Genomic DNA, 115,343 nt, shown 5'->3' with positions numbered 1-115,343 from the left:
ATACACCGATACGGTATCCTGCGTGGATATATGCAGCAACAGACTCGCTAGTTACATGCTCATATCTTACGATATCTATTTTCTCACCTATTTTACCTACTACCTCAAGAAGCTTGTCCGCTAGAGTAATATCACCCATTTTAGCTGCTTTAAGCTCATCAATAGTAGCTGCTTTAGTATCAATAGCAAGGTCTGCTACTGATTGAGCAAAAGCAATAAACTCTTCATTTTTAGCTACGAAGTCAGTCTCAGAGCTAAGGTTGATGATAACACCAAAAGTATTGTCAGCATTAGCTTTAGCGATCACAACACCTTCGTTCGCTTCTCTATCGCTACGTTTTGCAGCTACTTTCTGTCCGCTTTTACGAAGAAAATCGATAGCTTTTTCAAAATCGCCATCAGTTTCGATTAATGCCTTACGACAGTCCATCATTCCAGCACCTGTTTGCTTACGAAGCTTATTTACATCTGCTGCAGATATAGTAACACTCATTGTTTAAATGCTTTAAAAAGTTTTTATTAAAATCTTGTACGAAATTCGATATTCATGCTTAAAGCCCCAAACATGGGGCTTTAAGGCTATATTATAATTTATATTAAGACTTACTTAGCTGTTTTAGAAGCTCCGCTTGCCTTAGGGCGTCCCGCGCCTTGCTTCGGACGGCGTTTTTTCTCTTTCTTCACATCATCATCATCATCGTTGATGTTCACGCCACGCTCTCTTGTTTCTACTTCTTCAGCTTCTTCAGCTTCAGCATCTTTATTTTGAGCACGCTCTTCTAAACCTTCCATGATAGCTGCTGTAAGGTATTGCGTAATGATAGCAATAGACTTAGTAGCATCATCGTTTGCAGGGATAGCGAAATCTACTTTTGTAGGGTCGCTATTAGTATCTACCATTGCAAACGTAGGAATGTTCAAACGTTTAGCTTCTGCTAGTGCAATATGCTCGTGAGAGATATCGCAGATGAATAATGCAGCAGGAGTACGTCCCATTTGAGAGATACCACCTAGTACTTTCTGCATTTTATCTTTATTACGTGTAAGTGTAAGACGCTCTTTCTTAGTAACGCTCTCTAGGCTACCATCTTCAAGCATTTTTTCAATGCTCTGCATCTTCTTCACGCTCTTACGGATAGTGCTGAAGTTAGTCAACATACCACCTAACCAACGCTCAGTAACGTGAGGCATGTTTACTTTCTCTGCGCTTTCAGAAACGATCTCTTTAGCTTGCTTCTTAGTAGCAACGAACATGATCTTCTTACCGCTTTTAGCGATAGATTTCATTGCAGCAGCAGCTTCTTCCAACCCTTCGATAGTTTTGTTCAAATCGATAAGGTGGATACCATTTTTCTCGGTAAAGATGTATGGTAACATCTTTGGATTCCACTTTTTCTTTAAGTGACCGAAATGAACACCAGCTTCTAATAGTTGCTGATGTAGGCTTTTATTATCTTCCATTTTATAATTTCTTGACAGTTAAACAATAAAGAATACAACCAGCGATTAACGTTTAGAGAACTGGAAGCTACGGCGTGCCTTACGCTTACCGAATTTCTTACGCTCTACAGAACGAGGGTCACGAGTCAATAACCCAGCATGTTTCAACGTTGGGCGGTTTTCTGCATTTACTTCACAAAGTACACGTGCAATACCAAGCTTAATAGCTTCTGCCTGACCTTTAGGGCCACCACCTGTAACATTGATAACGATATCAAAGCTATCAGTAGCTTCAAGAGCTTTAAGCGGAAGTTCTACCTGATTTTGCAAATACATCAGTTGGAAGTACTCCTTGTATTCTTTGTCGTTAACCGTGATGTTGCCAGTACCTTTGCTCAAGTATACACGAGCAACGGCTTGTTTACGGCGACCTACGGCATTTATTTGCTTCTCCATTATATTGAGGATGAATTTTACGGTTTAATTAAAACTTAAGTTCCTTTGGTTGTTGTGCTTTGTGCGGATGCTCAGCTCCGTCGTACACGAATAATTTCTTGTACATAGCACGTCCAAGACGATTCTTAGGTAGCATACCTTTTACTGCACGCTCTACAACAACGTTAGGACGGCGGCTTAGAAGGTTTCTAGCTGTTTCACCTTTCTGACCACCAGGGTAGCCACTGAAAGTTTGATACTCTTTTTGGTCTAGCTTGTTACCAGTAAATTTTACTTTGCTGCTGTTTAATACGATCACATAATCGCCACAGTCAAAGTGAGGAGTGTAGTAAGCTTTATTTTTACCACGTAGCACTGAAGCTATCCTAGTACACATGCGGCCTACAGGTTGGTCAGTAGCATCAACTACATACCAATCACGCTTTACTATCGTTTCGTTAGCAGATTGCGTTTTAAAACTTAGATGTCTCATTGTTAATATTAGTATTTTCTCTTTATGGCTTGCCAGTACTGCAATACAACTGTACAAGCCCCCAAAATCTTTTGAGGACTGCAAAGGTAGGTTTACACCACGATTGTAACAAGAAAAATGTTAGGATTTTTTACCCTACTTCTGTAACTAATTGATTATCAGTAAAATTTTCGCAAATATTTTTTAAACCTTACGTAAAAAGCAATAAAAAAAGAGGTGCTAGATAGCACCTCCATAGGTAAACGACAACACTATATTGTCACTACATGCTTATGAAAAACAGAGGGTTAATCTGTTTTGTAGCGTTTTATATAACGTTATGTTGCAAAGTTAGGTCATTTTTTAATGCTATTTGTTATAAAAGCGTAGTCTTTTCATTTAAAACGGACTTGTGAAACGCTCATCTTTAGCTAAGGTTTCATCCGTTAAAGTTTTTAAGAAGGCTACAAGGTCTGCCTTGTCTTGCGCTGTTAATCTTAACCCTGTGTTGGTAGTTGCGTCCAGAGCTAGGTCAAGTGTAGGCGATTTTTTGATACCATTATTATAATGATCTACCACTTCTTCCAAAGTTTTGAACCTGCCATCGTGCATATATGGAGCAGTAAGCGCAATATTACGCAGTGAGGTCACTTTAAACTTTGCACGGTCTTTAGCGTCTTTGGTTACTTTTTCTCTACCAATATCCGATTGTTGTCCGGCAGGGTCCAAGCCATTGTTCATATATAAGTTATTAGAGAAGTTGAACCCGCTATGACAGTGCGCGCAGTCTGCCCCTGATTGTGCCGGTAGAAACTCATTGTATTCTTGGAAGAATAGCTGTCTGCCACGCTCCTCACTTGCAGTAAGGGTAGCGGTGCCTGCTTTGTATTTATCGTATTTAGATTGGTTGGATACAATGGTATTCATAAATTGTTCCATAGCCAGAGACATACGCTCTTTGGTGATCTCGTTACTACCAAAGGCTCTTAAGAACTGGTCGCGGTAGGTTTGGCTGGCAGTTAATTTATTAATAACATTTTCCAATGTCTCATTCATTTCCAATGGGTCTTGTATCGGCATCAGAGACTGGTGACGCAAGAAGTGAGCACGCCCATCCCAAAAGAACTCATTGGTATGCCATGCCGTATTGAAAATGGCCATAGCCTGACGGCCGCCTCTCTTACCTTCTACACCAATTGAAAATGTGGCTGAGTCAGAAAAGCCATGTGTTTGTAGGTGGCAGCTGGCGCAAGACTGGCTACCATCTTTCGATAGCATCTTTTCATGAAAGAGCATTCTACCCAATGCTACCCCCTCTTTAGTAGGAGTATTACCATTAAAGTTGGGTTCAGGAAAAGGCCCTTTCTGAAAATCGTACACCGTAGCATCATACTGTGGCGTATTATTCGTATTAGTGTTCGGATCTTTTCGGCAATAGCTTAGTGCTAATAGTAATAACGCCGAGCTGCTGATTATTATATATTTTTTCATTCTTGAAAGCTTTGGTTTGTAATAAACTCATCATCGGTGAGCGATCGTAGAAAAGCCACTAGGTCAGCTTGCTCTTCTTTGGTCAGCCCCAACGGACGGATGATGGTGTTTTTATTAGGATGTACAACTCCTCCACTATTGTAGTGCTGCACTACAGCCTCTAGCGTAGCTATAGAGCCATCGTGCATATATGGAGCTGTTACGGCAATATTTCTTAAAGTAGGTACTTTAAATCGAGCACGGTCTTCTACTTTTCCTGTAAGGCGCTCTCTGCCATTATCAGGATAGTCTTTATATAACCCATTATTTTCAAAGCCATAACTAGTAAAGTTGAACCCCGAGTGGCAGGAGCTGCAATTGGTCTTATCGCTGAAGAAAAGCGTCATGCCTCTTTTGGCGGCAGCGGTTATAGCCCTATCATTACCATTAGTGTATCGATCGTATTGGCTGTTGCCACTCACGATAGTACGCTCAAAAGTGGCCAGTGCCCTTGTGATGACATAGGCATCGGGCACACGGTTGAAAACAGCCTTGCTTTCCGCTACATATTCAGGTATTTGGTTCAGCCTTTCGGCAATGTCAATAATATTATAGTTAAACTCGTTGTGCTCTTGTATAGGTACTAGTATCTGCATTTCCAATGTGGGCAGCCCTCCCTCCCTTGTATAGTAAGGGTGGTAAGCCACATTGGCTAGTGTTGGTGCATTTCTGGTGCCTGCTGCATTGCCTGCGCCAAAGCTTTTGGCAATGTTGTCGCTAAAGGCGTTGGCTACTTTATGGCAAGAGGCGCAACTGATAGAATGATCTACAGAGAGTGCCTTGTCGTAAAACAATTTTTTGCCTAATTCCCATTTTGCCTTGCTATAAGGGTTCTCTTCAGGAAATGGTATTTCAGGAAAACCCTTTGGCGCTATGGTGACATCTTTAATTGTTGTTACCAGAGGCACTTGCCTTTCGCATGCAGCGCTAAACAGAAGCACCAACAGTAGCAGTGCTACTGTTGAGTACCTAATAGTCATTGCCTATAGTATTTCTAGTTTTTGTACTAATGGGCTAGCGCCTTCAGCAGTTGCCTTTAAGAAGTATAGGCCTGCATGATCTATTTGTATAGACATGCTACGCTGACCCATTGCTTTCTCTTTAGACAATACAAGACGACCCTGTACATCGTATACCGCAATAGTGGCAGCCTCATCACTACCGAAGCTTAGGTTTACCGAACCGTTGGATGGGTTAGGATATACATTTACTTGAGTAGTTGCCTTAGCAGTAGTAGCTACAGATACCGGGTGGCCAGGGTAGAAAACCGACTGGTTGAAGTTTTGTATCAAAGCAGCGGCTTCCATATTATCAGCATGCGATAATAGACCCGATGAGATATTAATATTCTTCAACCCTTGCGTATAATCGGCATTGATGGCAATGATGATCTTACCATTTTGAGTAATGCCCGATACTGGTACTGTGGTTTTAAGGAAGTTAACATCTCCTATAGAGTGTATCTCCAATACTTGGTCTAAGCTACTACCTGCCTTACCCTCTAGCGCAATAAAGCGATAACCACCTTGCCAGCCCCAGTGCATGGATGGCGACTTAGGTGCCAGTGGATGACCGTTTGGTTGTAAAGAAGGATCGGCATGGTTGATAGGCGTATCTACACCAATGTAAAAAGAGATGGCCTCTACATTGGTAATATTGAACGAACCTAGCTGACTGGTAACGTTCTGGTCGCCATTGGCCAATATATAATGGTTAGGCACGTCTGTTACCATACCACCATCGTGCTTGATGCTTATTTTAGATACATAATACTCAATACGGGTGATGAAAAAATCATTGCCCAAATTGTTTTTAGCATTGGTATTGAAGCTAAATGGTGAGCCACTTAGCTTGTGGGTAATGTGTAGTTCAACAGGTGTTTGCGCCTTAGCCATGCTCAGGCCAAAGAATAGCGCTATACTTAATGAAAGTAATTTTGAAAATTTCATATTAGATACTTTTAAGAATTTGATAAATGGTAGTAATTGCTCATAGCCTTGGCTATAGATGCATTTCATCAGGGTAACTCAAAAAAGTATCAAATCAAGAAACTGCAGTGGAGTAGGTGTAGCCGTACTCCCGGTATGACCAGAGGCGGAGAATGCCCCTGTTGTGGTACTGCTGCAATAGCATCAGTATGTTGTACATCGGCACTGGCATAGTGTATTGGCAAGGCCGACGTGATATTTTTACTAGGCAGGGCTATTGTTTTGGCATGGTGCTGGTCGTCTATTTCTAGCTTTACCTCTTTGTTATCGCAGCAGCCATGGCTCATCTCGCTCTTAGCACAGCAAGACATTTTCTCTTCTGCTTTGAAAAGCGTCACATACCTAAAGTTCTTGCCACAGTAGTGGAAGGCAAAGGACACCTCAACAATACCAGCTAGGTAGAGCAAGGAGATGAATATGACGAGTAGCTTCTTCAAAACGAGACTAAGAATCAACTATAAATATAGGAAAAATCTACAAGTAATGCTTGTAGGTACAATTAATTCGACAGGACTGTTGTCATTCTGAATGGTGAGGTACTGTTGAGCCTATTAGTACGTTAGAAGTGCTTGTCATTTCGACCAAAGGGAGAAATCTACCAAGTATTAGTTTAGCAGCTTAACACCCTGTTCTATTTTCTTATATTTAAAGAACGAATACACCACACCATGAGCGACACACCCACACAGCCAGCCCAAGAACGGCCACGTAAAGAAATTTCTGCCGAAGAGTTTATTAAAATATGGAAGGGGGAGTATAAGGGAGTAGCAGGGTATGAGGAGTTTTACCAAGAAAAACATGATCAAGAGTTTGTTGTTTTTAAAGGCTATAAAGTAATAGGGGAATTAGTTATTGAAGAGGAAACACTGCCCAATATAGAGTTGTTCAATATATTAACTAGTTTTTTTTGTATAAAATATTCTACAATTGGAGACTGTAGTATCTCTGATTCAGAAGTAGATTTATTTAATATTTATAATTCTGAAACTCAAAATATCAATATTTTACATTCAATAATAAATGGGTTCTTTTTCTTTACGTCTACCATCGGGAATTTTAATATTACTGATTCAAAAATTGGTGATATAATTACTTTTGGTTCCACCATAGGGTATCACTTATTTTCGAATACAAAATTTAAAGATATTGTTATCACAAGTTGTACTACAGGATATCTTAAAATTATAGAAAAGGCAATTGTAAGAACTATAAGTATTGAAAAGTCTGAAGTTCCTAGCATAAGTCTTTATGGAGAAGTATGTATAACTAGTATAGAACTTAAAGACTTGACAACACAGAGTAACATTTTTGAGATGCAAGATAGTAGCATTCGTTCTCTCTATTTACAGCTAGATAAGCCTTATACTGTAAAAGTAAAAAAAAATGAGTTTCCTACAGGAATAACTATACTGAATATTAATGAGAGCCTTTTTACATCTGAAACCTATATACTTATTTCTGATATATATATAAACCAATTAAGAGTAAATTCATTAATAAATAATGGCACTATTATTTTTAATAATATTAAGCCTGTAAAAGAAGTTTTAATTAATAAAAACATATCAAAAACAAATAAGGAATACAACCATAGTGTTCACACCAAATCCCAGTTAAGTATTAAGAACTCAGATCTAGGTAATACCCAATTCATCGGTTGTGATCTAGCATCGTTTGATAAGTTTGAGTTTAAGAACTCTAAAATGGCTCAGGTATTTTTAGCAGATACTTCCTTACCTCATCGAAATAAAATAACGACAACTGGAGACGCAAATAAGAATGAGCAAAGACATTTAGCATTAAGTCAATTCAAAAAGATATATGAGGGGCAGGGTGATATGGTTAGAGCAGCAGACTTTAGAGCACAGGAGATGGAGGTATATCGTAGCCAACTTAAGCCCATCAAACAATTTGGTACATGGCTCATACTTTCATTTAGTTTTTTAACCAGTAATTATGGTAACAGTATATGGCGACCACTATTTTGGTTGTTTTGCGTCCACTATTTATTGTTCATGTTAGCTTTAGGTTTTAACGCTTTTGATTTTGACACATTAACTAATACTCAAGAGATTACTAATGGTTATTATTTTCTAGAGCAGAAAGTATATGCTTTCTTTTACCTAATGAGCCCGTTACGGAAAGTTTATCTTTTTAAATATGACTGGACTATTTTAATTGATTTAATGATGCGTGTCTGGTCGTCATATATGATCTACAATTTCATTCGTGCATCAAGGAGGTTTATTAAGTAACAATCCCGTCATGGCGAGCGTTAGCGAAGCCATCTCAAGACCACACATTTCGTGAGACTGCTTCGTCGCTTTACTTCTCGCAGTGACGCACTACAGCCCCTTAAAGAACAAAGTAGGTGTAATACCCAAAAACATAGTAAGTGCTAGTACAGTAAGCAAGTCCATATCCACTCCCTGTTCATAAAGCAGGTATTCTTCTATAGGTATGTCATAGTCTTTGGCAAAGGCTTCGGGTGTATCGTACCCTGCGGCTATACGTAGCTCTTTAATGCGTTGCCCCAGCTTATTGAGTTCCAGTTCTTCGTTCATAGCGATGGTATTTGAAAACAAACATAAATAAAAATTTCCAAAAGGCACCCTATAGGGTACCATGTGTTTTTCAAACCATTGCTACTTTTCGCTTACTGTGGTTACCAAAGTAGACAAATACGTTATCCAAAAAGTATTGGAATTAAGAAAAGAGAAAGGCATCTCTCAGTCTCAGCTTGCTTTTGAGATTGGCTATAGCTCTAAGTCTTATATTCAGAAAATAGAAAGTGGTAAGTATGACAAGAAATATAATGTTGCCCAACTCAACGAAATAGCCAAAGCTTTGGGTTGCAGCCCTAAAGATTTTCTCCCTCAAGAACCGATGTAGTAATTGGTGTCACCCTGAACTTGATTCAGGGTCTCGCGACATGAGTGCAGTGTTACTCGAGATTGCGGGTCGTAGCCCGCAATGACAAATGGTACCTCTCGCAGTGACGAAAAAATCCCGTAATTTACAGCCATGCAATACAACCTGAACGAAGCAGTCACCATACTTAGCCGCACGCCCGAAGTGCTGAACAGTTTATTAAAAAACCTCCCTAAAGATTGGGTAAAGAATAATGAAGGTGCAGACACCTGGAGCCCCTACGATGTAGTGGGGCATATGGTGCATGGAGAGCGTAAGGACTGGACGGAACGGATGAACATCATCCTATCTGATGCGGAGGATAAAACCTTTCAACCTTTCGACCGTTTTGCACAGCTTACCGAAAGCAAGGGCAAGTCTATGGAAATACTGCTGGAAGATTTTGCCATACTCCGTGCGCGCAATCTATTACTATTGCAAGAGGCAAATATCACCGATGTCGATTTGGACAAAAAAGGTATACACCCAGCATTGGGTGAGGTTACTCTGCGTCAGCTCTTGTCTACCTGGGTAGTGCACGACCTGAACCATACCGCACAGATAACCCGTGTGATGGCTAAACAATACAAAGAAAATGTAGGGCCTTGGCAGGAGTACTTACGCATCTTAAAATAACCGTCCCTTTCCCTATGCTTAAAAGTACTGATCAGTTTTATCTGGATAAAGAAGAGCCCAATAAAAGCTGCCTGTTGGCACTACGCAGCATACTCACTAATCATCACGAGCAGATAACCGAAACCAAGAAGTATGGTATGCCCTGCTTCTGCTACAAGGACAAAGCCATCTGCTACATGTGGATAGATAAGTGCACTAATCAGCCCTACCTGCTTATGGTGCATGGTATGCTGATAGACCATCCCCAATTGGAACAAGGCGAGCGCAAGCGCATGAAGATATTTCGTGTAGACCCTAACGAGGATATACCTATGGACGATATTGCTTATCTGCTCAACGAATCTATAAGAATTACAGACGGCAAGAAAGCATAAAATTGCGTATATTTGCTATAGTAAATTATGTCATTTCAATACCATACACTAAGAAGTATACCGTTGGCAGATATAGCTGCTGCGTTCAACCAGTCTTTTGCTGACTATGCTGCCCCCTTAAGTATTACACCGCAACGCTTGGCTGAAAAAATAAGAGCCGAAGGTATAGACCTTGACCTGTCAATGGGCGTTTTTGATGGTGCAAAAATTATCGGTTTTGTATGGCACTCTACTAGAGTGATCAATGGTAAAGAGATAGCTTACAATGGAGGTACGGGCGTGATACCTGAATATCGTGGTAGGCATTTAGTACGAGAGATGTATCGCTTTATACAACCCTATTTTAAGCAAAGAGATATATCGGGCTGCACACTAGAAGTAATTACCAATAACATACCTGCTGTAAAAGCTTATGAAGGTTTGGGCTTTAGGGCAAAGCGTACATTGAATGTTTATAAGGGAGTGCTTAAGGGTGAATGTGTGCATGTGGTAAAGGAAATGACGTCGCTCAACTTTTTGGATGTAACACAATTTTGGGATTGTGAGCCTGCTTGGCAGCATACTGTAGCAGCTATCAATTTGGCTATCGAAGAAAATAAGATTGTTGCCATAGAAAAAGATGGCGTGGTGGTAGCCTATGCCGTATTTTACCCTGTAATATCTAGACTGAAACAATTGGCTGTTCATAAAGACTACAGAAGGCAAGGTATGGCTACCAGTCTGTTACAATATTTGCAACAACAATATGGGGAGTTTACCTGTGCCAATATAGACGAGGGTTGCATCTCTATCAATCAACTCTTATTGCAAAGAGGTATGAGCAACACCATACAGCAATACGAAATGTGGAAAGAGGGTATTGACTTTTAGTTTTTGTAACAAAACGTAACATTTCGTAACAAAAAAATCCCCCACCAAAATGGCAGGGGAATAAATCATCAGGTTGCTACCGATAATTTTAGTTCAAAGTATATGTTCTACCCTCGTTCTCTTTTTTCAGCCACTCTACCAACGGTTGGAAGTATTCTAGCATAGCTTTGGCATTTAGCTCTTCGCCAGTGCTCTCTTTAAGCACCTCGCGCCAGTCTTTACTAGCACCCGGATAAGTGATACCTTTTAAGAAATCACCTATTCCAGTTTGGCCATAGTAGTTAGTAGCTCTTGGGTCTTGCTTTAAGATGTTCTTGGCAATATGGTTATGCAGTTGGTACAGGATCACATAAGATAATGCATAGTCGTAGTATTGTGCAGCATCATTATTGATATGTGTTTTAGTAGCCGCATCGCAATACTCCTCGCCACGCTCTGTAGGTGGTACAATACCTTGGTATTGCTTTGCTAAGTCCCACCATTTCTTATTAAACTGGTCTGCAGGGAGGTTGTCTACATAAAGCGCTTTCTCAAAATGACTCATGGTACCGCAAGAGAAGAACATGAATACTACAGAGTTCATAGCTTCTTTCATCAAGCTTTGTACTTCATTGGTCTTAGCATCTGCTGCCACTAGGCCACGACCTATGAGATAAGGTTTCTGCATCGCAGCCATACCCATCATACTACCTATAGCCTCATGATAAGCGCGGTTAGCGCCACCACGTAGTAATGGCGGCACATCAGGATTAGTATAGGTCATATAGTAGTAGATATGCCCTAGCTCGTGGTTGACTGTTTCCCACCATTCGCTGTTGGGCTCTACACTCATGAGGCTACGAACATCGTCGCCAAGGTTCATATGCCAAGCCGATGCGTGGTTGTTCTTTTTCACATTGCTATCAGCTGGGTAAGGATACAAGCTAGATTTTGTCCAGAATGTTTCAGGCAGGTTAGGGAAGCCAATGCTCGTATATAGCTTTTCTCCTTCTTTAGTTATCCACTCAGCAGACTTCTCACCAAGTATACCATTGATATCTAAACCCTCTACTTCTATTGCAGCACTCCAGTCTTGACCCCAGCGGTTAGGTAGCCAATGTGCAGGGATATATTCTGGAACTTCTTTTTGATTATATTTCTTAGCTAGTTCATAACGCATCCAAGTATGCAACTCACGATATAGAGGACGAAGTTCATCCATCAATTGAGTCATGCTGTTCATCATCTCTTGGGTTTCCATATCATACTCACTTACTTGATAAGTGAAGTAATCGTTATACCCCAAAGCCTGAACAGTTTGGTTGCGTAAGTTTCTAAGGTTTACCAAGCCATCTTTTAATGTAGGACCTACTTCTTTACTTGCATTCCAAGCAGCCAATCTTTTGTCTAGATTGCTTTCTGTTCTTAGTGTTTCGTCAATATCGTTTGTGCTGGCTTTTTTACCATTCAGCATATATTGGAAACCAAACAATTTTTGGTTCTGGTCTACCTCGGCAGCAATGCGCTCTTTCACCACATCGGCTACAGTTTGTGGATTGTTAGCAGCAGCATAAAGTATGGCTTCTAGTTGCTTTACTTGAATGTCTGTGAGGTTGTCTTTTTCTGCTAAGTACTTTTTAGCATTTTCAATGTTCTCTTTGCTACCAGTGAAGAGTGCCATTTCCTCGCTGGCCTTTTTAGCTGCATTGGCAATAGTTTCGTCGCCTTCTATTATTTCTGTATTGGCTTTCCACTCTGCTTCGCTGGCAGCAGCGTAAAGAGCTACATATTTTTCTGTGTAGGCATCAATAAATGCTTGTGCCTCTTCGCCACTTTTGCCTGCATTGTTACATGCAGAAACGAATAGTACACAGGCGCATAATGCGGTTATTAGTTTTTTCATAAATGGATTGTTTTATGTACGGTTTCTATTTTGTATTGGTTAACGATTTTGTGAGGTCTATTAATAAATGGCTCAAGTCATCCACATTTTCTAAAGTTATTTCTTCTGCTACATCAAATACATCATGATAAAAAGGTTTGCCACCCATGCCATATATAAACACGGCAGGCACACCATTTTTACTAAAGAAATAGTGATCGCTATTACTAGTACGTTCTCTCTTCTTTATTTGTTTGAGGTATTTATGTTCTTTATTGATTTGCGCCAATAAGTCAAACTCCGGCTCGTGTGAAACGCCGTTTACAACAGTGATGCCATCGTTGGCATAACCTGTCATATCCATATTGATGAGGAAACGAATGTTTTCCAAAGGAGCAATTGGGTGTTCTGTATAATATTTAGACCCCAACAAACCTGCTTCCTCGCCGCTGAACAACATAAAGGCAACTGAATAACGCTGTGGGTGTTGCGCAAAATAGTCCGCCATGTACAATACTAATGAGGTGCCGCTGGCATTATCGTGCGCACCTGGGAAAACAGTTTCTTGCCCCATACGCCCTAAATGATCGTAGTGGGCAGAGAAGACGATGAAGCTATCGGGCACTTCAGTTCCTTTTACATAGCCAATTACGTTTTTAGAAACGTAGTGCGGTACAAAATCGGCATCCACTGTGGCTACTACCTCTAAAGGTTGTTCGGTAAGTATGGTATCTTCTACATAGAATATGGTAGCGGGTGTAACGTCCTGATTGGCCGTCCATATCATTTTGCCATGTTTAGGAACGAGGAATAACCCCTCGGGTAGCTCGTGTGCAAATTTTCTAATACCCAGTCGTAAACTATTGGTAGGCACATCAGCATCTTGCAGATAATAAGCACCACCTGGTTTGATACTTTGTTTTACTAGCTCCCAGTCGCTTGAGTCTTTTACTTTACCCAACTTCAATGTTTTGAGTTCTTTCTTCCAGCCATGCCAAGGCGAGCTGGCAGCATGCACCAAATAGTCTTTGCCTGGGCGCAGCATTTTACCATTAATGCTTAGCAATACATCTCCCGGAAAAGTATTGATATCGAAACTATAATCTTGAAAATAACTACCGTCAGCTTGCAATGGCAGTACGCCTGATGCCTTAAACTGATCGGCAATATACTCTGCCGCAATACCTCCACCATTGTTTACATAACCCCTACCATGCATGTCGGGTGCAGACAAGGTTTCAATTCTCTGCTTTATCCAAGCCTTCTCGTTTTGGGCATGGCTAGCTATAGCTATAAATGCCAAACAGGCGGTAATGATCGTCTTTTTCATACTCAGGTATTGCTATCGAGGATACCAAAAGTACAAATTGACAAGCGGAATATCTCACCCCAGATGGGTGGATTTATAATAAAGGAGTAATGAAATAGCCAATACTTGGGGATATTACCCTTTCCACTTCTTCACAATAAGTGAAGAGTTGGTACCACCAAAGCCAAAGGAATTGGATAAGAAGGTATCAAATTCGCCCTTCAAAGTTTCGGGTATGACATTGATCTTAGCTGAATGCTCATCAGGATTTTCGAAGTTGATATTGGGTGCCATGAAGTCGTTTTGCATCATGAGCATAGAGTAGACAATTTCACTAGCCCCTGCCATCCAACACTCGTGCCCTGTGAGTGACTTAGTAGAACTCACGGGTATCTTACCGCCAAACACCTCATATATCGCTTCTGCCTCCATACCATCACCTGCTGGTGTGCTGGTAGCATGGGCGTTGATGTACTGTATTGTTTTTACATCTATCTCTGCCGCTTTTATAGCCCTACCTATGGAGCGTACCTGACCATCTACACTAGGGTTGGAGATGTGCTGCCCGTTGGAGGAGAAACCATAACCCAATACCTCTGCCAAGATGGTAGCCCCACGTGCCTGTGCTGACTCTAGGCTTTCCAATATTACCGTTGCTGCTCCACCACCTGGTACCAAGCCATCACGGTCGCGGTCGAAAGGGCGAGAGGCACGTGTAGGTGCATCTTCACGGGTTGAGAAAGTACCCAGTGCATCGAAGTTGGGCATGGAGTAGATATTGACCTCCTGCGCACCACCACATACTACACGGTCCTGTAAACCTTGCTTGATGAACATATAGCCCAAGCCAATAGAGTGCGACCCACTGGCGCATGCGGCACTAATGGTAAAGTTGACCCCACGTAGCTTGAAGATAGTAGCCAAGTTCATAGTCACTGTAGAGTTGAGCACTTGGAACACAGAGCCCGAGCCTACCAGCATAGTATCTTTCTTCTCTCGGATGATGTCTATAGCTTCAATAACAGGCTTGGCAGAGCTATCATTGCCGTATATGATACCTGTTTCGTTCTGCTCAAAAAACTCGGTAGTAATGCCTGCCTGCTCCATAGCCTCCAACGTGGCAATGTAGGCAAACTCTGCCTGCTCAGGCATCATGATGCGGGAGCGACGGTCGAGCAAACCTTTGAGTTGCGGACGTTCTACAAAGCCTGTTAAGCCGGAGCGGTAGCCCATTTCTTTACGGGCAGGGTCTAAGATAATACCCGACCTACCATGAAATAGCGAATCCGTTACCTCTTCTTTGTTCTTACCCAAAGAAGAATAAATACCCATGCCTGTAATGACTACTCTGCTCATACCGTAAAGTTAATAGAAAGATGAAAATAGTAAAGAGGGAGATTATTGTTAGATTGAGGAGATATGACTTATATCTAAAGAATATCCATAAATGTAATATTGTATGGCAAGTTTTGAAAAGGCAAAGGAAAAGCTGTTGAAGACTCAAGGCATGCATCCTTATTTTGATGAAAAGAATAAATATAAAGGCAGTGCTTTACTTTGTTCCAATTGTTTTAATGATGAGGGGCTAAGAATTGATGCATCCAAAATCGGTATTGATAATAATGATAAATGTCCAAAATGTAGTTCAGAAAAAGGCTATAAGTTAACTAAAGAATTGGTACGAGAATTATGCTATCGCTTTTTTGTAAGAGGTACTATAAAAAAATTTGAATATGGAGGATGTCCATTAATACAAATGAATGAACAACATTTTAATGAATCAAATATTCATATATCACCATGGTTGAAGAATGATGTAAACTTAATTGAGCAAGCAGGGGAGATAGGACTTTTTTATTATGGACCTAGGTTTTGGATGATGGGAGAAGTTATGCCTCTACAATCCATAATACATGGGGAAGAGGTAGGTCAAGTAATTAGTAAAATACTGAATCTATATCCTAAACACATATTAAATAAAGACCATCCATTTTATCGAATTAGAGTTAATCCTACAAACGCTAATGAATATTCTCAGTATGATAGTCCTCCTATAGAGTACTGTGGCACCAATAGATTTGACGACAAGGATTTTCCAATTTTATACGGTTCTCCTGACCTGGAATTATGTTTACATGAATGTAGGATAAAATCAGAGGATGAGATATATGTAGCTAAGCTTGTTCCAAAATCAGAATTGAAAATGCTAAATTTGGCTGCATTAGTTACCGAAGAGGGAGAAACAGAGTTTACAAGCATAGACCTTGCAATTCACTTTCTTTTTTTAGCCGAAAACCATTCTTACCATCTTTGCCGTTTAATAGCCAAAGAAATCCAAAAAGCAGGGTTTGATGGCATTATATACCCTTCATATTTTAGTTATTTAAGAACTGGTCACATTCCCTTTGATACAGTATTAGGGATGTCTATTAGGAAGATACCGCAATTAAAAGATTTCTCTCAATCTCAAAGTATTCCAAATGTTGCTTTATTTGGCTCACCAATAAAAGACGAGAAGTTAATAGTCCATTCTATTAATAAAGTTATAATTAATAGCATAAAGTATGATGTTACTTTTGGCCCGTCATATTATGAATCGAAAGTAGCAAGTATGCCTAAAGATCAATATCTAGAAATGAGAGTTAAAGAATATGAAGATGCTTTCAAGAATGCTACAAAGTCGGCTCAAAATGAAAAGGAGTAACTTCATGTTGTTACTCCTTTCCGCTATAAAATATTTTTTACTAAAGACTAGGTATACAAGCCACCATTGATAGATACTACCCTTCACCTGCATTCTATACCCTGATAATACCTTGCAATTCCCTATTTTTATTTAATGGATAACGATATACTCACCAAGGAATTTGAAGCCTGCAAAAACCAGCTTAAATCATACATACTACGCATCACCACCAGTGTGCACGATACAGAAGATATTATACAGGATACCTACATCAAAGCACAGACCAAACTTGACACCTTTCGTGGAGAATCCTCTCTTAAGACATGGATATTTACCATTGCCTCCAACCAGGCAAAAGACCTACTAAAAGCTAAAAAGCGTTGGCCTGAAAATGTAACGGATATCTGTAAAGACGCTGCGATGAATTCCGCAACTTTTTTCCAGGAGGCGATGCATATAGCGCATACTTCGCCACAGGGTAGTTTTGAGATCAAGGAGCATATAGCATTCTGCTTCACCTGCGTGTCTAGATCCCTGCCTTTAGAGCAACAGTTGACCATATTGCTCAAAGAGGTCTATGACTTCAAAGTAAAAGAGATAGCCACCATCCTCCAGCAGTCGGATGCTATGGTAAAATATTACCTGCACACCGGCAGGAGCAAAATGATAGAAGTATTTGACCATCGCTGCTCGCTTATCAACAAGCGGGGGGTATGCCACCAGTGCTCAGAGCTGAATGGGGTATTCAACCCCAAACAAAACCAACAGGAGGCTTTGGCAAAGCTGCAGCTTGTAAAAGATGCCGAAAGCAAAGACAAAGAGCAGTTATTCGACATCCGTATGCAGGTTTTGAAAGGGTTAGACCCATTTAAATCAGGCGCAGCAGATTTACAACTACATCATTTAGAGCACAATAGAAAGGTTATGGAAAAATATTTAGAAAAAAATAGCTAAAACCTTATCATTCGTTTGTGCCCAGTCGTCTAAAAACGAAAACGATGAAAAAACTATTATTGATCGCTTTTCAATTATTTATGATGACAACAACGAATGCACAGAATGGTAAAGCTACTACCATTAAAAAGACCTTTAGCAGGCAAACAAAAGTAAGTATTGACATCAATGCAGATGCCGCAATAGTTTGGGTACTGTTGACCAATGCATCAGATTTTCCCAGGTGGAATTCTACGATCGTATCTATAGATGGGAAGATAAAACAGGGCGAAAAAATCAAACTAGTATCAACACTTGCACCTGAAAGAGTATTTAAAATAAAAGTAAAAGAAATGCAGCCTGAAAAAATGATGCATTGGGGAGATGGCAAAGGCGACAGGTATTTTACAATTGAAAAAAATGCAAAGGGTGGCGTTACTTTTACTATGGAAGAGAAAATTGGGGGATTGATGTTCCCCATGTATGCTAAATATATTCCGCCGTTTGATGAGAATTTTGAACAGTATGCAAAGGATTTAAAAAAAGAAGCCGAAATAATTGCAAATACTAAATAACTACACAATGAATTACAAGGAAAAAATCGGAACCAAAGACAATCCGCTAAAACTACATACACCGCCGCAAACCTCTGAGTATACCATGCATGTGGAGGAGAAAGATGGGAAGGATGTATTGATGTGTACAGTAGGTACAACAAAACTGTATTACGACATCAGGTGTTTGGAAGACCTGCACAAAATGCTGAAGCAACATGGCGACTGGATGGAGCTTGGCAGCAAAGACGAAAAGCAAGATACTTCAGAAGGCACGGTAGAGCATTGGGGGCGTTCCGCTGACAATCCGATTGGTGGTTGGTATGGTTTACGTAAAGGCTATCGCGGGCGTTTTGGTATGTATATACCACCGCTTATGGAAGCCCTTGGCCTGGCAGAACTTACACACGAAAAGCGAGGTAATAAAATGAAAGCTATATAAACAAAACTATTTAACAAGCAGCTTTTCCGTCTTGTTGGAGTCTAACCAGCAAACAGTAAAGGAGTGGAACAATTTCTCGGTATATTAGCACAAACAGATGACCTTATGAATTTTAGCAGACTAAAAGAGTTGTTCAATTATGCCTTGTGGCTATGGTTACTAGCACCTTTGGTGTTTACGGTTAGTGTGTCTGACTATAAGTTGTTTTTAATAAAAGGAGTGGGTTTTGCAGCTGTATCGGCTCTTGTATTTTATGGCTTGGATATATTAGTAAATAAAACACTTAGGCATAGCAAGTGATATAATGACTTCTATAAAAAAGGGAGCAACTTCATGTTGCTCCCTTTCTGCTATAAAATATGTTTACTACAGTTTAGGTATACAAGCCTCCATTGATAGATACTACCTGCCCTGTGATGTAGCTTGATTTGTTAGAGGCTAAGAAACCTACTAGGTCTGCGATCTCCTGTGCTTCACCAAAACGTTTCATCGGTATCATAGCCGATAGTTCTTTTTCATTCAGCTCTTCGGTCATGTCGGTCTTTACAAAGCCCGGTGCTATGGCGTTTACCGTTACGTTACGTTTAGCAATTTCTTGTGCCAATGCTTTTGTTGCACCAATCATACCCGCCTTAGCAGCAGAGTAGTTTACCTGTCCCGGAGTGCCTTTCAAGCCGCTTAGCGATACCATATTGATAATACGACCGTAGCGGTTCATCAACATAGGATTTAGTACACATTTGGTAACGTTGTACATGCCCTGTAGGCTAGTGTCCAGTACACTGCTCCATTGGTCGTCGGTCATGCTCATCATCAGTGTATCGTGGCGCACGCCCGCATTGTTGATGAGTACTTCTACTATAGCATTTTCATTCGCTGTCATCCAGCCGCCCAATACTGCATCTACATCTGCCTTGTCCGCTACGTTGAAGTTGAGCGCTGCTGCGTCTACTCCTTTTTCTTTTACTAAGGCTACAGTTTCTTCAGCCGCAGCTTTATTGCCTTTGTAGTTGACCAATACAGAATAGCCCATCTCTGCCAGTGTGATACAACAAGCTCTTCCAATACCTCTTGAGCCACCAGTTACCAGTGCGTATTTTTGCTTCATAATCTTTTGTACTAAATCTTCTTTTTAAAACGCTCTACCACGTCTGTTTCTTTCAGCCAGATCTTTACCTCTTGTAGTTTGTGTGATGCCGAGAAGTCGTCTTTGAAGAAAGGAATAATTGATCTTACATTTTTGTATACCCATTTAGTAGCAGGAGACATTTTGCCAGAGATGCCTCTGATGTCTATAGCCTGTACCAATGCCAATGCTTCTACCGCCAATACTTCAAACGTATTGTCAATAACACGGTGGCACATCATAGCCGCATTGCAACCCATACTCACGATGTCTTGGTTATCGTTATTGTTCGGTATGCTGTGGATGTACATTGGGTTACTCAAAGTTTGGTTTTCCGCGACTGTAGAAGTAGCTGGATATTGCATACCCTGTATACCAAAATTCAAGCCCAGCTTGCCTGCATTAGCAAATGGAGGCAGCTTTTGGTTCAAAGCAGGGTTTAGGATAAAGTTGAGCTGACGCTCAGAAAGCATAGATAGCTTAGTGATCGCCACCTTTAGCTTATCCATTTCCAACGCTATATAATCGCCATGGAAGTTGCCACCATGGAAGATGTTTTTGTTCTTACGGTCTACAACAGGGTTGTCGTTTACAGAGTTGAGCTCATCTACAATTACCTGCTCGGTATTCAATACCGTATCGAATATAGGACCTAGTATCTGTGGTACACAACGTAGCGAGTAGTACTCTTGTACTTTATCTTCAATAAAGTCTTCCGTTACTTTTCTGTCGTATAGATGCTCGTGACGGTTGCGCATCAAGCGGCTGCCGTTACCCAGTATACGCATCATTTCCGCTACAGCACGTTGTCCGTTGTGTTGTTTTACATTATTCAGTTCGGCAGAGAAGTGGTCGTCGTAGGCTTCCATCATCTCATTGACCATTAGCGATAGTAACATGCTCCACACCACCAGGCGGTGACCACGTATCACGTTGATACCACCAATACCCGTCATTGCCGAAGTTCCATTAAGCATAGCCAAGCCTTCGCGAATGTGAATGTTCAGCGGAGTAAGCCCTAGCTTTTTATATACAGCTTTGGTCTTCATCTTCTTGCCGTCCAGCCACATTTCGCCCTCGCCGATGAGACCAAGAGCCAAGTGTGCTAATTGTACCAAGTCTCCACTAGCACCTACACCACCATGTGCGTAGATACAAGGGTATGCCTTAGCATTGATCAAAGCTTCCATTAGCTCTACCAACTCAGGGTGTATGCCCGAGTAGCCTAATAGTAAAGTATGCAAACGAGCCACCATCATAGCACGGCATTGTGTAGGGGTCAATAACTGACCCATGCCCGAGCTGTGGCTACGTATTAGATTGTATTGTAGCTGCTCTCTATCAGTATCGTTGATGCGGTATTGAGCCATTGGCCCAAAGCCCGTATTGATACCGTAGATCAACTTGTCTTTTGAGAAAGACTCCAGGAAGTCGAAACTGCGGGTCACTTCCTTCATAGCAGTTGCTGCAACTTTGATAGGCTGTTCGTGCAAAATGATCTGCTCAAATGCTGCTATATCCAATGGCTTTCCACCCAGTGCAATCATAATTCAATAAGGATAAAATAATGAGGTAGGCAAAAATATAAAAAAGAATGGGTTGCATATAATTATACGAGATATTACGTATAAATACTGCCTAAAACTTATATCTAAGACTATTATCGTTTGCTAATAAGTGCTGTAAAAGGGTTTCTGAGGTTTTCAAAGCCCATAAGATCCACTTTTACACTACCTACTATAATAGGGCTATCTACCCTTAGCGGTATATGGTTTTTATCATCGCTAACCCATACACTCATTTTTTCTCCACCGCTAAACATAGTACCGTCAATCAATAACGGTTTGATTTTGATAGAGTTGAAAGTACCGTATTTGGTTTTGATACGCTCTTTGCCCATGTATTTAATATATAGGTGATAAACAGTTTCATCCAAGTACATGTCAAAAGGTATCTTATCTCCCGGCTTATACTTATCATAATCTATGTTTCGGGCATAGTATATAGTAGATAGTACGTCTTGAACACAGCTAGGTACGTCAATTAGTCCGTCTTTGGTCAGGGCTTTACCATCTTTATGGTTGAAAGTAGCACTCTTATAAAATTTCAGCCCGCCTTCACTAACATCTCTCACAAACTTCACAGGTAGCAAAGTATTGGTATCTATAAAAGTTTCATATTTATCTCGTACTTTATAAAACCACTCGTAAGATTTATATGTTCTTCCATCTCCAACAATATGGTATACGTCTCTACCTGATTTTTTCTCTAGTGTGGTGGTAAATACAGCTGTGCCTGCACCAGCCCATATCCAGCCCATATTGTAATAGACATTGAAAGTGAGCTTTTCTCCTACCTTAAAGCTGGTGTTTTTAATACCGCAAAAATTGTCTTGTGCCTTCAGCATTAATGGGCTGATGAGCAATAAGAATATGTATAAATAGTTGTTTTTGTTGTTCATAATCCCTGTTTTTAAAGTCATCTAATCTTCTTCTAACGGAATAATTTCATACGTATTAGTAATACACTGCCTAGTATAGCTGGTATGGCAAGGTTAATGATCCATAGTCCTACTGTGGCGGCTAATATACCTACAACATTATCAGAAAAATGTTGAAAAAGATAAAGGCTTACAAATCCTCTTTCTCCCAGTTCTATTATAGTTAGCGAAGGTACTACAGATACTACGCCAAAAAATAATGCACATGTAAATAAGCCATCTATCAAAGACACTTCAACATTCATCCAGTATATCAAAAACAAATACTGTGCCGTGTAGATACTAAAACGTAGAATAGAGATACCTAAAATTGTTAATTGTTCTCTAAACGTAAAACGCTTTAACAGTTTACCATACACGTTAAGGCGCTTGAGCCAAGAAATGTTAAAACGCTCAATAAGCGGTATCCATGTTTCAAATTTCCAATAGGCTATGAATAGAATAATGGTTACTACTAGTGCCGGCAGTAATAAAACCCGCCCTAGGGTATCGTCTATTACCAAATTGTAATATAACAGGCCTAAAAAGCCACAAATGAATAAGGTAAGTATTTGTGCTGTAGCACCTAATATGGATACACTAATAAGCCTGACTGTATTTTTTCGCTTTAGGTACAATATCCTGCCAGGGTATTCTCCAAGTCTGTTTGGTGTTACAGTAGCAAAGGCAATACCGGCTATATAGCTGGTAAAAGCATCTTTATAAGATAGTTTTTGGGCAGAATTGGCTAACAAATGCCACTTTTTAGCTTCCAGAGCCAAGTTGACAGGTAGCAGTAGTATGCAGACAATTAAGAAAATATTGTGCCCCGTTGCAAATAGTTCGCTAGGGTTGGCGCCTACTTTATCTATTTGTTTCATCACCTGCACATAGATACCCCAAAGCATTAATGCCGATAGGGTGCCTCCGATCAGGTAATTGAGCCATATTTTGGTATTTTTGTTCAAATAGAAAAAGCATTTGCAAAAAGCTTCGAGGATAATATTAGGTATCGACCCCGGTACTTTGGTTATGGGCTACGGATTGATAGCCGTGAGCAAAAATAGTGTTTCGTTACTGGAAATGGGCGTATTGCAGTTATCAAAACATGATGATCATGCAGAAAGGCTAAAATTGATCTATAAAAAGATAGAAACCCTTATTAAAATACACCAGCCCGAGGCTGTAGCTATTGAGGCTCCATTTTATGGTAAGAATGCACAAAGTATGCTGAAACTGGGTAGGGCACAGGGTGTAGCCATAGCTTCGGCTATGATGCATGGGCTACCCACTACAGAGTATGCTCCCCGAAAAATTAAACAATCGATAACAGGGAGGGGTAATGCAAGTAAGGAGCAAGTGCTTGAAATGTTGCAACACACGCTAAAGTTTGAAGGGGATGTACGTTTTATGGATGCTACTGATGCTGTTGCAGTAGCATTAACGCACTATTATCAAGAAAAAGTACCTAAAGGGAACGCAGAAGTAAATGATAAAATAAAAAAGACCTTAGGTGTCGGAAAGAAAAAGGAAAGCTGGGAAAGCTTTATTGCTACTAACCCTAATAGGGTAAATAAAAAGCGCTAGTACTCTTTTATTTGAACGCTTATATCTTGAGGTGCCGGCTCATCCCCTCCAAAATAAGGGTAAAGCAAATAACCTGACGCTATATTATCGGTACAACCTCTATCCATCATCACAGTATCACCGTTGAGTGAGAATATATATTGGTGTGGCAATACGGTTAGTTGACAATCAAACTCTTCATTGACCTTAACTATTCCCATTTCTCTATAGCTACGAATGCTATCAGCATAACAGTAGGCATGGATCCTAAGGGCTCCTTTATCCCAGTTCCACCCAAAACGAGCACTATTGGTATGATGATGGCTGGTACAGTCAGAAAAGCCATAAAGTTTGTTGATGTCTTCTTGGTTGGAGGGAAGAACAGTTTGATAAATACAGCTACTGTCAAGTATTGCTTTGAATTGTAATGATTGGTATTTACTTAGAACAAAATTGTTACCCTCACAATAATTATTACCCTTCTTTATAAGATAGGTAATATACTTTTTGCTATTGGTAAGACCAGGGTGTGCAATTAGGGTTTGTTGGTCAACTATGTGTTTATATGCTGAAGTTGTATCAACATGATTACCTGATGTATCTGTATCGTTGCTGTCTTGTATAGGAGGAATAAAGGGAGGGATGTCTTCAACTTTATTGCAAGAGCTCCCCAGTATTAATATAATGGTAATGAATAATATACCCCTCATTTTTAATCGTTGTTAGTTAAGTAATCATCTAATTTTAGATGTATAACTATATACGAGGTGAGTAGTATTATAGTTTTTTCGATAAACAGTGTACTTTTACGACGCCTGTTTATATAAAAAACAACTTATATTTCTTGAATATGAGGTCTATTAATGGCAATTAAGAGGGAAAAATACTTAAAATGTATTTGTATCTTGCGAGTACAATTTTTATTGAGTATTTTTTATTGATGACTTTGGTTATACAAGAAAAATAAAGCGAACATATGCCACCAAGCAAAGCAAAGATACTATTAGTAGAGGATGATGCTACACTAAGCTATGTAGTAAAAGATAGTCTAAATAATAATGGATATGAAGTCGTACACTGTTCAGATGCTGAGGCAGCATGGGCGCAGTTTATGAAAAATAATTTTGATATCTGTCTACTAGATGTAATGCTACCTAAAAAAGATGGTATGTCTTTGGCAGGTCAAATAAGAGAGAAGAATGAAACTATCCCGATATTATTATTGACATCTAAATCGATGGATGATGATAAGATAGCTGGTTTCAGAAGTGGTGCCGACGATTATATTACTAAACCGTTCAACATGCAAGAGCTTCTTTTGCGTTTGGAGGTTTTCTTGAAGAGAACAAAGAAAAAGGAAGAAACAGGGCCTAGTACATTCAAATTAGGCAATTTGGATTTCGATTATGATAACCTTGTATTAAGTGGTGACGGTAAAGACAGTCAATTGACTCAGCGTGAGGCAGATCTTATTAAGTTCTTCTGTACTAACGCCAACAGGGTATTGAAAAGAGACGAAATATTATTGCACGTTTGGGGTAAGGAAGATTATTTCTTAGGTAGAAGTATGGATGTATTCATCACCAAAGTGAGAAAGTACATTAAAGGACAACCTGGGGTAGAACTACAAACTATACATGGTATAGGTTTTAAATTTGTATATGACGGTGCTCCTGAAGAAGAAGGTAAATAAGACGAAACAACATAATTTAAGTAATAATAAAGCCTCCGTTTAGGAGGCATTATTATTTATATCAGTTTTGGTTGTGTGTTAATTGGTAAAGCTGTTTACGTTAGGCATATTCTCAAAACGGGGACAAGCAAAATTGTAGGTTCTGTCGCTATTTTTATTTTTATACTTCCCGCGAATATAAACGGACATCTCATAACCATTGCTGTTGCCCGCACTGTTCAAAGTAGAGTTGTTGATGTCGTAGGATAGTAAGAAGGTGAAATGTGTATAGTCTATTTTTAGTGATGGTATAATGGCATCATCTTTACGAACAAAAACACCTGCATGCAGACTAAAGTATTTTCTATAATCTTTAGAAGCAACAATAGCTGAGTTTTGCCAGCCGATAAAGCCACCATACATTATTTCTTGATAAGGGTTTTGGATATTAAAGTTAGCATGGGCGGTAACCATATATGCGTTATTAAAGGTCCATTTCAAACCAGCATTACCTGTCCATCGGGTAGTGAGTCTTATTAAGTTTTCACTACTGCTGAAGCTATGTTTTGGTTTGGTGATATGGTAAGCGGCCAAGCCTAAATAGTAGTTAAGGTTGTTTTGTGCCAAAGCAGAGCTATTAAAGCTAATACCTGCTGCAAGGTCATAGTTTTGAATAGTAGTGTTGTTCATGTTTTCTCCTGATAGGTTTTCCTGACTATAGCCACCATTTACATATTGGGAGCTAAATGTGGCTTTAGAAAAGTCAATAGAACGTTGGATATAACCTGCAGCAAAGCCTACGGATAAAAAGGAGCCATGTTTATCTTCCAGATTTTTATTGTAGTTGATAGCAGGGTAAACTTGCATCGTATTGAAGCTAATAGTACCTGCCTTATCGTAAGCAGCACTTATTCCAAAGCTAAGATAGTCCCCTGCTTCTTTACCTACCAATATTCTGGATTCGGCAGACATCAATACAGTTTGAAAAGGAACGGCAAGGCTACTCCATTGTGTACGGTAGTTAACCCCTATTTTATAGTCGCCACTAAAAATACCAGTAAGGGCAGGGTTGCGCATAATGCTATTTTCGTAGAATTGCGAAAAGTGCACATCCTGCGCCCAGAGTGGTTTTTTTACCACTAAGCAGGCGCTCAATAACAGTATTGTGAATAAAAGCTTCTTCATAATATCTTTTTAATAAAGATGATTTTAATGGGTTAACGTACTAGTGATATATCTCCTCTTATTTGTAACGGTTCACCAGTATCACAAGTCGCGTTAATTACATAGATGAATACATCAGGCTTTAAAGGTTTTCTATTATAAGTACCATCCCAACCATAATTAGGGTCATTTAATGGCATATTGGTTTGGCTAAAGACAACCTCACCCCAGCGGTTGTAGATGCGCATACTCTTCACTTCTGCAATGCCTTTTCCTTGAGGGTAGAACTTGTCATTCAACCCATCACCATTAGGGGTGAAGGTGTTGGCTATGAATACCTGATCATTGTTACAAGTAACAAATATGGTGATGTTATCTTCCGTTTCGCACCCAAAGGCATTAGTTACTTTCACATTGTAAGTAGTGGTTTTGGTAGGTGTAGCTTTTGGTGTAGCACAGTCGGTACAGCTCAGGTTGGTAACAGGCGTCCATATGTAAGTACTATTTTCATTACCACTTGCATCAAGTTGAACCCCACCGTTACCTTTTATGTGCTGGTTATCGCCCAGTTCTATTTCTGGGTTCGGATTCACTTGTACAAATACATATCCTGTATCAGTATAGCAGTCTTGCTGTTTAATGATGACACGATAGTTGGTAGAGGTAAGCGGCGCTGCTTTGGTTTTATCGGCAGTAGGATCAAGCAATCCTAAGCTTGGTGACCATTCGTAACTGTTACCACCATAGGCTGCAATTTCTGTTGTTGCTCCATAACATAGTGTGTCCCCTTTTCCTACAGAGGTAGCAGATTTTACTTTCACGCTTATGGTTACTTTGTCAGAATCGCTACAGCCATTCATGTCAACACCGATAACTTGATAAGTGGTATTTGTGATAGGTGTAGCATATGGGCTGGTACAGCTGGTACAAGATAATGTTGCAGTTGGCGACCAAGTATAACTAGTAGCACCTGTAGCGGTAAGCTGTGTAGACTCTCCGTTACAAATAGTTTTATTTGGTCCTGCATCTACGTTAGGCGAATTATGCACTTTTACAAAAACTTTACTGGTGTCTTTACAACCATTAAGGTCTGTACCGGTTACAATATATGTTCTATCCACATTGGTAGTAGTGATAGGGAACTGACAGTTGTTGCAAGATAAACCTGCGTTTGGTGACCAACTGTAGCTGTTAGCACCCGTTACTTTTAGTGTATCAGAATTGCCTTTACAGATTTCAATATCTGGCCCTGCAGTAACCGTTGGTTTTTGTAGCACATTTACTGTTACAGTATTTGTATCGCTACAGCCGTTGGTAGTTCCCGTTACCAAATAGGTCACAGATAATGTTGGTTTTGCAACAGGGCTGCTACAATTAGTACAAGACAACCCATTGCTTGGCGACCATATATAACTGGTAGCACCACCTGCAGTTAGTTGCACACTGTCTCCATAACATAATATAGTGTTTGAAGAACTGGTCACAACAGGCACAGGTTTCACATCTATTTTTACTTGAGTGGTATTAACACAACCGTTTGCATCAGTACCCGTAATGATATAAATAGTTGTATCTGCAGGAGTAGCAATAGGACTAGTACAATTAGTACAAGACAGCCCGTTAGTAGGTGACCATGTATAGGTTTGTGCACCTACTGCTGTAAGTTGTGTTGAGTTTCCCTTACAAATATTCTTGCCACCATTTATAGTGATAGTTGGCAGCGGGTTAACAGTTACTATTACTGAATCTACATTTGTGCAGTTATTTGTACTCGTGCCTGTTAGAATATAAGTGGTAGTAACTGTTGGGTAAGCTTTAGGGTCAGGGCATGTAGTACAAGACAGTCCGGTACTTGGAGTCCATGAATATGTAACAGCTCCTGAGCCTTGTAGTTGTGTAGTGTCTCCAATACATATAGCAACATCATTGCCCGCTTGTATGTTAGGCAATGGTTTTACAGTAATTACCACAGTATCTGTATTGACACAACCATTAGCATCAGTACCGGTAACTACATAAGTAGTAGTACTTGTTGGGTTTGCAGAAGTGTTGGCACAAGTAGTGCATGATAATCCAGTGCTTGGAGTCCATACATAACTTGTAGCTCCTGTAGCAGAAAGTATAGTACTACTACCAAAACATATGGCAACGTCATTACCTGCATTTACAGTAGGTAGTGGGTTTACCGTTACAACCACAGTATCTGTATTGACACAACCGTTTGCATCAACACCAGTAACCACATAAGTAGTAGTGCTTGTTGGGTTTGCTGTTGGCGATGCACAGCTAGTACAAGATAGTCCAGTACTTGGCGACCAAGTATAAGTAATAGCACCAGTAGCAGAAAGGTTAGTGCTTGATCCTACACATATGCTTACGTCATTACCTGCGTTCACATTAGGCAACGGATTTACAGTGACCTTAACACTATCCTTATTAGCACAACCGTTAGTATCGGTGCCTGTTACTATATAAGTAGTCGTAGTAGTAGGGCTTGCTATTGGGTTAGTACAGGCAGTGCATGATAATCCGGTACTCGGTGTCCATGTATAAGTATTGCCCCCTGTTGCCAATAGGGTAACAGAAGAGCCATTACAAATTGTTTTATCAGTGCCGGCATCAATATTAGGTAGCGGGTTCACAGTAACAGTAACCGCGTCTGAATTGACACAACCATTAATATCTGTACCTGTTACAGTATAGGTAGTAGTTATAGTTGGTTTTGCATATGGGTTAGCACAGGTTGTACAAGATAATCCAGTACTCGGTGTCCAAACATATGTATTGGCACCGGTAGCAGTAAGCTGAGTACTATCGTTCAAACAGATGCTGGTATTTGCACTGGCAATTACATTAGGCAGTGCGTTTACAGTTACAACTACTTGATCTGTATTGACACATCCATTACCATCAGTTCCTGTAACAGTATATGTAGTTGTAGTAGTAGGGCTCGCTGTTGGGTTAGGACAATTGGTACAGGATAAACCAGTACTAGGTGTCCAGGTATAGCTGGTAGCTCCCGTAGCTTGCAATATGGTACTACTGCCTGAGCATATAGCCTTGTCACTACCGGCACTCACAATTGGTAGTGGGTTTACCGTAACCGTTACAGTAGCGGTGTCGGTACATCCATTTCCAGCAGTACCAACTACTGTATAAACGGTTGTAGTGGTTGGGCTTGCAGTAGGACTAGGACAGGTCGTACAAGATAATCCTGTACTTGGCGACCATGTATAGCTTGTAGCACCTGTTGCTGTAAGTGTGGTAGAAGACCCTATGCAAATGGTCTTATTACTACCTGCGCTTACAGTAGGTTTGCTTAGTATCGTTATGGTAACATCACTGGTGTCTTTACATCCATTAGCGTCAGTACCTATAGTTGTATAAGTAGTAGTTGTAGTAGGGTTGGCAAATGGGCTGGCACAATTAGTACAAGACAATCCTGTGCTCGGCGACCATGTATAACTTGTAGCACCTGTTGCGGTTAATTGAAGAGTGCTTCCTGCACATAAATTTTGGTTACTACCAGCACTTACTGTTGGTTGTGTATACACCGTGATAACTGCCGTGTCTTTACTAGAGCAGCCATTGGTGTCAGTACCTGTAACTATATAAGCCGTAGCAGCGGCTGGGTTGGCAGTAGGGTTAGGGCAGTTGGAGCAAGACAGCGTGCTGTTTGGTGTCCAAGAATAGGTACTTGCACCCGTAGCAGTAAGTACAATGCCTGTATTGTCTCCCAAGCACTTGCTGGATGTAGCAGGTGTTACCAATACATTTGGCGAAGCATGTATTACAACCGTTTTTATAATGGTATCTTTACAACCTACGGTATTGCCAATGATCAGTTTTACCGTATAGCTACCAGAGCTAGTATATGTATGATTTGGATCTTCAGCAGTACTAGAGCTACCATCACCAAAGTCCCAAGTTCTGGTATTAATAGAAGATATGGTACTATATACTGTGTCATTGAAATAAACAGTACCTGAGTCGCAAAGAGTAGTATTACTAAAAGTAAAGTCTGCGTCTACATGGTCTACATTGATGGTATCAGCACCTGTAATAGGAACAAGGCAATTAGATCCATCACTGAGGATTAGTTTAGGTATGTAGCTACCACCTTGAGTATAAGTATAGCTGAAGGTATTACCGGTAGAGGAATGAGTAAATCCATTACTCATATCCCATATGTAAGTAGAGGTATTACTGCTTGTAGCGCTGAAGTTTACTGTAAGAGGATTACAACCTGTAGGGGCAGTATACGAGAAAGTTCCGGTAGGGCCGTATACGACCATGTTCTTAGAGATGGAGTCTGTACATCCATTGCTTGAAGTAGCTACTACTTTTATAGGGTAGGTTCCCGGATAAGTGTATACAGCAGTAGGGTTGGTTAAAGAGGAGTTCGTATTATTACCAAACGTCCACGCATAAGAGCTTGCACCTGTTGTGTTATTTGTAAGATAAACCGTGGCAGGAGGACAAGATGCAACAGTGTCACTCATTGTAAATGCTGCAGTTGGTTTTTCTATAACTATGTATGCCGACCTGATCATAGTATCTCTACATCCACCATTAGCAGTAATGGCAATAAGTCTTATTGTATAACTACCTGCGCTTGCATAAGCATGTTTTGGGTTAGTTAAAGTAGAAGTAGCACCATCACCAAAATCCCATGAATAGGTTAAAGAGCTACTCACATCACTTGAGGTGTTAGTGAAACTAATACTATCACCTATACACATTACAGAATCTAAAGCGGCAAATGATGCTGTTGGTTTTGTAGTATTGATATAAGATAGTTTAGTAAGAGCGGTCTTACATCCATTGGCATCAATAAGTGTGAGTTTTACGTGATAGCTGCCAGAAGCAGAATAGAGGTTTGAAGTAGAATTACCAACAATAGTATCTAAAGCAGAGCCATCTCCGTAGCTCCATTCTCTAGTTGTAATAGGGAAACCTCCATTAGGAACACTTGCGTCGGTAAAAGTTACATTTAGTGGTACACAGCCTGAAGTTGGTGTGCCGCTATATATGGGACTAGCACCACCTACACGAATGTAATTTGTTTTGGTAACCGTATCCTTACATTGGTCTTTGTCAGTTACAATTAGTCGTACGGTATAATACCCTCCGGCACTATAGGGGTGAGTCGTGTTAGAAGTTGTAAGGGTGGCATTGGCACCATCTCCAAAACTCCATAAGTAGTTTACTATAGCGGATGATGATGTTGCAGCAAAACTCACAGTATCGCCTATACATATTAAACTATCATTGACACTAAAGCTAGCCGCCAAATCATAGATCGAGAAGGTGTATTGATATATATCAATACATCCACTTACGGTATCAGTTACTTTAACGGATGTAGAATAAGTACCCGCAGTCGCATAGGTGTGCGTAACAGTACCCGCAAATGTAGAGGTATCTCCATCTCCAAAATCCCACAGATAGATCTGTCCGTTTAAGCTAGCATCTGTAAAGGTAACAGTACGCCTATTGGTGCAATTGTAAGATATGCCAAAACCCGCAGTTGGGCCTGAAACTGTTATGTAGTTTGTTCTAGTAAAAGTGTCTCTACAACCATTGTTGATGGCGATCAAGCTTACAGAGTAGGTATTCGCTATTGAGTAATTTTTAAGAGGATTGGTAAGTGTGCTTATAGTGCCATCGCCAAATAGCCATTGATATCCATTAGCACCCGTGGATGTGTTGGTGAAAGTAACATTGTCCGAAGTACAAATCGCTAATGGTGTTCCTGTGAAATTGGCACTCGGAACTGTACCCACTGTAACGGTTGTTTGGAACGTATCAAAACAGCTTGCAGAAGTACTGCATATTACACTAACATTATAAGTGCCTGCATTAGTAAAAGTATGTTGTGTAGTAGCACAATTGCTACAAGTAGTATTACCAGTACCATCTCCATAGTTCCATGTATACCCTGTGGCGTATAGAGGGCTATCTATCTCAGCGTCGAAAGTAACCTGTATAGGTGCACAACCGTTGAAAGATCTTGCGACTAAGCTTCCTGTAGGTTTTAAGTTTTTGACTAAGTCATTTTTTCTGATGGCTCTAGAACAGCCATTACTGCTAGTAGCTACCAGCCTTACATCATAAACACCCAATGCAGTATAGGTATGTGTGGGGTTGGTAGCAGTAGAGGAGCTACCATCTCCAAACGTCCATGAATAAGTATTAGCATTGGTTGATGAGTTGGTAAAGGATACAGAGAAAGCAGTACCGCAACCAACGGTATCTACTGTGGTAAATTGAGCGGTTGGGCTTTGTAGTACGGTTACAGTCTGTGTTGTTGTATCGCTACAGTTGCTAAAAGACTCTATGAGTGTAACGGTGTATGTTCCTGCTGTATTATATCTATGTACCGCATTTGTACTATTAGCAGATGTACCATCCCCGAAAAACCAGGTGCTATTACCAGCGCCAGGTGTAGTAGTGTTAGTAAATGTTACATTTTGTCCGGTACATGGTGTACTAGTGCTTTTTGTAAAACTAGCGTTGAGCGTACCTACATTAACAACGGATGACTTAATACTCGTATCATTACACCCATTGGCATTGATAGCTACAAGTTTTACTGTATAAGATCCCGCTGATGTAAATGTGTGTGATGGGCTGGTGGCGGTGGAGTTGCTGCCATCTCCAAAATCCCAATAATAGCTACTGGCACCTGTACTGGTGTTTGTAAAAGTAGTATTGAGCGGTGTAGTACAGCTGCTAGTATTGCTTACTGTAAAGTTAGGTACTGGTAAACCGTACGTTTTTACGTAGTTGTTTTTAGTGAATGTACTGGTACAACCCAGATTGTTGCTTACAATCAATGAAACATTGAAGTTGCCTGAGTTGGTGTATATATGTGTTGGGCTTACTAAAGAAGAGGTATCTCCATCGCCAAAGTCCCAAAGATAAGTAGCGCTAGTGCCTCCTGTTGTTGTGTTATTAGTAAAAGCTACTGTTTTTGGTGGGCATGATATTGTAGAGTCTCCTGTAAAACTAATAGTTGGAGATGGGTGAACCGTAATATAGTTAGTGTCTTTAGAGCTTCCATTAGCGTTCGTAGCAGTAAGTATAACAGTATAAGTGCCTGCTGTAAAATAGGTAGTTGAGGGGTTTTGAGTACTTGACGTAACACCATTGCCAAGATCCCAAGACCAGCTAGTAGGGCTGCCGGTACTATTATCAGTAAAGTTAACGACGATAGGCGAACACCCTGATGTTTTACTCGCTGTAAAACTTGCAGTTGGTGCTTGGGCATAAGCTGTTTGTGATAATGTAAATGCTGCGCATATACATAGTATCGTAGACAGATACCTGTTCATACGGTAAGTGAATTAGTAAGTGTTAAAAAATCCTCTATAATATTCTGTGGCAGCGTTTTATATCCTCTTATATCAACTGCCAAAATGGGTGTTACACAAAGCTAAAGAATTTGTTAAGATCTTGTGGGTTTTGCGTTCTTTTTTGGGGAAAAGCTTTGATGTTTTACACAAAGTTAATCTATATAACATTTACACCATTTATTAATAGTGGTTTATGAATAGATAAAATTCACATGTAGATTTGTTAATGAAATGTTATTGATGTGGATATAATTGCTTTTTGTAAAGTTGTATCGTGTTTTCTAATCCAAGGTAAAGAGCGTCTGAGATTAACGCATGACCAATGGATACTTCTAATAAATTAGGGACATTCTGAGCAAAGAATTGCAGATTGTCCAAGTCTAGATCATGACCCGCATTGATACCTAGTTGGTGTTCCTGTGCTACTTTAGCAGCGGCTTTATAATCGGCGATGGCTTTTTCTTTATCTGTAAGGAAAGAGGCAGCATAAGCTTCGGTATATAGTTCTATTCTATCTGTACCTGTAGCAGCCGCTGCGGCTACCATTTCTTCAACAGGGTCTACAAAAATGGAGACTCTTATTCCCGCGTTTTTAAACTTGGCGATGATGGATCTTAAATAATCGGCCTGTTTTATGGTATCCCAGCCATGGTTGGAAGTAAGCTGGTTGGGGTCGTCGGGAACAAGTGTTACTTGATGTGGTTTTACTTCCAATACCAGATCTACAAATTTATCCTCAACAGGGTTGCCCTCTATGTTAAATTCTGTTTTGATGATAGGCATTATTTCCTTCACATCACTATATCGGATATGACGCTCGTCGGGTCGTGGATGCACAGTAATGCCATCGGCACCAAATTTCTGACAATCTATAGCTGCCTGTAGTACATTAGGGTTGCTGCCTCCTCTACTATTTCTTAATGTGGCTATTTTGTTGATATTGACAGAAAGTTTGGTATTCATCTCTTTTGTATTTTCCTCAAAAGTAAGCACCATTTCAGTTAATGACAGTTATAAATGGATATTTTAGTTTTTAACAAGAATAAATATTTTTAGTTCAATAGCGTTTATAATTAAAATGCATATATGAATAACCTGAACCCCAAACACCTGTTTGTACTAATATGCTTATTAATAGCGCCCTTGGCAAAGGCTCAAAATGCTTTTTATGATTACTATAAAAACATCAATAGAGCAGAGCTTGCCATATGCGATAGCAACTTCATTAAGGCAAATGAGTATTATACCTTCGCCTTTAAAGCTAATAGCGATAAGGCCTTTTATCGCGATTTACAGAATGCTCTTTATGTAGCATTAGATACAAGAGCATATGACCTAGCAAGAGAATACTTTCAAAAACTAAAGCATTTCAAGCTCTTTGCAAAGACGCTTGACCAGCTAAGTAATCATTATCCTGCTGATGTGATTGCTCAACTTGAAGTATATAAAAGGGAATATAAAAATACAGCCAAGACAAAATGGGCAACAGATAGCATAGTGAGCAAACTATGGGAAATGAGGAATTTAGACCAACATGTTAGAATGCACTTTAGCAAAAAAAATAATGGTGCCTACATGGTAGACTCAGTATATGAAGTAGATATAAGAAATGCTCAAGATTTGTTAGCTATTTTTAATCAGTACGGTCTACCAGATGAAGATGTAGCATATGAGACAGGCTATGAAATTATTATCGTTCATAATTGCTACCCTCGATATAAGAATATGCGTGGTCATATTTTTGATACTTTGTTGTATAAAAGCATATTTACGTTTGACTATGATGCAAGAAACCTACCCAACATAATACAAAGTGGTCCGCCTGCCGATGTGTTTAGCTATGGTGCTACTACATTATCTTTTCCATTAACACCTATGGGTTGCTTTTTTAATGGCAAAGTATACCCTAAAAAATATGCTGCAAGAACAGCGTTTTTGATAAACAAAGAAAGAAGCAAAATAGGGTTATCATCACTTGCTGAATTAAGTAAGAAAATAGAAACAGAAAATAAAGGTGTTGCTCAATATTGTATTTATTCAAAGTATAAGTTTAGAGACGCAATGACGGTAGTAGATGTGAAAACAGAGGAGGAGCTACTGCTATGCCAAGAGAAAAAAATACAGCTTTATATGCAGATGGATAGAAATATACCCCAAATCGCTGTTGGTAAAATAGTTGCTGATTTTGATACTACCCTAGGTGCCATACATGGACAATATATCATAGGCAAAACGCACTGGAATGAAAAACAAAAGCGCAGAGCTTACATAGGGGAAATTGGCTATAATGCAGGCCAAGTTATGTATGAAGATTGGAATAACTTACTGTTGCGAATAGGGCAGCTTTACATGGTAGAAGCTGTGCCTAACCCTCGGGAAAACTTGTATACGGATAAGGGTAGATACAACAAGTCGCGCTTTGTGTCTGGGTATAAGATATTAATAGAAAGAGGTTTTGATCTATATGGTTACAGCGTTTTAGATTTTGTAGAAACGATATATGATCTGAATACGGATAGTACAATGATAAGTTTTACAGCAGATGTAGATGCTGAGTTATATTCCAGGATGCTTAGTGACTTGGGTGTGCCAACTAATAGGCAACTATCTACTGACACATTGAAGGTGACCTTTGATAATAAGGAAAAGAGAATGCTACTAAGGACGAGTGTAACAACATGGGTGAAAGGAAATAAGCAACTTGAATTATTTGTGTCTGACAGAATAAATAAAAGAGGGCGGAAGTATACTAAGGCTAGTATAAATATGATAGACATAAACAGGATGGCAAAATATACAGAACAACTTCTTGAAGAAGAGCAAAGGTTGGCGACAGACCATGTTCAATAATGTATACTAAAGGATAACTCCTATATTGCAGTAAATGTGTTATTCCTTCCGCAAGATATATTCATATGTAACTATAGCTCTGCTAATGGTAATACAGATAGCTGGATGCAAAAGTGCTGCTGAAGACAAGAGGAACAATGTATTCTTACTCAACTTATCTAGCGGTACGCTAGAGTCTATGGATCCCGCATTTGCAAAAGACCTGTATATGATGTGGACTGCCAACATGGTCTATAATACGTTGGTGGAAACAGATGAAAACTTGCATCTAAAACCTTCACTGGCCAAAAGCTGGGAGGTAAGTGAAGATGGTTTAACCCATACTTTTCATTTAAGAGATGATGTCTATTTTCAAGATAATGAGGCATTTGAAAATGGTGAGGGCAGAAAAATGGTAGCTGCGGATGTGGCATATAGCTTTGGTAGAATTATAGACCCCAAAGTAGCTTCTTATGGTGCATGGATATTTAATGACAGAGTAGCAAAAGAAAAACCATTTGTGGCAGTAGACGATACTACTTTCCAGATAAGATTGGTGCAGCCTTTTAAGCCGCTTGTCGAAATACTTAGTATGAAGTATTGTAGCATAGTACCTAGAGAAGTAGTGGAGCAGTGGGGTAAGGATTTTAGAGCACATGCCTGTGGCACTGGTCCGTTTATTGTATCTGATTGGGAGGAGGGGAGCATGCTCTTGTTACAGAAAAATGCCAACTATTGGGAGCGGGATGAACAAGGAAATCAACTACCCTATATTGATGCTATAAAAACAACATTTGTTGATAGTAAGGCAACAGAGTTCTTTTTGTTTCTACAAGGCAAGTTGGATTTTGTAAACGGGATCGATGGTTCTTTTAAAGACCTTGTGCTTACTAAAAAAGGAGCATTAAAAGAGGAGTTTGTTGCAAAGGTCGATTTGACTAAAAGACCTTATTTGAATACAGAGTATATAGGCTTTTTGACAGATACTACTAGTGAAGTGATGAAAGGTGCTACTACTAATAATGTATTGGTAAGACAAGCGATTAACTATGCTATAGACAGAGAGAAAATCGTCACCTATTTTAGAAATGGTGCTGTGACACCTGCTTACTCTGGTTTTATACCAAAGGGGATGCCAGGCTACGATACTACACACAGTTATGGCTATAGTTATCAACCTCAAAAATCCCTAGAACTATTAGCTGCTGCAGGCTATCCTAATGGCAATGGCTTGAAACCTATTACAATACTCACTCCCGACAATTATGCAGATATTGTCAACTTCATTGCCAATCAACTACAAGAGGTAGGCATACCTGTACAAGTAGAGATACTGCAAGCCAACTTGCTAAGACAGCAGATGAGCCGTTCTAAGGCACCAATGTTCAGGGCGCAATGGATAGCAGACTATCCTGATGCAGAGACCTATTTGGTATTCTTTAAAGGAGATATACCTGCACCACCCAACTATACAAGGTTTAAGAACGATACCTATGACAAGTGGTACAATGAAGCCATGAATGCACCTGATTCCTTGCGTTTTGCATTGTATAGAAGCATGGATAGCCTAGCTATAAGAAATGCACCGCTGATACCACTTTTCTACGACCAGATGCTGCACTTTACAAGCAAAAGAGTATCAGGTATGCAGAGCACACCAATGAACGTTATTGATCTGAAAAGAGTAAGATTGAATTAACAGTTACTTCTTCTTTTTGTACTTACTAATAAGTTCCACGACTGCATTTCTACGTGTGAAAGCAGGATTGAGTTCAGTAAATACCTTCAGCCTATTGGGAGACGATTGTAAAGCATCTTCCAGTTGCAGTAGTGCTTCTTTTGTTTTGCCTAGCTCCATTAGTGCTGCCGCTTTGAAGTAAACAAAGTCTACCTTGTTGCCACAATTTTCTTTAGCCATCTCTAATTGTGTCAATGCCTCTTCGTAATACTCTGAAAGGATAAGCCCCTTGATCAAAGCGACCCAAGTAGTTTTATTATTAGGCTTTAATTTTACAGCATTGAGGTAGCAGGTTAAAGCTTCCGATTTAGCATCGAGCTCCATAAGGCAATTGCCTATCGCCATACAGTAAGCTGCATTATCTTTATCTAGATTGAGGGCAACAGAGTAGGCTTTTACTGCTTTCTCCCATTGCTCTTCTCGTGCATAGGTTTCTCCTATTTTATAAAAAATACTATCGTCCTGTGGGCTTAGCTGAGATGCTTTTCTGTAATACATCCTTGCTTTATTGTAGTCTTTCTTTTTCTCCCAACAGTAAGCCATAGCTTCAAAGATGACATCTTCGGGTTTGGCTAGTTCCAAGTGTTTTTCTAATACATCCAGTGCTTTCTCATACCACTTCAATCGCATGTAGGCATCTGCCATATTGCGGTAAGCAAATTCAAATTTATCATCGATAGCTACACAGTATTCATAAGAATCAATAGCTTTTTCGTAAAGCTTCAACCCTTGATAGGCAGCACCTAGATTGAACCAAGCAATAGCATTGTAAGGATCTTCATCCGTAATTAACGTATGTATAGTTACACTTTCTTCAAGACGTTTAGTAAAGTCTGCCCAGAAGCAAAGTTTCTGTAACGCTTCTTCATTTCTTACATCTACCGCTATAATGCGTTTTAGGGTATCGAAAACAGCATCAAATTCCTCGCATTCATCATATACATCAGATAGCTCTAGAAGTATCTGCACCTTTTCCTTACCGTCAAATTCTTGGGCTTTTTGTTCTAGCCATAAAGCAGCTTGGTCATACTTAAATTGACCAAGGAGTATATCGGAACGCAATAAAACGGACTCTAAATTTTTTTGGTGGTGTTCGTCTACATCATCGAGTGCTTTGAGTGCTTGCCCATACTTCTGAGCTTGTGTCAGTATCTCTGCTTTTAACAGCAATACAATGCTAGAGAATGGGTAGTAGGTATTGGCAATATCGCAAGCCAAGATAGCCTGCTCCTCATTATTGTTTTGAAAATAGTACTCTATGACTTTTTCAAAGTCATCTTCATCCATTATAAAACCAGCACCACCGCTTTTCACTTCATCGTACCTTCTCAGTAGTTCCTCAAGCGATTCTCTTTCTTCATCCATATAATCTTCATCATCGTACATAGCCAGAGTGTTTATACCAAAGTTAAATAAATATGTAGTGAAAAGCAGCCCCCTCTGTGTTAAGGCAGTGTAAAAATGCACACGTTATTAACACCAATAAAAAAACCGCTCAAAAGAGTTTTGAACGGCTGAAATAAACAAACTGTACTCTTTAATATTGTTGTACCTGAAGTATTATGGTATGTTTTGTGGCTTTGTTAGTGTCGCTTATAATATATGGCATACCTCCTCTCACTCTTTCTGATCTTACATTATCCCATCCTGTACCATATAGATAATATTCGCCTGTTTTTAGTCCGCTAAAGTTGGCAGTATATACACCATCAAGGTTTTTTACAGCAAATACAGAGTCATCAAACACTCTATCTGCAGGTATAACAGGGGCATTGTACTTGATACGTACAAAACAACTGTCGATATTCATGCCTTTGTTTATTGGAGTAACGTATATAGTTGCATTACCACCCTTACCAGCTACAGGAGCCGGAGCTACAGGAGTAGAAGGTGTAGTTGTTTCATCACAACCAACTAAAATAGTGGTAACCAATGCCAAAACTAGTGTGGTACTAACCCAAACTGATTTCATATAAAAAAAATTGTAGGAGATGAAGATAAAAAAACGATTATAAATAATCTAATAATCAGGCATATAAAAATTTTCCAACTATTGTTTGGTACGTATTACAACAGGTTGGCTAGGTATGCTTTCGTTCTATAATCTGTCCATTACTGTAATAAAGTAAGCACATTGGTCATAGTTATAAGCGCTATTGTCCAGAAATTCTCCTTTGCCTGATATGACGGCTATAATATTCTCTGTATAGCTCAAATTAGCAGGTTCACCATTGGTAAATCGATATATTATATACTTAATAGGTTCGTTATCAATAGTTTTTGTGTCCCATTTTAGCGATATGCCTTGAGGTGTAGAGGCGTAGCTGAGTGCCGGAGCAACAGGTGGTATACTATCCAGCCACTTCATTCTGGGTGGAAAGGCAGGGTATTGATAACGTTTTTTAATACTGTCTTGTATGGCGTTAGGTATTTTATCGAAGTTGGAAGTGCTGTATAAGACAACGCCTGGTGTTTGTGTGCTTCTAATATCCTGCATTTGCCAAAGAAGCTCTTTGGTACCTTGCCAAATAGGGTTTTTAGGGTTGATCATACGGTATAGACCTAGCCCATAATAAAGATGAACATTGTTTTTAGGCTGTTGCTCCCACCATGGTAGTAGTACTTCAAAGGCTGCAGCTCTATGCCCATGCTCCCAATAGAGTTGGGGTAGTATATAGTCTACCCACCCTTCTTGCATCCATAATAGAATATCAGAATAGAGGTCGTCGTAACATGTTTGCCCTCCTTTGGTGTTAGAGCCTCTTGGGTCTTTACTAGCGTTTCTCCATATGCCAAATGGGCTGATGCCGAATTTGACATATGGTTTTAACTGTTTGATCTTAGTGTTCAGTTCTGCAACAAACTGGTTTACGTTGTCTCTACGCCATTCTTCCTTATCGGTAAACTGACTCTTATACTTATTAAAGGCGGCTTGGTCATAGAATGTTTTTCCCGCAATGCGATAAGGATAAAAATAGTCGTCCAGATGCACCCCGTCTATATCATAACGTTTTACAACATCTAATATAATATCGATAACATATGCTCTGGCTTTAGGTATACCGGGATTCAGATAACCTTTATTGCCGTAATTGACTACCCAATCAGGGTGTTGTTTGGATACATGAGTGCTTGGGTTGGGGTTGGTTCTTGAATCGGTCAATACCCTAAAAGGGTTGAACCAAGCATGAAGCTCCATATGCCTTTTATGTGCTTCTTCTATCATAAAACTTAGTGGATCGTAATAGGGAAAGGGTGCTTTGCCTTGCTTTCCTGTTAGGTATCTACTCCAAGGCTCTTGCAAGGAGGCATAGAAGGCATCTGCTGCAGGCCTTACCTGTACAATTACAGCATTACATCCTAAGGCTTTCAATTGATCAAGTCTAGCAATAAACTCAGCTTTTTGTTGCTCGGCGGGTAGACCTCGTTTTGAAGGCCAGTCGATATTAGAGACAGTAGCTATCCAAGCCGCACGAAACTCTCTTTTAGGGTATTGTTGCGCGTAAATGAAACTTGTAAGTAGCGACAGTAAGATTGTAGTAAGAATTCTCCGCATATGTATAAGGAGCAAAGTAAATAAAAAAAGGTCAACACGATAGCGTGCTGACCTTTCAAGTAAGTATGGATAATGATTAGTCCTCTTTCTTTTTCTTAGCAGCTGTTTTTTTAGCTGGTTTGTCAGCAGCGTCAGCACTTTTTTTAGTGGCAGCTTTCTTTTTAGTTGCCGTTTTTTTAGCTGGTTTTTCCTCTCCTTCTGTAGCTGCTTTTTTAGTGGCAGCTTTCTTTTTTGTAGCCTTTTTAGCCGGTGCTTTTTCCACTGGCTTTTCTTCTACCACTTCTTCAGCAGCTTCAGGAACATCAGCTTCAAGATCTTCTACGTTCTCAAAATGAAGCAAGTCATTGTCTTTCAATAGGTTGTACCATTTTAAGATCTTCTTCATGTCGCTTACGTAAACGCGCTCCATGTCCATTTCAGGGAAGATGCCATTAAAGTAACCTTTGATATCGTCATTGCTACCTTTAGCATCAGCAGGTGCTGTCTTAGCTTCCACCTCCTGCATTTTTATAAAGATCTCATGCAATCTTACGTTTTCATCAGATACGGTATATATCTCAATGCTCTCTAGCGGAGTAACGTTGTGCTTTCTTGCAGAAATGAATTTTGTACTATTATCTGTTATGTTTCTAACTATAGCACCATCACTTTTAGTAGTTACTAGTTGAAACAATCCACCAATTCCTGTTACTGAAACTATTTCTCTGTATTCCATATTCATTATTAAAGGGTAACAAAAGTAGTTGTTTTACCGTAATGTTGTACACCTTAATGTAAAACATTTAGAGCCGATATTACTGTAATAGGGTTATTGTACCCTTATATTCTACTGTATTGTTGCCTTTATTTCCGCAAATACCTTTTATGTAATAATTAAAAGTTCCTAAGTCTTGTATTACGCCATTATAGCTGCCATCCCATCCTTCGCCCATAAGGCTGGTAGTGAATACACGCTGACCGTAACGGTTGTAAATAGAGAATTCTAGCAGTTCAAAATCACCCTTCATTAGTATTTTGATCTTATCATTACGTCCATCTCCGTTAGGTGTAAATGCATCAGGAATGAATGGCTTACAGCAGTTGCTGTATACAATAGTAGCGCTAGAAGTATCAGCACATTCGTTGAAGTCGGTAGTGATAACCGAGTATTTACCATTAGGTATCCCTCTAAGCTCAGGACCAAATTTTTCAGGGTTTGTACTCCATCTGTAGCTGTACGGTGTAGTACCACCTGTAACCTCAGTTTTAATATAGGCATCATCGTCATAGCCCTCACAGTCGTTAGGTATTGATGATAATGCTACTATCAGCTTGTCAGGCTGGTTAACGGTTACAGTTGTATCTTTTTTACAATCGGCATTATCTATAACAGTGATGGTATAATTGTTTGCAATAAGTGTTTTAAACTCATTTATGCTCACTGCATTACTGTTTTCAATGCTATACATTAAAGGTTGAATACCGCCTGAAGCGTTAACCGTGATCTTTCCGTCCGCAAACCCATAACATTTTACATTGTCGATCAATACATTATTGATAATGATAGGAGGGAAACCAACAAGATCTAAAGTAGTATCTCTTTCACAACCGTTGGCATCTTTTAGTGTGAATTTATATCCTCCTTCCTTCAAGCCGTTGAAGATGGTAGATGCTGTAAAAGGGTCATTGTCTTTAGCAAAAGTGTATGGAGTAGTACCACCAATTCCTGTTATCGTTACTACACCGTCTGTAAAGTCTTCACAAGTAGGGTTGGTAACAGTAACCTTATCTATAAACAAGCTGTCTGGCTCTGTTAACACAATAGTAGAATCTTTAAAGCAACCATTATTGTCCCTTAATCTTATCAAGCGATTGCCAACAACAAGACCTGTAAGAGTAGCTGAATTTTGGAACGCATTAAAGTCAGAAGCATATATATAAGGAGGAGTACCGCCCGTAGCGTTTACTACAACTTGACCTGATGCTTCGCCTTTACAAAGCACATTAGTTACATTAAGTGTATAGTCTAAAACAGCAGGTTCAGTAATTGTAATTGTAGTATCGAAGAAACAATTATTGGTGTCTAATACCCTTAATATGGTTAGGCCAGCAGGTAAGCCGCTTAAAGTACTGTTATTGCCATATGGTGTGATGCCCCAAGCATATCTATAGGTAGGTGTGCCTCCCGAAACGAAAATGGTAACCGCACCGTCACTATAGCCATTACAGCTTGGCCTTGTTATAGATAGATTGGCTCTTATTCTATTGGGCTGAGTAAGGGTTACGTTAGTATCTTTTTCACAACCAATATTATCTCTTATATGGATGGCATAGGTGCCAATAGGTAGGTTTTTAAAGCTATTATTGGTACCGTATGGGTTGGTGTCAATAGCATAGGTATACGGGTTTGTGCCGGCAGAGCCAGTAACGGTAATACTACCGCTAGAGCTGTCAAAACACAATACGTTAATGGCATTAATATTAGCCACTACTTTTATAGAGTCATCAACCGTTACGGATGTATCCTTAATACAGTTATTGATATCTCTTACCCTTACTGTATAGGTGCCTGATGCCAAGCCTGTGAACGTAGGGTTAGTAGAGAAAGCACCTGTTCCTATAGCATAATTATATCCAGGAGTTCCCCCTGTAGCGCTAAGGGTAATTTTACCATTGTTTAAAGGTACACAGGTAGATTCTAATATATCTACAGACGGGATGATCGCTGTTGGCTGTACTAGCGTTACCGTTGTATCTTTTTCACAGCCATTATTATCCTTAACAGTAACGGTATAGGTATTTGGTCCTAGCCCTGTGAATGTATTGCTAGCAGTGAAAGAGCCAGTACCTATTTTATAAGTGTAAGGAGCTGTACCGCCTACGGCATTAAATGTAATAGTACCATCAGGTATACCAAAGCATTTTGGATTGCTAACAGGTAAACTACCAATAGCTAATACTGCTGGTTGTGTTAGTATTATGGTAGTGTCTTTTATGCAATTATTACTATCCTTTACACTAAAGTTGTAAGTGCCTGCCCCTAGGTTATTAAATGTATTGGCTGTGGCAAAGGCGCCTGTACCTATTCTATAGGTATATGGTGGTATACCACCACCGGCATTTATGGTTATTACACCGTTTGTATCGCCATTACATAATGGTCGGGTAATAACAGGAGGCATGATCAATGAATCAGGTTGATTAAGTACTATAGCTGTATCCAAGTAACATTTATTCGTGTCTTCAATATGGAAGTTGAAAGTGCCTGCCGGTAACCCTGTAAAGACATTAGTAGGGGTTAACGCTCCTGTGCCTAACTGATACCTGTAAGGAGGCGTAGCACCAAAAGCAGTTAACGCTATAGAGCCCGTACTGTCACCATTACAAAGTATGTGTGTTAGTATAGCATTAGCATGTACCTCTACAGAGTCTGGTAGTAGCACAAGTGTATCTCTGGTACAGTTGTTAGAGTCTTTAATATGAATAGTATAAGTGCCTGAGAATAGGCCTGAAAATACATTAGTAGTACTAAATGCTCCTGTACCTATAGCATATTGGTAAGGGGCAGTACCGTTAAAAGCATTTACGGTAATAACACCGCTGTTGAAATAGTTACAAGGTGGTTGCTGCAATGTAATATTTGCATCAAGCCTTGGCGTGTTTTGTAAAATTACAGTAGTGTCTTTTATACAATCATTGCTGTCTTTTATACTGAAAGTATAAGTGCCGGCACTAAGCCCTGTAAAAGTGGTTGTAGTACCATAAGCACCAGTGCCAAATTTGTATAGGAAAGGAGGTTTACCTCCAGTTGCAGTTATTTCAATTTTACCATCACTGCCGCCCCAGCATGTAGGCCTTGTAAAGGCGAATACCGGTACAATTGGTGGTGGTGGTGCAATAGTAATTATAGTGTCTTTAAAACAAGTATCGGCATTGGCAACCCTAAATGTATAAGTGCCTGGTGATAAACTATCGACTTGAGCTCCCGTTAAACCACTAAAATTGTGTACAGTACTTGTTCCTTGAAATATTTGGATAGACCAAGGAGAGGGTGATACGGAAGGAGTCATTGTAAAAACAGCCTTTTTAGTACAAGTAGCGGCTGAAGTAAGGGAGAAGGTCATTTGGGGTTTGGGCAATACTACAATAGTATAGGCCAAGGTTTGCTTACTTGAAAGAGGGCAGCCAAAATCGGTATAAGTGATAAAGAAGTTGTAAGTACCGGGATTAACATTGGTAACATTCCAAGAGAAGTTGCCTAATGGTGCTGTAGTATTATTATTAGTAACCACAAATGAGGCTCCTGATGGCAGGCCTGAAGCTACCACATTGATAGAGTCTGCATCAGCATCTGTAGGGTTTATTTTAAAATTGAATAAACCTGCAGACTGACAAGCTCTTAATGTAAGACTATCTGTAGAAAGTGTACCCGTATTATTATTAGTGATCTTACCACCCGGCGGGTTGTTGTTGCAGTTATTAAGCACCACAAAGGTCATTTCGCGCATACTAGTACCTACTAAAACACCACCTCTGTACTCATTTACTTGTGTAACTACTAAGGAGCGTTGTACTAAATTGGGGGTAAAGCCAAGCTGTCCGGTTGTAGTGCTAAAAGTGAAAGTACCTGTAGCTGCTGCTAAAGGTATTGTAGCAGTATAACCGGTAAGGTAGGTAACTGTACCGGTTTGGGTAAGGCCTGGTACAAGACTATAGGTTAATACATCTCCGTTTGCATCAACAGTGCCAGGGTTGTAGTTGGCTGCTTTATTGATACAAAAGAAAGGAGTAGGAATAGTAGTATAAGTAGGAGAAGAGTTAGGAGCTACAGAATTGTTTAGTGTAGCTTCAAGGTTCATAATACTACCACCTGTACCACCGTTGATATTAGTAATTGAGTTGCTTCGTCCTGCTTGACCGCCACCGCCAAGGTTGCCTGTAAAGCGGAATGACCAGTTAGTAGCTGTCGTGTTTAAAGTAACGTTTCTGGAATATTCAAAACTCTTTACGCCGGGTAGAGAACCATTATTACAAGCAGTGTTATTGATCTCTTGAGCACATACAGGAGTTACTTCTGTTCCTGCTGTTGGGGCTTGGGCTATTAGGGTCAGGTTAGTATAAAAAGACGTACCTCTTTGAATTCTTATTTGCGGACTAGCGCCTGCCAAGTTAGGGAATGACTGCCCTGAACAGTCCCCATATATAATAAGTGTTATTTTATATGTATTGCCAGATACATGTGTATAGAAAAGGTCTGCACCATAGATGTGGGTAGCCTTAGCTATAACGCTGCTAGCCATTAATATAATTAATAGTACTAATGTTCTTAAATAAGAAGAGACTGTAGTATTCATATTATTTCAATCAAAAAAGTAGTGGTAAAGTGTACCAAAAATATACAGTATAAACATACTATAAACATAGACGCATACTGTAGATAATGTGTTGGGGGCTCACTAAAATGTCAATTTAATGACATAGTATTATCTGGGTGTTAAAATTACTGTATTCTATCGTATTAAAACCAATGCAAGGAAATATTTTCTAATATTTAGAAAAGTTTCTTGTTCTTGAGTAGATTTTTCATGTATTGGTTGAAATCTTGAGAAGGTTTTAACCAGTATAGCATAGCCAGATATAATATTATTACTATCAAACTTCTTACAAATGTATCTATAATAGGGTTATAGATAAGAGGCATTAATAACCCCGGAGTTATAGCAACTATAGCAGATAATAGAACAGGAATGCTACCTTTTGTAAAAGGAGAAAGCTTGAACTTGATCCATAAAAAGAGCATTTTCATCAAATTATACAACCCGATAGCAATTGTGGTACCCCAAGCTGCTCCATTGATACCGTATTTTGGAATTAAAAGAAAGTTTAAGGAAACAATGAGTATGATGAGTACGGATGTAAAGTAAAAGTTGAAACGATAATAATTAGAGATACTGATCATTTCATTGTTTAGCCCGGTGAGCATATTGATAGATCTACCAAGCATCAGTATAAGTACAACAGAGTATGCAGCGGCATATTTATCAGGAAGAACGGCAAAGCCATTGTTAAGGTTGGCTATAATAAGAATACCCATCCCAAATGTAGCGATCCAAATATTAATACTGGAGCGAGAGAATAGGTCTCGTACCTTATCCATATTATTATTTTGATATTCTATATTGAGTATTGGTGCTGTAGACGTTGCCAGGGCACGATAAGGGATTTGATATATAGATACTACATAAACTGCTATGAAGTAGATACCAGCTGATGTCATGCCCGCTACATCAAGAATTGGTATCATCAAAATATCAATATTATCGAGCAGAACTACGGACATGTTAAGTAGCAAATGAAAGAATGCAAAGTCAAATATTTTCTTGTACTCCAGTTTTGTTAGAGCTTTCCAGTTGGTAGAAATAGAAAAGCCATCTACTTTTCTTGCCATTAACCATAATGCGGCTACGGGTAGAAGGTGTACTAAGACACTAAGAATAATAAAATAATTAAAGTCAATATACTCGAACCCAAAAGCTATAATAAGCCCTATATTCAACAAGCGTAATACTACTTCTCTTAAAAATGAGGTAGCCGCAATTTTCATTTGTGTGTTGAGAAACTGCTCTAATATGATGAGTAAACCCCATAATAGTACATATAATGGCAGCCAATAGAAATATCTCTCTACAAGTAGAATATCGTTCGCATTATATAGAGGTATGATATAGGGCTTTGCTATTATATAAATAATGCCAAATAAAAGAGTAAGTAGGAGCGGTGTAGCCATGCCAATCGTAATAACTACAGATCGACCTTTATGTTCTGAAGGGTATTTGCTAATGAAGACATATAGCATGCTATGCATACCCATTAGTATGAATTGTGACCCAACTATTGCTTGACTAAGTAGGTTTCTGGCAAATCCAAACTCCTTTTGTGGTAAAAAGGTAATAGATAGGTATAGTATTATTGCACCTAGTAATGCCCCCAAAAAGGTGACAATTGATGTTTTGATTGATTGGCGGAAAACAATACCCATTGTTCTTGTAGATTACCCCTTAATAGCGTTAATGACAAATGACTGTAAGAGTGAAAACAAAAAGTGCTTTTACAGGCGTGTATAACTCAGGTTTTATGGTTAAAGGTATAGGATATTGTCATAAATATTTTTGAAAATAAGCCAATTTTTAACAGGTATGAGGGAATGTTTTGTTGAAACGTTACAATATTTCTCAAAAAATCAGGTATAGGATAGGCTTGGCTATAATGCTTCATCTGTTCTATACTTCGAATATTGTTATTTCTAACAGAACGCCAAAGAGCATCATAAACGATAATGTCTTTAGTATTGAAATGTTCATATTTTTTCAGGATAAATAGGATCTCAGGAATCTCTATTTCAGGATTGTTGTAGCAATTATTGGTTACCTGAGAGTCATTATAACTCATATTAATTAACGGCTCATTGATATATATGGCTTTTTCTTTTAATAATACTGATATGTAATATTCTATATCAACTAGCCATTTCAATTCAGGCTCGTAGTAGTCTTTTATTGATTTGTGGAACATTAAAACACTGGGAGGGCCAATAATATTACCTGATAACAGTCTGAACGGCTTCTTAGATATATGGTCAAACTTAGCTTTTGCGACAGTTTTATCTACATATCTATTATCATTTTCATAGTAGGCATTATATCCTGAAAAAATATAACGACAATCAGGTGTTATGGCAGCAACATATCTACTAAGAGCATCAGGGTTGGCAAACCAATCATCATCATGAATAAGTTTAATCCAGTCGCCTGTTGCATAGGAGAAGGCAGCCATCCAATTCCTAGGTGTGCCAAGTGCAGGGTTATTTTTATGGTAAATAATATTTAGCTTATCCTGATAATTAACAAGTAACTTTTCAACGGAATCATCATCACTATCGTCTGTTATAACAACTTCATGGTTTTTATATGTTTGTTCAAGGATACTTTCCAGCAGCCTCTTTAAAAAGTCAACTCTTTTATAAGCAGGGATACAAATTGATACTTTTCCTTCCATTAGTTGCTAATGTTTAATTTTATTCAATTATTATTAAGCCTATGAATATTATTAGTGCTATTGGTGCAACGTATCAATCGAAGTTATCCCATTTTAGAAAGAAAATGGAATTAGGACTTAACATAATTCGAGTGAAGTTATTAAAACATGATAATTCCGAAAGTGTTAAGGAATATAATCTGTTTGGTAAGCGTTTCAAGTATATCAATAGTTATGATTTTTTACACAGTCTTGAGGAGATATTTTTAGAGGAAGTATACAAATGTTCTTTAGGAGAAACCCCACTAATAATTGATTGTGGAGCTAATATAGGTTTAAGCGTACTCTATTTTAAAAGAGCTTACCCCGGTGCAAAAATTATAGCGTTTGAACCAGATGTAAACAATTACGAACTGATAAAGCAAAATATAGAGTCATATAATTTGTCGGGGGTTGAATTGCGAAAGGAAGCAGTATGGGTAAAAGAAGAAACGCTGAAATTCAAAACCATGGGTAGCCTAGGTAGTATGATAGTTTCTGGAGCGTCTGATGATACTTATGATGTAAAAGCTATAAGATTGAAAGAGCTATTGGCTCAGGAGGTTGATATGTTGAAGATGGATATTGAAGGTGCAGAATATCAAGTAATAAAAGACGTAGCACCAGAGCTTAAGAACGTTAAAAATCTTTTTTTAGAATACCATGGCACATTTTCAGAAATGTCTAAACTCTCTGAATTGTTTACGTTACTTACAAATTCAGGGTTTTCATACTATATAAAAGAAGCACTTAATATTTATAGAACACCTTTTTATAGATCTGATATAGAACACCCTTATGATGTTCAGCTAAATATTTTTTGCTTTAGAACTTAATTTATCTTCCAATTTTCTGAAAATGGGTTAGGAATTCATCCTTGTGGTTTTTAGATAATGGTATTTCCTTTTTGTTGGTCATAATGACATAGTTATTAGGATCTAACCTTGTCACATGGCTTATATTAATAATAAAGGATCGATGTACAAGTAAGAATAGATGGGCGGGAAGGGTTTTCTTATACATTCCCAAGCTGTATGAGCTTATTATTTCTTTATTTATAGTTACGATTTTTGTATACCTGTTTACAGTCTCTATATATAGTATATCTTCTACATTGTAATACACCACACTATCGTCGTCGGGAATGCCTATTTTTCCAGCAGATTTAGATTGTTGAAAGACGTCAGCTTTCTGCTCAATCTTTTTTAATACCCTATTTACTGTTTTGGTGAGTTTTATTTCATTGATAGGTTTGAGAATGTAACCCGCTGCGGCATGCTCAAAAGCTTCAACAGCATATTCAGAATGCGCGGTAACAAATATGATCTCGGTATCTATTTCCGGTAATAGGTTAAGGATGTCAAAACCTGATTTTTCAGGCATAGAAATGTCCATGAATATAATGTCCGGGTTAATGGAGTTTATACCTTTGATAGCATCTTTCCAGTTCGTGTATTTGCCTGCTATGCTGATTTGAGGGTAAAGGTCATTAATAGCATCTTCGAGAAGCTCTATCATTTTGGGCTCATCATCTACAATTACAACTTGTATATTATTAGACATTCTTTTTATTTTTTATGGTTATTATCACGGTCGTTCCTGTGTCAGGTTCTTCTTTATCTATATAATCTATAGTAATGAATATAGGTTCGTATTTATTAAATGTTTCGATCAACTCGTCTATTAATATCGTACCATAAGAATCGGCTTTGGCAGTATTTCTAATCAGTTTAGCCTTTTTTCTGCCAATACCATTATCGTCAACAATACAGATAGTTTCTCTTTCATTAGCGCCTTGCTTGAAGTCAATTTTTATTTTTCCAATACCTGCTTTATGAAATATGCCATGATTTAAGGAGTTCTCGACAATTGGTTGTAGCAATAGTGAAGGTATCATTGTTTCATTAGCATCGATAGCGTTTTCTACAGTTATTTCATACTGTATCTTTTCGTCAAATCTAGACATTTGTAACTGTAAGTAATTGTCTAAGTTTTCGGTCTCTTCGCTTATAGAAATGTATTTATTTCTAGATGATTTTAAGTACGCTCTTAATAATTCGGAAAACTGGCTAATATGTTTCGCTGCAGCTTCATTTTGGTTCTTTTTTACAAAGAACAAAGCAGTACTTAGTGTATTGAAAATAAAGTGAGGGTTTATTTGGGAGTAAATGGATTTTAGCTCCAAGTTACGTTGCTGATTTTTACGTTCATTGTTTTTTGATACAATTTTCTTAGTCGCTGCAATGGCAATAAATACTAAAATAATAACAGCTAGAAGGAGCGTACTGCCAATTGTGAGTTTCCCTGTCACGGTTTGCCACCAATATGGCGTAATGTATATGTAGATATCTATAATGCGGCTTTTCCAAATATCATCACTTGCTTGTATTTTTATTTTGTGAAAACCTGGCTTTAGTTGATACAAATTGATGTCTTTTCCTTCTGCCTGTGTCCATTCATTTTTATTGGGCAGTTTATACTGCATTCTCAATGCGCCATAGCCTTCAGGGTTGATGAGGTCTATGTTTATTTGTTTGTCTTTTTGTAATAGTGTAATGGTGTCGTTGGAGAATAGTTGATAGGAGGTGTCTTTATTATTGTAAACAAAGATCTTATCATGTTCTCTTTTTTTGTTTGGTCTAGTAAGGTCTACACTATAAATGCCATTGTTAGTAGTTAGGATAGCTTCATCAGGAGTAGTGAACATAGATACAACATAGTTGTAAAATAGCCCCTTTGTATTACGATAGGTTTTGTCTAACTGAATATTGTTATGTCCATTTATTTGATATTGAATAACACCAAAAGTTCCTGCTATAGTAAGCTTATTATTTAGTAACTCAACAATAGCTCCTTCCATATTGTAGCTAGGTAATATGTTTTTGACTTTTAATTTGTTGATGTCTACTAATAATAGCTTATCATAATCTTGAATAAAGATATTGCCGTAGTCATCTGCAATAATTTTAATGATTTGATTGATACCTGCTTCCCTAAGTCTTTCAACCGAAAATATTGTCTTCTTTTGGTGTAGTATATCGTATACAAGTAGTGTGAAGTCGTTAAAAGCAAAAATGTATTGGTGCTTTTTGCTGTATGCTATTTTATTATATTTAGGTTCGTCTATCCGTGTTATTACAAAGCTGTCTTCATCTTTGATGCTAAATTGAAAGAGCCCATTTATTCCTCCGCCTAAGCCGTATAGGTTATTACTATCAATTACTACAACACTTTTGATGCCATTAATGAACCATTGGTAAGTTTTTCTATCGTTAGAGTGTATATTATAAGTAGGGTCAATAAATGTGAATTTCTTGCAATCACTAAAACGCTTGTACTTGTTTTGAGTTTTATAGTCAACAATAGTAACCCCATGTCTATCGAAGACAAAAAAATGATTATCATCTAACTTCTGTAAGCTATATAACTCCGAATATGTCTTCTGTGTTCTTTCTTTTGTTATAGTTTCATTACAAAGTGTAGCTAAAGTATTAGTTCGTTTATCTTGCCATATTGAAGTAGAATCATTTTTTCTGCCTAGGTATGTATAATTAGATAAATAGTCAATTTTTTTAAATGCATCATTTTCAAATGTCAAGTACAAGCCATTGGAAGGTGTTGCCAAACCTTTACCCCATAAAGAGTCGTGCAGGATATAGAAAGCAGAATTGCCCTTTAACTCCTTTATTCCCGTTAATTCCTCGTAGCCAAAAGAGCGAATGCTTAAGTCTGTATTCAGAATATATATGCTATCCTGAGTTACTATACTTGTATTATTCTGATCGATGGGGTGGCAGAATATTATTTTTTGTGGCGTGGCAGGTGAAATAGGCAATACTTGAACACTATCAAAATGACAATTGTCAAAATCTATATAATAAGTTTTGTTTTCATGATTGATATGAAAGAAAGATTTATTATCAACATGGAATATTTCATGTAGCTTCATTTGTTCGTCGGTAAGATTCATGCTTACTCTGTTACGCATAACATCAGGAATGTTTTTACATAAAAGAACAGTATCGGTATATCGGTTATTTTTAATATTATATTTATAAAGATTTTTATTGTTGTCAAATGAAGCTATCATTCCTTCTGGAGAGTGTGCCCACATGGCTATATGACGTTCTATTATATCAGGTTTTTTTATATGATACAATGTGTCGCCAACAATATAACCGGTAGTAGGCAGCATCCAAGATCCTGTCATGTTATAGAACCATAGTGTGTCATCTTTACTGTGAAAGAACTTTTGGGCTATAAATTTCACAGAGGAATCCATTCCTTTTACCACAAAGGGGTGAAATTTGTCGTTTTTTATGTAGCCAGGTTGTCTGCTGAAGCTAGATAGTACTATACGGTGATATGGGTCTTCATGCAAATGCCATACATCAATATTGGGTAAACCATCGCTGAAGTCAAACTTTTTTAATGAGTAGCCATTGTAACGTAGTACACCTCTTTCTGTCCCTATCCATAAATAACCATTGTGATCTACTAAATGACAGTATACCCTATTGGTAGGTAGGCCAGTAGCCTTGGTGATATTATAAGAAACCTGTTGTGCTTGTGTAGTAACACAGCAGAATAGAAAAATCGATATGTATACTATGTTTCTCAATAACATACAGTTGAGCAAAAATGATAAGGTCTCAGGATGCTATAGTGTGGTCATATACTATTATAGTACCGTGAAAGGTATATTTTGATTTTAAGAAATTAAAGTAATATCATACAAAACTGCATTTTTGTTCTACCAACCTGTAGTTTTACCATACATAATGGAATAATATATACATTGCTACGTATTATGCCCCTTAGGAGCTATATATAATTAGCCACTATAAATCTTGTATTTTCATCCTATACACTTAACTTTGTTACCCTATAGATTAACGCTCGAAGCTAATACGAATATGGATTTTCTACTGCTGGCTGCAGAACAGAATACACCGATAGATTATTTACCTGTAGTTATACAAGTTTTGGTAGCTACTGGTTTTGTCGTAGTTACTATGATGGCTACACATTTATTAGGTCCTAAAAGAAAAACTCAAGACAAGTTGGTCAATTTTGAGAGTGGTATACCTGTGATAGGAAATGCCCGCCAACCCTTAGCTATTAAGTATTTCCTAGTAGCTATATTGTTTGTCTTGTTTGATGTAGAGGTTATTTTCTTCTATCCTTATGCCGTCAATTTTAGAGAACTAGGACAAGAAGGTTTCTTGGCTGTAGTTATGTTTGTAGGGTTTTTCCTTACGGGTTTTATTTATATAGTAAAAAAAGGTGCATTAGATTGGGAAGATTGATCTTCTCTGTGAACAGATTAAAACGAATACTATGAGCAACCGTCCGGTTCAATATAATACGAATATAAAATTGGCTGAAATGCCAGAGGGGTACTCTGGAGAAGGCTTTCAGGCTACATCTTTCGATAAAATAATTGGTTTAGCGCGTAAAAACTCACTTTGGCCATTACCTTTTGCTACTTCTTGTTGTGGAATTGAGTTTATGGCTACTATGGGTGCCAACTACGATTTATCTCGTTTTGGTTCAGAGCGTATGGGTTTTACACCACGTCAGTGCGATGTGTTGCTGGTAGCGGGAACGATAGCAAAGAAGATGGCGCCGATATTACGTAATGTATATTTGCAAATGGCTGAGCCGCGCTGGGTAATTGCTATTGGTGCCTGTGCGTCTAGTGGTGGTATATTCGACTCTTATTCTGTACTTCAAGGTATAGATCAAGTGATACCGGTGGACGTATATGTGTCCGGTTGCCCTCCACGCCCTGAGGCGATATTGGAAGGCGTGCTTCATTTGCAAGACTTGGTACATAATGAGAGCCTGCGTCGTAGAAATAGCGACCAATATAAAGCCTTACTCAATGAGTATGGCATACAGTAATCTGTTGTTAATTATAGTTTTTAGAAGATAAATGGCACTGACCAACGATATAGTAAAACAAAAGCTCACGGATAGATTTGGTGATAGTATCATCAGTTGTGAAGATGTGTATGGTATGCTAACAGCTATCATTAAGCCGGAGCAAAATGTAGAGATGCTTCGTTTCCTTTTTGATGATGAGGCATTAAAGTTCCAGTTTCTAACAGACCTAACAGCAGTACATTTCCCTGATCGTAAGGACGAGGAGTTGTGTGTGGTATATCATCTACATAGCTTAACCAATAACATAAGAATAAGATTAAAGGCATATGTGCCTATAGCACAGCCCGATATACGTTCGGTAGTAGAAATATTTTCTGCCGCAAACTGGATGGAGCGAGAGAGTTATGACTTTTTTGGTGTGAACTTTATAGGTCATCCAGACTTAAGAAGAATATTGAATGTAGACGAAATGGAGCATTTCCCAATGCGTAAGGAGTATCCTATGGAAGACCCTACGCGTACGGATAAAGATGACGAGATGTTTGGTAGAGGAGGTTCTATTAATTAATAAATGATTGGAGACTTCAAATAATGTCTGAAGAACAACAACATAATAATATACAGCTGGCCGACGAATCGTTGACCAAGCAGACGACCACGCTAAACCTTGGTCCTACGCACCCGGCTACACATGGTATATTTGAAAATATACTGGAGATAGATGGTGAGCGTGTGATGAGTGCTAAGCAAACGGTAGGGTACATCCACCGTGCTTTTGAGAAAATAGCAGAGCGTCGTCCGTATTATCAAGTAACACCACTTACTGATAGGTTGAACTATTGTTCTGCACCTATTAATAATATGGGTTGGCACATGACCTTGGAGAAGCTACTAGGGCTTCAATTGCCAAAGCGTGTAGACTATATGCGTGTCATCATTATGGAGCTGGCACGTATTGGTGACCACTTGATCTGCAACTCTGTAATAGCAGTAGATACAGGAGCGTTAACACCATTCACTTACGTATTCCAAATGCGTGAGTTGATCTATGAGATATATGAAGAGATTTGTGGCTCGCGCCTAACAACCAATATTGGCCGTGTAGGCGGTTTTGAGCGTAACTTCTCCAAGGTTGCTTGGGAGAAGATCGACCTCTTTATGGAGAAATTCCCTAAGGTGTTGAAGGAGTTTGAATCGCTGCTGAATCGTAACCGTATATTTATGGATCGTTGTATTGGTGCAGGTCCTATATCAGCAGAGCGTGCTTTGAATTATGGTTTCACAGGGCCAAACTTACGTGCAGCAGGTGTTGACTATGATGTGCGTATTGCACAGCCTTATTCTTCTTATGAAGATTTTGATTTTGAGGTACCTGTAGGTACAACAGGTGATGTGTATGATCGTTTCTTGGTAAGAAACGGAGAAATGTGGGAGAGCTACAGTATTATCCAACAAGCATTAGAAAAAATAGCTAAGATAGAGCAGGAAGACCCTTCGCAAAAAGAAGTGTTCTATGCTGTAGAAGCAGATAAATATCACTTCCCGGCTAAGGAAGATGTGTATACAAGCATGGAAGCTTTGATTCACCAATTCAAAATGGTGATGGGGGAGATCGATATACCGGAAGGGGAAATATATAATGCGGTAGAAGGTGGTAATGGTGAGGTCGGTTTCTATTTAATAAGTGATGGAGGGCGTACGCCTTATCGTTTGCATTTCCGCAGACCATGTTTTATTTATTATCAGGCTTTCCCTGAAATAATACAAGGTGGTTTGTTGAGTGATGCGATAGTAACACTCAGTAGCCTGAATGTAATTGCAGGTGAGCTGGATGCATAATATTAATAACAACTAATACCCTTGTAGGGGTTGATGTATGATAAAGTTTAGTGAAGAAAAGCTGAATAAGGTAAAAGAAATAATGGCACGCTACCCGGAAGGGAAGCAAAAAAGTGCCTTAATACCTGTGTTGCACATTGCTCAAGAAGAGTTTGATGGCTGGTTGGATACTCCTGTAATGGATTATGTAGCAGAGCTATTGAGCATCAAGCCGATTGAAGTATATGAGGTAGCTACCTTTTATACCATGTTCAACCTGAAACCTGTTGGTAAATATGTACTGGAAGTTTGCCAAACAGGGCCTTGTATGTTGAATGGTAGTGATGAGATCATTGATTACATCAAAGAGAAGCTAAACATTAAGGCTGGAGAAACAACAGATGATGGTTTGTTTACTTTGAAACCTGCTGAATGCTTGGGCGCATGTGGTTATGCACCAATGATGCAGTTGGGTAAACATTATAAAGAGTTTTTGACCAAAGAGAAAATAGACCAGATAATTGATGACCTAAGAGCTGCTGCAAACAACTAGTGTATGCGGTATTGCTTGGTCATATTATTGTTCTTTATTTATAGTAGTGCATCGGCACAGAGAAGTGAAGAAGGGGTGAAACTAGCTTCAGAGGCTTTTAACCAAGCGCTTGTAGCTAAAGATAGTAATGCTTTAAAGAAGCTTTTGTTTCATCAGCTAAGCTACGGACATAGCAATACATGGGTGGAAACGAAGCAGGAGTTGATAGATGATCTGTTCAACGGAACGATTACCTATAATAAAGTAGAAACGGAGAAAGTAGAGGTTATCATGCTGACAAAAAAGTTGGCAACTCTAAGGGCAGATGTGGTGATCGATGCAGACTACAAAGGCAGTAAGGGGTTGGTCTTTCACCTCTATGTGTTACAAACGTGGAAGTGGCAGAATATGACAGGTTGGGTAATGTTGAACAGGCAAAGTGTAGGTATAAAAGATAAATAAAATCAAGTCCGAAAGGATTGAATTATAAATATGAAACTATTATTAGAACATGCACATGTAGAAGGTATTCGTTATTACGATACCTATCGTAAGCATGGTGGTTACCGCTCTGTAGAGAAGGCGTTAAAAATGACGCCCGACGAAATAGTGGAAGAAGTGAAAACCAGTGGTCTTCGTGGTCGTGGTGGTGCGGGTTTCCCTACAGGGTTGAAGTGGAGCTTTTTGGCTAAGCCCGAAGGTGTGCCTCGTCACTTGGTATGTAATGCCGACGAGTCGGAGCCGGGTACGTTTAAAGACCGTTATTTAATGGAGTTTATCCCTCACTTGTTAGTTGAGGGTTTGATCGTGAGTAGTTTTGCTTTGGGTAGCAATGCTACATATATATATATACGTGGTGAGTATGCTTGGATAGTAGATATACTAGAGCAAGCAATAACTGAGGCGAAGAACAATGGATGGTTAGGTAAAAACATTCAAGGTTCGGGGTTTGACTGTGAGATATACGTACAGCGTGGAGCAGGTGCTTATATCTGCGGTGAAGAAACTGCACTAATAGAAAGCTTGGAAGGCAAGCGTGGTAACCCGCGTATCAAACCTCCATTCCCAGCTGTGAAAGGTGTTTGGGGTCGCCCTACGGTGGTGAACAACGTAGAAACTTTAGCCGCCGTTGTGCCAATCATGAATATGGGTGGCGCAGAGTATGCTAAAATAGGTGTAGGTCGCTCTACAGGTACTAAGCTATTATCGGCTTGTGGTAATATCAATAAGCCAGGCGTTTACGAAATAGATATGACCATCTCTGTTGAAGAGTTTATTTTCTCTGATAAATATTGTGGTGGTATACCTAATGGTAAGCGTTTGAAGGCTTGTATACCTGGTGGTTCATCTGTACCTATAGTTCCTGCCAACTTGTTGCTAAAGACAGCAAAAGGAGAAACACGCTACATGAACTACGAGAGTTTATCTGATGGTGGTTTCCAAACTGGTACTATGATGGGGTCGGGAGGTTTCATTGTAATGGATGAAGACCAGTGTGTAGTACGCCATACTATGAGCTTAGCACATTTCTACAACCACGAGAGTTGTGGACAATGTAGTCCATGCCGTGAGGGTACGGGTTGGATGTATAAAATATTAAAGAACATCGAGTACGGAAAAGGAAAGATGAGTGATATAGACTTGCTTTGGGATATTCAAGGTAAGATAGAAGGGAATACCATTTGCCCGTTAGGCGATGCGGCGGCATGGCCGGTAGCAGCAGCTATCCGTCACTTCCGCGATGAGTTTGAATGGCACGTGAAAAACCCTGAAGAGTCACAAAAAAGAAACTTTGGTTTAGCGCATTATGCGGATCCATTACCTCCGGTAGTGGAAGCAAATGCTTAAAATACAAGAACGAATATGTCTGAACAGGCACAAAAGTTTAAAGTAACGATAGATAACATCACAGTTGAGGTAGACCCTGGTACTACTATACTGGAAGCTGCCCGTCAGATCGGTGGTGATGTTACCCCTCCGGCTATGTGCTACTATAGCAAGTTGGAAGGTAGTGGTGGTAAGTGCCGTACCTGCTTGGTAGAGGTGAGCAAAGGTTCCGAGAAGGATCCTCGCCCAATGCCTAAGTTAATGGCTAGTTGCCGTACGGGTGTGATGGATGGCATGGAAGTGAAGAACATCACTTCTCCACGTGTGGTAGAGGCTAGAAAAGGTGTGGTGGAGATGTTACTCATCAACCACCCGTTAGATTGTCCTGTATGCGACCAAGCGGGGGAGTGTCATTTACAAGACCTGAGCTATGAGCACGGTGCTTCAGGCACTCGTTACGAGTTCGACCGCCGTACTTTTGAGAAAGAAGATATTGGTGATTATATATCACTACACATGACACGTTGTATCCTTTGCTACCGTTGTGTGTACACTGCCGAGCAGTTGACGGAAAAGCGTGAGCATGGTGTATTAGAGCGTGGCGATAAAGCTGAGATCAGTACGTTATTAGGTAAAAGCCTAAATAACGAGTTTATAGGAAACGTAATAGATGTATGCCCTGTAGGTGCATTGACGGATAAAACGTTCCGCTTTAAGAATCGTGTATGGTTTACTAAACCGGTAGACGCGCATCGCGATTGTGATAACCCTAAATGTTGTGGTAAAGCACGTTTATGGTATCGCGGAGATGAAGTATTCCGTGTTACAGCGCGTAAAGACCAGTGGGGTGAGGTAGAAGGATGGATCTGTAACGATTGTCGTTTCCATAAAAAAGACACAAAAGATTGGGTGATAGAAGGCCCGTCAAATATTAGCAGACATAGTGTTATCTCTCAAGGGCATTATGTAAATACAAAGCCACAACCTGTGTTGATAGACAAGGTAATAGGTAAAGACCCTAAGCTTTTGCTGAATATACATGACGAGAGTGATGTGAATAAACCTAATGTAGACCTGTCTAAAATAGCTGGACCGGCACATTCTGATGATTTTGAAAAGAAAGGCAATTAAAAATATAAACAACTAATTACTTTTGCGCCACTATGCTGTTACTTGATATTGATACAGCCTTTATTATAGAGAAATTCATTCTAGGCACAGTTATCTTGCTGGGGTCACTTGGTGTAGCTATGTATGCTACTTGGGGCGAGCGTAAGGTGGCTGCTATTATGCAAGACCGTAGGGGTCCTAACCGTGCTGGTCCATTTGGTTTGCTACAACCATTGGCCGATGGCGGTAAACTTTTCTTTAAAGAGGAGATCACTCCTGAACGTTCTACAAGATTCTTATTCATTCTCGGACCATCGTTAGCCATGCTTACCGCATGTTTGACGAGTGTGGTAATACCTTGGGGTCCTGATTATGTTACAGAATCGGGCAAAGTAATATCACTACAGATGGCAGATATCAATATAGGTATCCTGTTCATCTTTGGTATATTAAGTATAGGTGTATATGGTGTGATGCTAGGCGGATGGGCTTCTAACAACAAGTTCTCTTTGTTGAGTAGTATTCGTGCAGCGGCACAGGCTGTTTCTTATGAGTTGGCTTTTGGTATCAGTTTGGTAGCCTTGCTGTTGATGACGGGTACTTTGAGTATGCGCGAGATAGTAGAGCAACAACATGGTTTCTGGAGTGACGGTTATTTCACTTGGAACTTCTTTAAGCAGCCTCTAGGCTTCTTGATATTCTTGGTTTGTTCTTTTGCAGAATTAAACCGTGCACCATTTGACTTGGCAGAGTGTGAGAGTGAGTTGAACATGGGTTACCACCAAGAGTATTCTTCAATGAAACTGGGTTTTTATCTTTTTGCAGAGTACATCAACCTATTCATTAGCTCGGCGGTAATTATTACACTTTTCTTTGGTGGGTACAACTTCCCATTCATGGATCAGGTAGCGGCTGCAGCACCACCATTGATATACACAGCTATTTGTGTATTAGTATTCTTGACAAAAATTATTTGTACCATATTGTTTTTCATGTTCATTCGCTGGACGTTACCACGTTTCCGTTACGACCAGTTGATGAAGCTAGGTTGGAAATCATTGATACCACTAGCGTTGGTAAACATGCTGATAACCGGAGCGTTGATTTTGTGGGTGTTTAAATAAGGATAATGGAAAAACTAACGAACAAATCGAAAGCGGTAGATCGTAGTCCAATGACCTTTGGAGAGAAGATATATCTTCCTTCCATAGCCAAGGGCTTGAGCATAACGCTGGGTCATATATTTAAAAAGCCTGCTACGGTAAGCTATCCGGAAGAAAAACGTCCGTTTAGCCCTGTGTTTCGTGGCTTGCACATACTGAACCGTGATGAAGAGGGAAGAGAGAACTGTACAGCATGCGGACTTTGCGCACTAGCTTGTCCGGCTGAAGCGATCACGATGGAAGCTGCAGAGCGTAAGCCTGATGAACAGCACCTATATCGTGAAGAGAAATATGCAGCTAAGTATGAGATAAATATGTTGCGTTGTATATTTTGTGGCAATTGCGAAGAAGCTTGCCCTAAAGATGCAGTATATCTAAGTGAGACATTAATGCCTACGCACTACGAGCGTAGTAAGATGATTTATAAAAAAGAAGACCTTTTGATTCCTCACCCTAAAGTGAAGGAGGATAAATAAGTGATATGAGCTTATACGAAATACTTTTTTGGTTCCTTACAGTAATTGCCATTGGCTGTGCACTTGGTGTGGTCTTGAGCCGCAACCCTGTAAGTAGTGTATTGTTTCTGATCGCAACCTTTTTTGCCATATCAGGACATTATATATTAATGAATGCTCAGTTCTTAGCCATTGTAAACGTTATCGTTTACGCAGGGGCTATTATGGTACTGTTTCTCTTCGTCATCATGTTGATGAACTTGAATGCAGATACAGAACCACAGAAAAATCTGTTGATACAAATAGCAGGTGGTGTGTCAGGTGGTGTGTTGTTTTTAGTGGTATTGGCAGCATTACGTTCTGCGTCGGTAACGCCGCTAGAGCAAACAGCAACAGATATAGGATTAATTAAAAACTTAGGTAGAACGTTATTTACAAAATTCCTTCTGCCTTTTGAAATAAGTAGTGTACTCTTTCTTAGTGCAATGATAGGTGCAGTAGTATTAGGTAAAAAGGGAACACCAGTAACAGAATAAGATATGCCTACACAATATTATTTGTTTTTAAGTATCGCATTGTTTTGCATCGGCATTATGGGAACGCTTATGCGCCGTAATGCTATCATTATATTCATGTGCATAGAGCTAATGCTTAATGCAGTGAACCTGCTGCTAGTGGCGTTCTCTAAAATGTATAATGATGCTTCTGCTCAGATCTTTGTGTTCTTTATTATGGTAGTGGCAGCGGCAGAAGTAGCGGTAGGGTTGGCAGTAATAGTGATGATGTATCGTAAGGTACACTCGGTAGACATTAATATATTAAACAGATTAAAGCACTAATACCCTTCGGGGGTTTGGTATGACAAACTTAGTTTATTTAGTTCCGTTATTTCCGTTGATAGGTTTCCTTATCAATGGTATTGGTTGGAAGAAAGTTCCGAAAGCAGCCGGTGGTGTTATTGGTAGTGTGGCCGTATTGGCTTCATTCTTAGTTTCTTTAGGTATTTTCTTCGAGGTGAAAAGTAGTGGTACGGCTACTACGGTTCACTTATTCGATTTTATCCATTCGGGTAAGCTATATATACCATTTGCTTTCCAAGTAGATGCCTTGTCGTCTCTATTCTTATTGATCATTACAGGTATTGGTTTCTTAATACATGTGTACTCTACATCGTATATGCATGATGATGAGGGCATGACCAAGTATTTCGCTTATTTGAACTTGTTTGTTTTCTCAATGTTGTTACTCGTATTAGGTGGCAACTATTTGATCATGTTCATCGGTTGGGAAGGTGTAGGACTTTGTTCTTATCTATTGATCGGCTTCTGGTTTAAAGAAAGAGAAAATACAAATGCTGCTAAGAAGGCTTTTGTGATGAACCGTATTGGTGATCTAGGTTTCTTAGTAGGTATGTTACTAGTGTTGTTCAACTTTGGTACTCTTTCTTACCAAGAGTTGTTTAGCACCATGTCTACTACTACACCTTCCAGTGATCTAACTAATTGGATAGCTATCTGCTTCTTTATAGGTGCTATGGGTAAGAGTGCTCAGATACCTTTATATACATGGCTACCTGATGCGATGGCAGGCCCTACTCCTGTATCTGCATTGATACACGCTGCTACCATGGTAACGGCAGGTATCTATATGATAGCACGTAGTAATGCATTATACAATCTGGCACCAATGGCTATGGATCTAGTAGCTATAATTGGATTGGCTACAGCAATATTAGCGGCGAGCATTGCTATCAAACAATATGATATTAAGAAAGTATTGGCATACTCTACTGTGAGTCAGTTAGGCTTTATGTTCTTGGCTTTAGGTATGGGAGCGTATACAACAGCAGTATTCCATGTGATGACGCATGCCTTCTTCAAAGCCTTATTGTTCTTAGGTTCTGGTAGTGTGATACACGCTATGGGGGGTGAACAAGACATTCGCAAAATGGGTGGTTTGAACAAGCATATGCGTATTACAGGTTCTACCTTCTTGATAGGCTGCTTGGCTATCTCAGGCATACCAGGTTTCTCAGGTTTCTTCTCAAAAGACGAAATATTAGCTTCTGTATATGCACATAGCCCAGTAATGTATTACCTAACACTAGGTGCTGCATTGATGACAGCTTTCTACATGTTCCGTTTATACTTCCTAACCTTCACAGGAACATTCAGAGGAACTGAAGAACAAAAACATCATCTGCACGAGAGCCCTGCTGCTATTACAATGCCTTTGGTTGTATTGGCAATATTGGCAGTGATAGGTGGTTATGTAGGTTTGCCTGCAGTAATTACAGAGCACCATATATTAAATGAATATCTAAGACCTGTAGTACAAAACTTTAACCAACATCACTTAGACCATAATACAGAATGGATGTTGATGGGTTTATCTACTGTACTGGTAATAGTAATGATATTTGTAGCACGTAGTACTACTAAGAAAGCCAACTTTGCACCAAACACAGGTATTGCAAAGGCATTGGAAAACAAATGGTATATAGATGAGTTGTATGATACAGTTATCGTTCGTCCGATAGGTGCGTTATCAACTGTATTGAATAATATAGTAGAGAAGATGGGTATTGACGGGTTGGTGAATGGAATAGGTAAGGGCATCCATTGGGGTAGTAATCGTGTACGATTAATGCAAAGTGGTCTGGTAGGCTTTTACATTTTTATAATGGTTATTGGTATAACATTGTTGTTTGCCTTTACCTTTTTGTGGATACAATAATAATTAGATAGCATACTGCATAAGTATCATGATAGTAACATTACTCATAGTAGTTCCTTTAATAGCAGGCATATACAGTCTTTTTGTAAAAAATGATTCTGTAAAAGGTACTGCTATTGCCAGTACGGTGATAACACTTGTTGTAGGAGCATTAGTAGGTATGGATGCCTATACTGCACCTGTAAGTTGGAGCATGGATTGGATACCAACGCTAGGTACTAAACTTAGTTTTGTAGCTGATGGCGTGAGTACAATGCTTAGCCTGCTGGTGAGTATTGTGATGTTGGTGGTATACATCAGTGGTTTGAATAAGAAAGTAGACAATCAAGGTTCTTTTTACGGTTTATTATTGTTGTCTCAAGCGGGTATTACAGGTGTATTCTTAGCTAGTGATGCATTGCTGTTCTACTTCTTCTGGGAGTTGGCATTAATACCCGTATACTTCCTTTGCTCGCAATGGGGTGGCGAAAGACGTATTGCGGTTACATTAAAGTTCTTTATCTATACATTCGTTGGTAGCTTAATGCTACTAGCAGCAATTATATATTTAGCGACACAAAGTGCAGGAGGTACCTCATTTGCCTGGGAACATATCGTACGCGTAGGTAGTTCTTTGCCTGTAGACCAGCAGCAATGGTTATTCTGGTTGATCTTTATAGCTTTTGCTATCAAGATGCCGATATTCCCATTCCACACTTGGCAGCCAGATACTTATGAGCAATCGCCAACACCTGTTACCATTGTGCTTAGCGCATTGATGGTGAAAATGGGTTTGTTTGCAGTGCTTCGTTGGTTGTTACCTGTGTTGCCGGAAGGAGTAGCTTATTGGTCTGACACAGTAATTACATTATCTATAATAGGTATTGTTTATGCATCACTATTAGCTATTGTGCAAAAAGACCTGAAGCGATTAGTGGCTTATTCCTCTATTGCGCATATGGGCTTGATGAGTGCCGCTGCTTTTGCTGGTACTAATGTAGGTATGCATGGGTTGGCAGTACAGATGTTCAACCACGGTATCAATATAGCAGGTATGTGGGTAATCGTACATATGATAGAGCAACGCTACGGTACACGCAACATGAGCAAGCTGGGTGGTATGGCTACGGCTGCACCAAAGATGGCCATTGCATTAGTGATCGTGTCTTTAGCTAATATAGCACTGCCACTTACAAATGGGTTTGTGGGCGAGTTTATGCTGTTCAACGGCTTGTTCCAAAGCGCTTCCGAATACCATATTACCTTTATGGTGATAGCAGGTTTAGGTGTGATACTAGGAGCAGTATATACGCTGAATATGATACAGCGTACTGCTTATGGTAGTGTGGTAGAGATGAAAGAAGGTAAAGACCTTACAACAAACGAATACATTGGGTTGGCTATTATTATTGGCCTTATCATATTTTTAGGTGTTTATCCAAAGCCGTTGTTAGAAATGACAGCGACCGCAGTAAATACGATGATGCCCTAATTTGAATATTGACTAATAACTACTGTATAAGTAATGAAGGCAATTATTGCTGCTACAATATTGGGAATTGTGCTTATGTACTCAGGCTTTTTGTCTAAAGACAAGAAGTCAATAGTTTCTATAGCCATCATAGCGATGCTGGCACTACTAGGTATCAATATCTGGGAGCTGACCACAGCTAGTGCTACAGAACCGCAAATGCTGTTCAACAAAATGTTGCGCATAGATAAATATGCTATCTGGTTCAATACATTAATGACGGGCTGTACTTTCTTGTACTTCTTACTAGCTGGTAAGCATATAAAAGAAGTGGGCAATCACGTAGCGGAATACTTCGCACTTATCTTCTTTATACTATGTGGTATGTATCTATTAACGGGATACAACAATCTGCTTATGTTATTCATAGGTGTAGAAATCTTATCTATACCACAATACATATTAGCAGGTAGCGATAAAAAGAACTTAAAGAGTAATGAGGCCTCGTTGAAGTATTTCTTGATGGGTGCCTTTACCACAGGTATCTTATTAATGGGTATTACGCTATTGTACGGTGCTACAGGTTCTTTCAATATCCTTGATTATACTTTCTTACAGGCAGATACACTTAACCCAATGGCCTTGTCAGGTATTATCTTGATCATGATCGCCTTTGCCTTTAAGATATCTGCAGCACCAATGCATACTTGGACACCTGATGTGTACGATGGAGCGCCAACCGCCTTTACTGCCTTTATGGCAACTATAGTAAAAGCTGGTGCCTTTATCGGTTTCTTACGTTTGTTCCATATTGCGTTTGGTAGCATTAGCAGCCAGTGGATGATGACCTTAGCAGTTATTACAGCTGCTACATTATTCGTAGGTAATATTACAGCGGTATTCCAGCAGAGTGTAAAGCGTATGTTGGCCTACTCTTCTATCGCACAAGCTGGCTTTATGTTGTTTGCAGTAGTATCTGTAAATGCTACAGCATGGCAGGGTATTACATTATATGCTGTGGCGTATAGTGTGGCTACCATAGGTATGTTTGCCGTATTGCTGAAAATGAAAGACTACACTTACGATGGCTTTAATGGCTTGGCTAAGAAACAACCTGCATTAGCTTTTTTTACAACTGTATTCCTTCTGTCTTTAGCAGGTATACCACTTACCGGTGGTTTCTGGGCTAAGTATTTTGTACTAACTAGTGCAGTACAGCAAGGAGGTATGTTATGGTTAGTGATATTCGCACTACTAATGGCAGCGGTAAGTATTTACTACTACTTTAGGGTTATAATTGCGATGTACTTCAAAACTGGTGATGCTGAGCTAAACCATGAGGTGACTGCTACCGACAGGTTATTACTGGCAGTTACTTGCATTATTGTAATACTGCTTGGTGTAGCACCACATTTATTCCTTTATTCAGCATAGTACTATAATAGTCCTGAAACTGGCTTAAATCCATAAAAAGCAGGTTTCTCCACATAGATATTACCATATATTATATTTGAATATATGTTTAATGTATTGTTTCTTATATAAGTGACAGTACTTATTCACAACTGTGCATTTCTTTAGCCTCAAATTTCCTTAAGCTTATTTAATTTCGGTGTGTACCAGAAAAACGGTGTAAGACTATGGATATAGAACATTTAATGCCGCACGTAGAAGCACTAATATTTGCTAGTGAACGCCCGGTTACTCTTATGGAGATAACAGAGCTTTTGTCTAAGTCGTTTGAGGAGATGATGGAAGGAGAAAGAGTAGCTACCTGTATAGATGCTATTCGTGAAAAATATAGTGCAGAATACTACCCATTCCAATTAATGGAAACAGGTGGTGGATATCAGTTTTTAACAAAGAAGCAATTTCATAAAACAGTACTACAGCTTAATGGAGACAAGCATATCAAGAAGCTTTCTTCTGCAGCTATGGAAACTTTGGCAATTATCTCTTATAAACAACCGGTTACAAAATCAGAGATCGAATATATAAGAGGTGTAGGTGCAGATTATTCTATCCAGAAACTACTGGAAAAAGAACTGATCGTGATAGCTGGCCGCAAAGAAGATGCTGTAGGCAAGCCTTTGGTTTATGAAACATCTAAGAACTTTATGGATTACTTGGGTATCAACTCACCAAGCGATCTACCGCAACTAAAAGATATCACCGATGTGGAAATAGTTGTGCCAACGGACAGTAACGAGGCACAGCCTGATGACGCTTCTGCTACAGAAGAGGGAGAATCCGGCGCTATGATCGTAAGCCCTGATGGGGCTATCAAAGCGGCCTAAGCATACAAAAGAGAGTTTAAGTAATACCAAAACCGTTTCGTTAACGCGAGGCGGTTTTTTGTATTATTTATATTCTTAGCTGTAACTTTGCACCACATTTATGGAAAGTATGAAAAATATACTAGCAGCTATATTGCTCCCGGCTGCATTGTGTACTACTCTTGAGGTAGCTGCACAGAAAAAATCAGATAAAAAAATAGTAAAGCAGTTGAAGCAGGATATAGGTTATCTGGCTTCTGACGAGTTGAAAGGTCGCCGCACAGGCTCTGCAGGTGAAGAGGCTGCTGCTAACTATATTATTAAATATTACAAAGAGCAGGGTGTAAGTGCTTATAAAGACAAGTATATCTACCCATTTACCTTTGTTAATGGTAGGAAAGTAGGTGCAGCTACTACTATTCAGCTTGGGAATGAGAAAGTGCCTACAGATATCGCATTCCCGCTACCGTTTAGTGCGAATGCAACAGTAGATGCCAAGTTGATACCTGAAGTATTTGAACAGGATAACGTATGGATGATATCCCTGTATGCTGACGCAGAAGAAGCTAAAAACCCTCACTTTGATTGGGAAAAAGCAGCATTTAAAAAAGTACTTGATGCAGCAAAGCATGGAGCAACAGGAGTGTTGCTTTATGATAAATATGGTGCTAAATACGAACCTCAGTTCAATAAGAAATCAAGCTTTGAAAACTTAGATATTCCATCCGCCTTTTTAAGTCATAAAGGCTACAAAGAATATGCTGAAGAAAATGAGGAAGAGTTGATGCTACATATGAGTATTGACATTGAAAAGACGAATTTGACAGGTAATAACATTGCGGGTTATGTGGATAATGGTGCTACATATACCGTTGTACTTGGTGCGCATTACGATCACTTAGGTATGGGTGAAGATGGCAACAGCCGCTATACAGGTAAAGAGCCACAGATACATAACGGGGCAGATGACAATGCAAGTGGTACAGCTGCTTTGATGCAATTAGCTAGTTGGGTGAAGAACAGCAGCTTTAAACAATATAATTATTTGTTCGTTCACTTCTCGGCAGAAGAGCTGGGTCTTATAGGTTCAAAGGCTTTTGTCGAAGATATGTCTTTAGATAGCAGTAGCATTGCCTATATGATCAATATGGATATGGTAGGCAGGCTGAACGATAGCACACATGCACTTACTGTTGGAGGTGTAGGTACTGCTAAAGTGTGGGGTAATGTTATTGTCAACGATAACTTTAAGGTGTCTATTGATAGTTCTGGTGTAGGCCCTTCCGATCATAGTTCGTTCTACCATCAAGGTATTCCCGTATTATTCTTCTTTACAGGTACACATACCGATTATCACAAGCCAGAAGATGATGCAGATAAGATAAACTACGAAGGAGAGGCTGCTATCATAAAATATGTATACAATGTAGTGGGCAAAATGGAACAAGAGCCAAAGCCTAAGTTCTCTCCTACCAAGCAAAAGGATATTGGTAAGGTTCGTTTTAAAGTTACCTTAGGTATTATGCCAGACTACGCTTTTCAAGGCGAAGGAGTACGTGTAGATGGTGTAACAGAGGCTCGTCCGGCACAAGTAGCAGGAGTAAAAGGAGGTGATATTATTACTGCTATTGGTAAATTGGAAATAAAGGGCATGCAAACCTATATGGAAGCATTAGCAGAATTTAATGTGGGGGATGAGACTACAGTAACCGTTAAGCGTGAAGGTAAAGAAATGACCATGCCTTTGATCTTTACACCGAAAGAGAAAAAGCACTAAAGCGTATTAGATATATAGAAAAAGGGCAGCTACTTGTAGCTGCCCTTTTTTATGCTTCTTCTGTTACTTCCGTTTGGTGGCGGTAGAGCTTAGCATATTTCTTATTTAAGCTCATTAGCTCTTCATGCGTACCTTGCTCTACTATTTGGCCGTCATCCAGTACAATTATCTTATCAAAGGTCCAACTGGTAAATATTCTGTGGGTGATGACAATAGTTGTTTTATTCTTTAGTCTTGTCTTGAAGTTTTCTAAGATGTTTTGCTCTGTTTGGGTATCTACTGCAGACAGCGATTCGTCTAGCATCAATATTTTACTATCCTTGAGTATTGCACGGGCTAGTATCAAACGCTGTTTTTGCCCTCCTGAAAGCATTACGCCACGCTCGCCAATAACCGTTTCATAACCGTCTTTCAATGTTCCTACGTCTTTAGCAAAATCAGCAAGTCGAGCGGCTTCTTTTACTTCACTTTCTGTAGCCTCAGGTTTACCAAATTTGATATTATTGTATATGGTATCAGAGAATAGATAAGGCTCTTGTGGTGCATAAGCTATTTCGGCACGAAGGCTTTGTATGTTCAACTCTTGAATAGGCGTATCATCCAGTTTAAGTAGACCCTCTTGAGCATCATACATTCTTAACAGAAGATGTACAATAGTAGATTTTCCTGAGCCAGTTTTTCCTATTACAGCCACTTTTTCACCTGGTTTTATATCTAGTGAAAAGTTTTTCAAAGCAGTAATACCTGTGTGTGGATAGGTAAAGGAAATATTTTCAAATGTTACATGGCCTTTTAAGTTGGCCTCTTTAGCATCTTCCTGATTAGTAATAGTAGGTTCGGTATTTAAGAATTCATCAATTCTTTTTTGCGAAGCACCAGCACGTTGTACTATTGATGCTACCCAGCCTATAGCCATCATAGGGAACATAAGCATGGTGATATAGATGATGAACTCAGCTATGTTACCTGTTGTAATATGTCCTTGTATCGCATAGTAGCCACCAATAAGAATAGTGCTAATCATGCTCAAGCCTATGAATAGATTCATAGAAGGGAAGAAGACCGCTTCTGTGAGTGATAGGTTAATAGCACTCTGCTTATATTCATCGGATGCCTTGTTGAAAAAGCGCAGCATGTTTTTCTCTTGTACGAATGACTTTATTACTCTAATCCCTGAATAAGACTCTTGAGCAGTAGTAGTGATGGATGAAAGTTGCGCTTGGATCTTTTCGCTCTTTTTAAATATGATACGGTTGACCAAATAGATGGTGAGTGCTAATAGTGGTAAAGGGATAATAACGTATAGCGTTAGCATAGGGCTTACGCGTAGCATGCCCCATACACACATAATGGTTAGTACCACAAGGTTGATGGTATACATAATAGCAGGCCCTACATACATGCGTACACGAGATACATCTTCTGCTATACGGTTCATAAGGTCGCCAGTGTAATGGCTTTTATAGAATTGAGTATCAAGTTTTTGGTAATGAGTGTAGATCTCATTCTTTTGGTCGTACTCTATAAAGCGAGACATAACAATGATCGTTTGCCTCATGAAGAACATGAATAACCCTCTTAGCAACGCTAGGCCAAGTAGTAGTAGCCCGTTCCACAAAACAAGCTTAAAGATATATGCCTGTACCTCTTTAGAGATTATAGTATCGTCCAGTAATCTATAAGTACTAATGTTTTGTTGTACTTGGTCGATTATATTACGAACAATAACAGGAGGTATAACGGCCAGTATATTAGAAATGGTAATGAATAGCATGCCTGCCAGTAATCGCCATTTATATTTTAAAAGGTATTTGTTTAAAGAAGCCAGATTCTTCATAAGAGGCAAAGGTACTGGCTTTTTTCTTCTATTATATGAGCACACTACTTATCTTTGCCCTCTAAAATTTAAAGACAATGCGCGTAGCGGTAGTAGGTGCCACAGGCATGGTAGGTCGTACCATGTTACAGATATTAGAGGAACGTCACTTCCCCATTACAGAACTGATACCAGTAGCTTCGGCTCGCTCTGTAGGTAAAAAGTTGACTTTCAGGGGTGAAGAATATACAGTTGTTGATGCAGATACAGCCATTGGTATGAAACCTGCGTTAGCATTGTTCTCATGTGGAGGTGCAATGTCTTTGGAATTGGCTCCGAAATTTGCTGAGGCAGGTTGTAGAGTAGTAGATAACTCTTCTGCTTGGCGTATGGACCCTACCAAAAAACTTATTGTTCCTGAAGTGAATGCACATGTGCTTACCGAGGAAGATATGATCATTGCTAATCCCAACTGTTCTACCATACAGATGGTGATGGTATTGAAGCCTATACACGATAAGTATACCATAAAGAGAGTGGTGGTTAGCACTTATCAGTCGGTAACGGGTAGTGGGCAAAAGGCCGTGGATGAGCTAAATAACCAACGTGCAGGAGATAAGACCACAAATGTCTACCCACATCAGATAGACATGAATATTATTCCTCATATAGATGTGTTCCAAGATAATGGCTATACAAAAGAGGAAATGAAGATGGTGCTGGAAACTAACAAGATACTAGGTGATGATAGGGTAAAGGTGACGGCAACTACTGTACGTGTACCGGTAATGGGAGGTCATAGTGAAAGCGTAAATATTGAGTTGGTTAACGATTTTTATGAATCTGATGTAAAACAATTACTCAATATATTCCCAGGAGTAGTTGTGATAGATAACCCTGAGATGAATAGTTATCCTACACCACTATATGCATCGGGCAAAGATGAAGTCTTTGTAGGTCGTATCCGTAGGGATTATTCGCAGGAGAATACGCTAAACTGCTGGATAGTTGCAGACAATTTACGTAAAGGTGCTGCTACAAATGCGGTACAAATAGCCAAATATTTACATCAGCAAGGTTGGATTTAAGTTGGGCTTAATGTTTCTGTCACAAGTTTGTCAATAGTTGGGCTATTGGTCATGTGAAGAAAGAAGAGGGTGTAACTTTACACCATCATTTTTAACCTTTCTTTATATGAAATTAAAATATACACTATTATCGTTGGCATGTGCAGCAACAGTAGGTTCTTCTGCGCAAACGTGGGTTGTTGATTCCGTGGATTTGAATGCCGGATATGCAAAAGATGCGTATTATAATTTGGCTAATGGCAATACAAAAACGCAGACGGCAGATGATTGGCATATTGCTTTCCAAATGAGCAAGTTTGGAGCTACATCTTTCAACGCAAGTGTACGTGCCAACCATATTAAGGGAAAAGTTCAGGTATATTCAATAGGTGCTAAAGCTAGTACCAAGTTTGGTAACCTTGTTGCTAGTGATACGATGGGTAAAGTAAGCCCTGCTACTCAATTGGTAAATAATGATACTAGCTGGGGTGAAGGTGCTTTTACAGTAAACAGAAATACTTCTAGCCCTGTAGACTTTGGTTGGGCAAAGTACAATATGACCACGCATAACCTAAGTGGTGATTCTCTATACATTGTTATGATCGATGGTGCTGCATACCAACTACATCTCCAGGAGTATAAAAGTGCTGCTAATAACGAGATGTACAAGTTCAGGTTTGCAAAATTTGATGGTTCTGGTTTAGTAGAAGATTCTATTAAAAGAGCTAGCCCATACACAGACCGCCTTTTTGCTTATTACAACATGACGACGGCTACAGTTATAGACAGAGAGCCTTCTATAGGTGCTTGGGATCTACTATTCAAGCAATATCAAAAGAATAGAACATTCGGACCGGTACCGGGACAGCTACAAGCATATACAGGCGTACTAGCTAATCTTGATGTAGAGATAGCAGAAGTATTCTCAGTAGACCCAAACAATCTTACGTCAAGCAACTTTACTTCTCATTTATCAAACCTTAAGAAAGAGACAAATACAATTGGTGATAACTGGAAGACTTTTGACATGTCTATTTTTAAATATAGAGTACATGCCGATACTAGTTATATAGTGAAGTCTAAGAATAATAGTAGCTACTACCACATACAATTCACTCGTTTTGATGGAACTGCAACAGGTAAAATAGTTTTTCAAAAGCGTGCTTTGGGAACTACAAGTGTAGCTTCTGTTACTAACAATGTAAGTGAGTATAGTATTTATCCAAACCCTGCTAACAATCAGGTTAATATTATGATAGATGCTCGCGCACAAGCTAATAATGCACAGATAGTAGTTACAGATATTACAGGTAAGGTAATGATGACCACTACTGCGAATATGAAGAAAGGGCTGAACGCTTATCAGTTTGATGTTACTAATTATCCATCAGGTACTTACTTGGTTGTAGTATCTAATGGCGGCTGGAAGATAGCTGATAAAATAATGGTACAGCACTAGGGTAATTTCAAATCGTGCGGATTTGTTTATTTAATATAAGGGTTCAACACTTTAATTAATTAAAGGGTTGAATCCTTAATTTTTACAGAAGAATAGATGTTGAAGAGAATAGCACATATCATATTGTTTTTAGCGATTGCAACCTCAGGCTATGCACAAACGTTAAGGGTTACCGTATTAGACAATAGTACCGGTAAAACGGTTCCATTTGCGTACATAAATATTTCCTCTATTAATAATAATGGAACGATCATCAATGCGCAGACCGATGAGAATGGCGTTGCTAACGTGAGTCCAGATATCTACCCCTGTGTTTTTGAGTTAACAGCACTAGGCTACGAGTCGCTGAGCAAAGAAGTACTTACAGCTCCTGCGGGTAATGTGTTGAACATACGCATGACCAAAAAATTCTCTTCTATGAATGAAGTAGTTGTAACAGGTATGGCTCAGCCTATGAGGTTAAAAGATGCATTGTCGAACTATAGGGTCATTGGCAAAGAGCAGATAAAAGCACAAGGTGCGGTTACTCTAGATGAAATACTGGAGAACCAACTTAATATGAGTATTGGTAATGACCAAGTACTGGGTGCTACTATGAACATGCAAGGGCTAAAGGGGGATAAAGTAAAAATACTGATTGATGGTATACCGCTAAACGGTAGAGAGAATGGTAATATTGACCTTAGCCAGATAAACCTAAACAATGTAGAAAGAGTAGAGATAGTACAAGGCCCTATGAGTGTTGTATATGGAACAGATGCATTAGGAGGGGTTATCAATATCATAACTAAGAAAGAAAAGAAACCACTATCTATAAACGCAGGTACTTATTTAGAAACGTATAAGTACAACTTTGATGCTACTGCTTCTTTTAAACTAGCAGACAGACATCAAATAACACTTGGTGGTGGGAGAAACTATTTTAAAGGTTGGAAATATATAGACCAAGTACAAAGGTTTGGTACACAAGAGCTACGCACACAACGAAATTTATTATTTAATCCTAAGGAGCAATACATAGCTAACCTTGCGTATAGATACGAGGCAAAATCTGGCTTTAGGGTAGATCTGGCCTCTGATTATTTAAGGGAAAAAGTTACTGATAGAGGCGATGTGACTATATGGACTACAGCGGGAGCATATGCAACAGATAGATATTATAGAACTACACGTTCTATGAACAGACTATCGATGCAAGGCAAAATAGGCAAGAAAGGACAGTGGCAAAGCCAAAATGGATATATAGTATATAATCGCACCAGAGCTACTGTATCAAAAGATATGGTAGCACTTTCAGAAGTGCCTACTGCTGCTAAAGGAGATCAAGATACATCTACCTTCAGTGATGTGTTTCTAAGAGGCAATTATACCAACCAACTTCAAAAATTACAGTATACAGTTGGCTATGATGTTAATCTACAGTTTGCAAAAAGCTTAAAAATTGATGGGCATAATAAAGAACTACATGATTATGCTGTTTATGCTAATGTATCTTACCCATTAATAAAAGATAAACTTACAGGTCAGGTTGGCCTACGTGGTGCAGCAAATACAACTTATTCGCCACCTGTAATACCTAGCGCCAACTTGTTATACACGCCTAAGAAAAACTTACAAATTAGAGCCTCATATGCACAAGGTTTCAGAGCGCCTAGCTTAAAAGAGAAGTACTTGAGCTTTGTGGATGCTAACCATAATATTGTAGGTAGTCCTAATTTGCGTGCTGAATCCAGTCAGCATGTTCAAGTATCGGCTTCTTATCAGGCATACGAAGAGCGTTCTGATTATTTACAATTCATTGTTACAGGCTTCTTTAATGACGTAAAAGATGGAATTTTATTGGTGCCTGTTAATCCATTAGATTCTAACAGTCTTGATTATACTTATGGTAACCAGACCCATCAAAGCAATGCTATAGGTTCGGTGCAGATGGATGGACAATGGAAGCAGTTTCATTTTCAGATAGGGTATGCATTGACCAATGTTTTTGCAGAACCTAATAGTTATGATGCCTTTACTGCACAAGAAGCAACAGCAACATTGCAATATGCTTGGAAGAAGCCGGGTTTGAGGTTCAATGCTTTTTATAAGTATACAGGAAGCCAACCTACAGCTACTCCTAATATAGATGGAAGCATTTCTTATAATGGTACTCAAGATGCTTTTAGCATGCTGGATGTTTCGGTAAGTAAAAAGTTTTTGAAGAACAAGGTGCAGATAATAGCTGGCGTGAAAAACTTATTGGATGTACAACTGGTACAAACTCGTGGTGCGGGTATAAATAGCGGTGGTGCACATAGTGGTGGCTCAGGAGGAATAAACTTGCTGCCGCGTACAGTATTTACTTCTATAAGAGTAGCACTTAATAAATACTAAATAAAGAAGCCCTCAATTATTTGAGGGCTTCTTTATTATGATAAACTGATCTTATCTACTCGTCTTTCATGTCGCCCTCCTTCAAAAGCGGTACTCAAGAATTTATCAACCATATCTAGTGCAACTGCTTCAGATACAAAACGTGCAGGTATGCAAAGGATATTTGCATTGTTGTGTAGTCTTGCCAGTTCTGCAAGCTCGTCATTCCAACAAAGGGCAGCACGTACGTTTTGATGCTTATTAGCAGTCATACATACTCCGTTACCACTTCCACATATTAGTATGCCTACAGCAGCTGTCCCATTATCTACCATTTCAGATACAGGGTGTGCATAGTCGGGATAGTCAGTACTATCGGTGCTATGTGTTCCCTTGTCTTCTATTTGCCATCCAGCTTCACTAAGTGCTTTTTTTAGCATGTCTTTATAGTCAAAACCTGCATGGTCTCCACCAATTACTAATGGTAATTCTTGATTGAAAACTGTTTGTTGCATATCGTTAAGTATTATTTTTTACGATCTTTTTTCTTTCTGTCCTTCTCTACACGGGCACTGATCTTAATAGCTACCTCGTACAATAATATTAAAGGCATTACTACCAACCATATGGTAAACCAGTCGGGAGGTGTAATTACAGCAGCCAACACGAAGATGATAACTATAGCATAGTTACGCTTAGTGCGCATTAAAGTAGGGGTTAGTAAGCCTACTCTTGATAAGAAGTAAACCAATATTGGTAATTCAAATACCAATCCTATACCCAGTACTAAGTCGCTCAATGTACCATAGTAGTTAGCCATGGTAATGATATTCTGAAACTTAGAGCTGAGCTGATAATTTGCAAAGAAGTTAATAGTAAAAGGTGCTATGACGAAGTAGGCAAAAAGCACACCAAGAAAGAATAGGAATGACGACCAGAAAACAATGCCTCTAGCATGTTTTAGTTCTCCTGGTTTTAGAGCAGGTTTTACAAATTTCCACATTTCCCAAAACACATAAGGAAAAGCTACAATGAACCCAAGCATGAAGGATACAGAGAAGCTCATCATAAACTGCCCTGATAACTGTGTGTTTTGAAACTGAAGGCTCATCTCCTTCATGCATAACGCATCTTCCAAATGTAGTAGCTCTCCTAGTCGGCAAAGAGCACGGTAAGAAAGGAATTCGGGGTCAGCAGGGCCTAGTATAATAGTGTCAAATACCCAATCGCTATAGATAAAAACCACTATTGCTCCAACAATGATACTTAGGAGCGAACGAATGATATGCCAACGCAGTTCTTCAATATGGTCCACAAAGGCCATCTCACCTGCAGGGCTATCTATCCCTTTTCTATTCGCTAAAAACTTGTTTATTATACTCACTAGTTGCGCTTACGGATAGCAAATTTATACAAATAATAAGTTGTATGCATTACTAATGTGCAAAGGCTTATTTTTTATAGACCTTGATAGCGCAAGTATACTGAGAAAGACGTTCAATTTGACGCTCACGGTTTAGGCGGGAAAGCCTGTTAGTACTAGGTATATCTATTTTTGTACTATCCGGTAGCTCTTTTATATGTTGTAGCAAAGCTTCTGAAGAGATAGCGTAGGTGGTACCTTCACTTTGGCTTTCTTTACCTGTAATAATGGCAATGACCTCCCCTCTAGTATTCACAACAGGTGCACCACTTTGTCCATGATTTGCAGGTAGTTCCAGTCTATATTGAGAAGAATCTCCCATATATCCGTTGACAGAGCTAATATAACCTTCATTATAAACCACCTCATCTTGTGGGTAGCCGAGGCTATATACTTGCTCACCCAGCTTCTTTTTGGACTTGGCAAAAAGGTAAGGAACTCCCCATTTGCTGAACTTGAATTTTTTATCAACAACTTTTAGAATAGCTATATCAGCTTCTTGGTCGGTGCTGATAATAGCCGCTTTATAATAGTTGCCATCATTATGCTGAATGTACACAGAGTCTGCATCGGCGGTAACGTGGTAGTTGGTAACTAAATACCCATCATTACTTAATGCAAAGCCAGTACCAGAATAACGGGCATCTAAAGATGGCTGTTGTTGTTCGCCTGTAATGTTATTAATTAGCCTATGTTGTGAGCGCTTATATTTTTCAAGATCCCTTTTTAATAAAGAGTATTGAGAAGCAATACGTTTGTTATTGTTAGCAATGATAAGGTAGGTAGAAAGAGAAGTAACCAACGCTATACCGGCAGCTACTGCAGCAGTACGCCAGTAGTGCTTGTTGATAGAAATTGTTTTAGGCTCGGGTTTAGCGACAACTGTACGTTTTTGATGTACGTCTTTTAATAACGACTTAAAACGATGCTGTTTACCATTTGCCTCTAGTGAGCGTATGGTGTTAACACACTCATAGAAGGTATTACTAAAGGTAATATCATCTGAAAGCTTATTCTTTAAAATAGTAAGCTCTGTTTCATTCAAACTGCCAGCTACATAGCCTTCAGCAATCTCCCATATGTTCTTTTCTCCTGGCATTTCTATTTTACTTGTGTGCTAAAGAATATTTTCTTTAAGCGAGTAAGGCATTTATATTTTTGTGTTTTGGCATTATCGGGGTTCGTATAGTCGAAGTCTATTGCTATTTCCTGCATGCTTTTCCCTTTATGGTAATAAGCTTTTAGTAACGAGCTGCACGGTTCACCCAGTTCTTCCAATGCCGTTTCTAGTTGTTCATAATGTAACTCCCTTTCTACATGTGCCTTTATATCATCTTCGTAAGTGCTATCATATTCCGGTATTTCTACCAGCTGCACTTCTCTGGTTTTCTTCAACCATAGGTTTTTGGCTACAGCAAACAGGTAGGTGCCTATTTTACAGCTTAACCTAAAGTCTTCATCCTGTGCTTTTTCATACAGTACAGTCATTGCTTCTTGGTATACATCTGCAGCATCTACTTCTTGCCCGCCATGGGTAATGATCCATTTTGTAACAATAGGATAGTGTGCATTATATACTTCCTCAACTGCAGAACGCTCACTGGCAGCAAGTCCATTAAGCAGTTCAAGCTCTGTATGTAATGATTGTTGCACTTATTAATCCCGATTTTAAGAAAAAGTAACCCAATTCTTATATATAAAAATAATTACCAATTGACCAGGTTGTTGTAAAGTTAGTAAGTATAGCTATAAGGTGTACTTAGTCAAGTGTTTAATTAGGGTGGGAAAAATAATTTTAATTTTTTTGGGGTTACTGGGTTACCTTTTTCTTGATCTGGTATTAATAGGAAAATAAACAAGTACTAAACTAAAACTAGAAATTATGAAATTCGTTAAAATCGGTGCATTTGCAGTTGCTTTAGGTATGATGGTTGCTTCTTGTGGTGAAGCTACAGAAGAAAAAGCTGAAGATACAATGGAGCAAGTTGAAGAAACTGCTACAGAGGCTACAGAAGCTGTTGAAGAAGCTGCTACTGAAACTGCTGAGACTGTTGATTCTATGGCTACAGAAGCTACAGAAGCTGTTGAAGCTGCTCACTAAGCTGAAAGGAAAAAATTTAACCAAAATAAAAAGAGTCGATCCATATGGGTCGACTCTTTTTATTATTTGCCAGCTACTACGATAACAATTTCCCCTTTGGGAGGTTTGGCCTCATAGTGCTGTTGTAGTTCGGCTAATGTCCCTTTTCTTGTTTCTTCAAACATTTTGGTCAGTTCTCTACACACGGCAGCTTGCCTATCAGTACCAAGATGTTCGCCCATCTCTCTAAGTGTTTTTACCAGACGGTGAGGAGACTCGTAAAGAATAATCGTACGTTCTTCGTCAACTAACTTAGAAAAGAAGGTTTGTCTTCCCTTTTTTTGAGGGGGGAAGCCTTCAAAACAAAACCGATTGCTAGGAATACCCGACTGTACCAGAGCGGGTATAAATGCCGAAGCTCCTGGTAAGCATTCAACAGGTATCTCATTCTTAATGCACTCGCGTACTAGTAAAAACCCAGGGTCAGAAATCCCAGGAGTACCGGCATCTGTAATAAGTGCATAGGTCTTACCCTGTTGCATCTGTTCCACAAGATGTTGTACAACTTTATGCTCGTTGTGTTGATGATAAGGGGTAAGTGGCTTTTGTATATCATAATGCTTAAGTAGCACAGAGCTTGTACGAGTATCCTCACAGAGGATACCATCAGCATTATTCAATACTTCAATAGCCCTGTAAGTTATATCTCCAAGGTTGCCAATAGGCGATGGTACCAGATACAACTTCATAAGCGTATTATCCTTCTACTATAGTGATGTCAAATTGCTCCATCACTGGGTTAGCTAATAGCTTCTTACATGCATCGTCGGCAATAGCAGCTGCAGCATCTTTACTATCTGCATCTATGCTTAGTGTGATGTGTTTGCCTATGCGTACATTAGCTACGGCAGCAAGACCAAGGTTGTGCAAACTGTTGTTCACAGCTTTACCTTGTGGGTCTAATAATTCTTTTAACGGCATTACGTTAATGTGTGCTGTATATTTCATTATTTATTATTGTTCAGCAGGTTTGTGTATTAAAGATAGTATGATGTATAGGGCAAATACTATAGGCGCAGCCACTGCTTTGAGTGTAAACCAGCCAGCAACAGCAGCAATGATTAGGATTAATTGAGGCCACATATTAGCTGGTTTAAAGCTAGTTGGCATCAATTTCATAAAGCGTATTTTACTTACCATAAGCCATGATAACAAGCCTATTATAGCATATAGCAGATATTTATTTTGTAAGTATAGACCTATTTCAGGGTTTAGCCAGTTTATTAGTGGAAAGGATGCAATAAATAAACCAACTGCAGGTATGGGCATTCCAGTGAAGCTGCCACTAGAAGGAGTAGTTACATTGTATCTAGCCAACCTTATGGCACCAAAACAAGCAATAAGAAATGCAGGGGTAGTAGCTATCATGCTCACATCCATTGCATCTGGCTCTGCCATTATAGATGCCCATAGCATTTTATATAATATCATTGCAGGAGCAACGCCAAAAGATACCACATCGGCTAAAGAGTCGAGGTCCTTACCAATAGGAGAAAAGACCTTTAGTGCTCTGGCTACAAAGCCATCCAGTAGGTCAAAAACAGCAGCTATAAGTATAAATACACTGCCCCAGTAGGCTTGTTCTACACCAGTTACCCAGTATTCAGCGCCATGATACCCCGCAAGGAACGGTTGTGCATTAAGGATAAATGCAATAGCTATACAGCCTGAAAACAGGTTGCCAAGTGTAAGCAGATTAGGTAAATGCTTCATGAGCCATCAAAAGTAGTAATCTTCCTCCAATGTATGGATATGGTTATATAAATAAAGCCGGATAAATGTCCGGCTTTGTGAAATTTATTAAGATTTGACAATTATTCAGGCACAACCAGCCTAAAGCCATTACCATGAATATTCACGATCTCTACACTGCTATCACCTTTTAAATACTTACGTAGCTTGGCAATGTACACATCCATACTTCTACCATTAAAATAAGTGTCGCTGCCCCAAATACGTTTTAGTGCAGCCTCACGAGGCAACAGGTCATTTTTGTACTCGCAAAGCATTAGCAATAGCTCATTCTCTTTAGGAGATAATGTTTCAGAATCATCACCCAACTCTAATGTGCGTAGCTTGCTATTGAAATGGTAGCTACCTATATCAAACTCAACTTCAGCATGTTGCTTATCCTGTAACTCTTGATTACGTTTTAGTATAGCCTTGATTTTGTGTAGCAATACTTCACTATCAAAAGGCTTTGTGATATAATCATCTGCGCCCAGCTTGTAGCCATTCAGTATATCTTCTTTCATGCTTTTGGCAGAAAGGAAGAATAATGGAATATCAGGATCTACATTTCTAATTTCTTCTGCAAGTGTGAAACCATCCATATTAGGCATCATCACATCTAAAAGACATATATCGTATTTCTCTCTGCGGAAGGCAGCCAAGCCTAGTATACCGTCTCTGGCAAGCTCTACTACAAAGTCATTTAATTCAAGATAGTTTTTAAGTACCTGACCGAAGTTAGTATCGTCTTCTACTAATAGTACTTTGAATTTTTCGTTCTCCATAATCTTAAAAGGAATATATTATCACCAAAAGTAATAACCTAAAGGCTGATTTCACAGGTAATTTTTTGTTAAAAGCGAGGGCAGTCAATAGTGCTGTGGCCCATGCCTCCTCCTCTATAACCACCTTGATATACAAGCCCAAACTCTACTGCACCCCTACCATTTACATCAGGACCTAGTTTTGATATGGTATAATCGTAGCTTGCCATTAACCTCACACCAGACCATTGAAGCCCAAAAACGGGGATGATAGATTCGTTGAAGCGGTTATATACACCGACGATAACATCTGTAGAGTAATTTTCATTTCCCGAGATGAAAAAACGTGCTGTTAAACCATATACTAACTCTTGAGCTGAGCCCTGCCTGGTATAGTAGGCAGAAGGGTTGAGGATAAGAGAACCATCTAGTTTTATTAGTGCATCAACATTGGCTGTAGGACGCATCTTTATCTGGTTGGTATTACCCAAAAAACTCTCTTGAGGTTGGTTGATATGTGCTAGTCCAATACCGACTTTTAGATAAAGATTCTCATTGGGAAACAGGGCATAGTTGATGCCTGCATTCATATCCCAAAAATTGGTTTTGGCAACAGTGTTAGGTTCGCCATTGCTAGTACTTTTATCAAACTTGAAACCATCCCATTGTCTATCGTAAGTAAGTTTAGAGAAGTCGATACTACGTTGGTTGGTCGACGCAGAAAAACCAACAGATATCATATTGTATTCTCCAGTAAGTATATGATAGGCAACTGCTAGCTCTGTTCTGTTTAAGGTGAGTTGCCCGTCTCCAGCTTTATCATTAAAGAAGGCAACGCCTACGCCTAGCCAGTTAGTAAAATCCTGTTTTTTAAACAAGGAGAAGTCGGCAAAACCCGACATGGTATTGTATGGAACTGGTAGTTGCGCCCATTGGCTACGATAGTTGGCACCAATTCTATAGTCAGACTGGCTCATTAATGCTGTATTAGCAGGATTGAGTAGCATTGGGGCATTATAGTATTGGGAGAAATGCATTCCTTGCCCTGCAGCTGTACCATAAGTTAGTAGTGCCGTAAGAGAAACAGTTATGCCTTTTAAAAGTTTTTTTATCATACTATCGTATCAAGGTCACATTTCCTTTTTTGTATAAAGTAGTACCGTCTACAAAAGAAACGTTTAACACAAATGCATAAGCATCGGTAGGTTGTTCTTTGTTTTTATAATTACCATCCCAACCTACAGATTCTTCATTGGTTTCAAAAACCAATTCTCCCCATCGGTTAAATATACGCAAGTTGACGGTTTCTATACCTGAACCACGTACTAGTAATATATCATTATTACCGTCTCCGTTTGGTGTAAAGGCAGTAGGTATATCAGCAAGAGGGAATATATCTGCATCTACTTTTTTACAAATTGTATCAGAACAGCCTTTTAGAGTGCTAGCGGTTAAACAAACTGTATAGTTGCCCGTGCGTTTATAGTAATGGGGTTGTGGCGTTTCGTCTTGGCTACCTGTACCATCACCAAAGTTCCAGTTATAGGTGTCTGCTTTTAGCGATCTGTTGGTAAATACTACAGGCTCATTAGTAACTGGTATAATAGGTGCATGTATAAAATCTGCAGTAGGTAATACACTAACGGTTATTGTTTTGGTGAAGGTATCAACCTTGTTGCAAGATAGAGGGTTACTGGCGTAGAAAGTAATAGTATAAGTTCCTACAGAGTCATAAATATGTGATGGGGTAGGGTCGGAAGAGTTATTGCCATCACCAAAGTCCCAGTTGTAGCTGGTAGCATTTTCTGATGTGTTAGAGAATTTTGCTGCCTTATGTTGACATATTAGATCTGGTGCTTCCATATTGGCCTTTACCAGTATGTTGTTGAAATTAACAGTTTTGCTGACACTGTCTACTTTATTGCAAGAGGTAGGGTCAGACATGATAAGTCTGATCGTATAAGTGCCTTTTTGATTGTAGTTATGTGTGCTAGGATTATTACCAGTGAAACTAGTGCCATCGCCAAAATCCCAAGTAAGCGTTGCTGCTGAAGGGTTGTTGCCAAACTTAGAGTTGTTGGTAATGTTTACTATGTATGGACCACAGCTATCTGTAACTACAGTATTGAAATCGGCATTGATCGAGTTCGTATCTACCACAATGGTAAGGGTAGTGCTATCTATTGTATAACAGGCGTTGGGATTTCGAGCAATAAGTTTAACGGTATAGGTACCGGGTGTAGTATAGGAGTGAGATGGAGATGTAGCTGTACTTAATGGGCTACCGTCACCAAAGTTCCAACTGTAGATAGTAGCATTGGCCGAATTGTTTGTAAACTGTACTTGCTCCCCTACACATACAGTTGTAGAGGGGTTGGCACTCGCGGCCGCACTTACTGAGCCAAGGTTGAAAGCTATTTTTAAAGCAACTAGGTTACAATTATTACTATTATTGGTGTTACTCCAAGCACCTGTGGTAGTAGGCATGGAATCTATGTTGCCACAGCCTCCACATATAGCTTGGTATATGATCCCATTTTCATCAAACCTACTAGTACCACCATCAACATGGTCGCCAAGGTTGGCCAAACCGTAATAACCACCAAAGAGCTGAGCTGTCGCATTACGAGAAAGCACTATGAAATAAAAATCATCACCATTTTGACTGGTAGATTTTAAAATATTGTTGGGTGTAGTGGCAGGATTGCTTGCCGGTATGGGCATGTTTGAAGAGTTGGTAGGATTGCCTGTTACAAGAGTACTACTACCCCAGCCAGATATATAGACATTCTGACAAGTATCTACCAAGAAAGCAACGGGAGTAATATTGGTAATAGAAGAGCTACCACTGCCAAAAACAGTAGAGTAGATATTAGTACTAAGATTACTATCCAATTTTATAACAAACTGACTAGAGTTAGGCACAGAGAAAACTCCTGCTGTAACAGGGAAAGTACCTCCTAGGGTTTGCCCCATTGTGTAAACATTGTTGTCATCATCTACTTGTATACCATAGCATTGGTCGTAACTACCACGTCCAATTGCAGTAGCTCTATCTAATGGGTAGCTACCACTATTTTGAAATTTAGCAATAAATCCATCAGCGATACCTCCCTGGTAACTACCCCATAATGTGCCCGGTGAGAAGGGAAAGTTATTACCTGCCGTTCCGCCAGATACATAAATATGACTTTCGCTTTTATTCAATGCTAAAACATAAGCTGCATCATCGGCATTACCTCCCAAATAGGTGCTCCATAGCAGGTTGCTAAGGTTCGGGTCGAGCTTAAAAACAACAGCATCTTGTTGGCCCAGCAAGTTAGTTTGTATGGCGTTGGCAGTAGGAAAGTTAGTAGATCTAGTACAAGCAGCTACATATACGTTTCCTTGTGCATCTATTACTACTTCGCTACGAGCTTCGTCTCCATAGCTATGCTTTAAAGAAGAGTTTACAGTGGCATATACTGATGATATATTTACACCGTCGTCTCCGGAACCACCAACATAGGTGGAGGCTGCTAAGGCAGAACCTGCCGCATTAAGTTTTACGACCACAATATCTGCTCCCAGGTTGTAACTGTTATCGTATGGTGCACCTATAGTAGGGAAGTTATTGGAGTATGTGCGCCCAGCGATGATTAAGTTGCCGCTACGGTCTACGATCATACTATGTGGTTGATCGTTATTATTACCACCTATATAGGTAGAGTATATCAAAGCAGAGCCAGTGGCATTAAACTTGGTAATGGCCATGTCGCATCTAAATGAAGTGTCATTTCCTCCACCTGTTCCTCCACCCTGAAAGTTTACTTGGAAAGCGCCATTTGTTGTAATGTAAGCGCCATTTAGTGTAGCATCTACCGCACCTCCTGCATAAAAGTTGCCTTGATTATCATAAGTAGCAGTAAAACCCCAGTTGTCGGCTGTAGAGCCAGTGTAAGTAGAAAATACTACTGTAGGGTCTATTATTAGGTTTTGAGTTCCATCATACCCTTTAGGGAAATGATAAGTAATAATATTATCCTTTAGCTTGTATTTGCAGCTAATTTCTTTCAACACACCATCACTATATTGGTAAGCGTATGGCTCTTGTTCTTCAACAGTACCTACGGAAGTAGTAATAATAAGCTTCCCATTTTTTACCCTAATATCATCAGCACCCTTTATTTCCAGTTTAATATCATTGGGCTTACCATTAGGTTTTACTATAAAGTCGTATTTGATCTTAGTATTTGCAGAGGCAATGTGTAGGTCTATATTTTGATAAATATTGGCATAATCTACTGCCAAGTTGGGGTGGATATTACTTTTCCACTTTGTAGAGTCATTCCCAAGAAAGTAATTATAATAGTGATTTTGTGGTTTAGTACCTGTTATTTCAGCTTCAGAGTTTGCACCCAGCATTTTTACTTCATATCGGTGAAAATTAAGAACAGGTGCTTCTTTTATTCTGCCATGCTTATAGTCTCGCAATATATCAGCATTTTGAGTTGCACCCAGTATATACACAAAGCTTGTAGGCTCTAAAAAAACCGATACATTACCCGTTGTAGACTTATACTTGAAAGGGCCATCCCATTGCCCTTCATTTTTTATAAATTCAAGAGAGGCATTAGGCCCTTGTGCAAGGGATATTAAAGGAGAAAAAAAAACTATGCTATAAATCAGCCACCGTAGCATCATAATACACTAAATATTTGTAGATAAGCGTTAGTAAATGTAAGCTATTTTGCTAATAAATAGACGGGCAAAACGGTGTAAAAGACAGGTTTATAGGCGTTTTTAATGATTAAAAAACCCTAAAGAGTAAGATTAATGCAGTACTGTCATTAAAAGGTCATGAGAAAGAAGCTAATTGACAATTTTGTTGGCACAGCTAGTGCTGGCAAATGCTTCCGGTTTTGCCTTGAAAGCAAAGCCCATACCCAATATGTAGCCAGTAGCCTCTCTTAAAGCTTCATTACTTTTAAACTGAGGGTTGGTATTGATATCTGCATGTATCTCCATATCTATATCATAGGTATTAAAGAGATCGCATAGTTGATAAGCTATATCAATGCTTTTGCCCACCTCTACCAGCATGCGCTCTTTAATGCTGTAAGGAACTTTTGTTTTCTCATTTTGGATGAACATGAATCCGCCTCTCTTTTCTCTTAGAAAAACAATTACAGTGGCAAACTCGGTTTCCTTACCTCTTACTTGCGAGTCAGTACCAATGCATACTTTCAGCTTATAGCCAGCTTCAGTTTCCCTTATTATAGCCTCTTCTACCGCCTCTTTTACAGGTTGTTTTAGTGCCGAGCCATCAAACGTACGCCAGATCATAGATATGTAGTTTTAATTATATTAAAGTTACCTATAATGTTGTTACGAAATGATTATGACTGTGTTATGATAAAGTGAAATACACATGTTATAAACATTTTAATATATGACAATTTGTAAAGTGTTGACTGCTATGTTAAGTATTGTCATAATTGCTGGTGGTAGAGGCACTATTGTTTGAGTTGTCAAAATATTAGTCTAATTTTGTATATCGTAGTGCTGGAGAAATAATTCCTTCATAAAATACAATTCAGTTGTATATTACATAAAATAAGGAATTAGGCACTAGATCACATTCCGCATATAGAGAAATAAGGAGATATCATTAACTATGATTAAATCTCTAAAAGAAGACAAATGGTAACCAATTCATCAGAAAAGGTTAGCTCGACTACTCCGTTTAATGCAAGTTTTTGGAACGCTAAAAGATGGTTTGCCTTCTTGAGTGCGATGCTTGTGTTATGGGTGGCAGTATATCTATATGCACATTCTTCAGCAGGCTATAGTGGTAGCGAATATGTAAGCTTCAATAAGGTGCAAATTAGGCAGCTTAATACAATATTACGCGGGTCGTCATCTACATTACCATTAGCAAATACAGAAGATAATATTAGTAAAGCGGATGAAGATTTGCAGCAGGAAGATTACCCATTGTCAGAGTCGACTACAGCACCGCAGCAGTATAAGGATAATAGTGAAGTAGCCACAACTTGCGATTTGAATTGCAGAACAGAAAAAGCTTTGCTATATGTAAATAGCGAATTTGAACAAGAAGTATCGGAGGGGCAGCTTGAGTTACTCAAAGATTATATCAAAACATTCGGTCCTAGTGATGTAGGAATATTCTTAACTGATTATAAATTAAAAGTAAAGTCATATTTCTGGTTGACAGGGATGTTAGCATATGTAGAAATAGTATTCTGGGTAATCATAGGTGTTATTTGTAGCCTATTATTCTCTTTAGGGAATGCAGTGAGAAAACAAGGAGAAAATGGAAGAGGCTTTAATCCCAATGATATTATCTATCATATTGCTAAAATATTCTATGCACCATTTTCTGCAATTATTATAGTGTTGGCGTATAGTTATTTTAGAAATAATACTACACTAAACATAGATGCTAATGAAGGGGTTATAGTATTTGCATTTATAGCAGGCTTATACTCAGGTAGGGTAATGGGCTTTTTGGATAAGGTAAAGCAACTATTGCTTCCTGGAACTAACGGTGCTCAAAAAGAAGAGATAAAGTATGTACAGCCAGCTATCTCTCCTGTAGTGGAGCAACCTGTTGTAAAGCAAATGACGCCAACTACGGTAGCACCTAAGCAAGAAGTAGTAGCTGAAAAGGTGATAACAGATAGGGATATATTAGAGGAGATGAATAAAGATTATACGCCTCAACCTGTTGAGAAAAAGAAAGGTGATGATGCTGAAATAGAGGAGGTGGATATTGACCTTAAGCTTGATTTTAGTGGTTTGTTTGATGATGAGAAAAATGAGCTTCAACAAAAAGGTTTTAGTAAAGCAATTGTTACCCTGCATAATGTGAACGGTAAGGATATTATACCGGCACGTAAACATGATGATGATACCTCAACATTTGTAGCTAGTGATGTTAAGCCGGGTATTTATATAGCCAGAGCTACATTGTCTCAACGCTTGAAAGACGACCATATTATTAACCTGTTTGGTGAAAAAACAGCTTATGTTACTATAGACAAGCCTGGTTTAGAGTTGTTTGTAAAAAAATATGAGTCTGTAGAGTAGCAAGTTATTTTTTACTGATAGTGTACTAAAAGCAATAACTTTGAGTTATTAAGATGTACTAGTTGGTATAATGAAGCATTTTCTCTCGGCATTTATCGCTTTAATCTTTATATATAGTTCTGTTGCGGGGCAGGAGAAAAAATTGCTTAGCCCAAAAGCTGTTGCAGAAGGAGAGCATATTGAGATTACCTATGGTCAGCCATCAAAAAGAGGTAGGGTTATATTCGGTAATCTTGTACCGTATGATTCCGTATGGCGTACGGGTGCTAACGAGGCTACAGAAATTGTATTCCAAAAAGACTGTGAACTCGCAGGAGAGTTCATAAAAGCAGGTAGATATACATTATTTACTATTCCATCTAAAGATAGTTGGCTGATCATTATTAATGCCCAGTTGGGTCAATGGGGAGCCTATGAGTATGAGAAATATAAACTCAAGGATCTACTAAAGGCTTCAGTGCCTTCATATAGGCTAAAGTATACTTCTGAAAAACTAGTATATACCATTAACGCTTCGTCTATAAGAATAGAGTGGGATGACACCGGGGTATGCATTCCTTACAGGATTATTAACCCTTAGTTAGTCTTTTCCTGTTCATCCTATTTATTTCCCGTTTCGTCTTATTTGAGTTCTCAGTATTCAAAAGCTATTATACTTTTACATCAGCTTCTTAATTGAAGCATATTCCTGAGAGCATAGGAGTAAACATAGGTAAACGGCAAAAAATCGCGGCGCATCTTTCATGTGCTGCGATTATTTTTTATAGCCATATCAACACCTTATATGTGATAATCACATTTTAGATTGTTATTTTGCCCTTCTAGCAACAAATTAGCTTTCGGAATATGAAAATCGTACCAGGAGAAATAAAAACAAGTTTATTACATAGTTACCTTTTAGGTTCTGTAGCACCAAGGCCTATATGTTTTGCCAGTACAATAGACGAAAATGGTAATCCTAATTTGTCTCCTTTTAGCTTCTTTAACGTTTTCGGGAGCAAGCCTCCAATATTAATATTCTCGCCTGCCAGAAGAGTGCGTAACAATACTATTAAGCATACTTTAGAAAATGCTATAGCAACAAAAGAGGTAGTTATTAATATAGTGAATTATGATATTGTACAACAGATGAGTTTATCTAGTTGTGAATATCCTGACGGCGTTAATGAGTTTGAGAAAAGTGGTTTAACGCCTATTGCTTCGGATATGGTGGCACCATTTAGGGTGAAAGAAGCACCAGTGCAAATAGAGTGTAGGGTAAATGAGGTGATAGCTACAGGAGAAGAAGGTGGAGCAGGTAATCTTATCATTTGTGAGGTGCTATGTATGCATGTAAATGATGAGGTGTTGGATGAGCAAGGAAATATAGACCCTCATAAAATAGATCTAGTAGCCCGCATGGGTGCCAATTATTATTGCAGAGCATCAGGTAATGCAGTTTTCGAAGTGGCAAAACCCAATACGGATCTGGGAGTAGGTGTAGATGCCCTGCCAGATATGATAAAGAACAGCAAAGTACTTAGTGGAAACGATCTGGGTATTTTAGGTAACTGTACAAGCATCCCGCATGTAGAAGCAGATTTTGTAGATACAAAAGCAAACATGATAATTGCAGAACACGCCACTGATGATAACGTTAGAACGGAAGAACTTCATAAATACGCTAAAGAACTGATAGCTGCTGGAGATATAAATGCAGCATGGCAAGTATTGCTGATAAAGTAATAGTCTTTACTATGTATAACTACGAAGCCTCGCTATTAGCGAGGCTTTTTCATTTGTTAAACGGTGGTTAACCAGTTGCAAACGTAGGGTTAACATAGCCTTATTTTTTCTCTTATCTGTATCGCGGTTGCATCTTTACATCATCAAAGGAACAAACAACAATCACAAACAAACAAAAACAACAATTATGAAAAAGATCATCGCAATCGCAGCATTAGTTTCTCTAGGTTTCACAGCATCAGCTGATGAGGGTAACGCTAACAGTTCAGCTTCACAAACAGTAAAGCTAGCTTTAAGCAACGCTATCGAAATTACTTTCACTGGAACTGGTAATGCTACAGGTTCTGACGTAACTATCCCTTTCACAACTGTTAACGACTACGCTAACGGTGTTGAGACTAGCGCTCAAGAACTTAAGGTTCGTTCTAATAAAAACTTCACAGTTGCAGTAAAAACTAACGCTGCTAACTTCTCATACAGTGGTTCTACTTCTCCTGCTCCTATCATGCCTGTTTCTGGTGTTCTTGGAGTGATGGTTTCTGCTAACAACACTGGTGGTAGCATCGGTGCTAACTTCTCTAGCTCTGCTTACAACACTTTGACTAGCTCTAACCAAGACTTGATCACTGACGGTGACCGTGGTGGTAACCAAACTTTCTCTGTAAAGTACAAGGCTACTCCTGGTTTCGCTTACCCTGCAGGTACTTACACTGTAGATGTAGTATACACTGCTACTCAAGACTAAGAAAAATTTTCATGGTGATAGGTTAAGTGGGAGTCTCTAAGGAGACTCCTTTTTTGTATTTCAATTTTAAGGAAATATAGATGCAACAAGCATTTCCGTAAATGACACATAAACGTCATAAAGTTTATTTGTTGCGATAGAGAATTTTTAGTATATTTGCCCTATTATGAAACCGCCGTAACTACATATTCGCTTTCTCCTATTGGCTATCTACAGTCAATATAGTCTTACATATACACGTAGTTACTCCAACTAATTTCCTAGCAAAAAATTATAACTGAAGATCAACTCTTCGGTTCAACAACTATCTACCACATATATGTATGTGATGCACTAGCCGCAATACGCTTGTGTACCAGCCTTAGTATTGCCTCAATGGTCATATCTCTATTTTATTCACTTTGCTAAATGCTATGTATATGCTAAAAGCTATGATAGTAGTAGTGCTCGGTACGGCAGTATCGCTACTACTAGTAACACAAATAATACTGCCTCTGTTCGTTAGCGAGCTGCGTTTGTTTTGGTTGTTCACCAAAGGTAGCAGGGATGATATTGTTATCCCTCAAGCAGAAACACCATATGACGACCTGAACGATAAAGCTCAGGAAGCTAAAGAACAATACAAAAACGTGAAGAACATTATAAAAACACAAAAGAAAAAGCTGGACCGAATAGATAAGGCCAGTGAGCTATAACAATATTATTAACTAATCAACCTAACTAAAACAATATTTATTAAATGAAAGAAAGAATTAAAAAAGTATCACTACGTAAGAAAATATGGGGTGTTATGCTAGCCGTAATACTCCTAGTAACCTTAGGTTCTATCAATGCATTATTTGAAGATGTGGATGCTGGACAGATCGTAGTCATTCAAGCGCCTATTACTGGTAAGTTATCAGTATATACACAACCCGGATGGGTAGGCCAGTGGTTTGGTAAGGCTACACATTATGAAAAGTCTGCTCAATTCTGGTTTAACAACGACGAGGGTAAAAAAGTAAATGGTACAGGTGCTATTAAGGCACGCTGGAACGATGCTGGTGAAGCTTTTATTAGTGGATCTGCTCGTTATAAATTACCATTGGAGACTTCTAAAATGATTGAACTACACAGTATCTATGGCTCACAAGAAGCAATAGAAAAAGAACTAATAGAAACCAATGTGCGCAAAGCCGTATATATGACAGGTCCGTTGATGAGCTCAAAAGAGTCTTATGCTGAAAAGCGTAGCTACTTGATACAGCTTATAGAAGACCAAGCCAATAAAGGTGTATATCAAACTATACAGAAAGATGTGAAAACTGTTGACCCAATAAGTGGTCAGGAAAAAACAATCACCATCGTTGAAGTACAATATGATAGCACTGGGCATATACTAAGACAAGAGATATCTCCATTAGTAGATTATGGAGTAACCCTAAGCAACTTTGCTATTGAAGGTATTGTATATGATGCGAAGGTAGAGTCTCAGATAGAAGCACAGCGTAAAGCAACAATGGAGGTGCAAACCGCTATGGCAAAAGCAAAAGAAGCTGAACAGCGTGCTCTAACAGTAGAAAAAGAGGGTGAAGCAGATGCTGCACAAGCTAAATGGGAACAAGAGGTTATTGCTGCAAAACAAATCACCCAGGCAGAGATGCGTCGTAAGGTAGCGGAGGAGGATGTAAAGACCGCTGAACTGGAAAAAAGGAAAGCGATTCTTGAAGGTGAGGGTGAAGCGGCTAAAAAACGCCTAGTGATGCAAGCCGACGGTGCCTTGAAACAAAAGCTAGATGCTTGGCTGAAAGCTGAAGAAATGAAATGGAACGCCTTCGCACAGTTTAAAGGTAACTTGGTACCTATGTACCAAAGTGGTATGGATGGTAAAAATAGTACCAACGCCATGCAGTATATGGAAATCATGGGTATCAAAGCCATGAAAGATATATCTCTAGACATGCAAACCAAATAATCCTGCCCCTAGCCCTATAATGATATACATAGCAGCCCTACGGGGCTGCTTTTCTTATTTAAAGCATCAAATCCATTTGTTAAACGGTGGTTAACCAGTTGCAAACGTAGGGTTAACATAGCCTTATTTTTTCTCTTATCTGTATCGCGGTTGCATCTTTACATCATCAAAGGAACAAACAACAATCACAAACAAACAAAAACAACAATTATGAAAAAGATCATCGCAATCGCAGCATTAGTTTCTCTAGGTTTCGCAGCTTCAGCTGACGAGGGTAACGCTAACAGTTCAGCTTCACAAACAGTAAAGCTAGCTTTGAGCAACGCTATCGAAATTACTTTCACTGGAACTGGTAATGCTACAGGTTCTGACGTAACTATCCCTTTCACAACTGTTAATGACTACGCTAACGGTGTTGAGACTAGCGCTCAAGAACTTAAGGTTCGTTCTAATAAAAACTTCACAGTTGCAGTAAAAACTAACGCTGCTAACTTCTCATACAGTGGTTCTACTTCTCCTGCTCCTGTAATGCCTGTTTCTGGTGTTCTTGGAGTGATGGTTTCTGCTAACAATACTGGTGGTAGCATCGGTGCTAACTTCTCTAGCTCTGCTTACAACACTTTGACTAGCTCTAACCAAGACTTGATCACTGACGGTGACCGTGGTGGTAACCAAACTTTCTCTGTAAAGTACAAAGCTACTCCTGGTTTCGCTTACCCTGCAGGTACTTACACTGTAGATGTAGTATACACTGCTACTCAAGACTAAGAATTTTAAAGAGTCTCTCTCTTATCCCTTATATACAGAAGGGCCCTATTTAGGGCCTTTTTTTTATTTTGTGCTCCTATGCTGAAAAGCCATTTTAAAAAGGGAGTAATAGAAGCAGGCTGCGATGAAGCAGGTAGAGGCTGTTTAGCGGGTCCTGTATTTGCAGCTGCTGTAATTTTGCCAGAAGGATTTTATCATGAGTTACTTAATGATAGTAAGCAAATAGCGGAAAGGGATAGGGATATGTTACGACCTATAATAGAAAAAGAAGCGATAGCGTGGAGTGTGGCAAAGGTAGAGCATGATGAAATAGATGAAATAAACATTTTGAATGCTTCCTTCAAGGCTATGCATAAAGCAATAGAAACACTAAAAACAACCCCGGAATTATTGCTAATAGATGGTAATAGGTTTGCACCTTATTTAGGCATACCACACCAGTGTATTGTGAAGGGGGATTCCTTATATATGTCTATAGCTGCAGCAAGTATATTGGCCAAGACGCATAGGGATGAATGCATGATGTCTATGCATGAGCAGTACCCAATGTATGGTTGGGATAGTAATAAGGGTTATGGTACAATAAAGCACAGGCGAGAGTTAGTAATTCATGGTAGCTCGCCATATCATAGAAAAACATTTAAGTGGAAAGCACCTCCTAGTAAGGCTACTAAGTAGTCATTGGTAAGCATATCTCAAATATACTTCCTTGAGGTTCGTTGTCTTTCACAGCTATTTTGCCTTTGTGCTGCTTCACTATTTTTGAAGTAAGATATAACCCTAGTCCTGTACCTTTTGTCTTTCTAGTCTCTTCTCTACCTACTCTGTAAAACTTATTAAAGACTTTGTTTTTTTCATCTTCATGTATGCCAATACCTAGGTCTTTTACTTCTATTACAGCATAGTTGTTCTTAGTGGATAGCACACATTCTATCTCTGTACCAGCAGGGCTGTATTTTATGGCATTTTCCAATAAGTTGTTTATTGCCATTTGTATCAATGTTCTATCTCCTGTAACATATTTATCATCATAGTTACTCAGCTTAAAGCGGTCTGGGTATCTGTCGGCATAGTCGTGCAAACTATCTGCTACTAATTCGGATAAGTTAAAGTTGTCTTTTGCGGCCTTGTACTGTCTGCCTTCTATGCGCGATACCATTAGCATATTATTACACAAATCATTAAGCCTATTCGCCTCAAATACGGAACGTTCTATAAGCATTTTCTTTTTATCGCTCGGTAGTTCATGACGCTCTAGTGTTTGCAGGTTAAGTTTTATACCTGCAATTGGGGATTTGAGTTCATGGGTAACCGCTAATATAAAATTGTTCTGTTGTCGAGATAGTCTCATACTTCTACGAAATGAAGAATAAACAACAGCAGCGCCAATAAGTATAATGATCAAGAAGGTAGAACCTTCTCCCCAGTATTGTTTGGTTCTGGAAGATTTTGTTTCCTCAAGCGCGGCAACCTTATTGTCATAGAGTGCCTTGTTTACATTACTGTCTATTTCTGCAGTTAATATGGATTTTTCTAGCTCATAAATACGAGTGCTTTGCTGTTGTAGGCTAAAGCCCCAAAACAGAATAGCTGATATAATATATGCTAGTAGTAATAAGTGGACGGTAGTAAAATAACGCATAGTGCACCAGTTAGTTACTGTGTACTAAAGTTACGCTTTGTATCCTTTTCCACACGTAGGCCAATATTTAGAATTTCTGATAGGGGATTAATACGCATATTTTGTTCAAACTGAATTTCATAAGTGCCTATTTGGTTAAATATCATGGGCTTATCGTTTCGAGTGATGGGCATGCGTTGTTCCCAAATTTCTCCCATGCCTCTGCCAAACCACTTACCACTATGATCGGTAAGGGGTATTTCAATACGAGATCTTTGGAAGGTTGTATCGTTAGGTTGTTTGGTATTGATCCATACCCATATGTTTGAATAAGGGTAGGCATCAGTATGCCTGATGATAAAATATAAATGATAGGGTGCTGTAGTGTCAGTTATTTCAAACTTGAAAGAAGGGTCGAAGTCATAATCCCAAGCATTATTAGGCACATTATACTCCTTCTGATAATATGGAGAGGGTAGGCAACCAGACAACAACAGGATGGTAACTAGTAATGATAGTATAATATGTTTTGACTGCATGGAGTAAATGTATACTTATAGAATATTCAATATTTGTTCCTTCGCTTTTTCTAGTTCATCTTTCATGTTGATGACTAATTGTTGTATGCCCGCATGGTTAGCCTTAGCGCCTAGAGTGTTTATTTCCCTACCTATTTCTTGTAAAATAAAACCAAGCACTTTGCCTTTTATCACATCATCTTTTTCTACGGTTTCCTGAAAGTAGATACAGTGTTGCTTCAATCTTGTTTTTTCTTCTGAGAAATCGATACGCTCTAAGTAATAGATCATTTCCTGTTCAAAACGGTTCTGATCCACTTTATCTTTGCCCAACATCTCTGTGAGAGAATTGTTGAGTTTAGTACGCACCTTTTCGGTTCTTTCTGCTTCAAGAGGTATGATATCTTCCAATAGGGCCTCTATATTGCTAATGCGGGTGCGCATATCTTTATAAAGTGCTTCCCCTTCATTTTTTCTATGTTCCATCAGGTTGGCAGCCGCTTTTTCTATAAGCGCTTTTACTTGCTCCCATTCTTCTTCAGGCAGCATGTCTTGCTCTGTGGCTACAACCTCTGGCATGCGCATAAGTGTAGATAGTATATTATCCTCGGCTATGCTCAGCTTTTTTGCTATTTGCTGCATACTTTGATAATAAAAAACCGCTAATTCGGTATTTACCGTCATTGGTCTTGTAGCGCCGTCTTGTTTAATGCTAACGGTCAGGTCTATATTCCCTCTTTTTAAAGAGCGACTTAGTAGCGTTCTTATATCCAGTTCGTAAGCACGTAGTATGGGAGACAGCTTTTGCCCAACTTCAAATTGTTTACCATTTAAAGATTTCATCTCTACGATCACCTGTCGGCTGTTGATGGTAGCTTCTGCCCTGCCGAAACCTGTCATTGAATATAGCATGTATCTACTTCTTTAACGACAAAGAAAAAACAAACTGTGGTCAATAAAAAGTTATAAGATGCTGTTTATAGAAAAAAGAGTAAAAATCATCATAAAAAACTGCTCAATACTTAGATAGGGACTATATTTAGTTATTTTTGTTGCTTTAGAAAACCTGATATTCATGCGTACTCTTGCCACGCTATTTTTCTTGGCCTTTTCCCTAGTTGCTTCTGCACAGCAGCCTTCGCGTGCTGAGCTGGAAAAGAGACGTTCGGATATTTTAAAGGATATAAAAGAAACGCAGGCACAGTTAGAAGCTACAAAGAAAGATACCCGCGTGACGATGGGGCAGCTTCGCGCTATTAAGAATAAGCTGTATAAGCGTCAAAAGCTCATCAACAATATCAATTTGGAGATGAAGCAGCTAGATAATAGCATCAAAGGCTCTACGGATGAGATAGGTGATCTAAGGAAGAAGCTGGGAGTATTGAAAATGCGCTATGCACAGTCTGTTAGGTATGCTTATAAGAGCAGGAGCTCTTATGATATGTTATCCTTCCTATTTTCTTCTGATGATTTCAATGAAGCTTTAAGGAGGTTAAAATACCTGAAAAAATACCGTGATTTCAGAAAGGATCAGGCGGAGCAAATACGCCTGACACAAGTAAAGCTCGAAGATCAAATAAAGACGCTCAACTCTGAAAGGGATAAAAAAGATGAACTTTTGGCTGCAGAAGAAAAACAAAGACAAGCAGTACAGGAAGAACGTGACCAGACAGATGAAATGGTGCGCCAACTAAAAGGAAGAGAAAAGGAGCTTTTAGCTAAAATAAATAAGAACAAAGTTGCCGCTAAGAAGTTAGATAATGCGGTACAAGAGATCATACGAAGAGAGATAGAGATAGCTAGAAAAAAGGCAGCAGAAGAGGAGAGAAGACGTAAAGAAGAAGAAGCTAGAAGGCTGCAACAAGAAAAAGAAAGACAAGCAGCGCTTGCTGCTGCCAAGAGCATTAATGATGTAGGAAATGGTAGTAACGTAACAGTAACCAATAGTGCCCCCAAACCTAAGCCTGCAGAAACTGCGCCGCCAAAGTCTACAAAGCCTGTAAGGACTTTCAACCACCCTATGACGCCAGAGGCTACAGCACTATCTAATGATTTTGCCAATAATAAAGGTAAGCTGCCTTGGCCTGTAGAAAAGGGATATATCGCTATTAAGTTTGGTAAATATCAGCACCCTATTGCCGAAAAGGTGGAGATGGATAATAACGGAATTGATATAGGTACTGATCCCGGTGCTCCGGCGAGGGCTGTCTTTAATGGTACGGTTACTAATGTTCTGTTTATTGACGATATGGGTTGGAATGTTATTATCAATCATGGGCACTATTTTACATTATACTCCCGCCTTTCCAAGGTAACTGTAAAGAAAGGAGATAAAGTTGCCACTAAACAAACTATTGGTAAAGTAGACATTAATGATGAAGGGGAAAGCTTCATCAACTTCCAAGTATGGAGTGGTGCTAACAAGACCAATCCTGAGCTTTGGATCGCACGATAGTAAATACTCTAATCAGTCAATACATCACCCGTCATATCCTCAGGAATACGTATCCCCATGTGTTTTAAAATAGTTGGGGCTAGGTCTCCTAGCTTACCAGGATCTACAGTTCCATTAAAGTCGTTGTCTATGACAAACAGAGGCACAGGGTTTAGTGTATGTGCTGTGTTTGGTGTACCATCTTCATTAACTAATAGATCAGAGTTGCCATGGTCTGCAGTAAGGAATATAGTATAGTTTTTTCCCAAAGCAGCTGGTACTAATTGACCAACGCAATGGTCTACAGTTTCTGCGGCTTTTATAGCCGCTTCCCACACACCTGTATGTCCTACCATGTCGGCATTAGCGAAGTTTAGGCAAATAAAATCAGCAGATTCGTTTTTTATTTCAGGTAAAATAAGTGCTGTTAATTCGTGTGCACTCATTTCAGGTTTTTCATCATAAGTAGCCACATCTTTTGGCGAGTCAGCCATCAATCTTTTTTCACCTTCAAATGGTAGTTCTCTACCACCTGAGAAGAAGAAGGTAACGTGCGGGTATTTCTCCGTTTCTGCAATGCGGATCTGCTTTTTGCCATTTTTTTCTAATACTTCACCAAGGGTGTTGTTAAGATTGTCTTTATGAAAAATGACATTGACATTTTTATAGGTCTTATCGTACTCCGTCATGGTTACATAATGCAAGTCAAGAGGAGTCATACCTTGTTCGGGAAAAGCTTGTTGTGTTAAAGCAATGGTTATTTCCCTGCATCTATCCGTACGGAAGTTAAAACATACAACTACATCGCCATCTTTTATATTGGCAATAGGTTGTCCATCGTTACCAGTAACTATAATAGGTTGGATAAACTCATCTGTAACATCATTATTATAAGATGCTTGTATAGCCTCAAGCGGACTAGTTGTTTTTTGTCCTTCACCTTTTGTTAGTGCCTTATATGCAAGTGCTACTCTTTCCCAGCGCTTGTCTCTATCCATAGCATAGTATCTACCACAGATAGTAGCCAATTGTGCCCCTGTTTTCTCCAAATGTGGGAGCAGGTCTTTTATGTAACCATATCCGCCTTTAGGATCGGTATCTCTACCATCGGTAAAAGCATGTACTGCCGTATGAGGTACTCCATTATCCTTAGCAAGGCTGCATAAAGCTTTCAAATGGTTGGTATGGGAATGCACCCCCCCATCGCTCACTAATCCTATATAGTGTAGCGTGCTATTATTGGCTTTAGCCTTATCAAAAGCAGCCAATAAGGCAGGGTTTTTGTCGATTTCCTTATCTCTTATGGCTACATTAATACGTTGTAGCTCTTGGTAGACAATCCTGCCTGCGCCTATATTTAGGTGTCCTACTTCAGAATTGCCCATTTGCCCTTCAGGCAGCCCCACCGCTTCGCCACAAGTAATGAGTTCAGAGTTGGGATATTTGTCATATAAAGAAGAAACAAATGGCGTGTTTGCATTGGCAATGGCATCAGTCTTTTTGTTCTGACCGTGACCCCACCCGTCCATAATAATGAGCATTACTTTTTTCGACATGGAAGCAAAAGTACAATTTCAGCCAATTTTCATTGATATATCCTTAGTTTTAATGTGATAAATTGATATATAACTAATTGATAAAAAACTGTATATTTAGTACCCTTTTAGTAAAGCTTATGTGAAATATTAAACAATAAGTTAAAAAACGGGTGTTTTGGCAAGTTTTTTGCAGTATTAAAATTTGCTAAATGAGCAGAAGAGTCTGTAGAAAGAATGAAACAGTTATTAAAGAAAATAGTAATCACAATATTATGCTCCGTATTCGTAGCAACATCGGCACAAGCCGATGAGCTTGAGGACGTTGTGAACTATGTGCGTACGGGAAATGTTACTGGTATGGGCAAATACTTTGATAAAGTAGTGGCTATTACCATTAATAATAATCAAGCATCTTACAGCGATGCGCAGGCAGAGATCATATTAAAAGATTTTTTTAATAAAAATGCCGTTAAAGATTTTAAAGTAATACAGAGTAGTGCCAATGCAGGACCAAAAACCAAATACGCAATTGGTAATCTGATAACATCTAACGGTAATTACCAATTATATGTGGTAATGAAAGTGTTGGATAACAAATTTATACTCCGAGAAATTAGATTTGAAAAGAAATAGAAAAAGCCTCACATTTTGTGAGGCTTTTTTATGAATCTATCGCTTCTTATAAATTAATGTTTTTGCCTTTAGGATACTTGACCGTGAAACCTAAGTCTAGCTTTTGTGTTTCATTGGCTTTTATATTTAGTTTCCAGGTAACGGCACCAGTAGTTTCGTTATAGTTAGCACCTTTGTATTTCTTATCCTCTATTACTATATCCTTATCGTTACTTATCGGTATTTGGTCTAGCAGGGTTATGTTTAAAGGTTCGTTTCTTGTATTACGAACACTTATAGCATAGTTGTAGTTTTTCTTGACATTAGTTCCTATCGTACGTTCGCTACGTAAGTGTTTTTCACACTCTCTACGAATTATTACCTTCTTATCTCTACCTAGTGATAGTGTCATTGTGTCTTTTACATTACGGACATCAATATACCCTTGCCCTACATAGGTGTCTTCAAAGAAAATATTGGTTTGTGCAGGCAGTAGATTTAGATCTTCCCAGTCTGTTACTTGTGCTTGAAGGAAAGCGTCCCTGTCAATTTTAGGTACTGCATAGTAACGATATGTAGCGGGTAGTTCATGTTTTTTGATAGCCACAGTTTGTTTTTGCCCATTGCTTAAAATGGTATAAGGTAGGTCTATATCAAACGATGTGGCAATGCCGCTGTTGTCTACTTGTACAAAATCATTGATACTACTTGGAGCAGCTTCATTGATCGCTATTTCTCTGTCGTAGCTGCTCAAGCTTTTGGCTTCTGCCATGTCTGCGTTATACTTACCGGCACCCGAACCATTGTTATAGGCATTGTTTCTATAGTTAATAGGACGAGGCGTATAGAAGGCTAAGCGCCAAGGGTGCATTACCGGAGCTTGCGCTCCCTCGTTAGGGTTGCCTGTAGAAAGAGATAGCTTTACGTTATTCCAACTTACACCACTGTTTTGATATACATGTGCTTTGTAGAATAGTTGTACCGGAGCATTTATTTTATCTACACGTAGGTCATAAGTAGGTGTCCATCCTGCGTTCGGTACTACATAAGATATGTGAACATTAGTAGTAGTAGCCTTGGTGGCATAAAACTTCACCAATAACTGACCACCTGGTTGAAATCCCTTGTTCTTTTCTTGTTGTAGCTGTTGGTTTAGCTTTTTGATAAGCTGGTCTGCGTCTTTTACTTTGATAGCTAATGCATCTTTTTCATTAAGAAGAGCACCCATCCTGTTTTTGACTAAGTCAAGCATTTTTTGCAACTCTACTACCGATAGCCCCTTATCCTCACCAGTTACTTTTCTATTCTGACTAAGTATGGCCACTTGTTCATTAATCACACTCAGCTCATTATTGTACCTATTGCGTTTGTTCTGTACCAGTTCAATACTATCCTTTATTTCTTGTGCACGTGGTGATAGATTATCATCAACTAAATAGTTGTTTTGAAAAGTGGCAGATTGCACCACTACACCATTAGAAGCACCAATATTCAGACTTTGTTCATTGACATTGCCAGCAATATTGGTAAATAATATTTCTGATTCCCCTTTAGGAATGCTTGTGTTAGTAGTGCTGGTAAGCTCTGCACCTCTGAGAAATACTGTTGCTTCTTTAATGTCTACACGCACTTGTTTTTGGGCGTGGGATGTGGTATTGGCCAGAAAGCTAGCTAGAAGAAATACCAAGATGGATATACGCATAGTTTAGTTTTTTGTTTTGAGGTGCAATGAGAATAGCCTTTCCATAAAAAAAGCTCCTTATTAAGGAGCTTTTAACATATTAAAGGTAACTGTAACGAATGTGATTCGTCACCTAACTATCTTAATCTTAGCGTAGTTGAGCATTATTTTTTTAGTACCATGTCCTTCTTGAAACTCTATTGTAGCTATTCTATTATTAGCACCACCCTCAATGCTTGTTATTTTCCCAAAGCCAAATTTGATATGTTCAATATCCATTCCTACTTCCATTTCCATCGGGTCGTCAGCTTTAAAATCGGCAGCAGGGCTGTGAGCAGGAGGTGCTTTTTGATTTAGTTTATCAGCTAATTTTTTTAATGAAGGAGCTTTGTCAAAAGATTTATTTCTGCCAAGTCTGTTGCCAAAAGAGCCAACTGATCCAGTTGCAGTACTGTTCATACCTGTATAGGTACGGTCTAGGTATTGTTCCGGTATCTCGTCTATAAACCTACTTGGTTCATTTTGTACTAAATTTCCAAATCTGTAGCGACTATTAGCATAAGTCACCCATAGCTTTTCTTTAGCGCGGGTGGTGCTCACATAAAACAAGCGGCGCTCTTCCTCCAGATCGGCTCTGTCGTACATGCTCATAGCACTTGGAAAGAGGTTTTCTTCCAATCCAACAGAGAAGACGCATGGAAACTCCAGACCTTTAGCGGCGTGTATGGTCATCAGTTTTACAGTATCCTGATCTTCTTCATTCTCATTATCTGCATCAGTAAGTAGCGATATTTGTTGTAAGTAGCTACCTAAAGATTTGTCTTTTAATTCTCCTTCTTCATCTGGCGTTTCTGTAAACTCTTTTATTGAGTTAAGTAACTCCTGTACGTTTTCATATCGAGCTAGACCTTCTACTGATTTGTCGTTGTATAGATCTTGTACTAAACCTGTATGTTTACCAACAGCGAAGGCAACATCGTATGCGTTTTGCTTTTCTAATAAGGTTTGAAAACTCTTAACCATTATCACAAAGTTTTCAATGGCATTACTAGCGGCACCTTTTAATCCTGCTGATTGAGGTGTTTGTAATACATCCCATAGAGTAACGTTGTGCTCATTGGCTACAACTATCATACGCTCCAAGCTGGTTTTTCCAATACCTCTTGCAGGGTAGTTGATAATGCGTTTTAGGTTCTCTTCGTCTTGTTTGTTAACGATAAGACGTAGATAAGCTAGGTAGTCCTTGATCTCCTTACGTTGATAGAAAGAAACACCACCATATAGTTTATAGGGGATATTCATCCTACGGAGACTTTCTTCAAAGGAACGGCTTTGCGCATTGGTACGGTAAAGTATGGCAAAGTCTTTATTGGCATAGTGGTTGCGCAATTTCATTTCTGTTATTGCATCAGCAATGAAGCGTCCTTCGTCATTATCAGTCAGTGTACGTACGAGCTTTATTTTGTCACCAAGGCTATTGTCTGTCCAAAGGTCTTTAGGTATCTGGTTTTTATTGTTAGATATAATTGTATTGGCAACATTAAGAATAGATTGGGTGCTTCTATAGTTTTGTTCCAGCTTTACCACCTTTACATCCTCATAGTCGTCTTGAAACTGTAGAATGTTTTGCACGGTAGCTCCACGGAAAGAATAGATACTTTGTGCATCATCACCTACTACGCATATGTTTTCGTGTACTGCCCCAAGCATTTTTATTATTTGATACTGTGCCAAGTTGGTATCTTGATACTCATCTATTAGTATGAACTTGAAGCGGTGTTGGTACTTAGCTAGCACTTCCGGTACTCTAGATAAAAGAATGAACATATTAAAGAGTAGATCGTCAAAGTCCATAGCCCCGTTTCTAAAGCAACGCTTAGCATACTGTTCATATATTTCGCCAATTAGTGGCCTGCTACTTCTAGCATCTTCTTGTTGTATAAAAGTATCTTGCTTATACGTGTTATAGTCAATTAAGCCATTTTTAGCAGCAGATATACGGTTGTAGATGTAATTAGGCTTATAGTGCTTGTCGTCAAGGTTCATTGCCTTGACAATTGTTTTGATGACATTTTTAGCGTCATCGGTATCATATATTGTAAAGTTGTTAGGGTAACCAAGTTTATCGGCTTCGGCACGGAGTATTTTTGCGAATACAGAGTGGAAAGTACCTATGTATAAATTACGAGCTTCAGAATTGCCTAATATGAGTTCGATACGTTCTTTCATTTCCTTTGCTGCTTTGTTGGTAAAAGTCAGCGCGAGTATATTAAACGCATCCACACCTTGCCCCATTAGGTGGGCTATACGTGTAGTTAATACCTTGGTTTTTCCACTACCGGCACCAGCAACGATCATTATTGGTCCCTCAATATGTTCTACGGCTATTTTTTGTTGTTCATTAAGCCCCTTCAGATATTCCTGCATGATTGCAAATCTACATTATTGCGCATCAATTAGTACTGTCTGTGGATTGTGTGTTAAAGAAATTAAAAATCATGAGCTATAATGCTCATAAATAACTTACAAGGTTAAATTTGCAGTTGTTCTATTTTATATATGTTACGCTTTCAGCACATATCACATTTAGGTTTGCTTATAGCCATTCCATTATTGGTACTGCTATTTGTATGGATGGTATATTGGCGCAAAAAAAAGCAACAAGGGCTAGGAGAAGAAAGGCTCATAAAGACACAACTGCTCGGTGCTATACCCGGTAGGCTTACGCTCAAGTTCACACTAATGACACTGGCATTGGCAATAGCTATTATAGGCTGGGCTAACTTGCAGATGGGTGCCAATACTGAAAAAGTTGAGCGTAGTGGCGTGGATGTGATCATAGCGCTAGACGTGAGTAAAAGTATGTTAGCCAAAGACATACAACCGGATAGGCTTACTAGAGCTAAGCAGCTGGTATTGTCAATGATGGATAAGATGAGCAACGATCGTGTAGCTTTGGTTGTATTTGCTGGACGAGCTTATCTACAAGTGCCACTTACCATAGATTATAGTGCTATGCGCATGATGTTGCAAAATGCCGGTCCTGATCTGGTACCTACTCAAGGTACTGTAATAGGTGATGCTGTAGATCTTGCTATGAAGTCATTTTCTCAAAAAGAGAAAAAATACAAATCGCTAATAGTTATATCCGATGGTGAAGACCATGATGAGAATGCCAAAGAGAAAGTAAAGGAGGCTGCAGAAACAGGGGTTGTTGTACATACTGTAGGTGTGGGTTCAAGAGATGGTACGACAATATTTGATCCCGCTACTAAGTCCATTAAGCTTGATGATGATGGGAATCCTGTTATTAGCAAGCTGAATGAAGATGCCTTGAAAGATATAGCCACTTATGGCAGAGGAACATATACCTACTTGACCAATACAAACCGTGCAGCGAGTAAGCTTGTAGATGAGCTTAACGGTATGGAGCAAAAGAAGCTAGGGTCTGTAGTGTTTGTTGACTACGCCAGCTATTTCCAGTATTTTTTACTGATTGCATTGATCATCTTAATCATTGAATGGTTCTTGCCAGCGGGTAAGTTGAAAACTAAAAAATAGTGTAGCCGAATGAAGACTTTACGTATTATATTATTATCTCTTGTAGCTTGTTTAGCAACGTACACTCACGCGCAGGCACAGTATAGTAATAAACAAGTACGAGAAGGTAATAAGCTATACAAAGAAGGGAAGTATAAAGAAGCTACAGAAGAGTATCAAAAAGCTATAACGCTATTCCCTAATAATAAGGATGGTTGGTTTAACTATGGTAACTCTTTATACAAACAAAAAAAGTATGATGAGACTAGAAAAGTAATGGAAGGCTTTTCTAAAACTACAACAGATACAGGTGCATATGCAGAGGCTGCTTATAACATAGGTAATACCTATATGGAAGAAAAGAAATGGGCAGAAGCCGCTAAGTTTTATAAAGAAGCTTTAAGGAAAAACCCTCAGGATGCGGATGCTAAATACAACCTTTCTTACGCTTTAGAGATGCTTAAGAAACAAAATGGAGGTGGTGGAGGAAAAGATAAGAACAAAGACAAAAAAGACAAGGACGACAAAAATAAAAAGGATAAGAACGAAGACAAGCAAGATAAAAAAGAAGACAAAAAAGAGCAGGATAAAAAAGACGAAAACAAAGAAGGTAAAGAGGACGAACAAGATAAACAACAGCAACAAAAAGATAAACAAGAGCAACAGGATAAGAAGCCACAATCTATGCCCAGTAAGCTTTCTAAGCAACAAGCTGAACAGCTACTAAATGCTTTGCAGCAAGAAGAAAAGAAGTTGCAAGACAAGATGAAGAAGGGAAAAGGTGTGCCAATAAAAGTAGATAAGGATTGGTAACTGTTACACAGTTTTAAAGTTTACGTTTTTATTTTTCTCGGTTGATAATTGTTGATAAGTTGTGAATAGTATGAAGCAACATTTCTCAACGATCAAAAAAAAACACAAGTTTATTTTTTAGTAGCAAATTTTATTTTTAATATTGTGTTAGGATTGTGCTTACTAACCCATCCTAATAAAAGTTCGGCAGTTATCAAACTTAGCCGGACTTTTTTGTTTTTAGTAACTTCCGTTCTTATTTAGTACATCACTTATCTTATTTTTTATGGAGTTTGAGTATATAGTTTTTTACAAACCATTTCAAGTGCTTTCTCAATTTTCAAAAGAAGGTGATAAAGAAACATTGGCAGATTATTTAAAAGATATTCCAAAAGATGTGTACCCTGTAGGCAGGTTAGATTATGATACGGAAGGTTTATTATTACTTACCAATGATAAGAGTATAAATAATAAATTACTTAATCCTGAATTTGGACATGAGCGTACTTATTTAATTCAGGTTGATAACGATATTACAGAGGAGGCAATACAAGAATTAAGAGAAGGCGTTACCATTTCTATTAATGGTAAGCCATATCATACTAAAAAGGCAAGAGCAAAAAAATTAGAAATACCTCCCATAGTTTATGATAGAAATCCGCCAATAAGAGTTAGAAAAAATATCCCAACCTCATGGGTATCATTAACACTTACTGAAGGGAAAAACAGGCAGGTAAAAAAGATGACCGCAGCAGTAGGATACCCTACACTTCGTTTAATAAGACATAGCATAGGAAAGCTGACCATAGATAATATAGCCCCAGGAGATTATATAAAAATGGACGGTAGCATTAAGTCCTTGATTTTTAAGAAATAATGCTTTTTGTGGAAAAGTAGGGCGTTAAATACCAGTTTGGCATATATTATTTTCTTATATTGTTATTAAAATATAGGGGATGATTAAGACAATGTTACTTTCTTTTTTGATGTTATTATTAGGCATCAAATCCTACGGAACGTCGGACAGTAGGGCAAAAGCAGCTAAAAAATAACTGATTATATAAGCAGTAAACCACACTAAACGGAGTTGGTTTTAACAATATCTTGCATAAAAAACACCTTAAATATGGGTAAGAGCAAGAACATATCCGCGCGGATGCTTATTTTTGTGCTTCTTAACATTTTAAAGAATTTATGTTCAACTTGATTTTATTTGGCCCTCCGGGGAGTGGAAAAGGAACACAATCAGCTACTATCACCGAAAAGTATAACCTATTACACATATCTACCGGCGACCTTTTGCGTAGCGAGGTAGGTAATCAAACACCTTTAGGTGTTGAAGCTAAAAAGTATATGGACCAAGGTATGTTGGTGCCTGACGAGGTGGTGATAGGAATGATCAGCAGTAAAATAGATGAGCATCAAGATGCTCGTGGTTTTATATTCGATGGCTTCCCACGTACAAAAGCACAGGCCGAAGCTTTAGACAAGTTATTGGAGTTTAAAGAAACGCAAATAGATCTATTACTATCCTTAGAGGTGAGTAAAGAAGAGCTTGTAAAGCGTTTAGTAGAAAGAGGTAAAACTTCTGGAAGGTCTGATGATAATGAGGAGGTAGCTAATAAGCGTATTGAGGTTTACAGAGCTGAAACTGCACCTGTAGCTGAATATTATAATCAAAAGGGAAAACTGGAGATTGTTAAAGGCGAAGGGTCTATCGATGAGATATTCGGTAAGCTAAGTAAAGAGATAGATAAATATCTGCAACCAGCATAGTGGAGAAGGGAAATTTCGTTGACTACATACGGGTATTCTGTCGTTCCGGAAAAGGGGGCGCGGGAAGCATGCACTTTGCACGTACCAAATACAATCCAATGGCAGGGCCAGATGGAGGTGATGGTGGTAGAGGAGGGCATGTCATATTACGTGGTAATGCCAACTTGTGGACATTATTGCACCTTAGGTACCAGAAGAACATTCTTGCTGAAAATGGTACCAACGGTAGTAAGAATAATTGTACAGGAAAAGATGGTGCTGATATAATTATAGATGTGCCTCTAGGTACTGTAGCTAAGGATGAAGAAACAGGCGAGGTAGAGCTAGAGATATTGGAAGATGGTGAAGAGAAGATATGGATGCGAGGAGGTAGAGGTGGCCAAGGTAACCTGCACTATGTTACCGCTACACGTCAAGCTCCAGAGTATGCGCAACCTGGTGAAGAAGGTGTAGAAGGTTGGAAGTACCTCGAGCTGAAGATATTGGCAGATGTTGGTTTGGTAGGTTTCCCTAATGCAGGCAAGTCTACATTACTATCTACAATAAGTGCCGCCAAACCTAAAATTGCTAACTACGCATTTACTACACTCACCCCGCAGTTGGGTATGGTGCCTTATAGAGATGAACGTTCCTTTTGTGTAGCAGATTTGCCGGGTATTATAGAGGGAGCAGCGGAAGGTAAAGGTTTAGGACATCGTTTCTTAAGACATATTGAGCGTAACTCTGTTTTGTTATTTCTTATTCCTGCTGATAGTGACGATCACAAAAAAGAATTCGATATTCTTTTAAATGAATTAAAGGAATATAATCCCGAGTTACTAGATAAAGACATCATCCTAGCTATTAGTAAGAGTGATATGTTGGATGATGAATTGAAAGAAGAGATATCATCAGTATTGCCCAAAGACATACCACATGTGTTCATATCCTCTGTGGCTCAGCAAGGGCTATCAGAGCTAAAGGATAAGCTCTGGGAAGCTATTAATAAAGAAATTGAATAAAAAAAGAGGCGCTACTTAATAAGAGCGCCTCTATAGTATAAACTAGAACTGAAATTACATTTGGTGTTCTGCCACTAAGTGTACTTGTAGGTTCACTGTTGGGCGGATGAACTTATCACCTAAGCTCTCGTCGTTACCATATACCATACCAAATTGAGTACGATCGATATTGAAGTTAGCGTCTGCTATAATGTTTCCCTCACCCATTACTACTTTTGCAGGGAAGGTAATGCTCTTAGTTACATCTTTTAAAGTAAGATTACCTGTAACCATATGTGTAGCATCTTTCATCACTAAGTCTTCTGTTTGCTCAACACCTGCTGTTACACCTGTGATTTCGAATTTTCCAGTAGGAAATTCCTCTGCTTTAAAGAAGTCTTCACTTAGAAGGTGGCCAGTAAGTTTTGCATTGTATTCGTCGTTTTGGTCATCAGACGAAAGGCTTTTGATGTCCATAACAAAGCTACCGCCTGTTAGTTGGTCGCCAGATACTATCAATGTACCATTTTGAACCTTAACAGTACCGTGATGAGTACCTACTGGTTTAGTACCGATCCACTCTACAACTGTTTGGTCAGTGTTTGCGGTGTATTCAGTACCTTCTACATTTGATACTTCTTGTGCTTCAGATGCTTCTGCGCTATCTGCTTTAGGAGCATCTTGACAAGATGCTAAAAATAAACTTGCTGCTGTAATAGTTAATAATAAACGTTTCATGTATCTACATTAATTGTTTGAACAGCAAATGTACGAATAATGGTATTACGGAAATGTTAAACTAACTTAGCATTTATTGATAAGGCTATAATGAAAAACATAACTCCTTTAGAATTAAAGAGTTGGATTGACAAAGATAAGGCTTTTATACTAATTGACGTTAGAGAGCAGTGGGAGCATGATGCTTACAATATAGGAGGGCAGTTAATACCCGTAAACGAATTGACAAGAAGGATTAGTGAAATACCTACTACGGGAGATATAGTATTATATTGTGAAAAGGGTATACGTAGTGTAATAGCCATACAGAAACTGGAAATTAAAGGGTTAACTAATATCTACAATTTGTCGGGGGGGATGAAACGCTGGAAGGAGGAAATTAAATAAGTATCCTTTTTTTAATAAAAGTCTTACAGTAAAAAGATACATGAATGCTAAAAAGAATTCCATTTCGTTTTGCGGTAAATACTATGCTGTTTTTATTGTCAGCAATATTAGTCTACCATTTTCTGATCGTCGCACAGCTTATTCCCTATGAGGCAACATGGGGAGGGCGATTGAAAACGGAGCAAGAGATGTATCGTTTTGAATCGGTATCTATAATCTTAAACCTTGCTATAGCTTTTATAATAGCTGTAAAAGGGGGGTATATAAAAAGAATCGTTCCCGGAAAGCTTATTACTTTTTTATTATGGTTGATAGCTGCACTCTTTGCCTTAAATACAATAGGTAATATTACCTCTATTAATAATTTAGAAGCGATCATTTTTACCCCAGTTACATTGTTGTTTGCAGTATTATGTGTAAGGATAGCAGTAGAATAACTAATATACTACATGGTTAATAGGTTATTCATCTCCAAGTGAGCACCTTGTTCTGTCACGTTCAGTTTATGCTTCATACCCAGTGACAAGGTGTAGTTCTCATTTATATGTCCGCAAGGAAAACCAAAACAAACAGGATAGTCATAGTCTTTTACTTTATCCCAGATAATTTCTTCTACAGTTTGGCCGAAAGGTCGGTCGGTATCTTCCATTTCTGTAAAGCCACCAACGATTAATCCTTTTAAATTATGTAGTTTGCCTGCTCGTTTTAGAGTAAGCATCATACGGTCTACTTTGTATAAATGCTCACCGATATCTTCAATGAATAGAATTTTACCAAAGGTGTCAATGTCTGAAGCAGAGCCTACCAAGTGACTTAATATTGCTAAGTTGCCACCCACTAAAGGGGCTTCTGCTACACCCCATCTATCATACTTATTAGGGTCGGTATGATAATGTAGTGATACGCCTGTCAAAGCAGCATAGAAGTTCTTTAAATGATCGCTATTGATAGTATCGGGTGTAAAGGCGCCACACATAGGGCTATGCAGGGTGGGTATTTGGAACTGCTTGCTAATGTGGCTATGTAAAACCGTAATATCACTAAAGCCACAGATCCATTTAGGTTGTGCTAGAAATTTGGTAAAATCTATTTGGTCAATAATTCTACTCATGCCATAGCCTCCTCTACCCATTAGTATGGCATCGATGTTAGGGTTGTTCAGCATGGATTGAAGGTCAGCCAGCCGTTCTCCATCAGTGCCTGAGAAATAATGATATTCATTCCCAACAGTATTGCCAACCACTACTTCAAAGCCCCATAGTTTTAAAGTTTCTACAGCAAAGCTTATCCTGTCATGAGATACATAACCTGATGGGCAAGTAATACCTACTACTGAACCTCTTTTTAAATATGCCGGTGTTTTCATCATTATTCCTCTTTTATAATCCTATGTGTACTATACCTGCTCTTATTTCAACAGGGAAGGTTTTTAGTTTATAACCTTCACCACTCACGTTTCTGCCATTAACTGGGTCAAATTTATATTTGTGTAACGGGCAGGTGATATGTCCTCTAGCATCTAGCCAGCCATCACAGAAGCGTGCACTCGCATGAGGGCAGGTAGCAGCAAAAGCATATAGTGTTGGTCCTTTTCTTAAGATGCCAATTGTCTTGTCGCCAACCGTCGTCTCTATAGGTTGGTTCTCTTCCAGTTCTTCTATTATTATATGTTCTGCCTTATGCCAGTTGTATATCATCGCTTAGCTGCAAAAAAGTCTTTCATTAATTGTGCACACTCTTTAGCTAAAATACCATTGCTCAATTGTGTTTTTGGGTGAAAGGGCCAGTTTTCTCCTGTTGTTTTTTGATAGCCATTTTTAGTATCTGAAGCACCGTAAACGATACGTCCTATTTTAGACCAATACAAAGCTCCACAACACATGAGGCAAGGTTCTAGCGTAACGTACAGCGTAGCTTCAGGCAGATATTTGCTGCCAATGCTATTGAAGGCTGAAGTAAGAGCGATCATTTCTGCATGAGCTGTACTGTCTGTTAACTGCTCTGTTTGGTTATGACCACGTGCTATTATTTTTGTACCCCATACTACCACTGCACCTACAGGAACCTCATCGGCATCGAAAGCAAGCTGAGCTTCCCTAAGGGCTTCCTTCATAAAATAATCGTCATCAAAAATCATATCATTCCTTATTCTTAGTATCCATTGTTATAGTTACAGGGCCATCATTGACTAATGCCACTTTCATGTCTGCTCCAAAGGTACCTGTTGCTACCTGCTTAGCAATGAGTAGTGATAGCTGTTTAACAAAATACTCATAAAGTGGTATTGCCTGCTCAGGTCTTGCAGCTTTAATAAAAGAAGGGCGATTTCCTTTTTTGTAAGCAGCATGTAGAGTAAATTGGCTCACTACCAAGGCATTGCCACTGGCATCTTTTATGTCTTTATTCATTAGCCCTTCCTCATCAGCAAATACTCTTAGTTTCGATATCTTTTGACAAAGCCAGTCAGCATCTTCTTCTTTATCCTCTGTTTCTATACCTAGCAGTATAACAAATCCTTGCTGGATGGATGATTTTTCTACACTATCAATAGTAACACTGGCTTTAGATACTCTTTGTATGACAACACGCATACCACAAAAGTGCAAATGATTTTGGATATTGCATATTCAAATTGGCATGAAACAGGTTGTAATAACAGATAGACTAATATTAA

General features: G+C 39.0%; 106 protein-coding genes (2 of these 106 only partly in view). 54 read left to right on the top strand and 52 right to left on the bottom strand.

Annotation, left to right across the window (positions count from 1 at the left end; translation table 11 throughout):
* The 8 genes from tsf to R2800_11540 all read right to left on the bottom strand — a co-directional run.
* Positions 1–493 carry the 5' portion of a translation elongation factor Ts gene (tsf, locus tag R2800_11575; protein MEZ5017685.1) on the bottom strand. The gene continues 347 nt to the left of window position 1, outside the view, so 493 of the gene's 840 nt are visible here — the first part of the coding sequence; the start codon lies at positions 491–493; its stop codon lies beyond the left edge, outside the window.
* A 110-nt stretch (positions 494–603) separates the two neighbouring features.
* The gene (gene rpsB, locus R2800_11570) at positions 604–1,461 is read right to left on the bottom strand and encodes a 30S ribosomal protein S2 (protein MEZ5017684.1); all 858 of its coding nucleotides are present in this window, start codon (positions 1,459–1,461) and stop codon (positions 604–606) included.
* 45 nt (positions 1,462–1,506) lie between these two features.
* Complete coding sequence (gene rpsI / locus R2800_11565) at positions 1,507–1,896, bottom strand: 30S ribosomal protein S9 (GenBank protein ID MEZ5017683.1); 390 nt, start codon at positions 1,894–1,896, stop codon at positions 1,507–1,509.
* A 28-nt stretch (positions 1,897–1,924) separates the two neighbouring features.
* Positions 1,925–2,368 carry a 50S ribosomal protein L13 gene (gene rplM, locus R2800_11560; GenBank protein ID MEZ5017682.1) on the bottom strand — a complete coding sequence of 148 codons (444 nt, stop codon included), beginning with the start codon at positions 2,366–2,368 and terminating at the stop codon, positions 1,925–1,927.
* Positions 2,369–2,746: 378 nt separating this feature from the next.
* Positions 2,747–3,838 (bottom strand): cytochrome c peroxidase, encoded by a 1,092-nt coding sequence (locus R2800_11555; protein MEZ5017681.1) that lies wholly within the window; start codon positions 3,836–3,838, stop codon positions 2,747–2,749.
* Positions 3,835–4,857 (bottom strand): cytochrome c peroxidase, encoded by a 1,023-nt coding sequence (locus R2800_11550; GenBank protein MEZ5017680.1) that lies wholly within the window; start codon positions 4,855–4,857, stop codon positions 3,835–3,837. The genes R2800_11555 and R2800_11550 overlap by 4 nt, the downstream gene beginning before the upstream one ends.
* A gap of 3 nt (positions 4,858–4,860) precedes the next feature.
* Positions 4,861–5,826, bottom strand: coding sequence for an MbnP family protein (locus tag R2800_11545; GenBank protein MEZ5017679.1), 966 nt, complete (start codon positions 5,824–5,826; stop codon positions 4,861–4,863).
* Positions 5,827–5,915: 89 nt separating this feature from the next.
* Positions 5,916–6,302, bottom strand: a complete 387-nt coding sequence (locus R2800_11540) for a hypothetical protein (protein ID MEZ5017678.1) — start codon at positions 6,300–6,302, stop codon at positions 5,916–5,918.
* Between the two features lie 231 nt (positions 6,303–6,533).
* On the opposite strand from R2800_11540, the gene R2800_11535 reads away from it, so the two are divergent.
* On the top strand, positions 6,534–8,120 hold the full coding sequence (locus R2800_11535; protein ID MEZ5017677.1) for a hypothetical protein: 1,587 nt from the start codon (positions 6,534–6,536) through the stop codon (positions 8,118–8,120).
* Between the two features lie 90 nt (positions 8,121–8,210).
* Here the strand turns inward: R2800_11535 and R2800_11530 are convergent, their stop codons facing one another.
* Complete coding sequence (locus R2800_11530; protein ID MEZ5017676.1) at positions 8,211–8,429, bottom strand: hypothetical protein; 219 nt, start codon at positions 8,427–8,429, stop codon at positions 8,211–8,213.
* 61 nt (positions 8,430–8,490) lie between these two features.
* Between R2800_11530 and R2800_11525 the strand changes: the two genes are divergently transcribed.
* From R2800_11525 to R2800_11510, 4 genes are all read left to right on the top strand, one after another.
* A complete protein-coding gene (locus R2800_11525) occupies positions 8,491–8,757 on the top strand; it encodes a helix-turn-helix transcriptional regulator (GenBank protein ID MEZ5017675.1) in 267 nt (88 codons plus the stop codon).
* 132 nt (positions 8,758–8,889) lie between these two features.
* Positions 8,890–9,411 (top strand): DinB family protein, encoded by a 522-nt coding sequence (locus tag R2800_11520; GenBank protein MEZ5017674.1) that lies wholly within the window; start codon positions 8,890–8,892, stop codon positions 9,409–9,411.
* Complete coding sequence (locus tag R2800_11515; GenBank protein ID MEZ5017673.1) at positions 9,381–9,785, top strand: DUF1801 domain-containing protein; 405 nt, start codon at positions 9,381–9,383, stop codon at positions 9,783–9,785. The genes R2800_11520 and R2800_11515 overlap by 31 nt, the downstream gene beginning before the upstream one ends.
* 27 nt (positions 9,786–9,812) lie before the next feature.
* The gene (locus R2800_11510; GenBank protein ID MEZ5017672.1) at positions 9,813–10,655 is read left to right on the top strand and encodes a GNAT family N-acetyltransferase; all 843 of its coding nucleotides are present in this window, start codon (positions 9,813–9,815) and stop codon (positions 10,653–10,655) included.
* Between the two features lie 88 nt (positions 10,656–10,743).
* On the opposite strand, the gene R2800_11505 is transcribed toward R2800_11510, so the two are convergent.
* The 3 genes from R2800_11505 to R2800_11495 all read right to left on the bottom strand — a co-directional run bounded on the left by R2800_11505 (position 10,744) and on the right by R2800_11495 (position 15,181).
* A complete protein-coding gene (locus tag R2800_11505) occupies positions 10,744–12,537 on the bottom strand; it encodes a M2 family metallopeptidase (protein MEZ5017671.1) in 1,794 nt (597 codons plus the stop codon).
* A gap of 25 nt (positions 12,538–12,562) precedes the next feature.
* Positions 12,563–13,846 carry a M28 family peptidase gene (locus tag R2800_11500; GenBank protein ID MEZ5017670.1) on the bottom strand — a complete coding sequence of 428 codons (1,284 nt, stop codon included), beginning with the start codon at positions 13,844–13,846 and terminating at the stop codon, positions 12,563–12,565.
* Positions 13,847–13,960: 114 nt separating this feature from the next.
* Positions 13,961–15,181, bottom strand: a complete 1,221-nt coding sequence (locus R2800_11495; protein ID MEZ5017669.1) for a beta-ketoacyl-[acyl-carrier-protein] synthase family protein — start codon at positions 15,179–15,181, stop codon at positions 13,961–13,963.
* 103 nt (positions 15,182–15,284) lie between these two features.
* On the opposite strand from R2800_11495, the gene R2800_11490 reads away from it, so the two are divergent.
* The 5 genes from R2800_11490 to R2800_11470 all read left to right on the top strand — a co-directional run bounded on the left by R2800_11490 (position 15,285) and on the right by R2800_11470 (position 18,740).
* The gene (locus R2800_11490; protein MEZ5017668.1) at positions 15,285–16,529 is read left to right on the top strand and encodes an RES family NAD+ phosphorylase; all 1,245 of its coding nucleotides are present in this window, start codon (positions 15,285–15,287) and stop codon (positions 16,527–16,529) included.
* 135 nt (positions 16,530–16,664) lie between these two features.
* A complete protein-coding gene (locus R2800_11485; protein ID MEZ5017667.1) occupies positions 16,665–17,465 on the top strand; it encodes an RNA polymerase sigma factor in 801 nt (266 codons plus the stop codon).
* A gap of 44 nt (positions 17,466–17,509) precedes the next feature.
* A complete protein-coding gene (locus R2800_11480; protein ID MEZ5017666.1) occupies positions 17,510–18,019 on the top strand; it encodes an SRPBCC domain-containing protein in 510 nt (169 codons plus the stop codon).
* 7 nt (positions 18,020–18,026) lie between these two features.
* Entirely contained in the window at positions 18,027–18,440 is a 414-nt protein-coding gene (locus tag R2800_11475; GenBank protein MEZ5017665.1) for a hypothetical protein, read from the top strand.
* Between the two features lie 63 nt (positions 18,441–18,503).
* A complete protein-coding gene (locus R2800_11470) occupies positions 18,504–18,740 on the top strand; it encodes a hypothetical protein (protein ID MEZ5017664.1) in 237 nt (78 codons plus the stop codon).
* A 73-nt stretch (positions 18,741–18,813) separates the two neighbouring features.
* Here the strand turns inward: R2800_11470 and fabG are convergent, their stop codons facing one another.
* From fabG to R2800_11450, 4 genes are all read right to left on the bottom strand, one after another.
* On the bottom strand, positions 18,814–19,548 hold the full coding sequence (gene fabG / locus R2800_11465; GenBank protein ID MEZ5017663.1) for a 3-oxoacyl-ACP reductase FabG: 735 nt from the start codon (positions 19,546–19,548) through the stop codon (positions 18,814–18,816).
* Between the two features lie 11 nt (positions 19,549–19,559).
* Complete coding sequence (locus R2800_11460; GenBank protein ID MEZ5017662.1) at positions 19,560–21,113, bottom strand: aromatic amino acid ammonia-lyase; 1,554 nt, start codon at positions 21,111–21,113, stop codon at positions 19,560–19,562.
* 113 nt (positions 21,114–21,226) lie between these two features.
* Complete coding sequence (locus R2800_11455; protein ID MEZ5017661.1) at positions 21,227–22,027, bottom strand: DUF3108 domain-containing protein; 801 nt, start codon at positions 22,025–22,027, stop codon at positions 21,227–21,229.
* A gap of 32 nt (positions 22,028–22,059) precedes the next feature.
* The gene (locus tag R2800_11450; GenBank protein ID MEZ5017660.1) at positions 22,060–23,013 is read right to left on the bottom strand and encodes a lysylphosphatidylglycerol synthase transmembrane domain-containing protein; all 954 of its coding nucleotides are present in this window, start codon (positions 23,011–23,013) and stop codon (positions 22,060–22,062) included.
* Between the two features lie 13 nt (positions 23,014–23,026).
* On the opposite strand from R2800_11450, the gene ruvC reads away from it, so the two are divergent.
* Positions 23,027–23,632, top strand: a complete 606-nt coding sequence (ruvC, locus tag R2800_11445) for a crossover junction endodeoxyribonuclease RuvC (protein MEZ5017659.1) — start codon at positions 23,027–23,029, stop codon at positions 23,630–23,632.
* On the opposite strand, the gene R2800_11440 is transcribed toward ruvC, so the two are convergent.
* On the bottom strand, positions 23,629–24,321 hold the full coding sequence (locus tag R2800_11440) for a hypothetical protein (GenBank protein ID MEZ5017658.1): 693 nt from the start codon (positions 24,319–24,321) through the stop codon (positions 23,629–23,631). The genes ruvC and R2800_11440 overlap by 4 nt on opposite strands.
* Positions 24,322–24,587: 266 nt before the next feature.
* On the opposite strand from R2800_11440, the gene R2800_11435 reads away from it, so the two are divergent.
* Entirely contained in the window at positions 24,588–25,304 is a 717-nt protein-coding gene (locus R2800_11435; GenBank protein ID MEZ5017657.1) for a response regulator transcription factor, read from the top strand.
* 78 nt (positions 25,305–25,382) lie between these two features.
* Here the strand turns inward: R2800_11435 and R2800_11430 are convergent, their stop codons facing one another.
* The 3 genes from R2800_11430 to R2800_11420 form a co-directional block, all read right to left on the bottom strand.
* Positions 25,383–26,468 carry a PorP/SprF family type IX secretion system membrane protein gene (locus tag R2800_11430; GenBank protein ID MEZ5017656.1) on the bottom strand — a complete coding sequence of 362 codons (1,086 nt, stop codon included), beginning with the start codon at positions 26,466–26,468 and terminating at the stop codon, positions 25,383–25,385.
* Between the two features lie 32 nt (positions 26,469–26,500).
* The gene (locus R2800_11425; protein MEZ5017655.1) at positions 26,501–33,784 is read right to left on the bottom strand and encodes a PKD domain-containing protein; all 7,284 of its coding nucleotides are present in this window, start codon (positions 33,782–33,784) and stop codon (positions 26,501–26,503) included.
* A gap of 255 nt (positions 33,785–34,039) precedes the next feature.
* Positions 34,040–34,768: a pyridoxine 5'-phosphate synthase gene (locus tag R2800_11420; GenBank protein MEZ5017654.1), complete on the bottom strand. Its 729-nt coding sequence runs from the start codon at positions 34,766–34,768 to the stop codon at positions 34,040–34,042.
* 123 nt (positions 34,769–34,891) lie between these two features.
* On the opposite strand from R2800_11420, the gene R2800_11415 reads away from it, so the two are divergent.
* Both R2800_11415 and R2800_11410 read left to right on the top strand, forming a co-directional pair.
* Positions 34,892–36,655, top strand: coding sequence for a hypothetical protein (locus R2800_11415; GenBank protein MEZ5017653.1), 1,764 nt, complete (start codon positions 34,892–34,894; stop codon positions 36,653–36,655).
* Between the two features lie 85 nt (positions 36,656–36,740).
* On the top strand, positions 36,741–38,333 hold the full coding sequence (locus tag R2800_11410; GenBank protein MEZ5017652.1) for an ABC transporter substrate-binding protein: 1,593 nt from the start codon (positions 36,741–36,743) through the stop codon (positions 38,331–38,333).
* Positions 38,334–38,336: 3 nt separating this feature from the next.
* Here the strand turns inward: R2800_11410 and R2800_11405 are convergent, their stop codons facing one another.
* The 7 genes from R2800_11405 to R2800_11375 all read right to left on the bottom strand — a co-directional run bounded on the left by R2800_11405 (position 38,337) and on the right by R2800_11375 (position 49,962).
* A complete protein-coding gene (locus R2800_11405; protein ID MEZ5017651.1) occupies positions 38,337–39,758 on the bottom strand; it encodes a hypothetical protein in 1,422 nt (473 codons plus the stop codon).
* 151 nt (positions 39,759–39,909) lie between these two features.
* Positions 39,910–40,344 (bottom strand): hypothetical protein, encoded by a 435-nt coding sequence (locus R2800_11400; protein ID MEZ5017650.1) that lies wholly within the window; start codon positions 40,342–40,344, stop codon positions 39,910–39,912.
* A 126-nt stretch (positions 40,345–40,470) separates the two neighbouring features.
* Positions 40,471–41,928, bottom strand: coding sequence for a family 10 glycosylhydrolase (locus R2800_11395; protein ID MEZ5017649.1), 1,458 nt, complete (start codon positions 41,926–41,928; stop codon positions 40,471–40,473).
* A 76-nt stretch (positions 41,929–42,004) separates the two neighbouring features.
* Entirely contained in the window at positions 42,005–42,643 is a 639-nt protein-coding gene (locus tag R2800_11390) for a DUF5606 domain-containing protein (GenBank protein ID MEZ5017648.1), read from the bottom strand.
* Between the two features lie 79 nt (positions 42,644–42,722).
* The gene (locus tag R2800_11385) at positions 42,723–47,261 is read right to left on the bottom strand and encodes a gliding motility-associated C-terminal domain-containing protein (protein ID MEZ5017647.1); all 4,539 of its coding nucleotides are present in this window, start codon (positions 47,259–47,261) and stop codon (positions 42,723–42,725) included.
* A gap of 197 nt (positions 47,262–47,458) precedes the next feature.
* Positions 47,459–48,946, bottom strand: a complete 1,488-nt coding sequence (locus R2800_11380; GenBank protein MEZ5017646.1) for a polysaccharide biosynthesis C-terminal domain-containing protein — start codon at positions 48,944–48,946, stop codon at positions 47,459–47,461.
* Positions 48,947–49,032: 86 nt separating this feature from the next.
* Positions 49,033–49,962 carry a glycosyltransferase family 2 protein gene (locus R2800_11375; GenBank protein MEZ5017645.1) on the bottom strand — a complete coding sequence of 310 codons (930 nt, stop codon included), beginning with the start codon at positions 49,960–49,962 and terminating at the stop codon, positions 49,033–49,035.
* 41 nt (positions 49,963–50,003) lie between these two features.
* On the opposite strand from R2800_11375, the gene R2800_11370 reads away from it, so the two are divergent.
* Positions 50,004–50,816 (top strand): FkbM family methyltransferase, encoded by an 813-nt coding sequence (locus tag R2800_11370; GenBank protein MEZ5017644.1) that lies wholly within the window; start codon positions 50,004–50,006, stop codon positions 50,814–50,816.
* Between the two features lies 1 nt (position 50,817).
* On the opposite strand, the gene R2800_11365 is transcribed toward R2800_11370, so the two are convergent.
* Both R2800_11365 and R2800_11360 read right to left on the bottom strand, forming a co-directional pair.
* Complete coding sequence (locus tag R2800_11365; GenBank protein ID MEZ5017643.1) at positions 50,818–51,543, bottom strand: LytTR family DNA-binding domain-containing protein; 726 nt, start codon at positions 51,541–51,543, stop codon at positions 50,818–50,820.
* Positions 51,536–54,601, bottom strand: coding sequence for a histidine kinase (locus R2800_11360; protein MEZ5017642.1), 3,066 nt, complete (start codon positions 54,599–54,601; stop codon positions 51,536–51,538). Before R2800_11360 ends, R2800_11365 begins: the two co-directional genes overlap by 8 nt.
* 295 nt (positions 54,602–54,896) lie before the next feature.
* Here R2800_11360 and ndhC point away from each other — a divergent pair, with 295 nt between their 5' ends.
* The 17 genes from ndhC (at position 54,897) to R2800_11275 (ending at position 71,013) form a co-directional block, all read left to right on the top strand.
* Positions 54,897–55,289, top strand: coding sequence for an NADH-quinone oxidoreductase subunit A (gene ndhC / locus R2800_11355; protein MEZ5017641.1), 393 nt, complete (start codon positions 54,897–54,899; stop codon positions 55,287–55,289).
* Between the two features lie 31 nt (positions 55,290–55,320).
* Positions 55,321–55,887, top strand: coding sequence for an NADH-quinone oxidoreductase subunit B (locus R2800_11350; protein MEZ5017640.1), 567 nt, complete (start codon positions 55,321–55,323; stop codon positions 55,885–55,887).
* A gap of 31 nt (positions 55,888–55,918) precedes the next feature.
* Positions 55,919–56,437 carry an NADH-quinone oxidoreductase subunit C gene (locus R2800_11345; protein ID MEZ5017639.1) on the top strand — a complete coding sequence of 173 codons (519 nt, stop codon included), beginning with the start codon at positions 55,919–55,921 and terminating at the stop codon, positions 56,435–56,437.
* Between the two features lie 23 nt (positions 56,438–56,460).
* A complete protein-coding gene (locus tag R2800_11340) occupies positions 56,461–57,708 on the top strand; it encodes an NADH-quinone oxidoreductase subunit D (protein MEZ5017638.1) in 1,248 nt (415 codons plus the stop codon).
* A gap of 37 nt (positions 57,709–57,745) precedes the next feature.
* Positions 57,746–58,240: an NAD(P)H-dependent oxidoreductase subunit E gene (locus R2800_11335; protein MEZ5017637.1), complete on the top strand. Its 495-nt coding sequence runs from the start codon at positions 57,746–57,748 to the stop codon at positions 58,238–58,240.
* A gap of 3 nt (positions 58,241–58,243) precedes the next feature.
* Positions 58,244–58,681: a nuclear transport factor 2 family protein gene (locus tag R2800_11330; GenBank protein MEZ5017636.1), complete on the top strand. Its 438-nt coding sequence runs from the start codon at positions 58,244–58,246 to the stop codon at positions 58,679–58,681.
* A 30-nt stretch (positions 58,682–58,711) separates the two neighbouring features.
* Positions 58,712–60,067 (top strand): NADH-quinone oxidoreductase subunit NuoF, encoded by a 1,356-nt coding sequence (nuoF, locus tag R2800_11325; GenBank protein ID MEZ5017635.1) that lies wholly within the window; start codon positions 58,712–58,714, stop codon positions 60,065–60,067.
* Positions 60,068–60,082: 15 nt separating this feature from the next.
* Positions 60,083–61,177, top strand: coding sequence for a 2Fe-2S iron-sulfur cluster-binding protein (locus R2800_11320; GenBank protein MEZ5017634.1), 1,095 nt, complete (start codon positions 60,083–60,085; stop codon positions 61,175–61,177).
* A gap of 32 nt (positions 61,178–61,209) precedes the next feature.
* Entirely contained in the window at positions 61,210–62,280 is a 1,071-nt protein-coding gene (nuoH, locus tag R2800_11315) for an NADH-quinone oxidoreductase subunit NuoH (GenBank protein ID MEZ5017633.1), read from the top strand.
* 5 nt (positions 62,281–62,285) lie between these two features.
* Positions 62,286–62,795, top strand: coding sequence for an NADH-quinone oxidoreductase subunit I (locus R2800_11310; GenBank protein MEZ5017632.1), 510 nt, complete (start codon positions 62,286–62,288; stop codon positions 62,793–62,795).
* Positions 62,796–62,800: 5 nt separating this feature from the next.
* Entirely contained in the window at positions 62,801–63,310 is a 510-nt protein-coding gene (locus tag R2800_11305) for an NADH-quinone oxidoreductase subunit J (protein MEZ5017631.1), read from the top strand.
* A 3-nt stretch (positions 63,311–63,313) separates the two neighbouring features.
* Positions 63,314–63,613, top strand: a complete 300-nt coding sequence (gene nuoK / locus R2800_11300) for an NADH-quinone oxidoreductase subunit NuoK (GenBank protein ID MEZ5017630.1) — start codon at positions 63,314–63,316, stop codon at positions 63,611–63,613.
* Between the two features lie 19 nt (positions 63,614–63,632).
* Positions 63,633–65,510: an NADH-quinone oxidoreductase subunit L gene (gene nuoL, locus R2800_11295; GenBank protein MEZ5017629.1), complete on the top strand. Its 1,878-nt coding sequence runs from the start codon at positions 63,633–63,635 to the stop codon at positions 65,508–65,510.
* A gap of 28 nt (positions 65,511–65,538) precedes the next feature.
* On the top strand, positions 65,539–66,981 hold the full coding sequence (locus R2800_11290) for an NADH-quinone oxidoreductase subunit M (GenBank protein ID MEZ5017628.1): 1,443 nt from the start codon (positions 65,539–65,541) through the stop codon (positions 66,979–66,981).
* A 33-nt stretch (positions 66,982–67,014) separates the two neighbouring features.
* Entirely contained in the window at positions 67,015–68,394 is a 1,380-nt protein-coding gene (locus tag R2800_11285) for an NADH-quinone oxidoreductase subunit N (protein ID MEZ5017627.1), read from the top strand.
* A gap of 206 nt (positions 68,395–68,600) precedes the next feature.
* Positions 68,601–69,257: an SMC-Scp complex subunit ScpB gene (gene scpB / locus R2800_11280; GenBank protein MEZ5017626.1), complete on the top strand. Its 657-nt coding sequence runs from the start codon at positions 68,601–68,603 to the stop codon at positions 69,255–69,257.
* 109 nt (positions 69,258–69,366) lie between these two features.
* Positions 69,367–71,013: a M28 family peptidase gene (locus tag R2800_11275; GenBank protein MEZ5017625.1), complete on the top strand. Its 1,647-nt coding sequence runs from the start codon at positions 69,367–69,369 to the stop codon at positions 71,011–71,013.
* Between the two features lie 49 nt (positions 71,014–71,062).
* Here the strand turns inward: R2800_11275 and R2800_11270 are convergent, their stop codons facing one another.
* On the bottom strand, positions 71,063–72,850 hold the full coding sequence (locus R2800_11270; protein ID MEZ5017624.1) for an ABC transporter ATP-binding protein: 1,788 nt from the start codon (positions 72,848–72,850) through the stop codon (positions 71,063–71,065).
* 77 nt (positions 72,851–72,927) lie between these two features.
* On the opposite strand from R2800_11270, the gene R2800_11265 reads away from it, so the two are divergent.
* From R2800_11265 to R2800_11255, 3 genes are all read left to right on the top strand, one after another.
* Positions 72,928–73,917 (top strand): aspartate-semialdehyde dehydrogenase, encoded by a 990-nt coding sequence (locus R2800_11265; protein ID MEZ5017623.1) that lies wholly within the window; start codon positions 72,928–72,930, stop codon positions 73,915–73,917.
* A gap of 106 nt (positions 73,918–74,023) precedes the next feature.
* The gene (locus R2800_11260; protein MEZ5017622.1) at positions 74,024–75,355 is read left to right on the top strand and encodes a T9SS type A sorting domain-containing protein; all 1,332 of its coding nucleotides are present in this window, start codon (positions 74,024–74,026) and stop codon (positions 75,353–75,355) included.
* Positions 75,356–75,451: 96 nt separating this feature from the next.
* Complete coding sequence (locus tag R2800_11255) at positions 75,452–77,731, top strand: TonB-dependent receptor (GenBank protein MEZ5017621.1); 2,280 nt, start codon at positions 75,452–75,454, stop codon at positions 77,729–77,731.
* A 35-nt stretch (positions 77,732–77,766) separates the two neighbouring features.
* Here the strand turns inward: R2800_11255 and rpiB are convergent, their stop codons facing one another.
* The 4 genes from rpiB to R2800_11235 form a co-directional block, all read right to left on the bottom strand.
* Positions 77,767–78,225, bottom strand: a complete 459-nt coding sequence (gene rpiB / locus R2800_11250) for a ribose 5-phosphate isomerase B (protein MEZ5017620.1) — start codon at positions 78,223–78,225, stop codon at positions 77,767–77,769.
* Between the two features lie 11 nt (positions 78,226–78,236).
* Positions 78,237–79,094, bottom strand: coding sequence for a twin-arginine translocase subunit TatC (tatC, locus tag R2800_11245; protein ID MEZ5017619.1), 858 nt, complete (start codon positions 79,092–79,094; stop codon positions 78,237–78,239).
* Between the two features lie 67 nt (positions 79,095–79,161).
* Positions 79,162–80,232, bottom strand: coding sequence for a serine protease (locus R2800_11240; GenBank protein MEZ5017618.1), 1,071 nt, complete (start codon positions 80,230–80,232; stop codon positions 79,162–79,164).
* Positions 80,233–80,234: 2 nt separating this feature from the next.
* The gene (locus tag R2800_11235; GenBank protein MEZ5017617.1) at positions 80,235–80,786 is read right to left on the bottom strand and encodes a sigma-70 family RNA polymerase sigma factor; all 552 of its coding nucleotides are present in this window, start codon (positions 80,784–80,786) and stop codon (positions 80,235–80,237) included.
* 229 nt (positions 80,787–81,015) lie between these two features.
* On the opposite strand from R2800_11235, the gene R2800_11230 reads away from it, so the two are divergent.
* A complete protein-coding gene (locus R2800_11230) occupies positions 81,016–81,234 on the top strand; it encodes a hypothetical protein (GenBank protein ID MEZ5017616.1) in 219 nt (72 codons plus the stop codon).
* A 62-nt stretch (positions 81,235–81,296) separates the two neighbouring features.
* Here the strand turns inward: R2800_11230 and rsmI are convergent, their stop codons facing one another.
* The 7 genes from rsmI to R2800_11195 all read right to left on the bottom strand — a co-directional run bounded on the left by rsmI (position 81,297) and on the right by R2800_11195 (position 89,093).
* Positions 81,297–81,962, bottom strand: a complete 666-nt coding sequence (gene rsmI / locus R2800_11225) for a 16S rRNA (cytidine(1402)-2'-O)-methyltransferase (protein MEZ5017615.1) — start codon at positions 81,960–81,962, stop codon at positions 81,297–81,299.
* 7 nt (positions 81,963–81,969) lie between these two features.
* Entirely contained in the window at positions 81,970–82,221 is a 252-nt protein-coding gene (gene purS / locus R2800_11220; protein ID MEZ5017614.1) for a phosphoribosylformylglycinamidine synthase subunit PurS, read from the bottom strand.
* A gap of 6 nt (positions 82,222–82,227) precedes the next feature.
* A complete protein-coding gene (gene pssA / locus R2800_11215; GenBank protein ID MEZ5017613.1) occupies positions 82,228–82,986 on the bottom strand; it encodes a CDP-diacylglycerol--serine O-phosphatidyltransferase in 759 nt (252 codons plus the stop codon).
* Positions 82,987–83,087: 101 nt separating this feature from the next.
* Positions 83,088–83,789: a response regulator transcription factor gene (locus R2800_11210; protein MEZ5017612.1), complete on the bottom strand. Its 702-nt coding sequence runs from the start codon at positions 83,787–83,789 to the stop codon at positions 83,088–83,090.
* A 68-nt stretch (positions 83,790–83,857) separates the two neighbouring features.
* Entirely contained in the window at positions 83,858–84,883 is a 1,026-nt protein-coding gene (locus tag R2800_11205) for a PorP/SprF family type IX secretion system membrane protein (GenBank protein ID MEZ5017611.1), read from the bottom strand.
* 1 nt (position 84,884) lies between these two features.
* Positions 84,885–88,451 (bottom strand): PKD domain-containing protein, encoded by a 3,567-nt coding sequence (locus R2800_11200; GenBank protein MEZ5017610.1) that lies wholly within the window; start codon positions 88,449–88,451, stop codon positions 84,885–84,887.
* A 168-nt stretch (positions 88,452–88,619) separates the two neighbouring features.
* On the bottom strand, positions 88,620–89,093 hold the full coding sequence (locus tag R2800_11195; protein ID MEZ5017609.1) for a ribonuclease H-like YkuK family protein: 474 nt from the start codon (positions 89,091–89,093) through the stop codon (positions 88,620–88,622).
* A 357-nt stretch (positions 89,094–89,450) separates the two neighbouring features.
* On the opposite strand from R2800_11195, the gene R2800_11190 reads away from it, so the two are divergent.
* The 8 genes from R2800_11190 to R2800_11155 all read left to right on the top strand — a co-directional run bounded on the left by R2800_11190 (position 89,451) and on the right by R2800_11155 (position 96,730).
* A complete protein-coding gene (locus R2800_11190; GenBank protein MEZ5017608.1) occupies positions 89,451–90,860 on the top strand; it encodes a hypothetical protein in 1,410 nt (469 codons plus the stop codon).
* 70 nt (positions 90,861–90,930) lie between these two features.
* Positions 90,931–91,440, top strand: a complete 510-nt coding sequence (locus R2800_11185) for a DUF2911 domain-containing protein (GenBank protein MEZ5017607.1) — start codon at positions 90,931–90,933, stop codon at positions 91,438–91,440.
* Positions 91,441–91,706: 266 nt separating this feature from the next.
* Complete coding sequence (locus tag R2800_11180) at positions 91,707–92,585, top strand: flavin reductase family protein (GenBank protein MEZ5017606.1); 879 nt, start codon at positions 91,707–91,709, stop codon at positions 92,583–92,585.
* A gap of 187 nt (positions 92,586–92,772) precedes the next feature.
* Positions 92,773–93,330: a hypothetical protein gene (locus R2800_11175; protein ID MEZ5017605.1), complete on the top strand. Its 558-nt coding sequence runs from the start codon at positions 92,773–92,775 to the stop codon at positions 93,328–93,330.
* Positions 93,331–93,749: 419 nt separating this feature from the next.
* On the top strand, positions 93,750–94,025 hold the full coding sequence (locus R2800_11170) for a hypothetical protein (GenBank protein ID MEZ5017604.1): 276 nt from the start codon (positions 93,750–93,752) through the stop codon (positions 94,023–94,025).
* Between the two features lie 44 nt (positions 94,026–94,069).
* A complete protein-coding gene (locus R2800_11165) occupies positions 94,070–95,284 on the top strand; it encodes an SPFH domain-containing protein (protein ID MEZ5017603.1) in 1,215 nt (404 codons plus the stop codon).
* Between the two features lie 210 nt (positions 95,285–95,494).
* Positions 95,495–96,052 carry a hypothetical protein gene (locus tag R2800_11160; GenBank protein MEZ5017602.1) on the top strand — a complete coding sequence of 186 codons (558 nt, stop codon included), beginning with the start codon at positions 95,495–95,497 and terminating at the stop codon, positions 96,050–96,052.
* A gap of 78 nt (positions 96,053–96,130) precedes the next feature.
* Positions 96,131–96,730, top strand: a complete 600-nt coding sequence (locus R2800_11155) for a ribonuclease HII (protein ID MEZ5017601.1) — start codon at positions 96,131–96,133, stop codon at positions 96,728–96,730.
* On the opposite strand, the gene R2800_11150 is transcribed toward R2800_11155, so the two are convergent.
* The 3 genes from R2800_11150 to R2800_11140 are packed head-to-tail and all read right to left on the bottom strand — an operon-like array spanning position 96,723 to position 99,103.
* Positions 96,723–97,694, bottom strand: coding sequence for a HAMP domain-containing sensor histidine kinase (locus R2800_11150; GenBank protein ID MEZ5017600.1), 972 nt, complete (start codon positions 97,692–97,694; stop codon positions 96,723–96,725). The two genes, R2800_11155 and R2800_11150, sit on opposite strands and share 8 nt — an antisense overlap.
* Before the next feature lie 14 nt (positions 97,695–97,708).
* Positions 97,709–98,212 (bottom strand): gliding motility lipoprotein GldH, encoded by a 504-nt coding sequence (locus tag R2800_11145; GenBank protein ID MEZ5017599.1) that lies wholly within the window; start codon positions 98,210–98,212, stop codon positions 97,709–97,711.
* Between the two features lie 15 nt (positions 98,213–98,227).
* Positions 98,228–99,103 carry a YicC/YloC family endoribonuclease gene (locus R2800_11140; protein MEZ5017598.1) on the bottom strand — a complete coding sequence of 292 codons (876 nt, stop codon included), beginning with the start codon at positions 99,101–99,103 and terminating at the stop codon, positions 98,228–98,230.
* 163 nt (positions 99,104–99,266) lie between these two features.
* Between R2800_11140 and R2800_11135 the strand changes: the two genes are divergently transcribed.
* Positions 99,267–100,646: a peptidoglycan DD-metalloendopeptidase family protein gene (locus R2800_11135; protein MEZ5017597.1), complete on the top strand. Its 1,380-nt coding sequence runs from the start codon at positions 99,267–99,269 to the stop codon at positions 100,644–100,646.
* A gap of 8 nt (positions 100,647–100,654) precedes the next feature.
* On the opposite strand, the gene gpmI is transcribed toward R2800_11135, so the two are convergent.
* Positions 100,655–102,181, bottom strand: coding sequence for a 2,3-bisphosphoglycerate-independent phosphoglycerate mutase (gene gpmI / locus R2800_11130; GenBank protein MEZ5017596.1), 1,527 nt, complete (start codon positions 102,179–102,181; stop codon positions 100,655–100,657).
* A gap of 216 nt (positions 102,182–102,397) precedes the next feature.
* On the opposite strand from gpmI, the gene R2800_11125 reads away from it, so the two are divergent.
* Positions 102,398–102,796, top strand: coding sequence for a DUF4783 domain-containing protein (locus R2800_11125; protein MEZ5017595.1), 399 nt, complete (start codon positions 102,398–102,400; stop codon positions 102,794–102,796).
* A 46-nt stretch (positions 102,797–102,842) separates the two neighbouring features.
* Here R2800_11125 and R2800_11120 read toward each other — a convergent pair whose 3' ends face one another.
* Both R2800_11120 and R2800_11115 read right to left on the bottom strand, forming a co-directional pair.
* Positions 102,843–104,477, bottom strand: a complete 1,635-nt coding sequence (locus tag R2800_11120) for a DUF4139 domain-containing protein (GenBank protein MEZ5017594.1) — start codon at positions 104,475–104,477, stop codon at positions 102,843–102,845.
* A 108-nt stretch (positions 104,478–104,585) separates the two neighbouring features.
* Positions 104,586–106,883, bottom strand: coding sequence for a 3'-5' exonuclease (locus tag R2800_11115; GenBank protein MEZ5017593.1), 2,298 nt, complete (start codon positions 106,881–106,883; stop codon positions 104,586–104,588).
* Positions 106,884–107,015: 132 nt separating this feature from the next.
* On the opposite strand from R2800_11115, the gene R2800_11110 reads away from it, so the two are divergent.
* The 5 genes from R2800_11110 to obgE all read left to right on the top strand — a co-directional run bounded on the left by R2800_11110 (position 107,016) and on the right by obgE (position 111,565).
* Positions 107,016–108,017, top strand: coding sequence for a VWA domain-containing protein (locus tag R2800_11110; protein ID MEZ5017592.1), 1,002 nt, complete (start codon positions 107,016–107,018; stop codon positions 108,015–108,017).
* Positions 108,018–108,026: 9 nt separating this feature from the next.
* A complete protein-coding gene (locus tag R2800_11105; GenBank protein ID MEZ5017591.1) occupies positions 108,027–108,809 on the top strand; it encodes a tetratricopeptide repeat protein in 783 nt (260 codons plus the stop codon).
* 265 nt (positions 108,810–109,074) lie between these two features.
* On the top strand, positions 109,075–109,665 hold the full coding sequence (locus tag R2800_11100; protein ID MEZ5017590.1) for a pseudouridine synthase: 591 nt from the start codon (positions 109,075–109,077) through the stop codon (positions 109,663–109,665).
* A 317-nt stretch (positions 109,666–109,982) separates the two neighbouring features.
* Positions 109,983–110,564, top strand: a complete 582-nt coding sequence (locus tag R2800_11095) for an adenylate kinase (protein MEZ5017589.1) — start codon at positions 109,983–109,985, stop codon at positions 110,562–110,564.
* Positions 110,564–111,565 carry a GTPase ObgE gene (gene obgE, locus R2800_11090; protein ID MEZ5017588.1) on the top strand — a complete coding sequence of 334 codons (1,002 nt, stop codon included), beginning with the start codon at positions 110,564–110,566 and terminating at the stop codon, positions 111,563–111,565. Before R2800_11095 ends, obgE begins: the two co-directional genes overlap by 1 nt.
* A gap of 54 nt (positions 111,566–111,619) precedes the next feature.
* On the opposite strand, the gene R2800_11085 is transcribed toward obgE, so the two are convergent.
* Positions 111,620–112,282, bottom strand: a complete 663-nt coding sequence (locus R2800_11085; GenBank protein MEZ5017587.1) for a YceI family protein — start codon at positions 112,280–112,282, stop codon at positions 111,620–111,622.
* A gap of 90 nt (positions 112,283–112,372) precedes the next feature.
* On the opposite strand from R2800_11085, the gene R2800_11080 reads away from it, so the two are divergent.
* Together R2800_11080 and R2800_11075 are read left to right on the top strand one after the other, a co-directional pair.
* Positions 112,373–112,669: a rhodanese-like domain-containing protein gene (locus R2800_11080; protein MEZ5017586.1), complete on the top strand. Its 297-nt coding sequence runs from the start codon at positions 112,373–112,375 to the stop codon at positions 112,667–112,669.
* Positions 112,670–112,713: 44 nt separating this feature from the next.
* Positions 112,714–113,106, top strand: a complete 393-nt coding sequence (locus R2800_11075; GenBank protein ID MEZ5017585.1) for a hypothetical protein — start codon at positions 112,714–112,716, stop codon at positions 113,104–113,106.
* A gap of 8 nt (positions 113,107–113,114) precedes the next feature.
* On the opposite strand, the gene R2800_11070 is transcribed toward R2800_11075, so the two are convergent.
* Genes R2800_11070 through dtd form a run of 4 tightly spaced genes read right to left on the bottom strand, consistent with a single transcriptional unit; the run spans position 113,115 to position 115,260 of the window.
* The gene (locus tag R2800_11070; GenBank protein MEZ5017584.1) at positions 113,115–114,038 is read right to left on the bottom strand and encodes an LD-carboxypeptidase; all 924 of its coding nucleotides are present in this window, start codon (positions 114,036–114,038) and stop codon (positions 113,115–113,117) included.
* Between the two features lie 10 nt (positions 114,039–114,048).
* Positions 114,049–114,366: a Rieske 2Fe-2S domain-containing protein gene (locus R2800_11065; GenBank protein ID MEZ5017583.1), complete on the bottom strand. Its 318-nt coding sequence runs from the start codon at positions 114,364–114,366 to the stop codon at positions 114,049–114,051.
* Positions 114,363–114,806 (bottom strand): nucleoside deaminase, encoded by a 444-nt coding sequence (locus tag R2800_11060; protein MEZ5017582.1) that lies wholly within the window; start codon positions 114,804–114,806, stop codon positions 114,363–114,365. Before R2800_11060 ends, R2800_11065 begins: the two co-directional genes overlap by 4 nt.
* A gap of 1 nt (position 114,807) precedes the next feature.
* Positions 114,808–115,260 (bottom strand): D-aminoacyl-tRNA deacylase, encoded by a 453-nt coding sequence (dtd, locus tag R2800_11055; GenBank protein MEZ5017581.1) that lies wholly within the window; start codon positions 115,258–115,260, stop codon positions 114,808–114,810.
* A 46-nt stretch (positions 115,261–115,306) separates the two neighbouring features.
* On the opposite strand from dtd, the gene R2800_11050 reads away from it, so the two are divergent.
* A protein-coding gene (locus R2800_11050) for a GNAT family N-acetyltransferase (protein MEZ5017580.1) crosses the window boundary here: on the top strand, positions 115,307–115,343 show its start. The gene runs 485 nt beyond the window's last position; 37 of the gene's 522 nt are visible here — the first part of the coding sequence; it begins with the start codon at positions 115,307–115,309; its stop codon lies beyond the right edge, outside the window.

This window comes from Flavipsychrobacter sp. (genome assembly GCA_041392855.1).
GTDB lineage: Bacteria > Bacteroidota > Bacteroidia > Chitinophagales > Chitinophagaceae > UBA5543.
The sequence above is the reverse complement of the archived record's forward strand: the minus strand, read 5'-3'. Positions and strand labels throughout refer to the sequence as shown.

What these genes read in the sequence shown, in the direction of transcription:
- rpsB (MEZ5017684.1), bottom strand. Translation starts at nt 1,461, where the DNA reads ATGGAAGATAATAAAAGCCTACATCAGCAACTATTAGAAGCTGGTGTT.
- rpsI (MEZ5017683.1), bottom strand. Translation starts at nt 1,896, where the DNA reads ATGGAGAAGCAAATAAATGCCGTAGGTCGCCGTAAACAAGCCGTTGCT.
- rplM (MEZ5017682.1), bottom strand. Translation starts at nt 2,368, where the DNA reads ATGAGACATCTAAGTTTTAAAACGCAATCTGCTAACGAAACGATAGTA.
- R2800_11555 (MEZ5017681.1), bottom strand. Translation starts at nt 3,838, where the DNA reads ATGAAAAAATATATAATAATCAGCAGCTCGGCGTTATTACTATTAGCA.
- R2800_11550 (MEZ5017680.1), bottom strand. Translation starts at nt 4,857, where the DNA reads ATGACTATTAGGTACTCAACAGTAGCACTGCTACTGTTGGTGCTTCTG.
- R2800_11545 (MEZ5017679.1), bottom strand. Translation starts at nt 5,826, where the DNA reads ATGAAATTTTCAAAATTACTTTCATTAAGTATAGCGCTATTCTTTGGC.
- R2800_11535 (MEZ5017677.1), top strand. Translation starts at nt 6,534, where the DNA reads ATGAGCGACACACCCACACAGCCAGCCCAAGAACGGCCACGTAAAGAA.
- R2800_11530 (MEZ5017676.1), bottom strand. Translation starts at nt 8,429, where the DNA reads ATGAACGAAGAACTGGAACTCAATAAGCTGGGGCAACGCATTAAAGAG.
- R2800_11525 (MEZ5017675.1), top strand. Translation starts at nt 8,491, where the DNA reads ATGTGTTTTTCAAACCATTGCTACTTTTCGCTTACTGTGGTTACCAAA.
- R2800_11520 (MEZ5017674.1), top strand. Translation starts at nt 8,890, where the DNA reads ATGCAATACAACCTGAACGAAGCAGTCACCATACTTAGCCGCACGCCC.
- R2800_11510 (MEZ5017672.1), top strand. Translation starts at nt 9,813, where the DNA reads ATGTCATTTCAATACCATACACTAAGAAGTATACCGTTGGCAGATATA.
- R2800_11505 (MEZ5017671.1), bottom strand. Translation starts at nt 12,537, where the DNA reads ATGAAAAAACTAATAACCGCATTATGCGCCTGTGTACTATTCGTTTCT.
- R2800_11500 (MEZ5017670.1), bottom strand. Translation starts at nt 13,846, where the DNA reads ATGAAAAAGACGATCATTACCGCCTGTTTGGCATTTATAGCTATAGCT.
- R2800_11495 (MEZ5017669.1), bottom strand. Translation starts at nt 15,181, where the DNA reads ATGAGCAGAGTAGTCATTACAGGCATGGGTATTTATTCTTCTTTGGGT.
- R2800_11490 (MEZ5017668.1), top strand. Translation starts at nt 15,285, where the DNA reads ATGGCAAGTTTTGAAAAGGCAAAGGAAAAGCTGTTGAAGACTCAAGGC.
- R2800_11485 (MEZ5017667.1), top strand. Translation starts at nt 16,665, where the DNA reads ATGGATAACGATATACTCACCAAGGAATTTGAAGCCTGCAAAAACCAG.
- R2800_11480 (MEZ5017666.1), top strand. Translation starts at nt 17,510, where the DNA reads ATGAAAAAACTATTATTGATCGCTTTTCAATTATTTATGATGACAACA.
- R2800_11475 (MEZ5017665.1), top strand. Translation starts at nt 18,027, where the DNA reads ATGAATTACAAGGAAAAAATCGGAACCAAAGACAATCCGCTAAAACTA.
- fabG (MEZ5017663.1), bottom strand. Translation starts at nt 19,548, where the DNA reads ATGAAGCAAAAATACGCACTGGTAACTGGTGGCTCAAGAGGTATTGGA.
- R2800_11460 (MEZ5017662.1), bottom strand. Translation starts at nt 21,113, where the DNA reads ATGATTGCACTGGGTGGAAAGCCATTGGATATAGCAGCATTTGAGCAG.
- R2800_11455 (MEZ5017661.1), bottom strand. Translation starts at nt 22,027, where the DNA reads ATGAACAACAAAAACAACTATTTATACATATTCTTATTGCTCATCAGC.
- R2800_11440 (MEZ5017658.1), bottom strand. Translation starts at nt 24,321, where the DNA reads ATGAGGGGTATATTATTCATTACCATTATATTAATACTGGGGAGCTCT.
- R2800_11435 (MEZ5017657.1), top strand. Translation starts at nt 24,588, where the DNA reads ATGCCACCAAGCAAAGCAAAGATACTATTAGTAGAGGATGATGCTACA.
- R2800_11430 (MEZ5017656.1), bottom strand. Translation starts at nt 26,468, where the DNA reads ATGAAGAAGCTTTTATTCACAATACTGTTATTGAGCGCCTGCTTAGTG.
- R2800_11425 (MEZ5017655.1), bottom strand. Translation starts at nt 33,784, where the DNA reads ATGAACAGGTATCTGTCTACGATACTATGTATATGCGCAGCATTTACA.
- R2800_11420 (MEZ5017654.1), bottom strand. Translation starts at nt 34,768, where the DNA reads ATGAATACCAAACTTTCTGTCAATATCAACAAAATAGCCACATTAAGA.
- R2800_11415 (MEZ5017653.1), top strand. Translation starts at nt 34,892, where the DNA reads ATGAATAACCTGAACCCCAAACACCTGTTTGTACTAATATGCTTATTA.
- R2800_11410 (MEZ5017652.1), top strand. Translation starts at nt 36,741, where the DNA reads ATGGTAATACAGATAGCTGGATGCAAAAGTGCTGCTGAAGACAAGAGG.
- R2800_11405 (MEZ5017651.1), bottom strand. Translation starts at nt 39,758, where the DNA reads ATGTACGATGATGAAGATTATATGGATGAAGAAAGAGAATCGCTTGAG.
- R2800_11400 (MEZ5017650.1), bottom strand. Translation starts at nt 40,344, where the DNA reads ATGAAATCAGTTTGGGTTAGTACCACACTAGTTTTGGCATTGGTTACC.
- R2800_11395 (MEZ5017649.1), bottom strand. Translation starts at nt 41,928, where the DNA reads ATGCGGAGAATTCTTACTACAATCTTACTGTCGCTACTTACAAGTTTC.
- R2800_11390 (MEZ5017648.1), bottom strand. Translation starts at nt 42,643, where the DNA reads ATGGAATACAGAGAAATAGTTTCAGTAACAGGAATTGGTGGATTGTTT.
- R2800_11385 (MEZ5017647.1), bottom strand. Translation starts at nt 47,261, where the DNA reads ATGAATACTACAGTCTCTTCTTATTTAAGAACATTAGTACTATTAATT.
- R2800_11380 (MEZ5017646.1), bottom strand. Translation starts at nt 48,946, where the DNA reads ATGGGTATTGTTTTCCGCCAATCAATCAAAACATCAATTGTCACCTTT.
- R2800_11375 (MEZ5017645.1), bottom strand. Translation starts at nt 49,962, where the DNA reads ATGGAAGGAAAAGTATCAATTTGTATCCCTGCTTATAAAAGAGTTGAC.
- R2800_11370 (MEZ5017644.1), top strand. Translation starts at nt 50,004, where the DNA reads ATGAATATTATTAGTGCTATTGGTGCAACGTATCAATCGAAGTTATCC.
- R2800_11365 (MEZ5017643.1), bottom strand. Translation starts at nt 51,543, where the DNA reads ATGTCTAATAATATACAAGTTGTAATTGTAGATGATGAGCCCAAAATG.
- ndhC (MEZ5017641.1), top strand. Translation starts at nt 54,897, where the DNA reads ATGGATTTTCTACTGCTGGCTGCAGAACAGAATACACCGATAGATTAT.
- R2800_11350 (MEZ5017640.1), top strand. Translation starts at nt 55,321, where the DNA reads ATGAGCAACCGTCCGGTTCAATATAATACGAATATAAAATTGGCTGAA.
- R2800_11345 (MEZ5017639.1), top strand. Translation starts at nt 55,919, where the DNA reads ATGGCACTGACCAACGATATAGTAAAACAAAAGCTCACGGATAGATTT.
- R2800_11340 (MEZ5017638.1), top strand. Translation starts at nt 56,461, where the DNA reads ATGTCTGAAGAACAACAACATAATAATATACAGCTGGCCGACGAATCG.
- R2800_11335 (MEZ5017637.1), top strand. Translation starts at nt 57,746, where the DNA reads ATGATAAAGTTTAGTGAAGAAAAGCTGAATAAGGTAAAAGAAATAATG.
- R2800_11330 (MEZ5017636.1), top strand. Translation starts at nt 58,244, where the DNA reads ATGCGGTATTGCTTGGTCATATTATTGTTCTTTATTTATAGTAGTGCA.
- nuoF (MEZ5017635.1), top strand. Translation starts at nt 58,712, where the DNA reads ATGAAACTATTATTAGAACATGCACATGTAGAAGGTATTCGTTATTAC.
- R2800_11320 (MEZ5017634.1), top strand. Translation starts at nt 60,083, where the DNA reads ATGTCTGAACAGGCACAAAAGTTTAAAGTAACGATAGATAACATCACA.
- nuoH (MEZ5017633.1), top strand. Translation starts at nt 61,210, where the DNA reads ATGCTGTTACTTGATATTGATACAGCCTTTATTATAGAGAAATTCATT.
- R2800_11310 (MEZ5017632.1), top strand. Translation starts at nt 62,286, where the DNA reads ATGGAAAAACTAACGAACAAATCGAAAGCGGTAGATCGTAGTCCAATG.
- R2800_11305 (MEZ5017631.1), top strand. Translation starts at nt 62,801, where the DNA reads ATGAGCTTATACGAAATACTTTTTTGGTTCCTTACAGTAATTGCCATT.
- nuoK (MEZ5017630.1), top strand. Translation starts at nt 63,314, where the DNA reads ATGCCTACACAATATTATTTGTTTTTAAGTATCGCATTGTTTTGCATC.
- nuoL (MEZ5017629.1), top strand. Translation starts at nt 63,633, where the DNA reads ATGACAAACTTAGTTTATTTAGTTCCGTTATTTCCGTTGATAGGTTTC.
- R2800_11290 (MEZ5017628.1), top strand. Translation starts at nt 65,539, where the DNA reads ATGATAGTAACATTACTCATAGTAGTTCCTTTAATAGCAGGCATATAC.
- R2800_11285 (MEZ5017627.1), top strand. Translation starts at nt 67,015, where the DNA reads ATGAAGGCAATTATTGCTGCTACAATATTGGGAATTGTGCTTATGTAC.
- scpB (MEZ5017626.1), top strand. Translation starts at nt 68,601, where the DNA reads ATGGATATAGAACATTTAATGCCGCACGTAGAAGCACTAATATTTGCT.
- R2800_11275 (MEZ5017625.1), top strand. Translation starts at nt 69,367, where the DNA reads ATGAAAAATATACTAGCAGCTATATTGCTCCCGGCTGCATTGTGTACT.
- R2800_11270 (MEZ5017624.1), bottom strand. Translation starts at nt 72,850, where the DNA reads ATGAAGAATCTGGCTTCTTTAAACAAATACCTTTTAAAATATAAATGG.
- R2800_11265 (MEZ5017623.1), top strand. Translation starts at nt 72,928, where the DNA reads ATGCGCGTAGCGGTAGTAGGTGCCACAGGCATGGTAGGTCGTACCATG.
- R2800_11260 (MEZ5017622.1), top strand. Translation starts at nt 74,024, where the DNA reads ATGAAATTAAAATATACACTATTATCGTTGGCATGTGCAGCAACAGTA.
- R2800_11255 (MEZ5017621.1), top strand. Translation starts at nt 75,452, where the DNA reads ATGTTGAAGAGAATAGCACATATCATATTGTTTTTAGCGATTGCAACC.
- rpiB (MEZ5017620.1), bottom strand. Translation starts at nt 78,225, where the DNA reads ATGCAACAAACAGTTTTCAATCAAGAATTACCATTAGTAATTGGTGGA.
- R2800_11240 (MEZ5017618.1), bottom strand. Translation starts at nt 80,232, where the DNA reads ATGCCAGGAGAAAAGAACATATGGGAGATTGCTGAAGGCTATGTAGCT.
- R2800_11230 (MEZ5017616.1), top strand. Translation starts at nt 81,016, where the DNA reads ATGAAATTCGTTAAAATCGGTGCATTTGCAGTTGCTTTAGGTATGATG.
- rsmI (MEZ5017615.1), bottom strand. Translation starts at nt 81,962, where the DNA reads ATGAAGTTGTATCTGGTACCATCGCCTATTGGCAACCTTGGAGATATA.
- purS (MEZ5017614.1), bottom strand. Translation starts at nt 82,221, where the DNA reads ATGAAATATACAGCACACATTAACGTAATGCCGTTAAAAGAATTATTA.
- pssA (MEZ5017613.1), bottom strand. Translation starts at nt 82,986, where the DNA reads ATGAAGCATTTACCTAATCTGCTTACACTTGGCAACCTGTTTTCAGGC.
- R2800_11210 (MEZ5017612.1), bottom strand. Translation starts at nt 83,789, where the DNA reads ATGGAGAACGAAAAATTCAAAGTACTATTAGTAGAAGACGATACTAAC.
- R2800_11205 (MEZ5017611.1), bottom strand. Translation starts at nt 84,883, where the DNA reads ATGATAAAAAAACTTTTAAAAGGCATAACTGTTTCTCTTACGGCACTA.
- R2800_11200 (MEZ5017610.1), bottom strand. Translation starts at nt 88,451, where the DNA reads ATGATGCTACGGTGGCTGATTTATAGCATAGTTTTTTTTTCTCCTTTA.
- R2800_11195 (MEZ5017609.1), bottom strand. Translation starts at nt 89,093, where the DNA reads ATGATCTGGCGTACGTTTGATGGCTCGGCACTAAAACAACCTGTAAAA.
- R2800_11190 (MEZ5017608.1), top strand. Translation starts at nt 89,451, where the DNA reads ATGGTAACCAATTCATCAGAAAAGGTTAGCTCGACTACTCCGTTTAAT.
- R2800_11185 (MEZ5017607.1), top strand. Translation starts at nt 90,931, where the DNA reads ATGAAGCATTTTCTCTCGGCATTTATCGCTTTAATCTTTATATATAGT.
- R2800_11180 (MEZ5017606.1), top strand. Translation starts at nt 91,707, where the DNA reads ATGAAAATCGTACCAGGAGAAATAAAAACAAGTTTATTACATAGTTAC.
- R2800_11175 (MEZ5017605.1), top strand. Translation starts at nt 92,773, where the DNA reads ATGAAAAAGATCATCGCAATCGCAGCATTAGTTTCTCTAGGTTTCACA.
- R2800_11170 (MEZ5017604.1), top strand. Translation starts at nt 93,750, where the DNA reads ATGCTAAAAGCTATGATAGTAGTAGTGCTCGGTACGGCAGTATCGCTA.
- R2800_11165 (MEZ5017603.1), top strand. Translation starts at nt 94,070, where the DNA reads ATGAAAGAAAGAATTAAAAAAGTATCACTACGTAAGAAAATATGGGGT.
- R2800_11160 (MEZ5017602.1), top strand. Translation starts at nt 95,495, where the DNA reads ATGAAAAAGATCATCGCAATCGCAGCATTAGTTTCTCTAGGTTTCGCA.
- R2800_11155 (MEZ5017601.1), top strand. Translation starts at nt 96,131, where the DNA reads ATGCTGAAAAGCCATTTTAAAAAGGGAGTAATAGAAGCAGGCTGCGAT.
- R2800_11150 (MEZ5017600.1), bottom strand. Translation starts at nt 97,694, where the DNA reads ATGCGTTATTTTACTACCGTCCACTTATTACTACTAGCATATATTATA.
- R2800_11145 (MEZ5017599.1), bottom strand. Translation starts at nt 98,212, where the DNA reads ATGCAGTCAAAACATATTATACTATCATTACTAGTTACCATCCTGTTG.
- R2800_11140 (MEZ5017598.1), bottom strand. Translation starts at nt 99,103, where the DNA reads ATGCTATATTCAATGACAGGTTTCGGCAGGGCAGAAGCTACCATCAAC.
- R2800_11135 (MEZ5017597.1), top strand. Translation starts at nt 99,267, where the DNA reads ATGCGTACTCTTGCCACGCTATTTTTCTTGGCCTTTTCCCTAGTTGCT.
- gpmI (MEZ5017596.1), bottom strand. Translation starts at nt 102,181, where the DNA reads ATGTCGAAAAAAGTAATGCTCATTATTATGGACGGGTGGGGTCACGGT.
- R2800_11125 (MEZ5017595.1), top strand. Translation starts at nt 102,398, where the DNA reads ATGAAACAGTTATTAAAGAAAATAGTAATCACAATATTATGCTCCGTA.
- R2800_11120 (MEZ5017594.1), bottom strand. Translation starts at nt 104,477, where the DNA reads ATGCGTATATCCATCTTGGTATTTCTTCTAGCTAGCTTTCTGGCCAAT.
- R2800_11115 (MEZ5017593.1), bottom strand. Translation starts at nt 106,883, where the DNA reads ATGCAGGAATATCTGAAGGGGCTTAATGAACAACAAAAAATAGCCGTA.
- R2800_11110 (MEZ5017592.1), top strand. Translation starts at nt 107,016, where the DNA reads ATGTTACGCTTTCAGCACATATCACATTTAGGTTTGCTTATAGCCATT.
- R2800_11105 (MEZ5017591.1), top strand. Translation starts at nt 108,027, where the DNA reads ATGAAGACTTTACGTATTATATTATTATCTCTTGTAGCTTGTTTAGCA.
- R2800_11100 (MEZ5017590.1), top strand. Translation starts at nt 109,075, where the DNA reads ATGGAGTTTGAGTATATAGTTTTTTACAAACCATTTCAAGTGCTTTCT.
- R2800_11095 (MEZ5017589.1), top strand. Translation starts at nt 109,983, where the DNA reads ATGTTCAACTTGATTTTATTTGGCCCTCCGGGGAGTGGAAAAGGAACA.
- R2800_11085 (MEZ5017587.1), bottom strand. Translation starts at nt 112,282, where the DNA reads ATGAAACGTTTATTATTAACTATTACAGCAGCAAGTTTATTTTTAGCA.
- R2800_11080 (MEZ5017586.1), top strand. Translation starts at nt 112,373, where the DNA reads ATGAAAAACATAACTCCTTTAGAATTAAAGAGTTGGATTGACAAAGAT.
- R2800_11075 (MEZ5017585.1), top strand. Translation starts at nt 112,714, where the DNA reads ATGCTAAAAAGAATTCCATTTCGTTTTGCGGTAAATACTATGCTGTTT.
- R2800_11070 (MEZ5017584.1), bottom strand. Translation starts at nt 114,038, where the DNA reads ATGATGAAAACACCGGCATATTTAAAAAGAGGTTCAGTAGTAGGTATT.
- R2800_11065 (MEZ5017583.1), bottom strand. Translation starts at nt 114,366, where the DNA reads ATGATATACAACTGGCATAAGGCAGAACATATAATAATAGAAGAACTG.
- R2800_11060 (MEZ5017582.1), bottom strand. Translation starts at nt 114,806, where the DNA reads ATGATTTTTGATGACGATTATTTTATGAAGGAAGCCCTTAGGGAAGCT.
- dtd (MEZ5017581.1), bottom strand. Translation starts at nt 115,260, where the DNA reads ATGCGTGTTGTCATACAAAGAGTATCTAAAGCCAGTGTTACTATTGAT.